A 115,343-nucleotide genomic window follows, 5' to 3' on the forward strand; every position below is an offset into this window, starting at 1 on the left:
TGCTCAAGGTCGCGCAGGTTCAGCACTTCGCCGTCGCCGGTCGGGAACGCGGTCTTCCAGGTGCCGTGCAATTTCTCGTCGGCGAAACGGACGTGCCGAATCACTCCCGGAATCAATGCGAGTTTCAGCGTGCCAGTCGTCAAGTCTTGTTCCGGCAGCAATACGCGCGTCGTGATGTAGCCGCGCGCCAAGATTTCCCGAGACAGCGCCTTGACGATCGTATCGACGCCTTGCTTACCGACACACTGGCCCGCGTAGTGGCCGAGCCATTCGCGCGCGAAGGCGAAGCGATCCATCGGCAGTGCGGAAGCGCCGGCCGACTTCGCGGCATCGGGCAGCGAATCCGGTACGTCGAGCGCAAAGCGGTCAATACGGAAACACGGCTGTTCGCTCGGCAACGGCGGATAGGTTTCGGCGCGCGGAACGTCCGAACGCATGGAAGGGGCGCGCACCTCCGCGTCGCGCTGTTGCGTGTCGCGTTGCTGCTGCGCTTGCCGATCTTGCTCCGCATTTGCACGCGCGGCGGCAGCGCGGTCGGCAGGCGTGGGGGCCTGCTGTGCGTGTACCCCGAACGATACCAAGGCTGTGAGCGGCAAAGCCGCCAGCCGTTTTGCCATTTTCATTATTATTCCAATTCCTGAATAATGCTATTTCGCGGAATCTATTTTCAATCGGAAGCTACGGGCAATCGATTTAGATCAAGAAGATCCGGGTTTGATTGCTCCAATATACCTTCAAACCGGCTGCCGCCTTTCTGTTTTACCACTGAGCTTTCATTTCCAACAAGAGGGACCAGCCAAACAATTATCGTTGGTTGCGACTCCCCTTTATATAAATCGATGCCATCTGGAAAAATAACCGGTGGACACGCAAACACGGCGTTTGCTGCAACACCCGGAATCAACGGCGCGCTTGGCCCAACTACATCCCCGCGAGCAAGTACCCATTCCCTTGAGCGAACATAATCACAGAAGGTAAGAAGGAAGCTTGAAATCAGCTCGGCAGAGTAAGTGTCATGAGCCGAAAATAGAAGCTCTTGCTTTACTTGCCGGTCGCCCGGCAAGTAAAGGAGGCTGTCGCTAAGTCCGATAGTCGCATAGGTCGACGTGTTTTCGAATGGAGTATTCGAAAACCGTGCAATCATCAAACTCGGCTTTCCTTCTTGTATGTTCTTGTCACGCCATCCTTGCTTGATGGGGCCGAGAAATTTCTCAAAATGATCGATTATCATCGCTTCGAGAACAGTGGATTTTCCTCCTCGAACATCGATTGATCTGGAAAATTCTTTAAGAAGAACCCTTCGAAGACCAATCTTATTCTCTCGCGAAACTCGTAAAGCTCACTCTTTGCTAGATTTTTAATTTCAAAAGAATCATCTTGATCAAGGTGTGAACTTATTGCATTCATTACGAAGCTAAAGATATAAAAAATTGGCCCACTCAAATTATCCTGTTCGTCGTGTATTGTGGATAGATCATAAAGGGCCCGTTCAAGAAGCCAGTACCGCTCCCTCTGCCAGACGCCTTGTTCGTGCAGTACGGCAACAAAGGATGTTTCATCATATTCGCGAGAATGCACCCAATTTCTTTCAATAACACTTCGCGAATCGCCATAATTGGTCGTCTGCATATTCTTCACTTAATGTTAAGTTTTCGCCCCGAGCCAGCATCTGTCTTGCTTTGATTTACCGACCCGTCCAAATTCACAACGCTCTTAAAGTTACCCTTGCCATCAAAAACTTCAAGGTGGTCCTTGTGCAATCCATCCAGATAGACGAGATCCCCCTTTTTGATGTTATCGCCGACATTGGAGGTAACCTTATAAACACTCTGACCTTGGAATTGATAGTTTGTCTTCTGTGTTGCATCCCCCAGATCCGAACCAAATCCCGGAGAGTTGAGGAACTGCTTCATGTTACCTACACCCCCTTGATTGGGGTTGTACGCACTTGTGATAACGCTGGTAACGAGGTCAGCTAAGGTTGCCCACTGGTCCGGAATGATTGCTGTAGTGAGGTCATGAAGCGTCTTCGCGACGCCCTCAGGACTAGACAATTTACCATCCGGCGTTGCGGACCCGAGGTCTGTCGTTGGGTCAACGATAGCAGCATCGTCTTTGGTTCGCTGCTCACCCGTATATCCGCCCATCCCTTTAGGAACATAGGAGGAGCCCCCAACAGTATTGCCGATCGCCGGGGCCAGTTGGTTGTTCTCAACTTCGATCTTTGAGGCACCGGCCGCCGTCGCTGCATTCTGTCCGGAGGCTGCTGCAACGGCAGTAACCAGACTCGTCACCAGATTTTCGCGCTGGTCACGTTCGCTCGCTGTCAATTGGCTTGCCGGTGCCATCAACGAACCGAGAACCGAACTCGCGGCTGCGCCCATCGCGCCCGAGCCGCAGCTCTGGCTACTCGCTGCTGCACCCGCACAGCCGACGATGGCGTGAAGCGCCGCTCGTGCCGTTTCACCAATGGCAGTACTGTCCTTGTCCAGATAGTCGGCGATCTGTTTGACGCCATTCGTGCCGAGTTCTTGCAGGTATGCCACCGTGGCACTTTGCGCAAACTGGCCGACACCACCCGTCACGTTTCCGCCCGCCGCAACGGACAGCGCGGTTAGCACCTGACGATACGTACCGTTCGGCCCCCAATCCGCATTCAGTTGGTCAGCGGTTTGCTGCGCCGCTGCGCGTTGCTCAGGCGTCAGTGATGAGTCTTTCGCCGCCTTCGTTGCGGCGTCCGCTTCGGCTGCGCGATTCGAAACGAACGTTCCGACTTCGTTAATGAACTGGCTCGTAATATCAAAGCCGGCCTGAATCTTGTCCTTGTCGAAAATCGGTGCGAGCGCGCCGCCCGTATTCGACGTATCGCGATTGACACTCGCGACCGTTTCGTCGGCCGTCTTACCTGTCAGTTCTTGTTGCTTGGCGCTATCCGTGATCGTCAGCGAACCGCCGCTAATGCCGCTACGTGTTGTGGAATTCGCATCGCCCGAAGCACCGAGTGCGACGGGGGGCTTTGCGCTCCAACCTCCCGTGCCATAGCCGGCAGAAAGCCCGACCTGCGACGCGTCATAAGATGCATGATTCTCGATATCGCTCGTCGTCAGTGTCGCCGTCGTCAGGCTATTCACGCCGTCCTGTACGGCCTTGTCGCTACTCGCGATCACGCCGCCCTTAAGGTCAGTATTGCCCTTGACGTTGACCTGATAGCCGCCGTCGCCCGCCTTGATACCTGATTGCTCGGACACTGCGGCGTAATCGCTGTGCATCTTCTGCTGACTGAAATTGGCCGATCCGCTTGACGTGCCGTAGCAGAACGGGGGCACACACACACTGATCGACACACCCGCACTCTGTTGCTTTGAATCGTACTTGCTCGTGTCTTGCAGGCTCTGGACGTTCAGATTTCCGCCTACGTCGGCCACGACTTGCTTGCCGGATGCGACGGCACCGACAAGATTCGTATCGCCACCGGAATCCAGTGTCAGCTTGTTGCCAGCCGCAACGTGTGTATTCGTATAAGTCGTGTCGCTTCCGTTGCCATTCCCTCTATTACCCGACACCCCGAGTTGGAACGACAACCCGTTTTGCTGGCCAACGCCAAGGGTCACGCCGATACCCGCACTCGACCCACTGTTTTTACTGTTCTGGCTGTCCGTGTTTTGCGCGGCTTCAAGGTTAATCTTGCCGTCTGCCTTCAGCAATGCGTCATTGCCGGCACTGATCGTGCTGCCGAGCACATCGATATTGCTGTTTGCGCCTGCGCCGGTCGCCGTAATAGATACGTTATGGCCCGCTGCAACCGTGCTGCCGACAGCCGTGTTGTGGGATGCCGTCGTACTGCTGTTGCTATGGCTTGTACCCAACGACACGCTAACGCCGATATTTCCAACGCCGCCGACGGTCGCAATCTCATCGATAGCATTCTTGGCAGCCAGTCCCGTCGTTGCAGCGGCAAGTGCGCCAAGACGAGCATCACCGTTGATGTGACGGACGTCGTTTTTCATCTGAATACCGGTTTGCACGGCGTTCACAATCGTGCCGCTCAGACCGGCGGTAATGCCAGTTTGGCTAAACGACTGCTGTTCGCTTTGCGTGCCAGTATCGTGTGCCGCGTCAATCTTCACAGCCTTGCCGTCAAGCTTCAGGTCGTTTCCAGCGTGCAACGTGCTACCGGTTACGTGCAAATCGTTGCCGGACGTAATCGAGAGGTTGCCGTTCAGTGAACCAACCATGCTGCCGACGTTCGTCACGCTCGTCGCCTGCTGCGCATCGGTAGTCTTACGAACACCGATCGAATAACCCTGCAAACCACCGTCGAGCTGGTTCAACGGATTCAGGCCCGAGAGGAAGCCGTAGTCGCGTTTCTCGTAGTAGCTCTGTGCGTTCTGCGTGTCCTGCGAAGTCTTGATGATCACGTTGCCCGTCGCGTCGAGCTTGACATCATTCGTGCCAACGACGTTACTGCCTTGAATGGTCAGGTCCTTACCCGCATGCACTTGGACCGTATCCCCGGACAGGGTACTGCCGACACCGATATTGGTTTGCGTGTTTTGCATTCCATCGGTTGTCGAACCGCTTACGAAACTGCCGCGCTTTGTCTGCACGTCGCGGAAACTGTCGTGTTCTTCCCGACCTTCGTCCATCGTGACGTTGCCGCTGGCATTGATCGTCACGCCACCCGGCGTAGCGCTGTTGGTGCCTGACGTTACCGTTGAACCGGTCAGCGTGACGTTGCCCTTCGTCGGATCGGTGGTATTGGCTGCCGCAAGCCCCGCATCGTGTCCGGCCGAGAACGTCGTACCCACCACAGTCTGGTCGTAGGTGTGATCGACTTCCTTGCGGGCACGACCGTCAACCGCGACGTTGTTCAGTTTGTGTTCGTCCGTGACGGTCGTTGCCGTCAGGTTGCCAAGCGCAACGACTGACAAATCCTTCCCGGCCGACACCGCTGCGCCCTTAAACGTCGCATCGTTGCCGCTCAATACGGTCAGGTTTCCGTCCGCGTTGATGCCGCTCGTAACGTTCGTCGTCGTGGATTCTTCCCAATGTCGCTGATCATTCAAGCGCATCGATTGATTAGTCGTGGACTGAACCGTATCGACGTTGATATCCCGGCCAGCTGTGACCAGCGCATCACCGCCAGCCGACAGATTCGCACCGTGAAGCGTGAGGTCGCGACCAGCCTGAACCGACAGGTCACCCGTTGCCGCGATCGTGCCTTGCTGGCCGATCAAGCTCGTACTGACTTTGCTTACGCCCAATGCATCGGTCGCGCCCAAGGCGTCAACCAGAGTCGTGTTGACGATATCCCGGCCGGCGCTGACGGCAACGCGATTGCCGGTGATCATCCCCGACGAATTCACAACGTCATTGCTGGCGGATACGACTGTCGTGCCGTTCGTGCTGCTGCTCGAGATCGTGCCGCCGCGATTCAGGATATCGGTCGCGGTGAGTACCGTCTTCGTACCACCCTTGATGACGCCCGTATTCGTGGTGCTGCCGATCGTATGAATTTCAACGTCATCGGCCGCGATCAACGCACCAGTCGGTTGCAGGTCGTTCGCATGGGTTTGCGACATGTAGACGACCGGGGCCAACACATGCGTCGTGCTGCCATCGGGCAGAGTCACGGTCTGGTCAACGAGCCACACGACATCGCTCGTCAGCGCATCCATTTGCGCGGCGGTCAGTGCCACGCCGGGAACCAAACCAAATATCTTCGCGTAGTTCGCGCCGTTCGTCATCAGTGCGCGATACTCGTCTTCGGCACTCGCGTAACCAGGCAGGAAAGTGCGGCCCGTCAACTGCGTAATCTGGTTGCGCACCATCTGCTGTTCATACATGCCGTCGCCCAAACGCTTCTCGATGCTCGCGGGGTTCAGGTTCAACTGGCCGAGCATGTAATCGCTCGAAATGAAATTCGTATAGCTCGTCAACCGCGGATCGGTGACGATCAAATACGGTTGCCCCGGTGCGGAATGAACCGAGTACATGCCGCTCGTCGGCAGCGTGATCGACAATGCGCCAGTTGCGCTCGCGACCGATTGCAGTACGGGGACCGTCGTCGAGCCGCTGGCCGCACCGACCTTGTTCAGAGTGCTACCCGACACGCGTTGATTGGCTGCATTGTTGCCGAGCGTGCCCCCCGTCGCGCCAGTCGACGAATTCTGCGCGGCGACGTTCTGGTTATTGACGCTCTGAGCGTCGATCGTCACCGACTGATTCGCGATAATCGTGCCGCCCGTGCCGGCGATCGCGATAGACGTATGGACAACGGTCGGTTCAACGATCGTGCCGCGATCCTGCGTGGTGTCTTCATTCCACGCGTACATCGATACGATATTGTCGGTCTGGTATTGATACAGCGTCCGACCGACGTTGTTGACGACCGTACCGCCGTAACTGCCGCTACCCACCGAGCCATTCTGCTGCGTGCTGCCAATCTGAATTGACTTGCCGGCCGTGATCGCGCTGTAGTCGTTGTTGATCGTGCCGACGTTCGCCATCGTGATGCTGCCGCCCGCGATGAGCTGTGCTTGCTGCGCCTGGCTTGTTACCTTGTCTTGCTGAGTCGTCGACGTGGTATCGCGCCAGATTTCGACACGCTGATAGCCGTTGTGACCGTCGCTGCGCGTCGTGTATTCCGTGTCCGGGACGTAGTTGACGTGCGGATCGTATGCGTCCCAATAGTTGACCGTAACCGACCCGTCTGCGTTGGTCGTCAGCGTGTTGTAGTAAATCGTCTGCTGCTTGCCGTTCACGTTCACGACCAGCACCTTGTCGGTCGCGTTCGGCCCCGACGATTCCGATACAACCTGCGCAGGGCTATAGCTTGAAGTGAGCGCCGTTTTATAGCCGTTCACCCACATCGCCTGCGAGCAGCCGCCGTTCGGGTCCGCATTCATCGTCGCGCACACGATGTATTTCTGGCGCTTGGTTTGATGCGAGGTGGTCGTCCCGGTTGTTTCGGTCGTGACCGTCGGCGCGGGGCGCGAATTGGTGAACGTGCCGGCGGCCAATTCAACATTGCCTTGTGCTTCGATCGTGGATTGATCGTTCAGCACGTTCTGCGTGCGGTTCGCGAGCAACCCGTTCGCGTCACGCTGACCATTCGCTGCGATGTTGATATCGCCGACGCTGAACAGGTTCGCGCCGCCCGTATTCGACAATTGATTCGTCGCATACAGGTTCAATTGGTTAGCGGCGGCGAAGACAGCGGCGGCACCGGTATTCGTGATCGCGTTGGCGTTCGCCGTGACGTTGGCACCGATCACGGTGCCCGTGTTGTTCAACGTCGCGCTGTTGGTCGTGACCGTATCGCCTTCGATGCGGCCTGCATTATCGATCGTGCCGCCGTTCGCGTTGACCGTCGTCGTGGCGGAATTCAAATCCGCGCCGCTCTGGTTGTCGACGTTCGCCGCATTCACTGTGAGCGCGCCGTTGGCGTCCAGCACGCCTTGGTTCGTCAGCTTGCCCGACGTCGTGAAATTCAGGTTGCCGTTCGCGTGCAGTCTGTTTGCTGCCGTCTGCGTGTAGTCGCTTCCGAGCGTGATCGAGCCGTTGCGACCTGCAACGATGGAACCGTCACCGGACAACGTACCGGTGTTAAGCGTCAAGTCTTGATCGCTACCGATCGCGCCGCCCTGATTCGACAGGGCACCGGTCTGAATCGACACGCTGCCGCCGCTGCCAGCGTCGTTACCGATCTTGCCGGACGTGTCGTCAATCGATGCGGCCGTCAACGACAGCACTCCGTTGGCTCGCACAGATCCGCTCGCATTTGAAAGGGCAGCGTTCGCACCGTTGAACGTCAGATTGTTCGCGGCCGACAGTACGCCGCCGGAATTGTTCGCGTTGCTGCCGACGTTCAACGTCAGGTCGTGGCCGGCCAGCGTCTGACCACCTTGCGCATTGGTGAGCGTTTGCGCCGTCAGCGTCACATCACCGTTACCGCCGATCGTGCCGGCACCGGCTTTGCCGGATGCGTCGGTGTTCGTGATCGATGCGCCGCCGTCGATCGTCGTCGCGCCCGTGCCGATATTTGCAATTCGCCCGTCACTATTGTCGATACTCGATCCGGACAGTTGGAGCGTTGCCGTTGCGCCGTTCGACTCGATTTGCCCGCCGTTATTGAGCACCGCGCCTTGCGCCGCAACCTTAAGGTTGCCGTTCGCTTGAATCAAGCCGGCCGAATTTGCGAGCTGGCCGTTCGACTGCACCGACAGCGACTGTGCGGCCAGCAAAGAACCGTTCGAATTGTCGACCGTGCCGCTCGAAACCGACACGTCGCCGTTGCCGCCGATCGTGCCGCCTGCCGTGTTCGTCAGTGCATTCGTTGTCGTGACGGACAGTGCATCCGTGCCAAGTGCCTTAACGGCACCGCCGTCGTTCGCCAAGCTATCGGCCGAGACCGTCAGGGCGTGATTCGACTCGATGGCACCGGTTTTGTTGTTGATCGCCCCTTGGGATTTGATCGTGACGCTATCGGCGCCGATGTAACCGGATGCGCTGTTATCGAGCGACTGAACGCCGAGCGTGGCCTGTCGCTGCGCGGACAGGGTGCCGGCTTGATTCGACACGGCGGCGGAGGTTAGTGCCAGCGCGCCATTGGTCGCAATGGACCCGCCGTTATTCGACAACGCGCCGGTCCCGATGGTCAGCGTACCGGTGCCGGCGTGCGCGATTTTCCCGTGGTCATTAATCAGCGTCGCAGGCGTCAGGCTCAGGTCGGCGCTGTTCGTCTGCACGGTGCCCGAACTATTGTCGAGCGTGCCGGATACGGCGATGTTGGTCGGGTTCGTGCCGGTCTGCGTAATCGCGCCTGAGCGGTTCACAAGGTCGGTCGCGGTCAACGACAACTGACTGCCCTGAATCGAACCTGAACTATTGTCCAGATTGGTCGCGCGAACGTTTGCCAACGCGCCGGCAGAAATGCTGCCGGCTGCGTTAGCCAGGTGCGTGCCGGCATCGACCGATGCGTTCTGACCGGCCGTCAGCGAACCGCTACCGTTGTCGATGGACTGCGCGCCGACGGTCAAATCGGTCGCGGCGCTGATCGATCCTTGGTTTGCGATGCTGCCAGCCTGAACCGTAACGGCACCATCACCACCGATCACGCCGCCTTGCGCGCCGTTGGCGGTCGTGCCCGCTGCGTTCGTCAGTTGGCCGCTCGTCGTGATGGTCAGGCCATCGCTGTTCAGGGACGTGACGCGCCCGGCGGAATTCTGAAGCGAAGCGGCGACCACCTTCATTTGGCCGGCGCTTTGGATGATGCCTTGCTGATTGTTGACCGCGCCACCTTCCACGTCGGCGGTGTTTTGCGACACCAGCGTGCCGGCCTGATTCGAAATCGCGCCGGACAATTTCACCGTCAACGGGCCTTGTGCCGACACCGTGCCGCCTTGGTTCGACATGCTGCCCGCAGTCAGCGTGGCACCGCTCTGACTGGACAGACTGCCGTGGTCGTTGACGATCACGCCCGCTGCGGTCGCGTTCAATGCGCCCTGTGCGCTCGTCGTTGCGTTCGACAGGTTGATATCGCCCGCCGTCGCGTTCACATCCAGCGTGCCGTTCGTCGCCGTCTTGCTGCCGACCAGATTGACGCCATAGCCGCGCAAGGTCGTGTTACCGCCCGCGATGTTCTGGCCAGTCGCGGTCAATTGACCCGTCGTCGTCACTTGCAGATCACCGGCTTGCGTGACTGTGCCGTTGCTGTCGACGCCCGCGCCGATTGCGCCGGTCGAATTCAGCGAACCAGCATTCACGCCAACGTTGTGCTGTGCGGCGAGCGTGCCGGTATTCGTCATGTCCGCGCCGGTATTCATCGACACGGACTGCTGGCTGTAGGTCGTGCCGTTGTTGTCGATGCCGCCGCCGGCCGACACCGCAACGTTGCCAAGCGCGCTAATCTTGCCGGACTGCACCAACCGTCCGTCGGTGGTGAGCGTCATGCCGGCCGCGTCTGCCGAAAGCGTGCCGGCATTCTGAACACCGACAGCGCTGCCCGAGCTGACCAGAAAAATGCGATTGGCGTACATACCGCCGAGCTGACCAACGTCGATCGCTACCGCCGGGGCCACGCCGTCGCCCTGAATCGGCGTCGCCGCGAGCGTGTCGTGATTAACTTGATTCGAACCCGCGATTACATTCAGATTTTTCGCATAGATGGCTGCATTTGCCTGAACGGCGCGCGCTATGATGTCAACCTGATCAATATTTGCCGCATTCAGGCCCGATCCAGATACCGTTACAAGCCCGCGATTGACATTGAAACCGGCCACGGAGCCATCTGCACCGTAATACGGAACGCCGGTTGTCAGTACGGCGCGTGAGGTATTAATAAATCCGCCGCCATCGATTTGCAATCCAGCCGGATTACTTATGATTAGTTCGGCTTTTTGTCCCGCAATCTCAACGAAACCTCGAATCGAGCTTGGGTTGTTGCTGTTGACTTGGTTGACGATGATCCGCGCGGCATCGTTCGACCCGAAATTCGGGTTGCCGTTGATCATGCCGGCTTGCTGCGTGTTAACAATCGTGGGCGAATTATTGAGTATCGCGCCGGGTTTTTGTACGTCGAATTGATTATAGGTATTTAATGAAACGCCTGCGCTCCCAGGCTTATTAATATTTACCTGGGGCAATCCATTTTGTGTCTGGATGACCGATGGCGCATGCGCACCACCACCGACAATCTGCGCATTAGCCCACATCGGCGTCGCACCGGCCACAACCAGTACCGCAAATGCCGCTTGGCGCAGCGCGAATCGTGCGAACACATGTGGGACCAGAGTTGCTGACACAGCTTCGCCTCGGCCGGCGTTGCCTGACGCACTGGCAGTTTCTTCGACGGCAATCAACATGCCCCGGACGCGACTGAATACCAGTCGGTAGTTATTTTTGTTCATGGTTCTGGTCTACTCGCAAATCGCGCCACGGCGCACTACGGATCAACGGACCATCACATTGTCACGCAGACGATGTCTCGCGCCCTCTCGATGCGAGTTAAAGAGTGTCAAATTGTGGTGTCAGCAAGACGTTTGTTAAACGAACCTGTCAACCTCAACAGGTCGAATCGCAATATCTCGAAAACATCTCGACCATCTCAATTCCCCTTTACCCTCATCGAAACGCGACAATCCGCACAATGATCGCCGGCTGGGCGTCAATCGTGGTCCTCATCCTCGTATCGTTCACGCTCGCGCGGCAATGTAGACTTTCTCGGTCACATATGACCTATCTGAGCACGGCCAACTAAGGCCGCTCCGCCACTGCACTCCCACATCGGCGCACTTCGCTCAGGAACTCCCCATGCACCCCACTCTTGCCTTCGCGATTGGTAATGTCGCTGTCGTGATTCTTGCCTGTACCGGCATCGTGCTGTTTCTCAAGTGACGCGCTGCTCCGACTCCCGCACCAACGTCACCTACACTTACCGCCGTTACCTCTCCAGTCCAGTATGAGCGTTTCGATCCCACGATCGACGAATGGAAGGTCCCGGCCCCCTACCCCGATCACGTGCTGCATGATGTCCGACACGCGCCGTCGACGTCCTCCCGGACATTGGACTACCCCACTCGCCGTTCGCTCGATCCATTTCCCGATGATGGCGAGCCGTTCGACCCCGAACCCTATCGACGCAGATTTGAATCGCCGGCATACGACGAACCGCTCGAATCTCCATCGTCGCTGTCGGCCGAGCCTCGACCATCAGCAGCAACCGTTGCCGAACCGAATCACTTCTCGTATGCGCCATCGTGGGCGACGGAAGCGCCGGGGTCGTCCAGCGATGCACATCATCACTGCGGTTCTACACGGGTTGATGTGCTCAACGTCGGCCGGAAAGCAGGCAGTACGCGTGGCAGCGTCGCTGGTGCAACCAGCGGTGTCGCAACGGCGCTATCCGGGTGCCGAGGCTGGCGCAGCCGTCGGCGCCATTGGAGGCCCGCTCGGTGTCGTATTCGGTGGATTGACTGGCGCCCTGATCGCCGGGCTGCTTGGCAGCACGGCCGGCTCAATCGCAGGTTCCACTGTCGGCGGCATACTCGACGACAGTCTGCTTGAAAACTACTGGGGCCTGTCGTGCGGTCATACCTTCGGCACGCAATACCGATGATCGCCGCAGTCGTGGCAGCCGTTCTGGCTGTCCGCTTCTTCGCTCCCCCTCCGGCACGGACCCTGTCTCAAGCATGGGCTTCACGTACGAGAGGCGGTACGATTTTTCGTGTGGAGCGTCCTTTCGGATAGTGACGTCAGGCGGCAGCATGGTGCACCTGATAGCCAAAGGGGGCATTTTTGCCAGGGGCACAAACCATCAGCCAAAATTCCCCCGGAAGTGCCCCCGCATTCACACCGCCTGGACTGGACAAAACAGGAACAAAAAACCCGCGAGCGCTCGATCTCTCGCGGGTTTTCGGACCTTCATGGAATCGCCTGAACGCGATCGTGGTGCCGGGGACCGGACTTGAACCGGCAAGCCAATCAAGGCGGCGGATTTTCGTCACACTGCTTCTTTCAAAGCCGGCGTCGCCTGAGCGAAACCGTTCGTGCGCTGGACTATGCCTTCACCGTCGCGCGCGGGCGTAACCGCTGCCCGTGCGCCTTAGGCGCCCCCCGTCTAGTCTCTACACCTTCCTCGCGGGTGCCGCGAGGCTTGGCTCGGCGTTGCCTCGATGCGCGCATCAGGGGTTTCGCCGAATTTGAAGGGTTCTGCACCGACCGTTTCCGGCCGGGCACTCAATCGTTTAAGTCCGCTATGTTTACCAATTTCATCACCCCGGCAAGAGGGCGGACGGGATTCTACCATTGCTTGTGCATGCGTTCCCTTATTCCGGCGAGATGCATCGGGACGCATCGAACCCGCGCGCCCCACCGCCCCTCGATGCACCACTGCATCGCACGCATTCATCCAGTGTAATCAGCACCGATACGACACTGCATGCGATTTCGTCCCGCGCCGCAACATCCGCCGATACAATCGAGTCCGCCTTGTCCGACGGGCCCAACCGTCTGACGTTTGTATCGTGCTTTTTTGCGAAACAAGCGTCGCGTGCGTCATCGCGAAGTCACAAACGTTCTCGATAATTTCCCAGCCGAAAACGTTTACATCGCGCTACTTAATGACCTCGACCATCAAGGATGTCGCTGCCCTCGCGGGCTTCTCGATCGCCACCGTTTCGCGCGCGATCAACGCACCGCATACCGTCAGCCCCGCCACACTGCAGACGATCCGCACCGCGATCGACACGCTGCAATTCCGCCCGAGCCCGCTCGGCCGGCAACTGCGCGGCGAACGCACGCGGCTCGTCGGCGTCGTCGTGCCGACGCTGTCGAACCCCGTGTTCGCCGACTGCCTGCAAGGCATCGACGAGCTCGCGACGGCGGCCGGATTCAAGCTGATCCTGATGACGACCGAATACGACGCGGCGCGCGAGCGTCACGCGATCGAGACGCTGCGCGAGCAGCGCGTCGAAGGGTTGATCCTCACCGTCGCCGACGCGGACACGCACCCGCTGCTCGACATGCTCGATCGCGACGGCCCGCATTACGTGCTGATGCACAACGACACGCAGCGCCGCCCGTCGGTGTCGGTCGACAACCGCCGCGCCGCCTATGACGGCGTGCGGCTGCTGACCGCGCGCGGTCACCGCCGCGTGCTGATGCTGGCCGGCTCGCTCGCCGCGTCGGATCGCGCCCGCCAGCGCCATCTCGGTTATGCGCAGGCACTCGAGGAAAGCGGCGTCGCCACGCTGCCGCCGGTCGAAGTCGACTTCAACGCGCCCGAACTGCCCGACGCGGTGCTCGCGCATCTGACCTCGCGCGCCACGCGCCCGACCGCGCTCTTCTGCAGCAACGACCTGCTCGCGATGGTCGTGATGCGCGGCCTGCGCCGCGCGGGCTTCTCGATCCCGGACGACCTGTCGGTGCTCGGCTTCGACGGGATCGCGCTCGGCGAATTGCTCGCGCCGCCGCTCGCGAGCGTCGCGACGCCGAACCGCGACATCGGCCGCCACGCATGGCGGCGTCTCGTCGAATGCATCGGCGGCGCGACGATCGAACGCACGTCGCTGATCCTGCCGCACGCGGTGCGCGACGGCGCGACGATCGCGCCGCCGGCCACCGACCTGCAATTGCGCAAGGCCTGAACGCACCGGCGTGCGACCACGCACGCCGACCACCACACCACCCTAGCGCCACACACTCGCCCGGAGACCCACCGTGTCCTTTCGCCTGACCTCGCTGCTGCGCGCACTCGCCGCGCCGCTCGCCTGCGCCGCGCTTTTCGCCGGCGCACCCGCCGCCCACGCCGACGAAACGGCGATCTGCTACAACTGCCCGCCCGAATGGGCCGACTGGGCCGCGCAGATCGCGGCGATCAAGCAGAAGACCGGCATCCGCGTGCCGTTCGACAACAAGAACTCGGGCCAGTCGATCGCGCAACTGATCGCCGAGCAGAAGAGCCCGGTCGCCGACGTCGTCTACCTCGGCGTGTCGTCGGCATTCCAGGCGAAGGACAAGGGCGTGATCGCGCCGTACAAGCCCGCGCACTGGAACGACATTCCCGCGAACCTGAAGGACCCGCAAGGCTACTGGTTCGCGATCCACTCGGGCACGCTCGGCTTCTTCGTGAACAAGGACGCGCTCGACGGCAAGCCGGTGCCGCGCTCGTGGGCCGATCTGCTGAAACCCGAATACAAGGGCATGGTCGGTTATCTCGATCCGTCCAGCGCATTCGTCGGCTACGCGGGCGCGGTGGCCGTCAACCAGGCGCTCGGCGGCAGCCTCGACAACTTCAAGCCGGGGCTCGACTGGTTCCGCAAGCTGAAGGCGAACGCGCCGATCGTGCCGAAGCAGACCGCGTATGCGCGCGTGCTGTCCGGCGAGATTCCGATCCTGCTCGACTACGACTTCGACGCGTATCGCGCAAAGTACAAGGACAACGCGAACGTCGAGTTCGTGATTCCGAAGGAAGGCACGATCGCGGTGCCGTACGTGATGAGCCTCGTGAAGGGCGCGCCGCACGATGCGAACGGCAGGAAGGTGCTCGACTTCGTGCTGTCGGACGAAGGCCAGAAGCTGTGGGCCAACGCGTACCTGCGCCCGGTGCGCGCGCAGGCGCTCGGCGCCGATGTCGCGTCGAAGTTCCTGCCGGCGAGCGAGTATGCACGTGCGAAGCCGGTCGACTTCGGCAAGATGGCGGCCGGCCAGCAGGCGTTCGGCCAGCAGTATCTGCAGGTGATGCAGTAAGCCGCCGGACACAACCGATGCTCGACCTGACTTTCCCGCTGCGCTGGCGCGTCGCGCTCGTCGCGCCGGCGCTCGCGATGTTCGCCGCGTTCTGGCTGCTGCCGATGGCGGCGCTCGTGCAGGTGTCCGCCGACGGCGCGTTCTTCTCGCAGTACGCGGCGCTGCTCGGCAATGCGCGCTACATGAAGAGCCTCGGCGAGACCGTCGCGCTGTCCGCGGGCGTCACGCTCGCGACGCTCGCGCTGTCGACGATCTCCGGCCTGCTGCTCGCGCGCCGCGAATTCGCCGGCAAGCGCGTGCTGCTCGCGCTGCTCACGTTCCCGCTCGCGTTTCCGGGCGTCGTCGTCGGCTTCATGGTGATCATGCTCGCCGGGCGCCAGGGGCTGATCGGCATGCTGTCCGCGAAGCTCACCGGCGACAAATGGGTGTTCGCGTATTCGGTCGCGGGCCTGTTCGTCGGCTACCTGTACTTCTCGATTCCGCGCGTGATCGTCACCGTGATCGCGGCCGCGTCGAAGCTCGACGCGTCGCTCGAGGAAGCCGCGCGCTCGCTCGGCGCGTCGCCGTGGCGCATCTTCGTCGACATCGTGCTGCCCGCGCTTGCGCCCGGGCTGATCGCGGCCGGCGCGATCTGCTTCGCGACCGCGATGGGTGCGTTCGGTACCGCGTTCACGTTGGCCACCGACCTGAACGTGCTGCCGATGACGATCTATACCGAGTTCACGCTGAACGCGAACATCGCGACGGCGGCCGGCCTGTCGATCGTGCTCGGCGTCGTCACCTGGGCCGTGCTCGCGCTCGCGCGCCGCTTCACCGGCCACACCGCCGCCGCCGCGGCCTGAGGATTCCTGCATGCAATCGCTTTCCGGCTCTTCCGCGCCGTCTCCGGCGCCCGCTCCCGTTCCCGCGCAGGCGAACGGCGTCGCGCGCCGCGCGCCGCGCGTCACGGGCGCGCGTGCGATCGCCGCGCTGCAATGGGGCGTCACGCTGCTGCTGTGCGCGTTCCTGATCGTGCCCGTCGTGATGTCGGTGCTCGCGGGCCTGACCGTCAACTATTTCCGCGGACTATCGAGCGGCCTCACGCTGCGCTGGCTCGAACAGGTGTGGCAGCAGTATCACGGCTCGGTCGCACTGTCGCTCTATGTCGCGTTCGCGACGCTCGCGATCGTGCTCGCGGTCGGCGTGCCGGCCGGCTATGCGCTCGCGCGCAGCAAGAGCCGCATCTCGCGCGCGATCGAGGAAGCGCTCGTGCTGCCGGTCGCGCTGCCGGGCCTCGCGTCGGCGCTCGCGCTCCTGGTCGTGTACGGCGGCTTCACCGCGTTCCGGATGAGCCTGTGGTTCATCGTCGTCGGCCACGTCGTGTTCACGCTGCCGTTCATGGTGCGCGCGGTCGCGGCCGTCGCGGCCGGCGCCGACCTGCGCACGCTCGAGGAAGGCGCGGCCAGCCTCGGCGCATCGTTCGTCACGCGCTTCGTCACGATCGTGCTGCCGAACCTGCGCCCCGGCATCGTCGCGGGCGCGCTCGCGGTGCTCACGCTGTCGATCGGCGAATTCAACCTCACGTGGATGCTGCACACCCCCGACACCAAGACGCTGCCCGTCGGGCTCGCCGACACCTATGCGTCGCTGCGCCTCGAAGTCGGCAGCGCATACACGATCCTGTTCCTGCTGATGACGCTGCCGCTCCTCGTCGCGATGCAATGGCTCGGCGTCGATCCGTCCGGCACGCGTGCACTCAAGCGCCGCTCGCGCTGACCCGCTGACCCTTTCGCTGACATGAAACTCGACTCCACTCCCATCACCCTGACCGGCTGCGCGAAGACGTTCCGCGGCACGCGCGTGCTCGAACCGCTCGACCTGTCGATCGGCGCGGGCGAAACGCTCGTGCTGCTCGGGCCGTCGGGCTGCGGCAAGACGACGACGCTGCGCCTGATCGCGGGCCTCGATACGCCGGACGCCGGCGGCACGATCGCGTTCGGCAACGACGACGTGACCGCACTGCCGATCGAGCGCCGGCAGGTCGGCATGGTGTTCCAGAACTACGCGCTGTTTCCGAACCTGACGGTGCGCGGCAACGTCGGCTACGGGCTGAAGATTCGCAAGACCGAGCCGCGCGCGCTGCGCGAGCGCGTCGACGAACTGCTCGCGATGATGCGGCTCGACGCGCACGCGGACAAGCCGATCGATCAGCTGTCGGGCGGCCAGCGTCAGCGCGTCGCGCTGGCGCGCGCGCTCGCGGTGCGGCCGCGCGTGCTGCTGCTCGACGAACCGCTGACGGCACTCGACGCGAAACTGCGCGACGTGCTGCGTCGCGAGATGAATGCGCTGCTGCGCGAACTCGGCGTGACGACGGTCTACGTGACCCACGACCAGGCCGAAGCGATGGAGCTCGGCGACCGGATCGTCGTGATGGGCGCGGGCCGCATCGAACAGATCGGCACGCCGCGCGACATCTACTACCGGCCGGCCAACCGTACGGTCGCGCAGTTCATCGGCACGCTGAACCGGCTTGGCGGACAATGGCGCGATGGCGCGCTCGTGACGACGGGCGGCGCGATCGTCACGCCGCATGCCGCCGACGAGTGGTTCTTCCGCCCCGAGGATGCACAGCTCGCCGATCCCGCGCATGCGCCGTTGCGCGGCACGGTCGGCGCGTGCGCATTCCTCGGCGAGCGCACGCGGCTCACGATCGAGCACGCGGCGCCCGACGCGCTCGTGATCGACGTGCCGGGCCGCATCGCGCTCGCGCACGGCACGGCGGTCGGCATTACGATTGCACCGGAAGGCCTGATCGCGCTTGGCGCTTGATGCACATCGAATGCACGACGCAAGCGCCACCCCGCTGCGGCGCATGACGCCGCACCCACAATAACCAGACGATTCCGAGAACCGACGATGCTGCTAGCTCAAATCAGCGATCTCCACATCAAGCGGCCGGGTCAGCTCGCGTACCGGCGCGTCGACACGGCTGCCGCGCTCGCGCGCTGCATCGCGAAGCTGAACGCGCTCGTGCCGCGCCCCGACGCCGTGCTCGTCACCGGTGACCTGACCGACTTCGGCCACGACGACGAATACGCCAACCTGCGCGACCTGCTCGCGCCGCTCGAGATTCCGTACTACCTGATGATCGGCAATCACGACGACCGCGCCGGGCTGCGCCGTGCGTTCGCCGATCGTCCGGAGCTGCACGACGGCGAATTCGTGCAGTACGCGTTCGACGTCGGCGCGGTGCGCGTGCTCGCGCTCGATTCGCAGGTGCCCGGCGCGAGCCACGGCGACCTGTGCGACGCGCGGCTCGCATGGCTCGCCGCGCAGCTCGACGCCGCGTGCGACCGCCCGGTGATCGTCGCGCTGCATCACCCGCCGTTCGTGTCGGGGATCGGCCACATGGACGCGCTGCGCCTCGCGCCCGCCGCCGCCGCGAAACTCGACGCGCTGCTGCGCGGTTATCCGAATGTCGAGCGCGTGCTGTGCGGCCACGTGCACCGTACGATGTTCACGCGTTTCGGCGGCACGCTCGCGTCGGCCGTGCCGGCGCCCGCGCATCAGGTCGCGTTCGACCTGCGGGCCGATGCGCCGTCCGCGTTCCGGCTCGAACCGCCGGCGTTCGCGGTGCATCGTCATGCGCCGGATACGGGGATGACGTCGCACCACGTGTATGTGGACGAAGGCGCCGGACCGTATCCGTTCTATGAGCCGACGGGGGAACTGGTCGACTGACCGAGTGAAGCACGTGCGATAACGGGCGGCCGGTTGTGCCGGATCTGCCGGATCTGCCGGTTGTGCCGGTTGTGCCGGTTGTGCCGGTTGTGCCGGTTGTGCCGGTTGTGCCGGTTGTGCCGGGTCTGCCGGGTCTGCCGGGTCTGCCGGGTCTGCCGGATCTGCCGGTTCGCCAGTTCGCCAGTTCGCCAGTTCGCCGGGCCTGCCGGTTCGCCGCGCCCGGCAGGATTCACGGTGCTCCGGTATGATCGGCAGCCTCGGCCGGCGCCCGGCCCGCCTGCGCACCCGACGCGTGCACCGCGCGCCGCGCCGCCCAACTTCGCCCGCGCAGCCATGTCCACCGCCTCCACCGACCGTCCGACCGACGCCGCCTCGCCCCACTACTCGCGCAGCCTGCTGTTGCTGCTCGCGACGATCGCGGGCGTGTCCGTCGCGAACATCTACTACAACCAGCCGCTGCTCGACAGCTTCCGTTCGGCCTTTCCCGACGGCGCATCGTGGATCGGCGCCGTGCCGACCGCGACCCAGCTCGGCTATGCGGCCGGCATGTTCCTGCTCGCGCCGCTCGGCGACCGTTTCGACCGCCGCGGGCTGATCCTGATGCAGATCGCCGGCCTGTCGGTCGCGCTGATCGTGGCGGCCACCGCGCCGTCGCTGGCCGTGCTCGCCGTCGCGAGCCTCGCGATCGGCGTGCTCGCGACCATCGCGCAACAGGCCGTGCCGTTCGCGGCCGAGATCGCGCCGCCCGCCGAACGCGGGCACGCGGTCGGCACCGTGATGAGCGGCCTGCTGCTCGGCATCCTGCTCGCGCGCACGGCCGCCGGCTTCGTCGCCGAGTATTTCGGCTGGCGCGCGGTGTTCGGCGCATCGGTCGCGGCGCTCGTCGCGCTGGCCGCCGTGATCGTGCTGCGGCTGCCGCGCAGCTCTCCGACGTCGACGCTGTCGTACGGCAAGCTGCTCGGCTCGATGTGGCATCTGGCGGTCGAACTGCGCGGGCTGCGCGAGGCATCGCTGACGGGCGCCGCGCTGTTCGCGGCGTTCAGCGCGTTCTGGCCCGTGCTCACACTGCTGCTCGCCGGCGCGCCGTTCCATCTCGGTCCGCAGGCGGCCGGCCTGTTCGGGATCGTCGGCGCGGCGGGCGCGCTCGCGGCGCCCTACGCGGGCCGCTTCGCGGACACGCGCGGCCCGCGCGCGATCATCTCGCTCGCGATCGCGCTGCTCGCGCTGTCGTTCGTGATCTTCGCGCTGTCGGGCTCGAGCCTCGTCGGGCTCGTGATCGGCGTGATCGTGCTGGACGTCGGCGTGCAGGCCGCGCAGATCTCGAACCAGTCGCGCATCTATGCGCTGAAGCCCGAGGCGCGCAGCCGCGTCAACACGGTGTTCATGGTGTGCTATTTCATCGGCGGCGCGATCGGCTCGTCGGCCGGCGTCGCCGCATGGCGCGCGTTCGGCTGGCTCGGCATGTGCGCGGCAGGGCTGCTGTTCACCGCGCTCGCGGGCTGGTCCCACCATCGCGGCGGCCGGCGCGGCTGAGCGCGCCCGGCGGCGCCGGCGTCACGCGTCGGCGCGCGGCGCGGCCGGTTCGCCGGCGGGCGGCGGCGCGAACGCCTGTGCCGGGTCCATTACCACCGCCGGATCCATCACGGCAGCCGGCGTCGGTACCGCAAGCGCGACGGCGGAAGGCGCCAGGATGGGCGCCGCGTCCGGCACCGCGATCTGCTCGGGTGCGGACGCAACATCCACCGCCGACGCGGCCGCCGCGACCGGCGAACCGACAGCCGCCGCGCGTGCCGCGGGCCGGCGCGCCGGATCGAACACGAACGACAGCCCGACGCTGCCGAGGATCGCGACGGTCGCGACCACGGTCGCCATCGTCACCGGTTCGCCAAGCAGCAGCGCACCGAGCGCGACCGCGACGATCGGGTTCACGTACATGCAGCTGCTCGCGATGATCGGGCTCGTGTGGCGGATCAGATAGCCGTACGCGACATACGCGGCCATCGTGCAGAACACCATCAGGTACACGAACGCGAACACGGGCCCGACGGCCAGTTGCTCGACGCGTTCGCCGAGCAGCCAGGCGACGAGCGTCGACATCAGCCCGCCGAGGCCGATCTGCAGCGACGTGGACAAAAACAGGTCGGACGGCAGCTTGAGCCGCGTCGCGAGATGCGCGCCGCCCGCCCAGAACAGCGCGCCGGCCAGCACGCAGATCGTGCCGAGCGCCGAGTTCGCGGCTGCCGCGCCGCCCGAATTCAGCACGACGATGCCGACCATCCCGAGCGCGACGGCCGCCCACTCGCCCTTCGTCACCGGCCGCCCGGCCACCGCCGCGATCACGGTCGCGAACAGCGGCACCGTGGCCACCATCACCGCGGCCGAGCCGCTGCTGACCGTGCGCATCCCGAGCGCGATCGTGCCCGACGACAGCGCGACGAGCATCGTGCCGACGATCGCCGAGTTGCCGATCTCCAGCAGCGTCGGCCATTCTGGCTTGCGCCGCAGCGCGAAGATGAACAGGCCGATCCCGCCGAGCAGGTTGCGCAGCCCCGACAGCAGCAGCGGCGGGAACGACTGCAGCGCGAAATGCAGGCCGCTGTAGGTCGAACCCCAGACGAAATAGATGAATACGAGCGCCAGCGCGACGCGGCCGCCGCGGCTTTGCGGCAGGCGGATCCGGAACGAAAGGCGGGAGAAGAAATCGAGGAGACGATCGAGCGGGGTCATCGTGCAACCCGCCCGCACGTCGCGTTGCGTGCTCCGCTGAAAGACGCCGGCAATGCCGGCAAACGATCCTGGCGGGACCGGGAAGGCAGAGCAAACATGCGGAACGACATGGCAGTGCGAACGGCGACGAAAGAGAACCGGCAAGCGGCGGCAAAGGGGCAAAAAAAACGCGCGCAACCGTTTCGGCTGCGCACGCTCGGGATTATGGCATCAAGGATTCGAAAGCATCGTCAGACCTGTCTGAAAGGATAAGGACTGACGTTTCGGCGCGACAATTTTCGGCCGGCGGATGGGCGGTTGAAATCCGGGGCCGGATGCGCGATGCGCACACCTTGCCGGCGGCCGGCGCCGGTTCCACACGCAATCCATGGCAATCCGTAACGGTCGAACCAGACATCGGCCGAACGGCCAATCATGCGCGGCGGCCCTCGATTCACGCTTATCGTGGCGGTCGGCATGCCCTCGTCGTGCCGTCGGCAGCCTTCTTTCGAAACCCGCACCGCCCATACAAAATTTTGTATAATTCAACCATTCTTCCGCCGAAGCCGGTCGTGTTCGTCGGCAGCGCGCTCGCCGATCTTCGCGACTTTCCGCTGCCTGCGCGACGTGACGCCGGCCACCAGATCGACCAGGTGCAGCGCGGCCTTGCGCCCGACGACTGGAAGCCGATGCGCACCGTCGGCGTCGGCGTGCGGGAAATTCGGCTGCGCGATGCGAGCGGCGCATTCCGGATCGTTTATGTCGCGACCTTCGCCGATGCCGTCTACGTGCTTCACTGCTTCCGGAAGCAATCGGCACGCACGAACAAAACCGATATCGACCTGGCCGCCCGGCGTTATCGCACGTTGATGATGGAGTTGAAACGATGACCAATGAACGTTACACGAACGTCTGGGACGCAATCGAGGGCCAGCCGGCCGAGGCCGAGAACATGAAGCTGCGCTCCGAACTGATGATCGCGCTCAAGCAGCGCATCGCACAGCTCGAACTCAGTCAGGCCCAGGCTGCGCAACGGCTGGGCGTCACGCAGCCGCGCGTCTCCGATCTGCTGCGCGGCAAGATCAACCTGTTCGGGCTCGACGCGCTCGTGAACATGGCCGCGGCAGTCGGCCTGCGCGTCGATCTCCAGGTGCGCGCATCCGCGTGACGCATGACGCGCGATGCGTCGCGGCACGCGCATGCGCTGCCGGGCCATGCACTTCCGGGCCATGCGCCGCTCACGATCCGCCGAACCAGTTGTATCCCTGATCGACCCAGTAGCCGCCCGGAAACGTGTCGGTCACGAAGATTTCCATGATGTGCTTCGGGTTCTTGTAGCCGAGCTTGGTCGGCATCCGCAGCTTCATCGGGAAGCCGAATTCCGGCGGCAGGCGGCGGCCGTCGTAGTCGAATGCCAGCAGCGTCTGCGGATGCAGCGCGGTCGGCATGTCGATGCTCTCGTAGTAGTCGTCCGCGCACTTGAAGCCGACGTATTTCGCGCGCGTGTCGGCGCCGGCGCGCGCAAGGAACGCGCCGAACGGCGTGCCGCCCCAGCGGCCGATCGCGCTCCACCCTTCCACGCAGATATGCCGCGTGATCTGCTCCGCATGCGGCAGCGCATACAGTTCGTCGAGCGTCCACACGCGCTTGCCCGTCACGCGGCCGGACAACACGAGCCGATATGTCGACGCATCGACGTGCGGCACGTCGTCGATCCCGTAGTATGCGTTGAACGGGAACGGCCGCGTGATGTCGGCTTCGGTGTAGGTCGGCGCGAGCCGGTCGGGGCTGAACAGCCAGGCCTGCACGCGATCGTTCATGCGCGACACTTTCTCGAGGAACGTGTTGACCGACGCATCGTCCTGCAGCGTGCAGCCGGTCAGCATCGTCAGGCCGCCGAGCGTCAGCACGCGCCGGTTGAAGAGCCGCCGCGACGGCATCTCGAGCTCGCGGCGCACGTCGAGTTCGAGCGACTTCCGGTCGAGGGTCCAGCGCGGGCGGTCGCGCTTGTGTTCGGATTCGGACATGATGATTTCCTTCGGCACCTTCGTGCCGTTCAACGGCCGCGCAGCATCGCGAGCAGCGAGCGCGGCACCAGCAGCGCCATCGCGACATGCACGACGAAGAACGCGACGAGCAGCGACATCGCCCAGAAATGCACGACGCGCGCGTTGTCGTAACCGCCGAACAGTTCGCGCAGCAGCGGGAACTGCACGGATTTCCAGATCGCGAGCCCCGACAGCACCAGCACGACGAGATCGACGATCGCGGTCAGGTACGCCGCGCGCTGCACCGCGTTGTAGACGCTCAGGTCGGCATGCGACAGCCGCCCGCCGAGCGCCGCGCGCACGTCGCGCCACACGGATGCCGGCGTGACCGGCAGCATCTTGCGCACGAGGCGCCCGGTCGCAAGCGACATCGTCAGGTAGAACAGCCCGTTGCCGACGAGCAGCCACATCGCCGCGAAATGCCATTGCAGCGCGCCGCCGAGCCAGCCGCCGATCGTGATGCAATGAGGAAACGTGAACGTCGGATAGATCGGCGACGCGTCATAGATGCGCCAGCCGGACAGCGCCATCAGCACGGCCGCGAGCGCGTTGAGCCAGTGGCTCGCGCGCACCCACAGCGGATGGATCGGGCGCGCGGGCGGCGTGGCGGCCGCGCGCCCTGTGGCGGGAACGGTTTGCATGATGAAAACTCCCGGAATGAGGCGATGGAGCGCGAGACGGAGGCCGGCGACCGGCCAGGCGACGCATGCGCTGACGTGCGGCGAGGTGCGAGCGCCGCGCGTCAGCCGGCACCGCGTGCCGTCCCGGCACGCAGCGGCGACACGCGCGTCGGCCGCGCTCCGTCCGCTTCCGTCAGTTCGACGGGGCCATCTTGTCGCCCGACTCCGGCTTGCCCATCGTGTCCTTCTTCATCGCGTCCTTCTTCGCGTGCTTCTTCATGGCGTCCTTCTTCATCGCGCCGTCCTTCGCCATCGCATCATGGCCCATCGCGTCCTTCGACATCGACGAACCCTCCTTCGACATCGCGTCGTTCTGCGCATACGCGCCCGTTGCGGCCATGGCGAAACCGGCGACACAGGCTGCGATCAGTACTTTTTTCATGACATCTCTCCGAAACATGGGTTTGAGGAGCCGAATAGACGGGGGACGTCGCGGGAAATGACAGCCGTTTCGAAAATTTTTTTAGGGGCTGCCGAAAATGCCGCAATGCCGCACCGCGCCGTCGTTGTCGGCCGGGCTGCAGGGCCGTGCGGCGATGTCATGCATCGCGGCTTGCACGGCAGGCGCGCCGCCCGCAATGCTGCAACTGCACCGCGGCGACCGGTCTGCCACCGGTTGAAACCGCCGCAAAGCCGGTGTATCGTGTGCGCTGCTAACGCGGGGGTCCTGCAATGCGCCCGGTCAACAAACCGGCATTGCGGGTGAGAAATACCCTTTGAACCTGATCTGGATAATGCCAGCGCAGGGAAGCGTACGGATTCCGCCGCCATCCTTCTGACGAAATCCGCCGCCTCACCAAGCCTCGTCTCCTGCTTAGCTCGAGCCCCACATTCGTCCAGGGCTCCGGGCAAGCGCCGAAGCGCCTGTCCGGCGCTCACACAGGAGATTGCATGAACGCCAATCCGAAGTTTCTGTCCGCCGACGCCCACGTCGATGCGGCTGCCGTCGCGCCGCTGCCGAATTCGCGGAAAGTCTATGTGACCGGCTCGCAGCCCGACATCCGCGTGCCGATGCGCGAAATCACGCAGGCCGACACGCCGACCGGCTTCGGCGGCGAAAAGAATCCGCCGATCTACGTGTACGACACGTCGGGCCCCTACACCGATCCGGAAGCGAAGATCGACATCCGCGCGGGCCTGCCCGCGCTGCGCCAGCGCTGGATCGAAGCGCGCGGCGACACCGAAGTGCTCCCCGGCCTGTCGAGCCGATACGGCCTCGAGCGCGCGGCCGATCCGGCTACCGCCGACCTGCGTTTCCCCGGCCTGCACCGCAACCCGCGCCGTGCGCAGGCCGGCAAGAACGTCACGCAGATGCACTACGCGCGTCAGGGCATCATCACGCCGGAAATGGAATACATCGCGATCCGCGAGAACCAGCGCCGCGCCGAATACATCGAGAGCCTGAAGTCGAGCGGCCCGAACGGCGCGAAGCTCGCCGCGATGATGGGCCGCCAGCACCCGGGCCAGGCGTTCGGCGCTGCCGCGTTCGGCGCGAACGCGCTGGCCGAGATCACGCCGGAGTTCGTGCGCGACGAAATCGCGCGCGGCCGCGCGATCATTCCCGCGAACATCAACCATCCGGAATCCGAGCCGATGATCATCGGCCGTAATTTCCTCGTGAAGATCAACGCGAACATCGGCAACTCGGCCGTCACGTCGTCGATCGGCGAGGAAGTCGACAAGATGACGTGGGCGATCCGCTGGGGCGGCGACACGGTGATGGACCTGTCGACCGGCAAGCACATCCATGAAACGCGCGAGTGGATCATCCGCAACAGCCCGGTGCCGATCGGCACCGTGCCGATCTACCAGGCGCTCGAGAAGGTCAACGGCAAGGCCGAGGACCTGACCTGGGAAATCTTCCGCGACACGCTGATCGAGCAGGCCGAGCAAGGCGTCGACTACTTCACGATCCACGCGGGCGTGCGCCTGCAGTACGTGCCGCTCACCGCGAACCGGATGACCGGCATCGTGTCGCGCGGCGGCTCGATCATGGCGAAGTGGTGCCTCGCGCATCACAAGGAAAGCTTCCTGTACGAACACTTCGAAGAGATCTGCGAGATCATGAAGGCGTACGACGTGAGCTTCTCGCTCGGCGACGGCCTGCGCCCCGGCTCGATCTACGACGCGAACGACGAAGCGCAGCTCGGCGAGCTGAAGACGCTCGGCGAACTCACGCAGATCGCGTGGAAGCACGACGTGCAGGTGATGATCGAAGGCCCCGGCCACGTGCCGATGCAGTTGATCAAGGAGAACATGGATCTGCAGCTCGACTGGTGCAAGGAAGCGCCGTTCTACACGCTCGGGCCGCTCACCACCGACATCGCACCGGGCTACGACCACATCACGTCGGGCATCGGCGCCGCGATGATCGGCTGGTTCGGCACCGCGATGCTGTGCTACGTGACGCCGAAGGAGCACCTCGGCCTGCCGAACAAGGACGACGTGAAGGAAGGCATCATCACGTACAAGCTCGCCGCGCACGCCGCCGACCTCGCGAAGGGTCACCCGGGCGCGCAGGTGCGCGACAACGCGCTGTCGAAGGCGCGCTTCGAATTCCGCTGGGAAGACCAGTTCAACATCGGTCTCGATCCGGACAAGGCGCGCGAATTCCACGACGAAACGCTGCCGAAGGATTCGGCGAAGGTCGCGCACTTCTGCTCGATGTGCGGCCCGCACTTCTGCTCGATGAAGATCACGCAGGACGTACGCGAGTTCGCGGCGCAGCAAGGCGTGTCGGAAACCGAAGCGCTGAAGAAAGGGATGGAAGTGAAGGCGGTCGAGTTCGTCAAGACCGGCGCCGAGATTTATCACCGTCAATAAGCGAACGAGCGGACGCGGCGATCCGCACCGGCAACGCATCGCGATGCACGAAGCCCGCTTTCGAGCGGGCTTTTTTGCGCATGTCGCGTGCCTGTCGATGCGCGGGAAACAATTGATTACGAAACCGCGCGGGCCTTAACAAGTCCTTACAGCAGCGGCGCGGGGCGGCGCGTAGATTGAGAGCATGCGTGGCCGCCAGCCGGTCGCGCGTCCTCCGTTCACTACCACAGGACAACGATCATGAATTCGATTCGGCGTATTGGGGTATGCGCGCTCCTCGTCGCGACGGTGGCCAGCCTGTCGGCCTGCGATTCGATGACGAGGCGCCAGCGCGACACGGCAATCGGTGCGGGTGTCGGCGGCGTCGCCGGCGCGGCGATCGGCGGCAACGCGCTGTCGACGCTGGGTGGCGCAGCGGCTGGCGGCATCATCGGCAACCAGGTCGGTAAATAAGCCGACCGGCTAACCGGCCGCCGCGCGAAGCGCGGCGAACTCCGGCCTGACGGCGTTTTCGCACTGCGGAAGCGCCGTTTTTCGTATGCGGCGCCGCAGCACGCCGCAGCGTGCCCGGAAATGATCCGTTACCGTTTCGCACATCGTGTCATCGGCGCGCGGCCTAAGCTTAAGCATCTGCCGATTGCCGGCTCCGCCGGAGAGACATCATGAACAGGATCCTCGTCGCCGCGGCGCTCGCCTGCACGACGCTCGCCGGCTGCTACTACCCGTACGGCTATTATCCTGGCGGCTATTACACGGCTGCACCGGTGCAGCCGGCGCCCGTGTACGTCGATCCGGGCCCCGCCTACTACTATCCGGCGCCTGCGTATGCGCCGGCGTGGGGCGGTTATTGGGGACCGGCGCTATCGCTCGATTTCGGCTTCGGCGGACGCGGCGGCCGGCACCATCACTGATCGGGCAACGCGGCCGGTGGGCGGCCGCCCCTTGCCTGCAAACGGCGAATCTCCCGTTTCTTGTCGTTTCATCGAATCGTGAAACGATGGCGTGGTAACGCAGTGTAAGATTCATCGCATCCCGTCCCGCGCCCTCCCGATCGATGTCACCCAAGAACGCCATTCTGCTGACCCTGCTCGCTGCCCTGTGGGGCGCGTCGTTCCTGTTCATCCGGATCGGCGTGGTCGATTTCGGCGTTGCGCCTCTGATGGCGCTGCGCGTGGGCATCGGTGCGCTGTTTCTCACCGGCTTTGCGCTGACGCGCTTCAAACCCGCCGATCTCGGCGCGCGGCTGCGCCGTCATGCATGGCCGTTGTTCGTCGTCGGCACGCTGAATTCGGGCATACCGTTCTGCCTGTTCGCGTTCGCCGAACTGACGCTGTCGGCCGGCCTGACGTCGGTGATCAACGCAACGACGCCGCTGTGGGGCGCGCTCGTCGCCTACCTGTGGCTGAAGGACAAGCTGTCGCTGCCGCGCGCGCTCGGCCTCGTGATCGGTTTTGCCGGCGTGATCACGCTGGTGTGGAACCAGATCGCGAACGCGCACGGCGACACGGGCGCCGGCGCGACCGCGCTCGCCGCCGCCGCGGCGCTCGGCGCGACGCTGCTGTACGGCATCGCGGCCAATTACACGAAGCGCAAGCTCGGCGGCGTCGATCCGCTCGTCAACGCGACCGGCAGCATGATCGGCTCGACCGTCCTGCTGCTGCCGTTCGCGATCGCCACCTGGCCGGCCGCACCGGTCGGCCCGCACGCATGGGGTTCCGTGCTCGGCCTCGGCATCGCATGCACGGGCATCGCGTATTTCATCTTCTTCTACCTGATCGCGCATGTCGGCCCCGCCCGCGCGATTACCGTGACGTTCGTGATCCCGGTGTTCGGCCTGCTGTGGGGCGCGCTGTTCCTCGGCGAACACGTGTCGGCCGTGATGATCGAAGGCTGCGCGATCGTGCTCGTCGGCACCGCCCTCGCGACCGGCGTGATCAAGCGGATTCCCGGTCTGCGGCCGCGTAGCGGCGAAGCAACCTGAGGTTCCGGGCGCACGCGCTGCCGGCCGCCGTGCGGTAACCGCCGACGCCGGGCGCCGCCTGTTTCCCGGCGCGCCGGCATTCATCCGACGGCGGCGCCCGCCCGCGGCTGTACTCGCCGCGGGTTTTCCCGCGCCGCTACGCGCACCATGCACGCCATGCGGCTGCACGCACGGTCATGCCGCCGCCATGCCACCGGATTCCGATGTGCTTCCGCGGCGGCCTTCGCTGCGTGGCGGTGATGCGCGGCGCGCACTCGGGCGGCGCCGGTCATTGCCGCGCGCCGGCCATGGCCGCAGCCGCGCGCCGAGTGCGTGTGGAGTTTCCCTGATACGCGCGGCGCCGCATTCCCGTTACACTCGGAACACTTATCCGCAGAAGGCGGTCACGATGCCCCACGTTCTTTCGCGTCCGCCTGCGCATGCGACTGCTTCAGTGTGGCGACGCGCTGCCGCCCCACTGCTCCGCCCTGGGCACCGTTGACATGAAGCCCGCCCGCGACCAATCGCTCGACTCCCTGCTCGAACACCTGACGCCAACGCCCAGCGGCTGGTTCGCCACCTATCGCACCACGACGCTGCGCAGCGTGTTCCAGCCCGTGCTGTCGATCACGCACAAGCGCGTGGTCGGTTACGAGGCGCTGCTGCGCGTCGTCGACGCGAACGGCGCGCTGGTCTCGCCCGCCGCCCTCTTCGACAAGACACGCGCCGATGCCGATGCGCTGCTGCTCGACCGGCTCGCGCGCTGCCTGCATACGGCCAACTTCGTCGCGCAAGGCATCGGCGACGGCTGGCTGTTCCTGAACGTGACGCCGCGCGTGCTCGATTCGGGTCTCGTGCAGCGCGAGTTCGTCGAGGCGCTGTGCCGGCATTTCGCATTGCCGCCGAACCGCATCGTGCTGGAAGTCGTCGAACAGCCGGCGCGCGACGAAGCCGCGCTCGCCCGCACGATCGACATGATCCAGCATCGCGACTTCCTGATCGCGATCGACGATTTCGGCACGGGGTTCTCGAATTTCGACCGCGTGTGGCGCGCACGGCCCGACATCGTCAAGCTCGATCGATCGCTCGTCGAGCGCTCGACCGGGTCGGCCGACGATCGCCGCATCATGCATCACCTCGTGTCGATGCTGCACCAGGCCGGCGCGATGGTGCTTGCCGAGGGCGTCGAAAGCGACGACGCGCTGCAGTCGCTGATGGAAGCCGACATCGATTTCGTGCAGGGCTTCCAGTTCGGCCAGCCCGACTCGTCGATCGCGCACGCAAGCGCGGCCGCGCCCGCGATGCTCGACGCCGCGTGGCGACGCTTCATCGCGCGCCGGCACACGCCGGCCATCGCCGAACAGCCGGGCTTCGACGCGATCGAGCGGCTCGTGCTCACCGGCGCGGCCGCGTTTTCCGCGAGCGGCAACCTGCAGGATGCCGCGCAACGCGTGTTCGCGGTGCCGGCCGCGCGCCGCGTGTTCGTCACGGACGAGATCGGCGAGCAGTTCCTGCCGTCGATCGGCGCGCGACCCGACGATGGCCAGGCGAGCGTCACCCGCCTGTCGCCGCTTTTCCCGGAAACCCACAGCAACTGGTCGCGACGCCCGTACTTTCAGCGCGCGATCGCCGCGCCCGGGCGCGTCGCGCTGATGGGCCCGCACTTCTCGCTGACGGAAGGCCGCGACTGCTACACGGCCGCCGTCGCGATCCGCGCGCAGAGCCGGCTCGTCGTGTTCTGCGTCGACTTCGTGCTCGACAGCGCGGGAACCGTGATGCGCTAGCCGGCCGGCGCGGCGGCGGGCGTTCACCCGCGGTGTCCTTCGAGCGTGCGGCCGTCCGGCCATCCATTCGTCAGTCGACCACCTTCCCTCTTCCCGACTTCACCACGCTGCGGCGCGACTTGTGCTCGAGCCGTCGCTCCTTCGACGCGCGCGTCGGCCGCGTCGCGACCCGCGCGCGCGGCGTGAACGCGACGCCGGCGATCAGCGTATCGAGTCGCGCCAGCGCGGCTTCGCGGTTCTTCTCCTGCGTGCGGTATTCCTGCGACTTGATCACGACGATGCCGTCGCGCGTGATGCGCTGGTCGGACAGTGCGAGGAGCCGCTCCTTGATGACGGGCGGCAGCGACGACGCACGGATGTCGAAGCGCAGGTGGATCGCGCTCGACACCTTGTTCACGTTCTGCCCGCCCGCGCCCTGCGCGCGCACGGCCGTCCATTCGACTTCGGCCGGATCGAGCGTATAGCGGATCATCATCGCGAAGCCTCCATGCGGCGCCGCGCGAGCGCCTCGTCGACGCGGGCCGCGAGCCCCGAATCGCGCTGCGTGCGCGTCGCGACCGCCTGCGCCAGCACGCGCCGCGGCCCGATCACCTGCACGCGCGTACGTGCCCGCGTCACTGCCGTGTAGACGAGCTCGCGCGTGAGCACGCGGCCGAACGATGCCGGCAGCACGAGCGCGGCTTCGTCGAATTCCGAGCCCTGCGATTTGTGGACCGTCAGCGCGAACGCCGTTTCGTGCGGCGGCAGCGCGGCCGGCGACACCGCGCGCGCGGTGCCGTCCGCGCGCCTGAACCACACGCGCAGCACGCCGTGCGCGTCGGGCAACGCGATGCCGATGTCGCCGTTGAACAACCCGAGCGCATAGTCGTTGCGCGTCACCATGATCGGCCGCCCGGTGAACCAGTGCGCGCCGACCGCGAGCGGCACGCGCGCCGCATGCCGCACGTGCGCGGCCACGAGCGCGTTGACGTGCTCCGCGCCGCGCGAGCCGCTGCGGGTCGCGCACAGGATCCGGAACCGGTTGAGCGCGTCGAACAGCGGCAGCGGATCGGGCGCCGGCGCGGCCAGCGCGTCGCGCAACGCATCGAGGTACGCGCCGAACCGCCGCGCGAGCCGCTCGACCGTCGACGACGCAAGCGACTCGCCCGCATCGTCGTGGAACGACGCGGCAGCCGCGTCGTCCGCGGGCAGCGCATCGAGCGCGGCCTGCACGTCGCCGCGGCGGATCGCGAGCGACAGCCGCCCGATCGGCGAATCGAGACCGAAGCGGTAATTGCGTTCGAGCCACACGACGCAGTCGGCGAGCGGCGCCGGCGCGGGCGTGGCGGGCGATGCAGCGGGTTCGCCGGGCAATGTCGACGTGACCGAAGCAAGCGCCACATCGCCGGCGTCGAACGGCGGCAGCTCGACGGCGTCGAGCCACGCAAGTTCGTCGGCCTCGATCCATGGGGAGGCGTTGCCCGCATCGCCGATATCGCCGGCATCGGTCAATGCCGGACCGGCGGACGGAGGTGGCGCGACGTCGGTAGCGGCAACCGCGTCGTCCTGCGGTTCGTCGTCGAACAGCGACGCCTGTCGCGCATCGGCGCGCGGACGCGACGCGCGTTTGCGTGAAGCAGCGGCGGATACCGAAGCGGAAGCCTGGGCCGGTGCCGCAGCGGAAACCGGATTCGCAGCAGGCACAGCCGCCGCCGCTTCGTCCGGCACCGGCAACGCCGCGACGAACGCCGCCTCGTCGATACCGAGCGCCTGCGCGATGCGCGTGCGCGCCGCCGCGGTAAACGCCGGCCGCGCGCTCAGCTCCGCGAACACGGCGCCCGCCTCGACCGCGGCCAGTTGGTCCTTGTCGCCGAGCAGCACGAGCCGAGCGCCCGGCGCGAGCGCGTCGAGCAGATGCGCGGCGAGCGCGACGTCGATCATCGATGCTTCGTCGACGACGATCAGGTCGTACGGCAGCGGATTGTCGCGATGATGCCGGAAGCCGGCTGCCCCGCCGCCGCCCAGCAGGCGATGCAGCGTGTACGACGTATCGGGCAGGCGCGCCGCGAGCTCGGGCGGCAGGTCGCCGGCCCGCGCATGCAGCGCTTCCTGCATCCGCTGCGCGGCCTTGCCGGTCGGCGCGGCCAGCGCGATGCGCAGCCCCGGGTGCGCGTCGAGCAGACAGGCCAGCACGCCGACGACGGTCGTCGTCTTGCCGGTGCCGGGGCCGCCGCTGACGATCGTCACGCGGCCGGTCAGCGCGACGATCGCCGCGACGCGCTGCCAGTCGACTTCGCCGGTCGCGGGCCCGAAGTAGCGCGCGAGGTTGTCGCGCAACCGGTCGGGCGACAACCCGTCGTCCGGTACCGCGACGCCGGCCTGCGCAACCAGCGCATCGGCCAGCCGCCGTTCGTAATCGAAATAACGCGACAGGTACAGGTGGTCGTGCCGGTCGACGATCAGCGGCCGCTCGTCACCGCGCGCGAGTGTGCCGAACGCGACCACGCCGCTCGCGGCGAGCGCCGCGCGGATGTCGTCGAGCGGCTCTTCGTAGCGCTGCGCGAGCGCGCCGAGTGCGACGCACACGTGGCCGCCCGCGGTCGCGCGGCTCGTCGCGAACGCGGCGCGCGCCGCCCAGCGCGCGGCCGCGGCCGGCGCGCCGGCGCGCCGCGCGAGGTCGCCGATGCGGCGCGCGAAGCCTTCCGCGAGCGCGATGCCGAAATCGGCGGGCTCGGGCAGCCGCGCGACGAGGCCGCCGGTAAATTCGAGCGTGTCGTCGGACGCATTCATGCGCGGCCCCCTTCCATCATCCGGTCGAGTGCGTCGACGAGCGCGCGTTCGGGCCGCCGCGCGTGCACGCCGGCCGGCTCGCCACCGCTGCGCCAGTCGGGCCGCACGCCGCGCACGAACAGGTACAGGTAGCCCGCGATATGCGTGTCGTAGTCGTAATCGGGCAGCCGCCCGCGCAGGTAGCGATGCAGCGCGACCGTATAGAGCAGCGCCTGCAGGTGATACGCGTGATCGGCCATCGCGACGTCGAGCGCGCGCGGGCCGTAGGCGTCCGGCGTCGTGCCGAGATGGTTCGACTTCCAGTCGACGATCCAGAAGCGGCCGTCGTGTTCGACGATCATGTCGATGAAACCCTTGATGAATCCGGCGAGCATGCCCGCCTCCAGTGCAACGTCCGGGTAGCCGTGCGCGACCAGCAGCCGGCGCAGCGCCGTCAGGTCGAGCGACGGCGCCGGGAACAGGAACCCCATTTCGTCGAGCCGCTTCGCGGGATCGAGATCGGCAAGCCGCATGCCCGGCACGAGTTCGGTGCGCACGACATCGTCGACGAGCCGCGCCATCATCGCCGGCAGGCGCGTCGCGAGTTCGGGCTCGGCCTCGACCGGCCGGTCGTGCAGCGCGCCGAGCGCGGCCTTGTGCCACGATTCGGGCTCCGTGAACCGGCTGAGTTCGAACAGACGATGCAGGCACTCGCCCGCCGCCGCGCCGCGCGGGAACACGAGAATGTCGTCGTCCGGCTGTTCGGGCGCAACCGTATCGGCCAATATGAACTCGCCGTCCGGCGCCACCGCGGCAAGCGCATCGTGATCGGGTCGCAGCTCGTCGTCGGGCACGGCAGCGACGCCGGCCTCCTCGCGCGCCATCGACGCAGTCAGCGAACTGAAGCTCGCCATCCGCCACGCATCGCGCAGCACGCGCGATGCGTGGCGCGCCGCGAGCGTCTGCGATGCGTCGTGCCCGGCCGCGAGACGCTCGCGGCGCGCGGGCGCCGGCAGCGGCGCGACGCTCACGGGGCCGCCCGCGAGCGCAAGCCACGCGGCATCGAGCGCGGCTTCGTCGGGCGGCTCGTCGAGCCACGCGTCGAACGACTGGCCGGCGCCCGCGACGAGCCAGTTGAGCACGCTGCGCCGCGCTTCGCGCGTCGAGCGCGACGACAGATACGGCCCGGCGACGACATAGCAGCGATAGACCGCGCGCGTGAGCGCCACGTAGACGAGCCGCGCGCGTTCCGCGGCCTGCTCGCGCATCGCCTGCCGCGCCGCGTGCGCGGCCGCTTCGTCGTCGCATCCGTAGTGCAGCACGGCGTCGCCCGCGTCGTCGTGATACTCGCGCGCATCGGGCAGCGCGGACGAAGGCGGCTCGCGCAACCCGCCGTCGTTCAGGAACGGACAGAACACGATCGCGTATTCAAGGCCCTTCGACTTGTGCACGGTCACGATCTGCACGAGGTTGCGATCGGATTCGAGACGCAACTGCGCCTCTTCGCCGCCGCCGTCGAGCCGTTGCGCGGCGAGCCAGCGCAGCGTCGGCGCGATGCCCGGCTGCGCGGATGCGCGCGCCTGCGTCAGCTCGGCCAGATGGTTGATGTCGGTCACGCGGCGTTCGCCATCCGCGCCGGCCATCAGCCGCTCGGCAATCCGCAGCTCGCGCGTGAACGTGCGCCACATCACCGCGAAACCGCGTTCGCGCCACAGCAGCCGATAGCGCGAGAAACGCTCGACCCAGCTCATCGCGTCGGCACTGTCGGCCGCGGACGCTTCGTGCGACGCATCGCCGTCGCCTTGCTCCATCCGCCACAGCGCGCCGGCATCGAGGCCGAACCAGTCGGCCGCGAGCGCCGCGCGCAGACGCCGCAGGTCGCCCGGCGCGTCGATCGCCGCCAGCACGCGTTCGAGCTGCTCGGCGTCGCCGGTCGAGAACACCGAGGCCTGCGCCAGTTCGACGCTGCCGATGCCCCACGTGGCGAGCACTCGTTTCACGAGACTGCCCTGCCGGTGCGTCTGCACGAGCACCGCGATGTTGCCCGGCGACAGCGGCGTGTCGCCCAGCCGCACGTGCCCTTCGCGCGCGCCGCGCATCAGCCGCGCGATCTCGGCCGCGCAGGCCTGGGCGGCCTGCGCCTGCGCGTCGCGCTTGAGCAGCGTGCCTTCGCCGCCCGGCAGCGCCCACACCCGGAAATCGCCGGCCGGGCCCGGATCGGTTTCGTCGACGAACGGCGCACGCACGCGCGTGCCGGCACGCACCGCGTAATAGTCGAGCCCGTCGAGCACGAAAGCGCGCGGATTCGACATGAAGAAGCGGTTGCACGCATCGACGATCGCGGGCGTCGAGCGCTGGTTGACCGCCAGCGTGTAGCACGCGCTCGCGCTCGCGCGCGCCGCAAGATAGGTATGCAGATCGGCGGCGCGGAAGCTGTAGATCGCCTGCTTCGGATCGCCGACGAGGAAAAGCGGCCCGCCCGGCGCGAAGATGCGGTTGAAGATCGCGAACTGCAGCGGGTCGGTATCCTGGAACTCGTCGATCAGCGCGGCCGGATAGCGCGCACGCAGCGTGTCGGCAAGCCACGGATGCGCATGCAGCGCGTGGTACAGGTTCGCGAGCAGGTCGTCGAACGACACGACCCGCCGCGTACGCTTGCGCTCGGCCAGCTCGCCCGGCGCCATGTCGAGCCATTCGGCGATCAGCGCGAGCCAGCGCGCGCGCTGCGCGGCTTCGGCTGCGGCCACGGCAGCTTCGAGCGCGTCAGCCACGTCGAAGAACGCGTGTTCGGGCGTCGCGCCGCCCTTTTTCGTCGCTTTCACAAGCGCGCTGCGCGTGAGCTTCAGCGCGGCCTTCGGCAGCGCGGCCGTCGCGTCGCCCTGCGCGAAATGCGCGGCCCAAGCGGCGAGCGCATCGGCAACCGCGTCGGGCTTGTGCGAGCGCTGGTTGAGCGCGGGCTGCGCGATGTGCAGCAACGCATCGATCGCGTCGCGCTCGGCTGCCCACATCCGCGCGGCCTCCGCGAAGCATTCGGCCGCGGCGGCCTCGGCCGATTCGTCCGGCTCGGTCACGCCGTCCCAGCGCAGCGCGGCGAGCGGCTTCTTCAGCCGGCGCGCGAGTTGCGCATCAAGCGCGGCCGGGCCGGCGCCCGATTCGACGAGCCAGGTCGCGAAGCCCGGCGAGCGCGCGGCCGCCGGTTCGACGCGCGTGCGCCAGAAGTCCGCCGCGAGCTCGAAGCGCAGCGATGCGTCGTCGGTCTCCATGTCGAACGCGAACGGCATCGCGGCCGCGAACGGCGCTTCCTGCAACGCGCGCTGGCAGAACGCGTGGATCGTATGGATCGCGGCCTGGTCGAATGCGCGCAGCGCGCGCCGGATCCGCTTCGCGGCCGTCTCGGGATCGAGCGTGCCGTCTTCGCCTAGCGTGGTCTCGAGCAGGCGCGCGATGAACGGATCGCCGCCGTCGTCGCCCGTGTCGAGCACGTGCGCGAGCTGCGCGAGCCGGCCGCGAATCCGCTCGTGCAGCTCGGCCGTCGCCGCCTTCGTGAAGGTCACGACGAGGATTTCGTCCGCGCCGAGATCCTTTTCGAGCAGCAGGCGCACATACAGCGCGCAGATGTTCCAGGTCTTGCCGGTGCCAGCCGACGCCTCGATCTGGTTGACGCCGTCGAGCGGGCACGCGAACACGTCGAGTTCGAGCGCCGGCTGCGGCTGCGACACGGCGCTCATGCGACCTCCTTCAGATGTTCGACGAGCGGCTCGAACACGAGCCGCGCGAGCGTGCCGAACGGTTCGTCGAGCGATGCATGCGCGCCGCGCCATGCGATCGCGATGGCCGGATCGTCGGCTTCGCTCACGACGCGCTCGTTGATCCAGACGCTCGCGGCCTTGGCTTCGCCGTCGGACACCCTCGCCCACGCACTGCGCGGGAAAAACCGCAGCGGCATGCGCCGCCCGGCGCGAAACAGCGCGGCAAGCGGCGCAAGCCGTTCGAGCGGCGCCGCGACGGGCGTCAGCTCGAACGCGCCGCCGCTGCCGAACCACAGCGTGCGGCGCGGGCCGCCCGGCTCGACCGCGCAGTAGACGAGATGCGCGAGCCACGCGGACAGGTAGTCGCGCGCGCTCGACCGTGCATAGCGATAGATGATCTGCCCGGCCGGCGTGAGCCGGTTCAGCGTGCCGTGCAGTTCGAGCGGTGCGCTGACCGCGTCGCCCGACAGCATCGCGTCGTCGGCGCCGAACAGCGCCTGCTCCGTATCGGGCCACGCGGGCGCGATGACGAGCGAAAACGGCCGCCGTTCGATGCCGTCGGCCAGCGCGAGGCGCACGTTCGACGCAAGCTGCGTCATCGAGCCGAGCGCCTGGTCGCGCCACACGGCGCCCGTCGCGCCGCCCGGCAATTCGGGGCTCGCGTCCGCAATGCGCAGCGCATGATCGTGCGCGGCCCCATCATCCGATTCGATCAGGAGCGGCAGCACGCGCTCGGCGAGCGCATCGCTGCCGGCGAAGTCGAGCGCGAACGGCTCCGTGTCGAGCAGTTCGGCCTGCGCGTCGGCGAGCACGATGCCGAGCCGTGCGCGCAGCAGCGCGCGCGCGGGATGCCGCCAGAAACGTTCGAATTCGCTGAACGCGACGGGCTCGACAGGTTCGGCCGGCAGCGGCTGCGCGAAGAACGGCGGTTCGCGCTGGTCGTCGCGCGACGCATCGGCGGCCAGCAGCGACGCGAGCGCCGCGCGCTCGGCGTCATAGGAAACGAGCCCGCTGCCGGGCTGGAAATACGCGGCCGCGAACGGTTGCAGCGGATGCTCGACGATGAACGCGCGACGTGCGGCATCGACCGCGTCCGGCGCGGCGTCGTGCCCCGCCGTGACGATCGCGAGATGGTCGAGCAGTTCGTCGACGAGTGCCGCCGGCGGCAACGGCGCGTTGTCGCGGATGCTGCGGCCCGTGTACGCGATCAACAACCGGTCGCGTGCGGCGAGCAGCAGGTCGAGAAACAGGTTGCGCTCGTCGTCGCGGCGCTGCCGGTCGCCGAGCTTCGGCAACACGGCCATCAGGTCGAATTCGTCCGCGCGTGCGAGGCTCGGCAGCACGCCGTCGTCCATCCCGAGCAGGCAGACGACGCGGTACGGCAGGCCGCGCAGGCTCGTCAGCGACGAGAACGTGACGCCGCCCCACGGCACCCCGCCGCGCGCCGGATCGTCGAGTGCCGCGGCAAGCCCCGCGCGGACGACGGCCGCCGGCAGCGCTTCGTCGGGCGCGCCCTCCGTCATCGCGGCCAGCATCGCGTCGAGCGCGTCGCGCACGCCCGCGAGCGAATCCGCATACGTGGCGCCCGAATCGAAGAAACGCGCGAGCGTGTCGGCGAACAGTTCGCTCCATCCATGCGGCGTGTGCGATTCGGCAAGCCGCCGCGCGAAGCCGTCGAGATCGTCGGTAAAGCGCGCGAGCCGGCCGAGCAGCTCGGCCTCGCTGCCCGTGGCCGCCTCGATCGGCAGCCACGCGCCGACCGGCGCCGCGCCTTCGGGCATCGCATAACCGAGGAAGAGCCGCGCGAGCGCATCGGAGAACGTATGGCGCGGCGCAGGCACGGCCGCGTCGTCGCTCGCGAGCGGCGACAGCCCGCGCCGCGCGCCGGCGGCCGCGAGCCAGGTCTGCACCGTCTCGAGCGCGGCCGCATCGATGCCGTAGCGCGCAGCCACCGCGTCGACGCGCAGCCACTCGACCAGCTCCGGCGCGCCGACCTGCCGCTCCGGCAACGCGAGCCAGTCGAGCAGCACGCGCGCGACCGGGTTCGCCTGCGACGGCGGCAGGCCGGTGATCCGGTAAGGCACGCGCGCGCCGCCGGCGCCGGCCGTGCCGAATACCGCATCGATCAGCGGCCCGGCCGCCGCGAGATCGGCCACCGCGACGAGCACGTCCGACGGCTGCAGGCTCGCGTCGGCGTCGAACCACGCGAGCAGCCGGTCGTGCAGCACCTCGAGCTGGCGCGCGAGGCTGTGGCACACATGCACCTCGATCCCGCGTTCGGCCGGCGCATCGCCGGCTTCGGCCTCCGGCTGCAGTTCGAGGATCGCGTTCTGCACGCGCGCGAGCCACGTCGGCGCGGGATTCTCGACGAAACGCGACGCATCGCCCGACGCGGCGCTTTCAGTCAGCTCATGCAGCATGTGCAGTTGCGCCTGCGTCTGCCGGCCCCATTCGGCGAGCAGCGGATGGCCGACTTCCTGGTAGTCGAGCCGGCCGGCCGCATCGAGCGCCTCGGCATGCGCGGCGGTCACGATGTCGAACCAGAATTCGCGGCACGGGTTCAGCGCGTAGACGCGCACGTCGATCCAGCGCGACAGCTCGCGCAGTAGCGCGACGTGCAGCGGCGGCATCGTCGGCAGTGCGAACACGCTGACCGATTCCGGCCAGTCGACGCGCGCGACCGCATCGGCATCGAGATGGCGCGCTTCGACCAGGAAGCGGTGCGCGGGCGGCGTGCCGCTGTCGCTCAGTTCCGCGAGCAGCGCGCGCCACAGCGCGGCCTGCCAGCGCTCGTCGTCGCGCGCGGCGTCGCTGATCCCGCGCGGCGCGGCGTCGCCCGCGAGCACCGACTCGCCGGCCTGCCACGCGGCCAGCCATTCGGGGCGATAGGTCAGGTAATGATCGAGCACGGCCGCGACGCGATGCGCGAGCTCGTAGCGCATCGCATCGTCGGAGGCGGACAGATACGCGGCAAGCCGCGGCGACGCGAGCCACGGCGCGCTGTCGGCCGCTTGCGCGAACAGCCGGTAGCAGCGCCACACGAGACGGTCGGGCGCGAACGGCGAACGCTTGGGCACCTCCATCACGCGGCCGATCTGCTCCCACAACCATTGCGCGAGATACGTGAACTCGACGTTCGCGCACACGCCGTTGCGCGCGGCGATGTCGAGCTCGAGACGGCGGCGCAGCGCCGCGCTCGGCACGATGACCTGCTGCGGCGCCCACGGGCCGTTGCGGGCCGGAAACGCGGACAGATCCTCGAGCAGCGCATCGGCCAGCGTTTCGTGACGATTCGAATAGAAGAGATGGAGCATGAGGCGGGCGTCGGAACCTCGCGCCGGCCGAGCCGGGCGAACAGGGTCCCCAAGGATAGCAAATGGGCCGCCGCCGCGAACCTCGGCCGGAAAGCCAGGTTTTACGGACCGCGAAATACGATAGACTCGTCGCCAGTCAAATACGCCGCCCCCGGGCCTCTTCGTCTGCCATTCAGCCCATCGATGCGCTATTCGGTCGAAATCAGAAAGTTTTTCTACAGCCAGTACTTTTTCGGCGGCCTGCGGATCGCGGTCGGCGTCTCGCTGCCGGCCGTGCTGTGCCTGATCGTGTTTCACAACCGGGAGCTCGGCTTCACTATCTCGACGGGCGCGCTCGGCGCATGCGTGGTCGACATGCCGGGCCCGCTCAAGTACAAGCACAACGAAATGCTCGCGTGCAGCGTGATCGGCTTCCTCGCCGCGCTCGCCACCGGCCTCGCGACACCGAACATCTTCGCGCTGTGGCTCACGATCGTGCCGCTCACGTTCGTGCTGTCGCTGATCGTCGTCTACGGCAACCGCTGGCCGCAGATCAGCTTCGCGACGCTGTTCATGATGGTGATGACGCTCGAGGAGAAATTCACGCCGCTGCAGGCGTTCATCAACGCCGGCTGGATTCTCGCGGGCGGCCTCTGGTATACGTACTGGGCCACGCTCGTGTCGCAATGGCAGGCGCGCCGGATCGAGCAGCAGGCGCTGGCCGAGAGCCTGTTCGCATGCGCCGACTACCTGCTCGCGCGCGCGCAGTTCTACGATCTCGATGCCGATCTCGACGAGTGCTACCGCAATCTCGTCGCCCGGCAGATCACCGCGGTCGAAACGCAGGAAACCGCGCGCGACATCGTGCTGCGCAACCTGCCGAAGCTGCGGCGCGGCAAGCTCGATCCCGGCCGCACGACGATGTACAACCTGTTCATCAACAGCGTCGACCTGCACGAGCTGTTCGTCGGCGCGCACACCGACTACCCGCTCGTGCGCAACACGTTCGGCGGCTCGGATCTCATCATTTTCTACCGCGACCTGATCGGCAAGGCGGCCGCCGATCTCGAGGAGATCGGCCTCGCGGTGCTCGAAAACCGCGCGCCGCATTCGCGGATCAGCGTGAAGGCCGAGCTGCGCGCGATCGAGTACGAGATCGAGCTGATGCGCAAGAAGAACTTCGCGGCCACCAACGCGGAAGCCTATGCGGCCGTGCTCGCGACGTTCCGGCGCATCTGGAGCGCGACGCGCCTGATCGAACGGATGCGCCGCAACCTGTCGGGCCACGCCGATCCGCAGCAAACCGAACTGAAGATCGACAAGGCGCTCGCGCGCTTCCTGCAGCGCCGCCGGATGTCGCCGCTGCTGATCTTCTCGAACCTGAACATGAGTTCGCCGAGCTTGCGCCACGCGCTGCGCGTGACGATTGCGGTGGCGGTCGGCTTCTGGCTCGGCCGGCTGCTGCCGCTCACGAACGCGTACTGGATCGTGATGACGACCATCATCATCCTGAAGCCCGGCTACTCGCTGACCAAGCAGCGCAACGCGCAGCGTATCGTCGGCACGCTGATCGGCTGCGCGGCGAGCATCGCGCTGATCTACACGGTGAAGGAGCCGCACCTGCTGATCGCGATCATGTTCGGGTCGATGGTGATGAGCTACAGCCTGCTGCTGTTCAACTACGCGGCGAGCGTCGTATTCACGTCGTCGTACGTGCTGCTGATGTTCCACCTGCTCGCGCCGGGCAGCATGCGGATCATCGGCGAGCGCGCGATCGACACCGTGGTCGGCTGCATGATCGCGATCGCCGCGAGCCGGCTGTTCCCGTACTGGGAATACCGGCTGATGGGCAAGCAGGTCGCCGACATGCTCACGGCGACCCGCAAGTATTTCGAGGCCGTGTGGCGCGTCGGGCGCGGTGCGTCGTCGCCGCCGGTGCCCACCGCCGACGGCGCGGCCGTAGTGCCGGTCATCGCCGCCGCGGTCGAGACGCCGGCCACGAGCCTCGACGACGACTACCGCTACCGCCTCGCACGCAAGGACGTGCACATCGCGTTCGCGAACCTCGGGCAGGCGTTCCAGCGGATGATGATCGAGCCGAAGGCGCACCAGCGCTTCGTGCCCGAGCTGAACGACCTGCTCGTGCAGACGCACGTGCTCGGCGCGCAGATCACGGCCGCCGCGCCGCTGATCCGCAACGCGTGCTCGGTCGACGGCAGCCTCGTCCACGACGACGCGCTGCAGCGCGGCCTCGCGGCCGTGCTCGACAATCTCGAGAAGGCCGAGGCCGGCGAGCCGCCGCCTGCCCATCAGCTCGAAGCGTCGAAACAGATCACGCGCGATCTCGACGCGATGGTCGTGTCGGCGGAAAAATCCGACGCGGTCGGCGCCGAGCTCACGCACGACCTGAAGGTGCTTGCGCACCAGTGCAAGCAGATGCTTGCGTCGTCGCTGCTGATCCGCAAGGACGCGAGCGTGATCCGCCTGCCTGCCTGACCCTGCCCGACCGTTCCCGCCGGTGGCCGGCCCGCGCACGCCGCGGCCCGGCCACCGGCGTTCCCCGATTCAACGAACTCCCGAAGCATGATCCGCCCGCTCCACGCGGCCCGCGCATCCGTCGCGCGACCGCCCCACGCCCTATTCCGCTCGTCGCACCAGTCAGGGAATACCCGATTCCGGTTACCGGGCCCGAATTGTTATCATTCGTTCACATTCAAGTTGTATATACAACTTGAGCCAATCGGACCGGACCCGCTCGCCCGGTCCGTCGCATAACGATATCGGAGACTCGATGAAAAACTTGCAGCGCCACCTGAGCGCGCGGCACATCCGCTTTCTCGCGCTGGGCTCGGCGATCGGCACGGGCCTGTTCTACGGTTCGGCGTCCGCGATCCAGCTCGCGGGCCCGGCCGTGATCCTGGCTTACATCCTCGGCGGTGCGGCCGTCTACATGGTGATGCGCGCGCTCGGCGAGATGGCCGTGCGCGAACCCGTCGCCGGCTCGTTCGGCCACTACGCGACCGAGAACCTCGGCCCGTTCGCGGGATTCGTCACGGGCTGGACCTACACGCTCGAAATGGTGATCGTCGCGATCGCCGACATCACCGCGTTCGGCATCTACATGGGCTTCTGGTTTCCGGATGTCCCGCAATGGATCTGGGTGCTCGGGGTCGTCGCGATCATTTGCGGGCTGAACCTGTGCCATGTGAAGGTGTTCGGCGAGCTCGAGTTCTGGCTGTCGATCATCAAGGTCGGCGCGATCGTCGCGATGATCGGCGGCGGCGTCGCGATCCTGCTGACCGGCATGCACTTCGGCCATTCGGCCGACGTGCCGACGTTCGCGAACCTGTGGAACCACGGCGGCTTCTTGCCGAACGGTATCGGCGGGCTGATCGCGTCGCTGTCGGTCGTGATCTTCGCGTACGGCGGGATCGAGGTGATCGGGATGAGCGCCGGCGAGGCGAAGGATCCGGAACGCGTGATTCCGCGCGCGATCAACGCGGTGCCCGCGCGCATCCTGCTGTTCTACGTGCTGACGATGGTCGTGCTGATGTCGATCAGCCCGTGGACGGGCGTCGGCAACGGCGGCAGCCCGTTCGTGCAGATCTTCTCGGCGCTCGGCGTGAAGTCGGCCGCGACGATCCTCAACCTGGTCGTGATCAGCGCGGCGATCTCGGCGATCAACAGCGATATCTTCGGCGCGGGCCGGATGATGTTCGGGATGGCGCGGCAGGGCCAGGCGCCGCGCGTGCTGATGACGACGTCGCGGCACGGCGTGCCGTGGGTCACGGTGCTCGTGATGGCCGGCGCGCTGCTGATCGGCGTGCTGCTCAACTTCCTGATGCCGAAGGACGTGTTCCTGATGGTCGCGGCGATCGCGACGTTCGCAACGGTGTGGGTGTGGCTGATGATCCTGCTGTCGCAGGTCGCGATGCGCCGCCGCCTGTCGAACGCCGAAATCGCGGCGCTGAAGTTCAAGGTGCCGCTGTGGCCGGTGGCGCCGGCGCTGACGATCGCGTTCATGGGTTTCGTGATCGTGATGCTCGGCTGGTTCGAGGATACGCGCGTCGCGCTGTATGTCGGCGCGGCGTGGCTCGCGCTGCTCGCGGCCCTGTTCTACGTACGAATCCGCCCGAAGTTCGCACCTGCGTCACGTTGACGCACGGCTGACCCATCTACGCGGCGCGCCGGTTTCGGCGCCCGCTTCTTTCCCGGCTCCGCGCGGCGCCTGTCGCGCCGGAAGCCACGGGCTTCCCTCGTTCGCACGCACTCCGTAAGCGGCCCGGCCGGGCCGCTTACCGGCACGTCAGTGCGATGCCGTGCTCGCGGCCTCGGCCGGATGGGCCTCGTCGTACGCGCGCTTCTGCGAAATCGCGTTGTACAGGATCGTCCCGATCACGAGCAGCACGGCCACGACGATCAGGATGCTCACGTTGCGGACAGGGTTCTTCTTGCGCTGATCGTTCATGGTCGGGGCGATTCCGTCAAATTCGTCGAAGCGCGCATTCTACGCGCTTGCGCCACCGCCGCGACGCCTCGTTTCCGATCCGCCTCCCCGCTCGCCGCAAGCTTTCATTTGATAATCATTCCCATTTCGATCTAGAATCCGGAGTCTTTCATTTCGTAATGTTCCGGATCGCTCGGGCGGCAGGCGCGCCCCGGAACCCTCCCTCGTCCACCTGCCCCACCGGAGTCTTCATGTCGAATCCGCGCACCCGCCTGCTGCCGCTTGCCGGCGCCCTCGCCCTTGCCGCGGCCGCATTCGCGCCGCTGGCCCATGCGGCCGAGGAAGTGAGCCTGTACACCACCCGCGAGCCGAAGCTGATCCAGCCGCTCATCGACGCGTTCACGAAACAGAGCGGCGTCAAGGTCAACACGGTGTTCGTGAAGGACGGACTGCTCGAGCGCGTCAAGGCCGAAGGCGCGCAGTCGCCGGCCGACGTGCTGATGACGGTCGACGTCGGCAACCTGCTCGATCTCGTCGACGGCGGGCTCACGCAGCCGGTGCGCTCGAAGGCGCTCGACGACGCGATTCCCGTGAACCTGCGCGGCGCGAACGGCGACTGGTACGCACTGTCGCTGCGCGACCGCGTGCTGTACGTCGAAAAGGACCTGAAGGTCGACGCGTTCCGCTATGAAGATCTCGCCGATCCGAAATGGAAGGGCAAGGTCTGCATCCGCTCGGGCCAGCATCCGTACAACACGGCGCTCGTCGCCGCGATGATCGCGCACGACGGCGAAGCCGCAACCGAGAAGTGGCTGCGCGGCGTGAAGGCGAACCTCGCGCGCAAGGCGACGGGCGGCGACCGCGATGTCGCCCGCGACATCCTCGGCGGCATCTGCGACGTCGGCCTCGCGAACGCGTACTACGTCGGTCACATGAAGAATGCCGAGCCGGGCACCGACGCGCGCAAGTGGGGCGACGCGATCAAGGTCGTGCGGCCGACGTTTGCGAACGCGAAGAGCGGCGGCACGCACGTGAACATCAGCGGCGCGACGGTCGCGAAGCACGCGCCGCACAAGGCCAACGCGGTGAAGCTGCTCGAATACCTCGTTTCACCCGAAGCGCAGGCGCTGTATGCGCAGGCGAACTACGAATACCCGGTGCGCGCGAACGTGAAGCTCGACCCGGTGATCGCGAGCTTCGGCACGCTGAAGGTCGATCCGCTGCCGCTGGCTGACATCGCGAAGCATCGCAAGCAGGCGAGCCAGCTCGTCGACAAGGTCGGCTTTGACAACTGACGCATCGTCCGCCGGCGCGCGCCGTCAGCCGTACCGGCCGCGCCTGCGGCCGCGCGCGGGCAGCCTGTGGCTGCTCGCGGCGCTGGCGATCGCCGCGGCGGTCGCGGCGCCGCTCGCGGTGCTCGTGGCCGCCGCGTTCGACGCCGACCTCGCGCATTGGCGCCATCTCGCCGAATTCGTGCTGCCGCAGGCGCTCGTCAACACGCTGCTGCTGCTCGCGGGCGTCGGCGCGATCGTGTCGATCGTCGGCACGGGCTGCGCATGGCTCGTCACCGCATACGACTTTCCCGGCCGCCGGATGCTGACGTGGGCGCTGCTGCTGCCGCTCGCGGTCCCCACCTACATCGTCGCGTTCGCGTATCTCGACCTGCTGCACCCGATCGGCCCCGTCCAGGGCGCGATCCGCGGGCTGCTCGGCTTCGACGGCCCGCGCCAGTTCCGCCTGCCCGACCTGCGTTCGCTGCCCGGCGCGATCTTCGTGCTCGGCTTCGTGCTGTATCCGTATGTGTACCTGAGCACGCGCGCGATGTTCGTCACGCAGTCCGCGAGCCTGCTCGAAGCCGCGCGCACGCTCGGCGCGGGACGCGTCGCGACGTTCTGGCGCGTCGTCGTGCCGCTCGCGCGGCCGGCGATCGCGGTCGGCGTGAGCCTCGCGCTGCTGGAAACGCTGAACGACATCGGCGCGTCGGAATTCCTCGGCGTGCAGACGCTGACCGTGTCCGTCTACACGACGTGGATCACGCGTTCGGATCTCGCCGGCGCCGCGCAGATCGCGCTCGCGATGCTCGCGATCGTCGTCGGCATGATCGTGCTCGAACGCTACGGACGCCGCCGCCAGCGCTACGCGCATGGCCGGCGCATGCGGCCGATCGCGCCGCGCCGCCTCACGGGCGCGGCCGCGTTGGGCGCCGCCGCGCTCGGCTGGCTGCCCGTGCTGCTGGGCTTCGGTGCACCGGCCGCATATCTCGCGGTCGAGACCGGCAAGCGGCTGCATCTCGTCGGCGGCGTGTCCGCGCAGTTGATGACGGGGCTCGCGAACACGCTGACGATCGCCACCGCCGCGACCGCCGCGACGCTCGCGTGCGGGCTCGTCGTCGCGTGGGCCGCGCGCGCGCAACGCGACAGCGCCCGCGCGGGCCCTGCCCGCGTGTGTGCGCGGATCGCGAGCCTCGGCTACGCGGTGCCGGGCACCGTGCTCGCGATCGGCCTGCTGATCCCGTTCGCGGCTGCCGACCGGCTGTTCGGCGCGGCGCTCGGCCGCGACGGACTGCTGCTGATGGGTTCCGCGGCCGCGCTCGTGATTGCGTACACCGTGCGCTTTCTCGCAATTCCGGCCGGCAGCATCGAGGCCGGCCTCGCGCGCATTCCGCCGTCGCTCGAACAGGCATCGCGCTCGCTCGGCGAGACGGCCGGCGGCACGCTGCGCCGCGTGCACCTGCCGCTGCTGCGGCCCGCGCTGACGACGAGCGCGCTGCTGGTGTTCGTCGACGCGATGAAGGAACTGCCGGCCACGCTGCTGCTGCGCCCATTGAACTTCGACACGCTCGCGACCTGGCTGTATGCGGAAGCCGCGCGCGGCACCTATGAAGAAGGCGCGGTCGCCGCGCTCGCGATCGTGCTGGCCGGGCTCGTGCCCGTGATCCTGCTCGCCCGCACCCGCCACAAGATCGGAGCCTGAACCCGTGAACCTGCTCGAACTCGACGACCTCCGCCTCGCCTACGACACGCCGCACGGCCGCCGCACGGTGGTCGACGGGCTGAGCCTCGCGCTGCCGCGCGGCGACATCGGCTGCCTGCTCGGCGCGTCGGGCTGCGGAAAAACCACCGTGCTGCGCGCGATCGCCGGCTTCGAACCCGTGCGCATGGGGCGCATCGTGCTGGACGGCACGCCCGTCGCGGCGCCGTCGCTCGACGTGCCGCCCGAGCGGCGGCGCATCGGCATGATGTTCCAGGACTATGCGCTGTTCCCGCACCTGAGCGCGGCCGACAACGTCGCGTTCGGCCTGCGGCGCATGCCGAAGGCCGAACGCCGTGCGCGCGTCGCGGAGATGCTCGAACTCGTCGGCCTCGCCGAATCCGGCGGCGCCTATCCGCACGAACTGTCGGGCGGCCAGCAGCAGCGCATCGCGCTCGCTCGCGCGCTCGCGCCGTCACCGGAGCTGCTGCTGCTCGACGAGCCGTTCTCGAATCTCGACGTCGATACGCGCGAGCGGCTCGCGTTCGAGCTGCGCGACATCCTGAAGCGTACGGGCCACACCGCGATCCTGGTCACGCACAACCAGGCCGAAGCGTTCGCGATCGCCGACCGGATCGGCGTGATGAAGGACGGCCGGCTCGCGCAATGGGACACGCCGTACGCGCTGCATCACCATCCGGCCAGTCCGTTCGTCGCGGATTTCGTGCGCCGCGACGCGCTGGCCGACGAACGTGCGCGCGCGCTGGCGCGCGGCCGCTGAACCCGCGCCGGCCGCGCGATCCGCAGCGGTACCGCGTCTGTCGCGCGTCTGTACCGCATCAAGCCGGCTCGGGATGATCGCGCACGGGCAGCGCGGTCGAATACTTGATCTGCTCCATCGCGAACGACGAGCTGACGTCGAACAGCGGCACCGCGCGAATCAGCTGCTTGTAGACGCGGTCGTAATCGTCGATGCCGGCGACGACGACGCGCAGCAGGTAATCGGTCTCGCCGCTCATCCGGTAGACCTCGACCACTTCCGGCATGTCGCGCACGGCCTGCGTGAAACGCTGCGCCCATTCCTCGGTGTGCTGGTTCGTGCGAATCGCGACGAACACGGTCGTGCCGACCCCGAGCTTGCGCGGATCGCACAGCGCGACCTGCGCGCGAATCGCGCCGGTTTCCTTCAGCCGCTGCACGCGCTTCCAGCATGGCGTCTGCGACAGGTTCACGCGCTGCGCCAGTTCCGCGATCGGCAGCGTGGCATCCGCCTGCAACAGCTCCAGCAGCTTGCGATCGATGGCGTCCATTTCTCCAGTCCCTCGTAGATAGAAATTTATTCTATGCATCCTGCACAACGGGGAACAATATGGAAACCACCTGTCCGCGTCGACCGGTATAAATACCAATCCGGTACGCGTGAATCCGCCGCGCGCACGATCGCGCCGGCACGCCTTCCTCCACGCGAAAAAGGCGATTCCACCCGTCAGGTTGGAATCGCCTCATGTACCGCCCGTTGCGGCTCGCGCGCCGCGCCCGGGCCAGGCCGGCGCTTACGCGACACCGGCCACTGCGCCGCTCAATACGCGACCGTCGCGATCTCGCGCACGAAGCCGCCTTGCTCCAGCGCGTCGACGAACGCGACCGCGTAGTCTTCCGCCGAGATCTTGCTGTTGCCCTGCGCGTCCGCGATCAGCTTGCCGACGCCGGAGCGGAACGTGCCCGTCCGCTCGCCCGGTGCGATCAGCGCGGCCGGCGCGAAGAACGTCCAGTCGAGATCGCCGACCGTCTTCAGGTAGTCGAACGCATCGCGGTGCGCGAGCGCGACCGCCTTGTACGCTTCCGGGAAACCTTCGCTGTCGACGAGCTGCTTGCCAGGCGCGACTTCGAGCGAACCGGCGCCGCCCACCACCACGAGCCGCTTCAGGCCCGCCTGACGCGTGCCGGCGACCAGCGCCTTCGCGACCGCGACGACCTTCGCCGCATCGTCCTGCTTCGGGCCGTACGCGCTCGCGACGACGTCATGACCCGGCAGCGCGGCCGCAATGCTGGCCGCGTCGAACAAGTCGGCCGCTTTCGCGGTGATGCCGTCGCCGGCCGAGCCGGGATTGCGCGACAGCGCGGTCACGCGATGGCCGCGCCGTGCGGCTTCCGCTGCGATGCGCGAGCCGATCATGCCGGTGGCGCCGAACAGCGCGATATTCAAGGTACGTTGCGTCATATCGATTCTCCACAAAGAAAAATATGTAACATCATTGATTACATATAAGACCGAAAAAAACGGGGCGAATCCCCCGTTGCGCCGATCGTCGCGCCTGCGCGCCGCCCGGCCTCCTGCCCTGCCTGCCGCCGCTCACCGGCCGGCGCGCCCTGCGTGTTGCTTGCGCCGCTCCGAATCCAGCACGTCGGCCGTTACGTCGGCCAGCGTGCGCATAGCGAGCGATGCCTCCATCGCGCGCTGTGCGTCGCCGATGTAGTCGATCAGCACGCCCTGAATGTGCCGTCCGACGAGACACGCGGGATTCGGCGCCTCGCGATGCAGCGCGAACAGTCGTGCATCGTCGACCGCGCGATACACGTCGAGCAGTGTGATCTCGCCGGGCTCGCGGGCGAGCAGCGCACCGCCGCCCGCGCCGAGCTGCGACGTGGTCAGCCCCGCGGCCGCCAGCATCGACAGCAACCGGCGGATCAGCGCCGGATTCGTGTTCACGCTGCCCGCGATGATGTCGGACGACAGCGGCGCGCCTTCCTGCATCGACAGCAAGGCGAGCACGTGGACGGCAAACGCGAACCGGCTGCTGGTATTCATTCCTCACTCACTCGGCGACGCCGGCCCGGACTGCAGCCGGCGACAATGTGTAACCATAATAATTACATTTAGAGAATCGCGCAAGCCCGCGTCATTCCCCGCTCGCGGGCTTGGCGCCCGACGCGCTCTGCTGGCTCCACTGCTGGAGTTTCTTGCCGGCTTCCGCGATCTTCGCTCCGGCTTCGGAAGCCGCATGCGCGACGACCGCGGACGCCGCCGCGTCGATCTGCGCCTGCGCGGCGGACGCGATGCCGCTCGCGGACAACGGCGGCACGGCCGACGCCGCGGACGCGATGCCGGCCTTCGCGGCGTTGATCTGCTGGTTGACGGTGCTCGCGACCTGGTCGAGCGCCTTGGCCGCGTTGTTCGCGGCATCGGCGGCCGCGCTCGCGGCCGTATCGGGTTGGACGACCGGCGTGCCGGATTTCTCGCAGCCCGCGAGCAACAGCAGCGCACCGGCGGCCACGGCCGCCAGCGCGAACCCGGGCACGCGACGCGCCCGCGATGTCTTCATGTTCATCAGCAATCTCCGGCCGTGCGTCGCACGGCCTCGTGGTTGGACCGACGTCGATGATACCGCCTGTGGAACCGGCCAAATGACGACCCGCGATTGAAAATGCCTTTCAATTTCGGATTTGTCTGATTCAATCGCCGGCGCTACGCCACTAAAGTAGGCACGCCTCAACCCGCTTCGTACGCGTCCCTTTTTTCTCATGGCTTTCCTCATCGACTGGTTCATCGCGCTGGCCGCACTGCTCGCCACCATCCTGTTTCTGTGTCTGCGCCCGCCGTCGGCACGCCGCCTGGCCGCAGCCGGACGCCCGCGCCGCGTCGCGTCCGCGCGCCTGCTCACGCAGGCCGCAATCGGCTTCTGGACGGCCGCGCTGATCGTCGCGCAAGGCATCCTCGGCCCCGACGGCGACGGCCAGTCGCTCGCGGGCTTCGCGGCGCTCGCGTTCGCCGCGCTCGGGCTGACGACCGTCGCCGCATACTGGTCGGCGTGCGCGCTGCGGCTGCGTCGGCCGCGCGAACTGTTCGCGCGCCACTGACGCGCCAGATCGGTGCGTAACGGCGCACGCCGACGCACCACGCCGTCCCTGCCAGCACGTCAAACGCACCAGTTCCGCACGCACCGCACCACATGTGTGCACACGGTGCGGCCGCAGCCCGCACCGCGCGTGCGCCGATACCGGGCACGATTCACCGGAATGCCGCACCGCATGGTGCCAGAGCACCAATTCCACGCGGCCGTTCACCAAGTTGGCTCGATACTTGCATTCCTTGCCCGTTTTTTGCGCAAGGAAGCCACGGCATGGATGGTCTGAAATCCGGCGTCGACACACTGTTCCTGTTGATCGGCGCCGTCATGGTGCTCGCGATGCACGCGGGCTTCGCATTTCTCGAACTCGGCACGGTCCGCAAGAAGAACCAGGTCAACGCGCTCGTGAAGATCCTGGTCGACTTCTCGGTGTCGACGCTCGCGTACTTCCTCATCGGCTACACGATCGCGTACGGCGTCGAGTTCTTCGACGACATCGGCACGCTGTCCCAGCACAACGGTTACGCGCTCGTGCGCTTCTTCTTCCTGCTGACCTTCGCTGCGGCCATTCCCGCGATCGTGTCCGGCGGCATCGCCGAGCGCGCGAAGTTCAACCCGCAGCTCGTCGCGACGCTGATCATCGTCGGTTTCATCTATCCGTTCTTCGAAGGCATCGCGTGGAACGAGCGCTACGGCGTGCAGGCCTGGCTCACGCACGCGTTCGGTGCGCCGTTCCACGACTTCGCCGGCTCGGTCGTCGTGCACGCGTTCGGCGGCTGGGTCGCACTGCCGGCCGTGCTGCTGCTCGGCGCGCGCCACGGTCGTTATGCGAAGGACGGCCGGATCGCCGCGCACCCGCCGTCGAACATCCCGTTCCTCGCGCTCGGTGCATGGGTGCTCGCGGTCGGCTGGTTCGGCTTCAACGTGATGAGCGCGCAGACGCTCGACAAGATCAGCGGCCTCGTCGCCGTGAACTCGCTGATGGCGATGGTCGGCGGCACGCTCGCCGCGTGGATGGCCGGCCGCAACGACCCGGGCTTCACGTACAACGGGCCGCTCGCCGGCCTCGTCGCGGTGTGCGCGGGCTCCGACGTGATGCATCCGATCGGCGCGCTCGTCACGGGCGCGGCCGCCGGCGCGCTGTTCGTCGCGATGTTCACCTGCGTGCAGAACAAGTGGCGTATCGACGACGTGCTCGGCGTGTGGCCGCTGCACGGCATGTGCGGCGCGCTCGGCGGCATCGCGGCCGGCGTGTTCGGCCTGCCCGCGCTCGGCGGTCTCGGCGGCGTGTCGTTCCTGTCGCAGCTCGCCGGCACGCTCGGCGGCATCGCGATCGCAACCGCCGGCGGCACGCTCGTCTACGGTGCGCTGAAGGCGACCGTCGGGCTGCGCCTCGACCGCGAAGCCGAATTCGACGGTGCCGACCTGTCGATCCATCGCATCTCGGCGACGCCCGAGCGCGATTGATTCGCGAGCCGCCGACAAACATCCGACGCATCATTACGTTTTCAATTCAAAAAACTTTCATCTAGCGTCCTTACACTTCCGTCCAGTTTTCAATTCACCTTCGCGGAGCTTGCCGATCGCCTGCTTGCGCTTCGCGACGGCCATTCCTCCAACAACTGAAACTGGACTCCACATGCCCGCGTTGCCCAATGCCGCCCGTCGTCAGGCCCTGAAGATCCTTGCCGGCGCGCCGATGCTTCCCCTTTCCGGCCTCGCGCTGCCGGCCCTGCTGACGGGTTGCGGCGGCGACGATCCGGCGTCGACGCCGGCCCCGGTCGCCGCCGCCTATACGTCGGCGACGTTCTCGGCGATGGCCGCACCCACGCTCGACAACGCGGCCGCGATGGCCACGACGACGGTCGGCTCGACGCTGTCGGTGTCGTTCTCGGACGGCTCGTCGCGCAACTTCAAGCTCGCATACCGGCCGTTCTTCGTGACGGGCGACATGGTGCCGGACGGCAAGGGCGGCACGACGCTCGCGGGCGGCTACTACGACATCGACAACCAGCCGATCATCGATCGCTCGGTAGCCGGCAAGGAGCGCCAGTTCTATTCCGACTGCCCGGACGGCAGTTCGCTGCTCACGCTGAAGAACGCGAACGTGCCCGGCGTGAAGGGCAACACGGTGTTCGCGGTCGTGCAGTTCGAATACACGACGCGCGACCAGGCCAGCGCATCGCAGTACGGCCAGTTGCCGTCGCCGATCGCGGTGCTCACGCTCGACCAGGATCCGGCCACCGGCGCGCTGAAGGTCGTCAAGTACCACAACGTCGACACGTCGAAGGCGCACGGCCTGTGGATCACCTGCGGCGCGAGCCTGTCGCCGTGGGGCACGCACCTGTCGAGCGAGGAGTACGAGCCGGACGCGACCAAGGCCGCGACCGACGCGCAGTTCAAGGCGTTCAGCAGGAACACGTTCGGCGACGAGACGAAGGCGAACCCCTACCACTACGGCCACCTGCCCGAGATCACCGTGAACGCGGACGGCACGGGCACCGTGAAGAAGCACTACTGCCTCGGCCGCATCTCGCACGAGCTGATCCAGGTGATGCCGGACCAGCGCACGGTGATGATGGGCGACGACGCGACCAACGGCGGCCTGTTCATGTTCGTCGCCGACAAGGCGGCCGACCTGTCGGCAGGCACGCTGTACGTCGCGAAGTGGACGCAGACGTCGTCCACCGGCGCGGGCACGGCGACGCTCACGTGGATCAAGGTCGGCCACGCGACGAGCAGCGAGATCGAAGCGCTCGCGAACACGCTGAAGGCGTCGGACATCATGGACCTGACGACCACCGACCCGAACGATGCGAGCTACACGAAGATCCACTTCGGCGGCAAGTTCAACTGGATGCGCGTGAAGCCGGGGATGGAAAAGGCGGCCGCATTCCTCGAGACGCACCGCTACGCGGCACTGCTCGGCGGCAGCATGGCCTTCACGAAGCTCGAAGGCACGACGGTGAACGCGAAGGACAAGATCGTCTACACGGCGATGTCGCGGATCGAAACGTCGATGGTCAAGGGCAACGCGGTGTCGCGCGACGTCGCGGTCGACAAGAAGATCGCCGCGGGCGCCGTCTACGCGCTGAACCTGAAGGGCAGCCAGCGCGACACGACGGGCGGCGCGATCGACAGCGAATGGGTGCCGGTCGACATGGGCGCGCCGGCCGCGCTCGTCGGCGAGGATCTCGCCGCGGCCGACGCGCTCGGCAACCTCGCGAACCCGGACAGGATCGCGAACCCGGACAACCTGAAGTTCTCCGAGAAGCTGCGCACGCTCTTCATCGGCGAAGACTCGGGCATGCACGTGAACAACTTCCTGTGGGCCTACAACGTCGACACGAAAGCGCTCGTGCGCGTGCTGTCGTGCCCGGCCGGCGCCGAATCGACGGGCCTGCACGCGGTCGACGAGATCAACGGCTGGACCTACATCATGAGCAACTTCCAGCACGCGGGCGACTGGGAATCGCCGCTGCACGACAAGGTCAAGCCGACGCTCGACCCGCTCGTGCGCGCGAACTTCAAGGACCGCTTCGGCGCCAGCGTCGGTTACCTGACGGCCGAGCAGACCAGCATCAAGCTCGCGAAGGCCTGACCGCTTCGTGCGAGGGGGGCCTTGCGCGCCTGGCCGGGCGCGCAAGGCCGGCCGTCCCTAACCGGGCGTCCCTAACCGGGCGTCCCTTTCTTCATCACCGTTCATTCGTCGGCGCTCCACGCCGGTTTGTGCGCGATGCCCAGTGCGGGCATCGCGCTTTTTTTTGCGCGCGCGAACCGAACCTGCCGCGAATGCATCGCGCGCAAGCATGCGCCGTCGGACGGGCGTTTTCTGCGATCGGGGGATAATACGGGCCTGACGCGTCCGGGCGGACGGGCAAAAAAAAGCGCCACGGAGACCGTGGCGCTAAAAAAGTTCTAGCCATTCCGAGGGCCGTGCTAGAACCTGAGAGACTGCGCGAAACACCGTTGCCGGTTAAACTCCTGAAACGATGTTTCGAAAACGTGAGACATTCTTTCCGTTTCCGCCCGACAAGTCAAGCGGTATTTGCACCGGCTCATGCACTTTGCAGCAATGCTCATTTGAGCGTTTTCCTAATAAACCAAGGGTGAACCCGCAAAATCTCATCCAATGACCGGTTCGCCCGCGGAACATGCATCTTTTGACAATCATCCTACAATACCAACAAAATTGAAATCGAGTTTCGGAAATAGAGAGAACCCCTCGTGTCGACAACTGTAACCCCTCCCGCGTCCCGGGACCGCGAATCGTCGCCCGACGAGATCACCGCGCTCGCGCGCGGCCTTGCCGTGCTGCGCCGCATCGCGGCTGCCGACGCGCCCGTCAGCAACCGCGAGCTGACCGAACTGACCGGCATCCCGAAGCCGACCGTGTCGCGCATCACCGCGACGCTCGTCAGCGCCGGTTTCCTGTTCCAGTTGCCCGACAGCGAGCGCTTCGTGCTCACCGCGTCGGTGCTCGAGCTGAGCCACGGCTTCCTGCGCAACTTCGACATCCGCGCGCGCTCGCGGCCGTTCATGATCGAGCTGGCCGAGCGCACGTCGCTGTCCGTGCACCTCGCGGTGCGCGACCGGCTCGACATGGTGGCGATCGACGTGATCCGGCCACGCTCGGCCGTGCTCGTCACGCGCCTCGAAATCGGCTCGCGGATGGACATCGCCCGCACGGCCGTCGGCCGCGCGTATCTCGCGGCGCTCGAGGACGACGAGCGGCGCCAACTGCTCGATTCGCTGCGCACGACGGCAGGCGACGACTGGCCGCATGTGTCCGCCAGGCTCAATCCCGCGCTCGACGATGCGATGCGCGAAGGCCACGCGATCGCGATCGGCGAATGGCGCGAGGGCCTGAATGCGGTCGCGGCCGGTTTCGTCGGCCCGTCGGGCCAGCGCTATTCGGTGAATTGCGGCGGCGCGTCGCACCAGTGTCCGCCCGAATGGCTGCAGGAACATGTCGTACCCGCACTGCACGAATGCATCGCGAAAATCACCCGCGAGATCGGCGGCGCGCCGGCCCGGCGCATCAGCGTGTAATCGTTCCGTCATCGTCCTGACGCGTTCTGTAACGACCGTAACCCGTTGAAAGATAGACTGCTGGACTGTAACGGGGACGGCACGTAGGATCATGCCCATCGTCGCGCCGCATTCGCGGTGCGCACAGCTCTTTTCCCGCGCGGGCCGGGAGGGCGCCGGACCGAGCCGGGTTGCCCCTCCCGGCACCGCTTGCTCACGCGCAGCCCGGAGCAGTCCGATTCCCGGTACGCCGCGCCGTCTTCCTGACAGAACACGATGGATAACGAACAAAATCCCACGCCCCCTTCGAATGATCCCGCCTCTCCCGCCGCACGGCGCCCGCGCCGCACGCTGATGATCGGGACGCTGGCGGTCGCCGTCATCGGCGGCCTGCTTTGGTGGCAACCGTGGAGCCGCACACCGGCGGCAGGCAGCGCTGCGACCGGCGCCGCCGCCGGCAGCGGTGCCAGCAGCGGCGCCGGCGGCCATCGCGGCCGCGGCGGCCCCGCCGCGATGGCGAACGTTCCGCAGCCCGTGCAAGTGGCGACCGCGACGCAGGGCGAGATGCCGATCGTGCTGTCCGCACTCGGCACCGTGACGCCGCTCGCGAACGTGACGGTGAAGACGCAGTTGTCCGGCTATCTGCAGTCGGTGTCGTTCCAGGAAGGCCAGATCGTCAAGAAAGGCGACGTGCTCGCGCAGATCGACCCGCGCCCGTACCAGGTGTCGCTCGAGAACGCCGAAGGCACGTTCGCGCGCGACTCGGCACTGCTCGCGACGGCGCGCCTCGACCTGAAGCGCTACCAGACGCTGCTGTCGCAGGACTCGATCGCGTCGCAAACCGTCGATACGCAGAAATCGCTCGTCAAGCAATACGAAGGCGCGGTGAAGACCGACCAGGCCGCGATCGATTCCGCGAAGCTGAACCTCACGTACGCACGCATCACGGCGCCCGTGTCGGGCCGCGTCGGCCTGCGCCAGGTCGACCCCGGCAACTACGTGACGCCGGGCGACAGCAACGGCATCGTCGTGATCACGCAGTTGCAGCCGATGAGCGTGATCTTCACGACGTCGGAAGACAACCTGCCGCAGATCCTCAAGCAGGTGAACGCGGGCCAGAAGCTGTCGGTCACCGCGTACAACCGCAACAACACGGTGCCGCTCGAGACGGGCTCGCTCGCGACGCTCGACAACCAGATCGACACGAGCACGGGCACGGTCAAGCTGCGCGCGAACTTCGATAACAAGGAAGGCATGCTGTTCCCGAATCAGTTCGTGAACACGCGGCTGCTCGTCGACGTGATGCGCAACGCGACGATCGTACCGACGTCCGCGGTACTGACGGGTTCGATCGGCCAGTTCGTCTACGTCGTGAAACCCGACAACACGGTGACGGTGCGCAAGGTCAAGCCCGGCCCGGTCGACGGCGAACGCACGAGCATCGTCAGCGGCATCGCGCTCGGCGAGCGCGTGGTGACCGACGGCTCCGACCGCCTGCGCGAAGGCGCGAAGATCTCGATCCCGGCCGACAAGCCGAAAGGCGCGTCGGGTGCATCGGGCGCCGGCGGCCAACGCGGCGAACACAAGCACGGTGCGTCGCAAGCAGCGGCCCAATAACGCGCGGGCCGCTCGATGAATCCTTCCCGCCTCTTCATTCTCCGGCCGGTCGGCACCGCCCTCCTGATGGCGGCGATCATGCTGGCCGGCCTCGTCGCGCTGCGCTTCCTGCCGCTCGCCGCGCTGCCCGAGGTCGACTATCCGACGATTCAGGTCCAGACCTTCTACCCGGGCGCGAGCCCGGAGGTGATGACCTCGTCGGTCACCGCGCCGCTCGAGCGCCAGTTCGGGCAGATGCCGTCGCTGAACCAGATGTCGTCGCAAAGCTCGGCCGGCGCGTCGGTGATCACGCTGCAGTTCTCGCTCGACCTGCCGCTCGACATCGCCGAACAGGAAGTGCAGGCCGCGATCAACGCGGCCGGCAACCTGCTGCCGTCCGACCTCCCCGCCCCGCCGATCTACGCGAAGGTCAACCCGGCCGATGCGCCGGTGATCACGCTGGCCGTCAAGTCGAAGACGCTGCCGCTCACGCAGGTGCAGGACCTCGCCGACACGCGCCTCGCGATGAAGATCTCGCAGATCGCGGGCGTCGGCCTCGTCAGCCTGTCGGGCGGCAACCGCCCGGCCGTGCGGATCCAGGCGAACCCGACCGCGCTCGCGCAGTACGGGATGAACCTCGACGACCTGCGCACGACGATCTCGAACCTGAACGTGAACACGCCGAAGGGCAACTTCGACGGCCCGACGCGCGCCTACACGATCAACGCGAACGACCAGCTCACGAGCGCCGACCAGTACAACAGCGCCGTCGTCGCGTACAAGAACGGCCGCCCGGTGATGCTCACCGACGTCGCGACGGTCGTCGCCGGCTCGGAGAACACCAAGCTCGGCGCGTGGGTGAATGCCGAGCCCGCGATCATCCTGAACGTGCAGCGCCAGCCCGGCGCGAACGTGATCCAGACGGTGGACGCGATCAAGGCGCAGTTGCCGAAGCTGCAGGAAACGCTGCCGGCCGCGCTCGACGTCGAGATCGTCACCGACCGCACGACGATGATCCGCGCGGCCGTGCGCGACGTGCAGTTCGAGCTGCTGCTCGCGGTCGGGCTGGTCGTGCTGGTGATGTACCTGTTCCTCGCGAACGTCTACGCGACGATCATCCCGAGCCTGTCGGTGCCGCTGTCGCTGATCGGCACGCTCGCGGTGATGTACCTGGCCGGCTTCTCGCTGAACAACCTGTCGCTGATGGCGCTCACCATCGCGACCGGCTTCGTCGTCGACGACGCGATCGTGATGATCGAGAACATCGCGCGCTACGTCGAGGAAGGCGAATCGGGGCTCGAGGCCGCGCTGAAGGGCTCGCGGCAGATCGGCTTCACGATCATCTCGCTGACGGTGTCGCTGATCGCGGTGCTGATCCCGCTGCTGTTCATGGGCGACGTGGTCGGGCGCCTGTTCCATGAATTCGCGATCACGCTCGCGGTGACGATCGTGATCTCGGCGATCGTGTCGCTCACGCTCGTGCCGATGATGTGCGCGAAGCTGCTGCGCCATTCGCCGCCGCCGGAGAGCCACCGCTTCGAGGCGCGCGTGCACCGCTCGATCGACTGGGTGATCGCGCGCTACGCGGTCGCGCTCGAATGGGTGCTGAACCGCCAGCGCTCGACGCTCGTCGTCGCGCTGCTGACGCTCGTGCTGACCGGCCTGCTTTACGTCTACATACCGAAGGGCTTCTTCCCCGCGCAGGACACCGGCGTGATCCAGGCGATCACGCAGGCGCCGCAATCGATCTCGTACGGCGCGATGGCCGAACGCCAGCAGGCGCTCGCGACCGAGATCCTGAAGGATCCGAACGTCGAGAGCCTCACGTCGTTCATCGGCGTCGACGGCAGCAACATCACGCTGAACAGCGGCCGGATGCTGATCAACCTGAAGGCGCGCGACGAACGCTCCGAGACGGCTGCGCAGATCATCCGCGACCTGCAGCACCGCGTCGCGAACATCACGGGCATTTCGCTGTTCATGCAGTCGGTGCAGGACCTGACGATCGACTCGACCGTCAGCCCGACGCAGTACCAGTTCATGCTGACGAGCCCGAATTCGGACGAATTCGCGACCTGGGTGCCGAAGCTCGTCGCGCGGCTGCAACAGGAGCCGTCGCTCGCCGACGTCGCGACCGACCTGCAGAGCAACGGCCAGTCCGTCTACATCGAGATCGACCGCGCGAGCGCCGCGCGCTTCGGCATCACGCCGGCGACCGTCGACAACGCGCTGTACGACGCGTTCGGCCAGCGCATCGTGTCGACCATCTTCACGCAGTCGAACCAGTACCGCGTGATTCTCGAGTCCGAGCCGAAGGAGCAGCACTACGCGCAATCGCTGAACGACATCCACCTGCCGTCGGCCGGCGGCGGCCAGGTGCCGCTGTCGTCGATCGCGTCGTTCCACGAGCGGCCGTCGCCGCTGCTGGTCGCGCACCTGTCGCAATTCCCGTCGACGACGATCTCGTTCAACCTCGCGCCCGGCGCGTCGCTCGGCGAGGCCGTCAAGGCGATCGAGGCCGCCGAGCAGGACATCGACCTGCCCGCGTCGTTCCAGACGCGCTTCCAGGGTGCGGCGCTCGCATTCCAGGCATCGCTGTCGAACCAGATTTTCCTGATCCTCGCGGCGATCATCACGATGTACATCGTGCTGGGCGTGCTGTACGAGAGCTACATCCACCCGATCACGATCCTGTCGACGCTGCCCTCGGCCGGCGTCGGCGCACTGCTGGCGCTGATGATCACCGGGCACGACCTCGACATCATCGGGATCATCGGCATCGTGCTGCTGATCGGCATCGTGAAGAAGAACGCGATCATGATGATCGACTTCGCACTAGAGGCCGAACGCGTGGAAGGCAAGCCGCCGCGCGAGGCGATCTACCAGGCGTGCCTGCTGCGCTTCCGGCCGATCCTGATGACGACGCTCGCCGCGCTGCTCGGCGCGGTGCCGCTGATCGTCGGCTCCGGCGCGGGCTCCGAGCTGCGCCAGCCGCTCGGGATCGCGATCGCCGGCGGCCTGATCGTGTCGCAGGTGCTGACGCTGTTCACCACGCCCGTGATCTACCTCGGCTTCGACTCGCTCGCGCACCGCGTGCGCGGCTGGTTCGAACGCCACGGCCCCGATGCCGGCAAGCGCACGGATGCGTAAATGAAACGACCCCCACGCTCACTTCGTTCGCGTGGGGGGGCGCAGCCCCCCCATCTCCCGAAAACGCATCCGTCGGAACACGCGGCGGCCCAGCGAGTGCCGACATGAACCTGTCGCGCCCCTTCATCACCCGCCCCGTCGCGACGACGCTGCTCGCGCTCGGCGTCGCGCTCGCAGGCGTGTTCGCGTTCATCAAGCTGCCGGTGTCGCCGCTGCCGCAGGTCGACTTCCCGACCATCTCGGTGCAGGCGTCGCTGCCGGGCGCGAGCCCCGAGACCGTCGCGACCAGCGTGACGAGCCCGCTCGAGCGGCACCTCGGCTCGATCGCCGACGTATCCGAGATGACGTCGACGAGCACCGTCGGCAACGCGCGGATCATCCTGCAGTTCGGCCTGAACCGCGACATCGACGGCGCCGCGCGCGACGTGCAGGCCGCGATCAACGCGGCGCGCGCCGACCTGCCCGCCGCGCTGAAGAGCAACCCGACCTACCGCAAGGTCAACCCGGCCGATTCGCCGATCATGGTCGTGTCGCTCTCGTCCGAGACCTCGTCGCCCGCGAAGCTGTACGACGCCGCGTCGACGGTGCTGCAGCAGTCGCTGTCGCAGATCGACGGGATCGGTCAGGTGTCGGTCAGCGGTTCCGCCAACCCGGCCGTGCGCGTCGAGCTCGAACCGCAGGCGCTGTTCCACTACGGGATCGGCCTCGAGGACGTGCGCGCGGCGCTCGCGTCCGCGAACGCGAACGCGCCGAAGGGCGCGATCGAATTCGGCCCGCAGCGCTACCAGCTCTATACGAACGACCAGGCCTCCAGCGCGTCGCAATACCGCGACCTCGTCGTCGCGTACCGCAACGGCTCGGCCGTGCGGCTGTCCGACCTGTCCGACGTCGTCGATTCGGTCGAGGACCTGCGCAACCTGGGCCTCGCGAACGGCAAGCGCGCGGTGCTCGTGATCCTCTACCGCTCGCCCGGCGCGAACATCATCGACACGATCGACCGCGTGCGCGCGGCGCTGCCGCAGCTCACCGCGTCGCTGCCGGCCGACATCACGGTCACGCCCGTGCTCGACCGGTCGACGACGATCCGCGCGTCGCTGAAGGACACCCAGCACACGCTGCTGATCGCGGTCAGCCTCGTCGTGATGGTCGTGTTCCTGTTCCTGCGCAACTGGCGCGCGACGCTGATCCCGAGCGTCGCGGTGCCGATCTCGATCATCGGCACGTTCGGCGCGATGTACCTGCTCGGCTTCTCGATCGACAACCTGTCGCTGATGGCGCTGATCGTCGCGACCGGCTTCGTCGTCGACGATGCGATCGTCGTGCTCGAGAACATCTCGCGGCACATCGAGAACGGCAAGTCGCGGATGCAGGCCGCGTTCGACGGCGCGCGCGAGGTCGGCTTCACGGTGCTGTCGATGAGCATCTCGCTCGTCGCCGTGTTCCTGCCGATCCTGCTGATGGGCGGCATCGTCGGGCGCCTGTTCCGCGAGTTCGCGCTGACGCTGTCGCTCGCGATCGCGGTGTCGCTCGCGGTGTCGCTCACCGTCACGCCGATGATGTGCGCGCGCCTGTTGCCCGAGTCGCACGACCCGCAAAACGAAGGCCGCTTCGGGCGCTTCCTCGAGCGCGGCTTCTCACGCATGCAGCGCGGCTACGAGCGCTCGCTGTCGTGGGCGCTGCGCCGGCCGCTGCTGATCCTGATGACCCTGTTCGCCACGATCGGGCTGAACGTCTACCTGTATATCGTCGTGCCGAAGGGCTTCTTCCCGCAGCAGGACACCGGGCTGATGATCGGCGGCATCCAGGCCGACCAGTCGACGTCGTTCCAGGCGATGAAACTGAAATTCTCCGAGATGATGCGGATCGTGCAGGCGAACCCGAATGTGAAGAGCGTCGCGGGCTTCACCGGCGGCACGCAGACCAACTCCGGCTTCATGTTCGTCACGCTGAAGGACCGCACCGAGCGCAAGCTGTCGGCCGACCAGGTGATCCAGCAACTGCGCCCGCCGCTGGCGGACGTCGCGGGCGCGCGCACGTTCCTGCAGGCCGCGCAGGACATCCGCGTCGGCGGCCGGCAGAGCAACGCGCAGTACCAGTTCACGCTGCTCGGCGATTCGAGCGCCGACCTGTACAAGTGGGGGCCGATCCTGACCGAGGCGCTGCAAAAGCGCCCCGAGCTGACCGACGTGAACTCCGACCAGCAGCAGGGCGGCCTCGAGGCGATGGTGACGATCGACCGCGCGACGGCCGCGCGGTTCGGCATCAAGCCCGCGCAGATCGACAACACGCTGTACGACGCGTTCGGCCAGCGCCAGGTCTCGACGATCTACAACCCGCTGAACCAGTACCACGTCGTGATGGAAGTCGCGCCGAAATACTGGCAGAGCCCCGAGATGCTGAACCAGGTGTGGATCAGCACGTCGGGCGGCAGCGCGAACGGCTCGCAGACCACCAACGCGGCCGCCGGCACCTACGTCGCGACGTCGGCCGGCACGTCGAGCGCCGGCACGGCCACTCAGAGCGCCGCGGCGATCGCGTCCGATTCCGCGCGCAACCAGGCGCTGAACTCGATCGCGGCCAGCGGCAAGTCGGGCGCGTCGTCGGGCGCTTCCGTGTCGACGTCGAAGTCGACGATGATCCCGCTGTCGTCGATCGCGACGTTCGGGCCGAGCACGACGCCGCTGTCGGTCAACCACCAGGGGCTGTTCGTCGCGACGACGATCTCGTTCAACCTGCCGCCGGGCGTGTCGCTGTCGCAGGCGACGCAGGTGATCTACCAGACGATGGCGCAGGTCGGCGTCCCGCCGACGATCGTCGGCAGCTTCCAGGGCACCGCGCAGGCGTTCCAGCAGTCGCTGAACGACCAGCCGATCCTGATCCTCGCCGCGCTGCTGGCCGTCTATATCGTGCTCGGGATCCTGTACGAGAGCTACATCCACCCGATCACGATCCTGTCGACGCTGCCGTCGGCCGGCGTCGGCGCGCTGCTTGCGCTGCTGCTGTTCAAGACCGAGTTCAGCATCATCGCGCTGATCGGCGTGATCCTGCTGATCGGCATCGTGAAGAAGAACGCGATCATGATGGTCGACTTCGCGATCGACCAGACGCGCAATAACCGGAAATCGTCGTTCGACGCGATCCACGAGGCGTGCCTGCTGCGCTTCCGCCCGATCATGATGACGACGATGGCGGCGCTGCTCGGCGCGCTGCCGCTCGCGTTCGGCAGCGGCGACGGCGCCGAGCTGCGCGCGCCGCTCGGGATCGCGATCGCCGGCGGCCTGGTCGTGTCGCAGGTGCTGACGCTCTATACGACGCCGGTCGTCTACCTGTACATGGACCGGCTGCGCGTGTGGGCCGAGAAGCGGCGCAACCGCCGCGGGAATCCGGGCGGGCCGGCGATCGCCGGGGAGTGATGGCAGCGGCCGCCTGTCAGGCGGCCGCTGCCCGCGCTTGAACACCGGCGGCGATCGGCTATCGTGTTTCCATGCCCACCGCGGTGCCCTTCACGGGAACACGCCATGAACGTCCAGCTCAACCACACGATCGTCTGGTGCCGCGACAAGCACGCGTCGAGCCGCTTCCTCACCGAGCTTCTGGAACTGCCGCCGCCGACGCCGTTCGGCGCGATGCTGGTCGTCGCGCTCGACAACGGCGTGTCGCTCGATTTTTACGAAAAGAAGGGGGAGATCACGGCCCAGCATTACGCGTTCCTGATCGACGAAGCCGGCTTCGATCGCGTGTTCGCCCGCATTCGCGAGCGCGGGCTGCCGCACTGGGCCGATCCGGCCAAGCGGCAACCCGGCGACATCTACCGCCACAACGGCGGCCGCGGCGTGTATTTCGACGATCCGGACGGCCACTTCCTCGAAGTGATGACGCAGCCGTATGTGCTGAACGGTTAGCTCGGCAGGCCGGCCGGCGTTGCGCCGGCCGGTATTGCGCGGGCCGGGTGCCGCCCTGTTTCGGACCACACCCGGCCGGCTGCCGTCACTCGGCAGCCGTCGCCGTCTTGCGCGGACGACGCGCACGCGGCGCCGCCTTGCGGGCCGGCTTCTTCGGCTTGGCGGCAGCCGGTGCTTCGGCAGCCGACTCAGCAGCCGATTCGACCGGCGCGGCGTCATGCGACGGCTGCGCCGCGGCAACCTCGCCGCCGAAATCGCCGGCCGCCGGCTCGGCGTGCGTCATCGCCGCGTGCCGGTCGTCGCCCTGCCCCGCATCGCGATGTGCGTCGTCGGCATGCTTGCCGTGCGCGTGCTTGTCGCCACCGTGCTGCGCCGCGCCATGCGCGGTGTCGTCCGGCTTCCCGGCCTCGTGACGGCCGGCGCTCTTCGCGGCGGCGCCCTTCTTCGCGCCGGTCTTCTTCGCCGCGCTCTTGCGTGCGCGCTTGCGGCCGTCCTTCGCATCGCCGTGCGCATCGGCCGCGTCGGCCGTGACGGCAGGTGCAACCGCCGCCGCTGCGTCGGCGACTTCGGCAACGACCGCCTCTTCCGCTTCGACCTGCACGCTTTCGTGCACGACCGCTTCCGCCCGATGCCCGCGACGTCGCGACTCGCGTCCGGCCCGCGCCGGCTCGGCCGCACGCTGGCCGTGGTGCGCAGCGGCGCCTTCACCGCCCGCCGCGACCTGCTCCGTGGCCGCCGGCTGACGTGCCCGCGACACGAACGCGCCCGACTTGTCGTCGCGTCCCACTTCGAGCAGGCCGCGCGCCTGCGCCTCGTCGAGCAGGTTGCCGAACGCGCGGAACCCGTAGTACGACTCGTTGAAATCCGGCTTGCGGCGCTTGATCGCGCTCTTGAGCACCGACGCCCAGATCTTGCCGACGTCGTCGCGCTCCGACGCGAGCGCGTCGAACGTCTCGACCGCCAGCGCGATCGCCTCGGCCTTGCGCGCGTCCATGTCGTGCTTGCGCGACGGCTCGTCGGGCCGCTTCGCGCCGCCGTTACCGGCGCGCTGCTGTTGTTCGCGCTTCGCAAGCGTGCGCTGCTGCTCGCGCACCAGATCGTCGTAGAAGATGAATTCGTCGCAGTTCGCGACCAGCAGGTCCGACGTCGATTTCTTCACGCCGACGCCGATCACCTTCTTCGCGTTCTCGCGCAGCTTCGACACGAGCGGCGAAAAGTCCGAGTCGCCGCTGATGATCACGAACGTATCGACGTGCGACTTCGTGTAGCAGAGATCGAGCGCGTCCACGACGAGCCGGATGTCGGCCGAATTCTTGCCCGACTGGCGCACGTGCGGAATCTCGATCAGCTCGAAGCTCGCCTCGTGCATCGACGCCTTGAAGCCCTTGTAGCGATCCCAGTCGCAATAGGCCTTCTTCACGACGATGCTGCCCTTCAGCAGCAAGCGCTCCAGCACGGGCTGGATGTCGAATTTCTCGTACTTCGCGTCGCGCACGCCGAGCGCGACGTTCTCGAAGTCGCAGAACACGGCCATGCTGACGTTGTCCAGGGGTAATGCCATGTGTACTCCAACCGGTTGGCCGACGCGTTATAGGACGTAGCGTCGAAAAATGCATCGCGCACATGATAGCCGGTCGGCGCGTCATTCCCGAATCCGTGTGAATGAATGACCGCCTGACCGTCCGCCATGTAGCCGTGGGCCGCGTATCCGCGCCGGGAAGCCTTTGCCGGTAGCCTGCGCCGGTATGCCCCTCATTACTGTCCGCCGCCGGGCCAAATCGACATTACACTTGAGTTATTGGTCGTCCGTCCCTATCTGGAAGGACGACTCACCGAGCAAGGAGCAGTTTCATGACGACGAAGGTACTGCTGATTGGCGCGACCGGCCGCACTGGCCAGGCGTGCGCGGATCTGCTGCTCAAGCAGCCGGAGTTCGAGGTCACGGCGCTCGTGCGCCGGCACGGCTATGCGCTGGCGGGCGCGAAGGTCGTCGAGGCCGATCTGACCAACGATTTCTCGCACGCGTTCCAGGGCATCACGCACGTGATCTACGCGGCCGGCTCGGCCGAAACGGAAGGCGCGGCCGAAGAGGAACAGATCGACCGCGACGCGGTCGCCCGCGCGGCCGAATACGCGCTTGCCTACAACGCGCAGAAGCTCGTGGTGATCAGCTCGCTGTCCGCATACCGGCCCGATCAGGGCCCCGATGCGCTGCGCCACTATTCGCAGATGAAGAGCGAAGGCGACGAGCGCGTGATCGCGTCGGGCGTCGACTACGTGATCCTGCGCCCCGGCCCGCTCGCGGACACGCCCGGCGTCGGCAAGATCGCGCTGACCGATGCGTGGCTCGACCCCGCACCGCCGGTATCGCGCCAGGATGTCGCGTGGGCCGCGATCGAGGCGATCAAGCTCGGCATCTCGCGCAAGATCGTCGGCTTCGTCGGCGGCGGCGTGCCGATCGAGCAGGCGCTGCGCGCGTAGCGCGGCTACCGGCGCGCCGCCTCGCGCGGCGGCGCGTTTTCCCGTGCCGGCGCGGCCCGCACGACGGGCCGCCTTGACGCCCGGGCCGGCCGCCTACTGCTTCGGATGCGCGTCGGCCCACGCCTTCACGGCGGCCAGCGTGTTCTCGACGTGCTTGTCGGGCGACAGGCTCGTGTATTCGTACAGAATCTTCCCTTCCGGCGAAATCACGTAGGACACGCGGTTCGCGCGGTCGAGCGCCGGCAGCTTCGCGTCGTATTCGCGGATGATCTTCGCGTCCGGATCGGCCGCGACCGGGAACTTGCTCCGGCACTCGCTCACCGAGAACTTCGTCAGCGTGTCGATATTGTCTGCCGATACGCCGATCACCGTCGCGCCGTAAGCCTTGTAACGATCGACCGCATCCGCGAACGCATGCGCCTCGATCGTGCAGCCCTTCGTGAACGCGGCCGGGTAGAAATACAACACGACCGGCCCCCGCTTCAGCGCGTCGGCGAGCGTGTACGTGTAAGTCTTGCCGCCCAGCGACGCCTGCGTCGTGAAGTCCGGCGCCGCGGCGCCCGGCTTCAGTTGCGCCTGTGCCATCAGCGCGTGGCCGGCCACCAGCGCCGCCACGCCGCCCAGCAACAGTTTTCGCTTCATCTGCGTCCTCATTTCTTATAAAGTCAGCCTCGATGTAGGCCACGCCAGCGTTCGCCTGTCGAACGCGCGTGCATGATCGGGTTCCGCGGCAGCGCCATCCGCGCCCGGCCCGTTAAAGATTTCCCACAGTCTGCCGTTATTCCTTCCGGACAACCGGTTCCAGCCCTTCACGTCAGCGAGAAACATGGAAGCCAACAGGAAACAGACGTCACGCAAGGGCTCCTGGCGCAGCGCCTTGCATACGCTGCGCCGCTTCGCCTGGTCGGGCGGCGCGCTGATGCCCGCGCGCGCCGGCGCGCCGCGCCGCGACGACTCCGTGCGCAACTGGCTGGAACAGACGGTCGGCACGGTGGATTTCCTCGCCCATGTCGACCGCGAGCTGCGCTTCCTGTACGTGTCCGACGCGAGCCTGCGCTTCATCGGCTATCACCGCGACTACCTGCACACGCTGACGCTGCGCGACCTGATCGCCGAACAGGATACCGCGGCGCTCGAAGGCCTGCTTGCGCGCGCCGCGCGTTCCGGCCAGGTCGAGAAGGCGACGATGTGCATCGTCAAGTCGCTCACCTACCCGCTGGACGTCGAGATCCGTGCGTTCAAGAGCCGCCACCACGGAGTCGACGGCTTCGCGATCGCGGCGTTCGACGTGTCGTCGTGGCGCGCGCTCGAGGCGCGCCTCACGTACGAAATGCACCACGACCCGATGACGGGGCTCGACAACCTGTCCGCGCTCGTGCCCGCGCTGATGCGCGCGCAGCAGACCGCCGACGAGGACGGCACCTGCGCGGCGCTGCTGCTGCTCGACCTCGACGACTACCAGCGGATCAACCGCGCGCTCGGCTACGACGCGGGCGACACGCTGCTGCGCGAAACCGCGCAGCGGCTGAAGGTGCTCGTCACGCCGAACGAACGGCTCGCGCGCGTCGCGAGCGACAAGTTCGCGGTCGTGCTCGGCGCACCGGACCGCACGAGCGCGAGCAATGCCGCCGACGCGCTCGCGCGCCGGCTGCAGGCCGCGGTGCGCGAGCCTTACGTGTACCAGGGACAGACCGTGCACCTGTCCGCGAGCATCGGCATCGCGCTCTATCCGGACGAGCGGGCCGCGCCGCATCGCGCGCAGCACCACAGCCCGCTGCTACGCCGCGCCGACCACGCGCTTGCGCAGGCGAAGGCATCGGGCGGCAACGCGCTCGCGTTTCATGCGCCCGTCGACGATCCGGCCGACGCCGAACGCCTGAAGCTCGAAGCCGACCTGTACGACGGCGTGCGCAACGGCGAGTTTTCGCTCCATTTCCAGCCGATCACGCACAGCCAGTCGTGCGCGGTGGTCGGCGTCGAGGCGCTGATCCGCTGGCGCCATCCGGTGCACGGCCTCGTGCCGCCGGCGACCTTCATTCCGCTCGCCGAATCGATCGGCCTGATCAACTATCTCGGCAACTGGGTGCTCAAGGCCGCGTGCATGCAGCTCGTCGCATGGGACCGCCAGGGGCTTGCGCTGCAATACGTGGCGGTCAACGTGTCGCCGCAGCAGTTCCGCGACCCGCGCTTCACGCAGAGCGTGCGCGAGGCGATCGCGCTGACGGGCATCGACCCGCGCCGCATCGTGCTCGAAATCACCGAAAGCCTGCTGATGCACGATCCCGCGCACGCGAAGGGGCTGCTCGAGGAGCTGACCGATCTCGGCATCCGTTTCGCGATCGACGATTTCGGCACCGGCTATTCGAGCCTCGCGTACCTGCAGCGCTTCCCGCTCGCGAAGCTGAAGATCGACCGCAGCTTCGTCGAGAACCTGCTGACGTCGCGCAACGACCGCGCGATCGTATCGGCGGTGGTCGGCCTCGCGCAGACGCTCGATCTCGAACTCGTCGCCGAAGGCGTCGAGACCGAGGCGCAGCGCGAATTGCTGACGGAAATGGGCTGCAATCACATCCAGGGCTGGCTCGTCTGTCAGGCGCTGCCGTCCGAGGAGCTCGCACGGCGCTTCGAGGCGCAGCAACTGCACCTGCACGCTGCCGCCTGACGCGCGCGGCGAACCGGACAGATCCGTATGTCAACCACCGAATACCTGCCCCGCACCGCGTTGCTCGACAAGCTGTGGGCCCGGATGAACGAACGGGGCGACTTCCCGCTGCTGTCGGAATCGCTGCGCGCGACGATGGCCGCGATGAAGAACGACGATCTCGACTTCACCGCGCTCGTGCGCGTCGTGCTGTCGGATTTCGCGCTCACGCAGAAAGTGCTGCGGCTCGCGAATTCCGCGATGTACATGGCGTTCGGCGGCAACATCACGACCGTCACCCGCGCACTGATGGTGCTCGGCCTCGACGCGGTCGGCCATCTGGTCGTCGGGCTGAAGCTCGTCGACCATTTTCACCACAGCACGCCGCGGCGCATCGACGCGAAGCTCGAACTGAACCGTGCGCTGCTGTCGGGCTGCGTCGCACGCAAGCTCACCGAGCACGCCGAGCTGCGCGGGGGCGAGGAAGCCGTCGTCTGCACGCTGATGCGCCAGGTCGGCAAGCTGCTGGTGGTCTGCTATCTCGACAGCGAATGGGACCGGATCCGCCGGCGCGCGGCCGAGCTGAACGGCGACGAAGCGGCCGCGTGCGTCGACGTGCTCGGCGTCGGCTTCGACGAGGTCGGGCTCGAAGCGGCCGCGCGCTGGCGGCTGCCCGACGTGATCCGCGCGGGCATGGCCAACGACGACAGCCATGCGGCCCGCGCCGACGCGTTCGACGACGAATACGACGACCGCAACGCGGGCCATGCGGCCGATGACGGCCCGGCCGACCGCGTACGCTGGCTGCGCGCGGTGAGCCGCTGCTCGACCGACGTCGCGAGCGCGCTGGCGATGCCCGCGAGCCCGCAGCGCGACGCGCGCATTGCAACGCTCGCGCAGCACTACGGCGCGGAGCTCGACATGGAGTCCGACGCGCTCGTCGAGATCGCCGACCGGCTCGCGCGCGAGGAAGCGAGCGACACCGTGATGCGCGAGATCGTCGAGCTGCGCGCGAATGCCGATGCGATCGCGCGCGCGCAGGCCGAGCCCGAGGCATGCATCGAAGCGGGCCTCGCGGACCTGCGCGCGCTGCCGTCCGAGCATGTGCTGACGCAGGTGCTCGCGCTCGCGTCGGAAAGCCTGCTGGCCGGCCTCGCGTTCACGCGCACCGTGATGTTCGTGCGTCACGACGACGGCACGTTCGCCGCGCGCCTCGGCTTCGGCCCCGGCGTCGATACGGCGCTCGACCGGCTGCGCTTCGACGAACGCTTCGAGCCGGACGTGTTTCATCTCGCGATCACGAATTCGGTCGGCATCTTCATCGAGCAGGCGCAGGACCCGAAGATGCTCAAGCGCCTGCCCGCGTGGTATCTGGACGCGCTCGACGACACGCGCGCGTTCGTGCTGCTGCCGGTGCGCGTCGGCACGACGACCGTCGCGCTGCTATACGGCGACTGGGCCGGTGCGCAGCCCGCGCGCAAGATCACGCAGCAGGAGATGAGCGTGCTCAACGAACTCGCGCGCGAACTGGGCCGGTTCTTCCCCGCATAACACGGGGCCGGCCGGCTCGCCCCGCCGTTTCCCGCCTCCAAAAGCAAACCGGCCGCATGAGCGGCCGGCTTGCTTGCATCGTGCGATCGAACGAAACGCTTACTTGAGCGTCACGGGCACGCTGAAGTACTTCTTCGCGAGATTGTCGATCGTGCCGTCGGCCTTCAGTTCCTTCAGCGCCTGGTCGAGCGCGGTCTTCAGCGCCGCGTCGTTCTTGCGCAGGCCGAAGCCGACGCCCGAGCCGAGGATCTCGGCGTCGCTGACCGTGCCGCCCGCGAACCCGAAGCCCTGGCCCTGCGGCTTCGTCAGGAAGCCCTTCGAACCGGCTTCCGAATCCTGGAACGTCGCGTCGAGGCGGCCCGACTTCAGGTCGGCATACGCCAGGTCCTGCGTCTGGTACGGCACGACCTCGACGCCGGCCGGCGCCCACTTCTTCTTCGCGTACGCTTCCTGGATCGTGCCCTGCAGCACGCCGACGCGCTTGCCCTTCAGCGATTGCGGGGTCGGCAGCAGGCCGCTGCCCTGCTTCGCGATCAGCTGGTTCGGGATCGTGTAGATCGGATCGGTGAACGCGATCGCGTGCTTGCGCTGGTCGGTGATCGTCATGTCCGAGTTGATCGCGTCGAACTTGCGCGCCTGCAGCGCGGGGATCAGGCCGTCGAAGTCGTTCTCGACCCACACGCACTTCGTCTTCAGCTTCGCGCACACCGCGTTGCCGATATCGATGTCGAAGCCGGTCAGCTTGCCGTCGGGCGTCTTGTATTCGAACGGTGCGTACGAGGCCTCGACGCCGAACCGGATCTCCTTCTGATCCGCGGCAAACGCGCTGCCTGCCGCCACGACCGATGCCGCCACCACCGCATGCGCGGCCACTTTACGCCAATCCAACTTCATCAGGTGCTCTCCTCGATACTCGAATGTTCCGGAACTACGGGCGCTTGCATCATTGCAGGGCCAGATGGCCGCGACAATATCGATGCCGCGCCGTGATGCGGCGCAACAGCCGCAAGGCCGCGATTGTACCAATCCGTGCGGCCCGGTATGGCAAAGCGGCGGTCGGCGCGCGATGCTGCGGTGCGTGCGCGGCGCCGGCCGGGCCGGCCGCCGAACTTGCAAGACGATGTCGCAAATATGCAAGGCCGGGGGCCGCCCGCCGACCGCTCCCGGCATGCAGGCGATGACGAGATACCGACAGCTTGCTTGTCAGGCGCGGGCCGCATGCCGGCGCGGCCGCGCAATCGGTCGGGGCACGCGCTCAGACGAGCGCCGCGATCGTCTCGCGCGTCGTGTCGACGACGAGCAGGCCCGCGCGCAGGCCCGGCTTCACGGTCGGGTTCGGAAACACGATCCGTTCCTCGTCGTGCGTCACCGTGTAGCGGTAATCGCCGTCCTGCGCGAGCACCGTGCCGCGCGCGAACGCGGTGAAGTTCGCGACGTCGGCCGCGACGAACAGCTCGAGCGCGTCGCTCTGCTTCGTGATCTGGTCGATCACGGTGAATACGCGCGGCAACGCGGCCCCTGCGCCGCCCCGCGGATAGCCGCCCCGCGCACCCGATACGAGTCGACGCACCGCCAGGTCGGCCGGCGCGAAGCGCGTCAGGTCGTTCTGGCCGAACGGCCGCACCTTGCCGAGCTCCAGCGTGCAGGCGAGCGCGCCGCAGTGCTCGGCCGTGAAATGCGAATACGTATTGCCCTTCGCCGTATGCAGCAGCACGGCCGCGATACGTGCGTCGCCCAGCCATTCGACCATCGCGCGCGTCGGCGGCGTGCCCGTATGCGGCAGCAGCGCGAACTGCTCGAACACCGACGCGCGGATCGCCGTATGCATGTCGATGTGCCAGCGCACCCCGCCCGCCGGCGCCGCCGCGAAGAACGCGGCAGCGGCCGCTTCGAGCTGCACGGCGCGCGGCGCCTCGCGGCTCGCGGGCACCTGCGCGTGACGACCGCTGAACAGGCGGTTCAGGTCGTCGTCGAGATAACGTTCGCCGGCACGCATCGCCGGCACGTTGCCGAGCACAACCAGCAGCCGGCACGCGAGCGGCAGCGCGCCCGATGCGAGATCGCGCACGAGCATCGACAGCAGTTCGATCGGCGCCGTCTCGTCGCCGTGCACACCGGCCGACACGAGCACGCTCGCGCTCGCCGCGCCGTCAGCCGCGGCCGGTTCGAGCGCGAGCAGCCCGTCGCCGAGCCATAACCAGCGCACTGCGCCGCCCGCACAGGCGCCGTTCGTCACGGCCGGCACGGTGCCGGCCAGCGTGAACGCGAGAAAGTCGTCGAGCGGCACGGCGGCGGACATCGGTACCTCAGCGCTGGAAGTCATACAGCGAACCGACGCGCAGGATCTGCGTGAGCTCGTCGAGCGCCGTGCGCGATTCGTCGAGCAGCGCCGGATCGGCGAGGTCTTCCGGTGCGAGGCGATCGCGATAGTGCTTGTCGATCCACGCGTCGAGCGACGCGAACAGCGTGTCGTTGATCCACACGTTCGACGTGACGGCCGCGCGCTCCGCTTCGTTCAGCACGACGCGCAGGCGCAGGCAGGCAGGGCCGCCGCCGTTCTTCATGCTTTCGCGCAGGTCGAACACGAGCACGTCGTGGATCGGGCCGTTGCCGGCCGCGAGACGGTCGAGATACGCCGCGACGTTCGCGTTCTCGCGGCATTCCTGCGGCACGACGAGCACTTGCGAGCCGTCCGCGCGCGACAGCAGCTGGCTGTTGAACAGGTACGACGTCACCGCGTCGTTCACGCTCACGGCCGCGTCGGGCACTTCGATCACGTTCAGGCGCGCACCGCGTGCGTCGAGCGCGGCGGTCAGCGTGTCGTAGATCGCCTGCTTGTTGACGAACGCGCGCTCGTGCGTGAACAGCGTGTCGCGGTTGCCGACCGAGATCACGTCGTTGTGGAACACGCCCGCGTCGATCACGTCCGGATCCTGCTGCGCATAGACCGTCGCCTCTTCGGCGAGCCCGTGGCGATGCGCGACCGCGCGGCTCGCCTCGAAGGTCTGGCGCGCCGGAAAGCGCTTCGGCTCGGGGCCGCGGCGGTATTCCGCACGGCCGTATACGAAGAACTCGATGCCCGGCTTGCCGTATTCGGCGCAAAAGCGCGTGTGGTTCGCCGCGCCTTCGTCACCAAGCGCCGGCGTGCCCGTCAGCGCTTCGTGCACCGCGAAGTGCGCGGGGTCCGCAAACAGCGTCGACAGCGTGCGGCGCGTCGCTTCGTGCTCGATCGCGCGATGCAGCTTGCTGCACAGGTTCGCCGGCGTGAAATGCACGCGGCCGTCGCTCGTGTCGGCCGACGGGCTGACGGTGGCCGCGTTCGCGGTCCACATCGCCGACGCCGAACTCGCCGCGGCGAGCAGCTCGGGCGCCTGCTTCGCCGCCTTCGCGATCACATCCGCGTCCTTGCCCGAAAAGCCGAGCTCGCGCAGCAGGCGCAGCGACGGCCGCTCCTGCGGCGGCAGCACGCCTTGCGCGAAGCCCAGATCCGCGAGCTGCTTCATCTTGCGCAGCCCCTGCTTCGCGGCGGCCTTCGGGTTCGCGGCCGACTTCTCGTTGTTGAGCGACGCCACGTTGCCGAACGACAGCCCGGCGTAGTTGTGGGTCGGGCCGACGAGCCCGTCGAAATTGGCTTCTTGTGCGTTCATCGTCGTTCCCTCGATCAGAAATGCAGGCCCGGCGACAGGCTCGCGGGCAAGGTCAGTTGCGTGCTTTCCACCGACGCCATCGGATACGCGCAATAGTCGGCCGCGTAGTACGCGCTCGGGCGATGGTTGCCCGAGCGGCCCGTACCGCCGAACGGCGCGGCGGACGATGCACCGTTGGTCGGCCGGTTCCAGTTGACGATCCCGGCGCGGATCGTGCGGCGGAAGTGTTCCCATGCCTTCTCGTCGTCGGCCAGCAGGCCGGCGGACAGGCCGAACGCCGTGTCGTTCGCGCGCTCGATCGCTTCGTCGAACGTCGCGTAGCGGACGATCTGCGCGAGCGGGCCGAAATGCTCTTCGTCAGGCAGGTTCGCGACGCCCGTCACGTCGACGATCGCGGCATTCACGAAGCCGAGGCGCGGATCGCGCTGCGTCATCGCGACGATCGGCTTCGCGCCCTGCTCGACCAGGCGCGACTGCGCGTCGACCAGCTTTGCCGCCGCGCGCGCCGAGATCACCGCACCCATGAACGGCTGCGGATCGGCGTCGAACACGTCGGCCGTGATCTTCGACGTGACGTCGGCGAAGCGCGCGAGGAAGCGGTCGCCGAACGCGCCCTGCGGCACGAAGATGCGGCGCGCGCACGTGCAGCGCTGGCCGGCCGACAGGAACGCCGACTGGATCGTGTGATGCACGGCCGCGTCGATGTCCTCGACTTCGCCGATCACGAGCGGGTTGTTGCCGCCCATCTCGAGCGCGAGCACGATCTCCGGACGGCCGCCGAACTGCCTGTGCAGCAGCGTGCCGGTGTCCGAGCTGCCCGTGAAGAACAGCCCGTCGATCTGCCGATGGTTCGCAAGCGCGATGCCCGTGTCCTTCTCGCCCTGCACGAGGTTCAGCACGCCGGCCGGCAGCCCGGCTTCCTTCCACACTTCGACAGTCGCGCGCGCGACGCCCGGTGCAAGCTCCGACGGCTTGAACACGACCGTGTTGCCGGCGATCAGCGCGGGCACGATATGGCCGTTCGGCAAGTGGCCGGGAAAGTTGTACGGGCCGAATACCGCGACGACGCCGTGCGGGCGGTGGCGCAGCACCGCGACGCCGTCGGCCATGTCCTGGCGCTTCTCGCCCGTGCGTTCCTGGTAGGCCTGGATCGAGATGCCGACCTTCGCTGCCATCGACGCGACTTCGGTGCGCGCTTCCCACAGCGGCTTGCCCGTCTCGCGGCCGATCGCGGTCGCGATCGCTTCCTTGCGTTCGTTGAGCAATGCCGCGAAGCGCTTCACGATCGCGCAGCGCGCTTCGAAGTCGAGCGCCGACCAGCCGGCGAACGCGCGGCGCGCGCTCGCGACCGCGCGGTCGACGTCGGCGGCCGACGCGCTTTCGCCCTGCCATGCGATCTCGTCGGTGCCCGGGTTGCGCGAAGCGAAGACGGGGCCCGAGCCTGCGACCCAGGCGCCGTCGATGAAGAGTTCCGTCATGATTCGTTTATCCCTGTTTGACTTTGAGCGGCAGCACGCGGACCGGATCGCCGGCCTTCACGTCGAGCGCGACGGCATCGTCGGCGGACAGCACGAACGCGCCGTTCGCGACCACGCCCGGCGCGACGCCGACGCGGAAATCGGTGAGCGACGTGTTCGACACGAGCGACGTCGGCGGACGGTCGCCCTGCGCATCATCGCGTGCATTGGGCACGCCGATCGCGACCGGTACGACGACGCTTTCACGCACCGTGCGCAGGTCGTTCACGTGGCATTCGAGCACGGGGCCCGCGTCGAAGATGTCGACGTGGTTCTGGTAACGAAGCCCTTCCGCCTCGAGCATCTTGCGGGCCGGCAGCGTGTCGCGGTGCGTGAGGCCGACCGCATCCTGCGCGTCCTGCGGCAGCAGGTCGACATACACCGGGTAGCGCGGCATCAGTTCCGCGAGGAACGACTTGCGCCCGTGCGAGCTCAGGTAGTCGGCCGCGTTGAAATCGATCTGGTAGAAGTGCGAACCGACTGCGCGCCAGAACGGCGACGTGCCGTCTTCGTCGAAGTGGCCGCGCAGTTCCGCGCAGATGCGTTCCGGGAAGCGCTCGCGGAACTGCGCGATGAACATGAAGCGCGAGCGCGACAGCAGGCCGCCGACGCCGCCCGTGCGATAGCGCGGGCTCAGGAACAGCGAACACACTTCCGCGTAGCCCGTCAGGTCGTGCGAGATGTTCAGCGCGGACATCCGCGTCCACACGCCGAGCTCCTGGCTCGCATGCACGACCGTGCTCACGCGATAGTTGTAGAACGGCTGCTCGAGGCCGACCTGCGATTCGATTCCGCACACGCCCGCGATGTCGCCCGTCTTCGAGTCTTCCATCACGAAGAAGTAGCCGGCCTCGCCGGGCGCGGCCTCGCCCGCCAGCGTGCGGCGCGTGCGCTCGATGCGCGCGGCGAGCGCGTCGCGGTCGGGCTTGAACGTGGTCAGGCCCGGCCCGGTTTCCTTCGCGAGCGACACGAGTGCGTCGACGTCGCCCGTTTGTACGACCCGAACGACGATCATGCTGCGTCTCCCTTCAAATCTTCATCGTCGCGGCGGTGCAGCGGCACGCAGCGCACGACATCGCCATCCTTCACACCGAGCGCCGCGCGTACGTCGCCAGCCAGCGGCGCGTCACCCTCATCGCCCGGCAGGTCGGCCAGCACGCAGCGGAACGATTCGCCGCTGCCCGTCGACACCATGTACGCGACATCGCCTTGCTGATGCGCGGCCTCGCGCACGATGCGCTCCGCGCCGTGCTTCACGCATGCGGTACGGTCGACCTGCGCGGTCAGCACCGGGCCCGCGTCGAAGATGTCGACGAAGCGGTCGGGTTCGAAGCCTTCCTCGAGATGGATGTCGTACGCGAGCAGCGCCGTCTCGTTCGGCTCGCCGAGCACGCGCTGCGCGGCTTCCGGCAGCAGCGGCACGTAGATCGGATAGGCCGGCATCACCTCCGCGATGAACGTGCGGCTGCGGCCGCCCGACGCGATGTCGACGTCGGTGAAGTCGCGGCCGAAGAACTTGCGGCCCACCGCTTCCCAGAACGGCGATGCGCCGTTGCCGTCGCTGACGCCGAGCAGCAGCGTGAACACTTCGGGCGTGAAGCGGCGGCGGTTCGCGGCGATGTACATCATCCGGGCGCGCGAGATCAGGTGCGCGGCCGCGTCGCCGCGCAGCGACGGATCGACGTAGAAGCCGGCGAGCCGGCTCTTGCCGGTCAGCTCGTGCGACATCGTGAGCGCGTGGATCTTGCGGTTCACGTGCAGCTCGCGCGACGCGTGGATCAGTGCGTCGTTGCGGAACGCGTAGAACGGCTCCGAGTAGCCGGCCGCGGCCACGATGCTCGCCGTGCCGAGCAGCTTGCCCGTCGACGAATCCTCGAGCACGAAGAGGTAGAACTCCTCGCCGGCGAAGTCGACGTCCGCGCGAAACGAATCCTCGGAGAGCGCCACGCGCGCTTCCAGCGCCGCGCGGTCGTGCGGCAGCGAGTGCAGGACCGGCTGCGCGGTGCGCGCCATGTGCGCGAGCGCATCGAGATCCGTGAGTTTGCCGGGGCGAACAAATAGCATCGTCGTTCCTGTCTGCGATGGGTGCGCCGATCAGCGCGCGGTGGCTTCCTGTGCGGCGAGCACTTGTTCGACCGCCTTCTCGAAGCGCTTGACGCCTTCGTCGAGCAGGTCGAACGGGATCACCAGCGACGGGACGAAGCGCAGCACGTTCGGGCCGGCGATCAGCATGATCAGGCCGTTCTCGGCTGCCGCGTTGACGAAGTCCTTCGCGCGGCCGTCGAACGCGGCGGTGAGTTCCGCGCCGACGAGCAGGCCCTTGCCGCGGATGTCCTTGAAGATGCCGAAGCGCGCGTTGATGCGTTCGAGCGCGCCCTTCAGGCGCACGCTGCGTTCGCGCACGCCTTCGAGCAGCGCCGGGTCGCCGATCAGTTCGACGACCTTGTCGGCGATCGCCGATGCGAGCGGGTTGCCGCCGTACGTCGTGCCGTGCACGCCGACCTTGAAGTGCGCAGCCAGTTCGTTCGTCGTCAGCATCGCGCCGATCGGGAAGCCGTTGCCGAGCGCCTTCGCGGTCGTCAGGATGTCCGGCGTGACGCCCGTGTCCATGTATGCATAGAACTGGCCCGTGCGGCCGACGCCCGTTTGCACTTCGTCGAAAATCAGCAGTGCGTTGTTGGCTTCGCACGCTTCACGCAGCGCCTTCAGGAACGCCGGATCGGCCGGGATCACGCCGCCTTCGCCCTGCACGGGCTCGACGATCACCGCGCAGGTTTGCGGGCCGATCGCCGCCTTCGCGGCTTCGATGTCGTTGTACGGCAGGTGCTTGATGCCGGCCGGCACGGGGCCGAAGCCTTCCGAGTACTTCGGCTGGCCGCCGACGCTGACCGTGAAGAACGTGCGGCCGTGGAACGACTGCACGAACGAGATGATTTCGAATTTGTCGGCGCCGTGGCGATCGAATGCGACGCGGCGTGCGAGCTTCAGTGCGGCTTCGTTCGCTTCCGCGCCCGAGTTCGCGAAGAATGCGCGGTCGGCGAAGGTCAGCGATTCGAGACGCTTCGCGAGGCGCAGCACCGGCTCGTTCGTGTAGCCGTTGCCGATGTGCCAGAGCTTGCGGCCTTGCTCGTCCAGCACCTTCAGCAGTTCCGGGTGGCCGTGGCCGAGCGACGTCACCGCGATGCCGCACGCGAAATCCACGTACTCGCGGCCGTCCGTGTCCCACACGCGGGAGCCCTCTGCGCGATCCGGCACGAACGGGGCGGGGGAAAATACCGGCACCATCACTTCGTCGAATGTCTGGCGGGTCACGGTCGAGGTCGTCATGGTCGTTCCTTTCGGTTTCGTAAGAGGGTTCAACAGGATCAAGTTTAGGTAAGGGTGACGCAAGCGTCTTGCGGAATTGCGACGGGTTCTATCGGAAGCCCCTTTTTCTCCTGCTATTTTGCCCTTCTAGGGCGGGGGCTGTGGGATTTGGTGTCAGGGTGTTTTTTGGGGGTCGCTTGGGGCGTCGTGAAGCACCTGCGATCGTGTCGGTCTATTAGCGTCGCCCCTGCGCGGGGCGGCGGTTACTTTTCTTTGTCTTGCCAAAGAAAAGTAACCAAAAGAAAGGCGCTCGGAAAACGCATGACTTCCCGGTGCCGTGGTCGCCGGAGTGGATCGCACCTAAGTGTCCGCGCCAGTCAGGAAACCAGAGTGGTTCGAGCAATGGTTACGACACCACTCACCACCCAACAGAGCGGTATACCGCCCGCTAGCTCCATCCTCGCTACGCTCGGCAGCAAGGTACGCATCCCTCAAGCAGGGCCGTCGGGCAATCAGTTCCGGAAATCAAGGCTCGCACGCGACACCACGAAATCGATGCACAAGCAGCCTGTCGCTCTCACCGCCAACACGAATGACGCGGCCAGCACATTGCTTGATGTGGCGGGGCAGACGAGCACCAGTCGGCAAATCATGCACACGACGCGATCACACCATCTCAAGCACCTCGGACAATATCGAGATGCGCACTTGCGCCGTGCCGATACGATTGTGACTTTCCGAGAGGGCCAAACGATGAATAGAAGAATTGCTGTTGTGGGCGACAGCCTTTCAAGCGGCGGAACAATTAACCCATACAGCGGACCACCGTTCCTGGTCCGTGGGCATCAAGCAGCCTTGATTGGCGGTCGTGCGTTCTGCATCGCATGTCAAAGCACCGGCATCATTGCAAAGGCAGGCGGGCCATATCGACTCAAGTTTCAAGGAGAAGTCGCGCTAGACCGCGATATTGTCCTGTGCGGCTGCTCGACTCCGCCGAGCATCATTGCTTTGCTTGCCGGTGAAGCATGGTGTGATGATGGGCTAAAGGGTCTTGGGGAGATCGTTTCGAGCCGAACGATAACGGGCCACGGCGTGTCGATCAAGAAAGGCGCATTTGATGAGCAGGTCGAAGCGAAGACTAGCGGCAGCGCTGCCCAGGGGCCGGAGGGTTACCCCTACTACATCGAGACGGCAGACGGCCGCGTCCATTCCGGCGTGCTCGATGCGAGCGGCGCGCTACCGCGCGTCCACACCGGTGACGGATCCGGAGACTACACCGTCTATTGGGGAGACGAAGCAATTGCAAAAAAGCTCACCGGGGTAAGCCATGCCTAATCCTCCCACGAAGGTCCGCACGAATGACACACCAAAATCAAAGAAATCTGTACAGCTTCAAGCGCTGTCCTTTCAAGAGCTTTGGAACGCGTACCCGAAGAAAGACCCCTACGACGACCCCACTGGCGAATATGAGAATCAATGCGCCATTCGCTTGAGCGTCACGTTTCACGGCATCGGAAGCGACATGAAGTCGTTTTCGCAAAATGTGTTGAAGCCGATGCCGGGGAAGAAAACGCTAGGCCGTCTGATACTTGGTGGCAAATCGACTGCGACGCGCGCGTACGAGCTGGCTGAATGGTTAAAGCTGCGTCCATTCCCGGGGCTTGGCAAACCTGAAAACATCACCGGCCCGGACTGGCAAGACAAGGTAAAAAACCGAACCGGTATCATCTACTTTTTCGGCTACTGGCGACAGGATGGCGACTCAGCCGACGTACTAAGCGGCGGTCATATCGACCTGTGGAACAAGGACGCGCTTACGCCATCCGTCGTGAGTTTCTTACGCTTCCGCATTGGCATGTCGCGATTCCGAAACCCACTGACAAACAACAACTGGTTCTCCGACCTTGCCAATTCGAAAGAAATCCTTTTCTGGGAAGTGAAATGAAACGTATGGCGCTCGCTGTACTGGGGTTCGTATGGGGCTTGCTCGTCACATGGGTGACCATCTATGCCCTCAATCACATCCATTGGCCCGAGGTGAAATCACATGCGACAGGTTGCAACGACATGGAACACTGCACATCGCATGCGAAGTTCCTGTGGGGCATGTTCGCCATGCTGTTATGGCCCGCTGTCTCATGCGCGATATTAAATGCGGTAGCGTATAAACGATGGTCGGGACGTCGCTGGGGCGAAGTGTTTTTCGTTGTAACGTTGCTCGCCACGCTGTTCTATTGCAAGCCATACGTCGCACCCTACTTAGGTCTTGCCGGCTAACCCCTATCGCTGCTCTTGGGGATCGGACGTGCGCCGTCGCGGTCCATTTGTCGCACGCCTCCTGGCAAGGTCACCGCAGACACCATCACCGCGACTTGAAGCACCTTAGCTAGCGGGCGGTATACCGCTCTGTTGGGTGGTGAGTGGTGTCGTAACCATTGCTCGAACCACTCTGGTTTCCTGACTGGCGCGGACACTTAGGTGCGATCCACTCCGGCGACCACGGCACCGGGAAGTCATGCGTTTTCCGAGCGCCTTTCTTTTGGTTACTTTTCTTTGGCAAGACAAAGAAAAGTAACCGCCGCCCCGCGCAGGGGCGACGCTAATAGACCGACACGATCGCAGGTGCTTCACGAAAACCGCATGCAACCCACGAATCAATCCTTCCCCCCACCCCGCTCGACCAACGCGCCCCCGCGGGGCTCACTCCCGGTCTGCTTTTCGAGCCACGCTCGCCGATCCTCCCGAGGCGTAACCCCGAACCTCTCCCGATAGGCATTAGAAAAATGCGCAGCAGAAGAAAACCCACAGGCGAGACTAACCTGCACGACCGATTTGCTCGTGCGCTGCAACTGTGTCCTTGCCTTGAGCAGCCGCAAATTGAGGTAATACTTCGAGGGCATCGCCCCAAGATACTGCCGAAACAACCGCTCTAACTGTCGGCGCGAAACGCCGACCAATTCGGCGATCTCATCGGTAGTCAAAGGATCCTCGACATTGGCTTCCATCAACTGCAACGCATCATTCAACCGAGGATGCCGCTCGCCGGGCGCGGTAACGAAAGGAATCCGCTGACGCTCCTCGCCACTCCGCAAAGTCCCCGCACCAAGCGCATCGGCAATCCGCTCGCCGAGATCGGGCCCATGTTCCCGGCCGATCATGGCCAGCATGAAATCCACGGTAGCCTGCCCGCCCGCGCACGTCGCGCGATCCCGATCGATCTCGAAGATCTGCTGCGTGACGATCGACCGCTCGAACTGCTCGGCGAACTGCTGGTACGTCTCCCAATTCACGCTCACGCGATAACCGGAAAGCTGCCCGGCCATCGCGAGCCACCACACGCCGTGATGAATGCCGGTAACGAGCGGCGTACGCTGCCCGACGCGCGCGAGACTCGCGAGAAACAGCCGATAGTCGGCAAACTGCTGAAACCGCTCGGTCACGACGATCAGCCAGTCGCACGCGATCGCATCGTTGAACGCCGCATCGGCATGCCACTGCGCACCGCCCGCGAGCGGCACGGGCCGCCCGTCCCACGAACATACCTGCCAGCGATACAGCAGCCGGCCGTCGATCTCGTTCGCAAGATTCAGCGCATCGACGATCGGACCCACGCCCGACATCGACACGGGCGGCAATGCAACGATCGCCACCTGCGTCGTGCGGGTGGCGCCTGCGGGACGAGACACCGGTACCACGTATGAAACCCGCCCTGTCGCGTTACTTGAGGCTGCCCGACAGGAACTGCTTCAGCCGCTCGCTCTGCGGGCGCACCAGCACCTCCTTCGGATCGCCCTCTTCCTCGGTCCGCCCCTGATGCAGGAACATCACGTGGTTCGACACGTTGCGCGCGAAACCCATCTCGTGCGTGACGACGATCATTGTGCGGCCTTCCTCGGCGAGCTTCTGCATCACCTTCAGCACTTCGCCCACCAGCTCCGGGTCGAGCGCCGACGTCGGCTCGTCGAACAGCATCACGTCCGGATGCATCGCTAGCGCACGCGCAATCGCAACGCGCTGCTGCTGGCCGCCCGACAGGTGCGACGGATATTGCTTCTCGACGCGCGGCGCGAGGCCGACCTTCTCCAGGTATTCGCGCGCACGCTCCTCGGCTTCCTTCTTCGAAATGCCGAGCACGTGCACGGGCGCTTCCATCACGTTCTCGAGCACGTTCATGTGCGCCCACAGATTGAAGTGCTGGAACACCATCGCGAGCTTCGTACGGATGCGCTGAAGCTGCTTGTGATCGGCGACTTCGAGCGCACCGGCGCGGTCGGTCTTCGTGCGGACGGTCTCGCCGTCGACGACGATCTGCCCCGCATTCGGCCGCTCGAGGAAATTGATGCAGCGCAGGAACGTGCTCTTGCCCGAGCCGCTCGCGCCGATGATGCTGATGACGTCACCGGCCTTCGCGTTCAGCGACACGCCCTTGAGCACCTCGTTGTCGCCATAGCGCTTGTGGATGTCGAGCGCCGCAAGCTTGGTGGCAGCGCTCGTTTGAGTGATCTCGGCCAACTGGCTCTCCTCGAAGTGAATTCAATGACGGGCGGCCGCGAGATACGCAAGCCAGTGGCGCTCGGCGCGGCGAAACGCCGCGACGAGTGCGAACGATACCGCAAGATAGATCAGCGCGGCGATTCCGAACGACTGGAACGCCATGTAGGTCGCGGAATTCGCATCGCGCGCGACCTTCAGGATGTCGGGCACGGTCGCCGTGAACGCGACGGTCGTCGCGTGCAGCATCAGGATCACCTCGTTGCTGTACAGCGGCAGCGCGCGACGCAGCGCCGACGGCAGGATCACGCGGCGGTACATCGTGAACGGCGTCATCCCGTACGCCCGCGCAGCCTCGACCTCGCCGTGCGGTATCGCGCGGATCGCCCCCGCGAAGATCTCGGTCGTGTACGCGCAGGTGTTCAGCGCGAACGCGAGAATCGCGCAGTTGAAGCCGCTGCGGAAAAACGCGTCGAGCAGCGAGTGCGAACGCACGAACTCGAGGCTGTACATGCCCGTGTACATCAGCAGCAACTGCACGTAGAGCGGCGTGCCGCGGAACACGTACGTGTAGAACCGCACGGGCATCGACACCCACTTCTTCTTCGACACGCGCGCGACCGCGAGCGGCACCGCGCACACGAAGCCGAGCGAAATCGATGCGACGAGCAGCCACAGCGTCACCGCAAGGCCGGAGAGGCGCTGGCCGTCCCAGAAAAGGAACGCCTTGCCGAATTCCTGGAGGATCTCGATCATAGTTCTGCGTGCCGCACGCCCATGGAATAACGCTTCTCGAGCTGGATCAGCACGAGGTTGGAAACGGTCGTGATCGCGAGGTAGATCAGCGCCGCGACGAGGATGAAGAAGAACATGTTGAACGTGCTCTTGCCGGCGTCCTGCGCGGCCTTCACGACGTCCGCGAGACCGATGATCGACACCAGCGCGGTCGCCTTCACGAGCACCTGCCAGTTGTTCCCGATGCCGGGCAGCGCGAAGCGCATCATCTGCGGAAACATGATCCGCGCGAACACGCGCGCGCCGCTCATCCCGTACGCGGCACCGGCTTCGAGCTGGCCGCGCGGCACCGACAGGAACGCACCGCGAAACGTCTCGGTGAAGTACGCGCCGTAGATGAAGCCGAGCGTCAGCACGCCGGCCACGAACGGATCGATGTCGATCTGGTTCCAGCCGACGAGGTCGGTGAACTGGTTCAGCCAGATCTGGATGCTGTAGAACAGCAGCAGCATCAGCACAAGATCGGGCACCGAGCGGATCAGCGTCGTATAACCGGTCGCGATCGCTCGCAGCACCCGGTTGTGCGACAGCTTCGCCACCGCGCCGATCAGCCCCAGCGCCACCGCAGTGGCGAGCGACAGCACCGACAGCTCGATGGTCTGCACGGTGCCGGCCCATAGGACAGGACCAAAGCCGTAAAGGAACACGCGCGTCTCCAGAGTTGGAATGGATGCCGACGCGAATGCCTGTCCCGCGCCGGGCTGACGCGGATAGTCGCAAGCGAAATTGATTGTCTCAAATCACCTGGCATGCGATTGCTGCATCGCAGCAACCCGCCCCACCGTTTGCGACCCGGCCTACGCCGCTGTTTCAAAAGGAAAAAAGCCGCTTCCTGACAGTCGGATGACACGCAGGGAAGCGGACTTTTTGCAATTTTCCGGTCGCTTTTTCGATATAGCGCCGAACGCGGGCCGACTCACCGCCCCTTCAGGATATCGGAGCGCGAAGTCGTATAGACAAGCCCGTCCGGGCCGAAATGGACATTGAAGAACGCATCGGTGTTGACGCCGTCCTCGAGCCAGCGCCAGCTCCAGACCGTCTCGGGCTTCAGCGGATACTGCGCGATGTCGCCGGGCTTGCCGAGCAGGCGCCGCACCTCGTCCTCGTTCATCCCGGGGCGCACCTTCGCGAAATTCTCGGCGGTCAGCACCTGCGTCGCGCCCGTGTAGCGGCCGTTCGCATCGAGATCGACGAACCACGTCTGGTTACCCATCGGGCCGCGCGGATACTCGAGACGCTTCGAGCCGTCGGTGAACTCGCGCTCGGTCTCGGGCTTGCCCATCGTGCCGCGCACGTCGGCCTCGGTCGATTCGCCGACCTTCAACCCCTTCAGCAGCAGCGGCGCGGGCTTGATCGCGTTGAAGAAGTCCCTGATACGTTGCACGTCGAGGTTACCTTGCTTGTCGTCGCAGCCGGTCAGCGCCAGCGCGGCGGCCAGCATCGTCAAGGGAAGCAGCCGGAAACGGAAAATCATCGGAAGAATTGCGCGTCGAGAAAACACGCGGCAAGCATACCCGCACGACGCCGAAAGCGCGAGACGGGCGCGCGGCCCGTCTCGTGTTCAATGCGTCGTTTCGGTTTCGATTTCGGTTTCGGATTCGGGCGCGCGGCTCGCCGGATGCGGCGCGCGCGGCACGCCCGGTGGCGCGCCGATGCGGCGGCGTGTGCGCACGAGCTCGGCGAGCTGCCACGAACCGAGCGCCAGGCAGCCGAACAGCACCTCGCGGCCGCGCTTGACAAGCGCGAGCGACAGCGCGGTCTCGCGGTCGACGCCGAACATCTGCGCGAGCAGCACGACGGTCGCCTCCTGCACGCCGAGGCCGCCCGGCACCATGAACGCCGCATGCCGCACGGCCTGCGTCATCGCCTCGATCGCGATTGCACCGCCGATCGACACCGGATGGCCGAGCAGCGCGAGCGCCCAGTAGATTTCGAGCGCGCCGAGCACGTAGCCGGCCAGTTGCCAGAAGAATGCGCTGAACAGCAGGCCCGTGCGCGACATCAGAGCGTCGATGTCGGCGTCGAGCCGGCGGCCGTCGACACCCTGCAGCAGCCGGTGCGAATCGCCGAGCAGGCGGCCCGCGAAACGCTCTATCGCATGGAAGATGCCGCCGCGCCGCATCAGCACGACGCCGAGCACGGGCAACGGCAGCGTCAGCAGCAGCGCGAGGCCGATCGTGCCGCCGCCCATGTTGTCCGTCGTCGACAGCAGCAGCACGAGGCCGAGCGCCGCGAACGCATACTGGACGACGATCGTCACGAGCACCTCGACGATCACCGACGCCGTCACGCGGCTCGCGTCGGGCACCTGCCAGCGCGCGAGCCGGATGCCGACCAGCTCGCCGCCGATCCCGACCACGGGCAGCAGCCGGTTCACGGCTTCACGCACGGTCGCGATCCACCACAGGAACGGCAGCGAGCTGCGCCGGTCGAGCAGCAGGTGCCACGCGTACGCATCGAGCAGCAGCGGCAGAGCATGGAACGGCACGAGCCACAGCAGCGCGTAACCGGCGCGCGCGAGCATCTGCGACACGTCGCCGACACCCTCGTGCAGCCCCAGCGCGAGCAGGATGCCGATGCCGATCGGCCAGCCGAGCCACTTGATCCACTTGGTCATGACGGCTGCGCTCCCGATGCGCGCGGCGTATGCGCACCGCGCCGGGCCGCGCGCTGGCCGAACACGTCGGCAAAGCCGCCGGTCGCGACGCCCGCCGCCTTCAGCGCGGCGGCGACACGCGGCGACAGCAGCGCATCGAGTTCGTCCACCGGACGATATCCGGCCATCGTCGGCGTGATCGGGCCGTCGCCGGCCTCGGCCGGATGGCAGTAGATCTCGCCGACACCCGGCGGCAGCGTGGCGAGCGCGTCGAGCAGCACGGCCTCGTCCATCGCACCCGTATGCTCGATTCCGACCACGTAGTCGTTGTGCGCGAGCCCCGCGCGGTCGAGCCGTGCGCGCACGAGCGCGATCCACGGCTTGAGCAGCGCGGGCGCGCTCGTCTCGTACGGCAGCCGCACCGCGCGCAGCCCGTAGTCGCGGCCGATCTCGATGATCATCGACAGCACGGTCGGATGCAGATGGAAATGCTTGTGCGCGTTCACGTGGTCGAGCGGCAGGCCGCTCGCCGCGAACGCGTCGAACTGCGCGCGAATCTCGCGGCGCAGTTGCGCGCGCACGTGCGGCAGGAAGAAGAAGCGACAGCCGTCCTTCGCCATCGCGTCGCAGAATCGCCCGTCGGGGCCGACGAGCGCGGGGATCTCATCCGCGGGCAGCGTGGCCGGCCCGTCCGCAAGGACGAGATGCAGGCCGACCGCGAGCGACGGCAGCCGCCGCGCGCGTTCGATCGCATCCTGCGCGGCGCTCGCACCGACCATCAGGCTCGCGGCGTTCAGCACGCCGTCGCGGTGCGCACGCTCGACCGCCGCGTTGACGCGCGGGTGCAGCCCGAAGTCGTCCGCGGTGAAGATCAGCGCCCGCGCCGCCGGCTGCGTCGCCACGAATCAGGCCTCGTGCGCGCGCAGGAAACGGAAGAATTCGACGCCCTCGCGCAGGCGGCGCTTCATCATGTCCCAGCTCGTCAGCATCTCGCGGACGATCTCCCAGATCTTCGACGGACGGAAGTAGAACTGGCGATAGAACTGCTCGAGGTGGTGATAGATCTCGTCGCGCGACAGGTGCGCATAGCCGATCGCCGCGAGCTGCACGCCTTCCTTGCTCACCAGGTTGATGGTCTTGTTCTCTTCCATCCAGCCGTTTTCCACGGCCTGCTTGTAGAGCGTCGTGCCCGGATACGGCGCGGCGAGCGAAACCTGGATCGTGTGCGGATTGATTTCCTTCGCGTACTCGATCGTCTTCTTGATGGTTTCCTGCGTCTCGCCCGGCAGGCCGAGAATGAACGTGCCGTGGATCTTGATGCCGAGCTTCTTGCAGTCCGCGCTGAAGCGGCGCGCGAAATCGGTGCGCACGCCCTTCTTGATGTTCACGAGGATCTGGTCGTCGCCGGATTCGAAGCCGACCAGCAGCAGGCGCAGGCCGTTTTCCTTCATGACCTTGAGCGACTTGTACGGCACGTTGGCCTTCGCGTTGCACGACCACGTCATGCCGAGCTTGCCCAGACCGATGGCGATGGCTTCCGCACGCGGCAGGTCGTCGGTGAAGGTGTCGTCGTCGAACATCAGTTCCTTCACTTCCGGCATGTTGTCGCGGATCCACTTCGCTTCCGCGAGCACGTTCTCGACCGAGCGCGTGCGGTAGCGATGGCCGCTGACCGTCTGCGGCCACAGGCAGAACGTGCAGCGCGACTTGCAGCCGCGGCCCGTGTAGATCGACACGTACGGGTAGTTCAGGTAGCCGATGAAGTAGTTGTCGATCTTCAGGTCGCGCTTGTAGACGGGCGCGACGAACGGCAGTTCGTCCATGTTCTCGAGGATCGGACGCGCTTCGTTGTGCTCGATCGAGCCGTCCTTCGCGCGCCAGCTCAAGCCCTTGATCTCGGGGAACGGCTTGCCTTCGGCGATTTCCTTGCAGGTGTAGTCGAATTCCTCGCGGCACACGAAGTCGATTGCCTCGCTTGCCGTAAGCGAATTGTGCGGATCGACCATCACCTTCGCGCCCACCATGCCGACCAGCATCGACGGCTTCACCTTCTTGAGATCCTGCGCGAACATCGCGTCGGTCGGGAACGACGGCGTGCTCGTGTGGATGATCACGAGGTCGTAGTCGTTCGCGATCTTCAGCGTCTCCTCGACCGACAGGCCGTCGGCCGGTGCATCGACGACGCGGCTGCCCGGCACGAGCGCGGCCGGCTGCGCGAGCCACGTCGGATACCAGAAGGAACGGATTTCGCGCTTCGCCTGATAGCGCGAGCCGGCTCCGCCGTCGAAGCCGTCATACGAAGGGGCCTGCAAGAACAGCGTTTTCATGAATGCTCCGGTAGCCTGCATAGTTCGTTTCGATTCAACGATTCAGTCAAAAAACCGCGGGCCGCCCTGCCGGCGCCCGCCTCTCTCTGTCATGTCGCGCCGCGCGGCATCGCCGCACGGCGCGTCTCGGCCCTCGGGCCGGGTTCGTCCGGGGCGACCCTAGCGGCCGTCCACCCCTTCCACGGCCGCCGTCGCGCGTTCGCCGCCGACGACCGTCATCCTTGCGCCGCGCCACACGACGTGCGTGCCGAACACCGCCGCGAGCCACTCGAGCGCGAGCAGCGTGTCGCGCACCGCGACGAGCGGCAGGTCGCGCCAGAACGCGCGCCAGCCGTCCTCGCCGCGCGCATGCAGCACGAGCCGCCCGAATGCGCCGACGGCGGCCGCCCCGCCCGCCAGCGTGCCGGCGAAGGTTCCGTCGAGACGCAGCGCGAGCGCCGCGCCAATCGCGAGCCACGGCGCGGTAAACGTGATGAACAGGAACGCGAAGCCGGCCGGGTTCAGCGACCGGATCGTACGCAGCCAGCGCGTCTCGCGGTGCCACAGCGGCCCGAACGACGGCTCGATCACGTCGGTCGCGACCTCGACCTCCGACAGCACCGTGCGCCGCCCGAGGCGGCGCGGCAGCTCGGCAAGCCAGAAATCGTCGGCCAGTTCGTCCTTCAGCGCGAGAAAGCCGCCGATCCGGTCGAGCGTGTCGCGCGTCAGCGCGAGCGTCGCGCCGAAGCCGAAGCGGCTCGAGCGGCCGAGGTGCGTGATCCGCACCGACGGCGCGAACCATGCGTCGACGAACTGCGCGCCGATCCGCGTCCAGAACCCGCCGACGCTGCGCGCATGATACAAGCACGTGACGACGCCGACCGACACGTCGGCGAGCGGCGCCGTCACGCGCTCCAGATAATCGGGCTTCACCGCGATGTCGCTGTCCGCGATCACGATGCGGCCGTACTTCGCGCGCTCGGCGAGATTGATCAGGTTGCTGACCTTCAGGTTCTTGCCGTGCACGCGCGAGTCGACCACCAGCGTGATGTCGCACTCGGGATAGTCGGCGCGCAGCCGCTCGACGACCGCAATGGCCGGATCGGCCGCCGACGCTACGCCGAACAGCACTTCATGGCGCGGATGGCGCTGCTCGCAGAAAGTCGCGAGGTTTTCGTACAGGTGCGGCTCCGCGCCGCACAGCGGCTTGAGCACGCTGACCGGCTCGTAGCCGTCGCGCGCGGCGGTGCGTGGCGTGCGCGGCTGCGGCGCGAACGCGGCGACGAGCGCATAGCCGGCCGCGGCCAGCGTGAACGCGATCAGGAGCCAGTCGAGCAGCGTTGCGGTTGGCGTCATGCGCGACGCCTCCCGGCGACCTGAACGCCACGGCGAACGCTTGCGCGTGATTGAGCGTGATGCGGTATTCCGACAGCGACGAATGCGGGCACGACCCGACTCCTTGTTCCAGCAGCGTCTGTGTATGGGGGAGGCTCGACCCATTCTCCGGGTACGGCCATGCCCGGCTTCGCGTGGCGCATCTCCGCGCGACGCCCGGACGGGCATGCGGGAAGACTCGAATGGCGACCATCGGCACAACATGGGCAGGCGCCGGATTTTATCAGCCCGCGGCACCCCGCGCTCGGCACTACGAGAAACGGACTGGTGCAATTTCAGCAAAGCTGTGCAGCCGGCGAACCATTCGGGCGCAACCGCGTTTACGTTAGCGTAAGCACTTTGCAGGCATATTGCAGCCTTGAAAATCAAACATTTCGTGCAAATTCGTAGGTCGATGCGGATTCACATCCAATCGCCGTAAAGATTGGTAATTAACCAATGATTGAATTGATTTTCGCAACAATCATCGAATTCGACCCTGCATCCCTGTAACGCTCATGGGTATCGGTGCGCCTCCAGCACGTTCCGGAACCCTTTGGCAAAATCCTTGGCATTTGTTGCGTAAGCGCATCACCACGCTCCCCTTTCGAAGGCCGCCCGATGACTCCGTTTTCCGTACTCGATCTCGCCCCCATTCCGGCCGGCGCCGACGCCTCGCAGGCTTTCCGCAACACCGTCGATCTGGCGCAGCATGCGGAACGCTGGGGCTACCGACGCTACTGGCTCGCCGAGCATCACAACATGCCCGGCATCGCGAGCGCGGCGACCGCCGTCGTGATCGGCCATGTCGCGGGCGCCACGAAAACGATCCGCGTCGGGTCGGGCGGCATCATGCTGCCGAACCACGCGCCGCTCGTGATCGCCGAGCAGTTCGGCACGCTTGCGTCGCTGTATCCGGGTCGCATCGACCTCGGCCTCGGCCGCGCACCCGGCACCGACCAGACCACGTCGCGCGCGCTGCGCCGCGACCTGATCGGCAGCGCCGACTCGTTTCCGGACGACGTCGCCGAACTGCTGCGCTACTTCGCGGAGCCGGTGCCCGGCCAGCGCGTGCGCGCCGTGCCCGGCGCGGGGCTCGACGTGCCCGTATGGCTGCTCGGTTCGAGCCTGTTCAGTGCGCAGCTCGCCGCGATGCTCGGGCTGCCGTTCGCGTTCGCGTCGCACTTCGCGCCGGACTACCTGATGCGCGCGCTCGAGATCTACCGCGCACAGTACCGGCCGTCGGCCGCATGGCCGAAACCGCACGCGATGGTCGGCGTCAACGTGTTCGCGGCCGATACCGACGACGAAGCGCGGCGCCTGTTCACGTCGCTGCAGCAGCAGTTCATCAACCTGCGGCGCGGCACGCCGGGCAAGCTGCCGCCGCCCGTCGACGTGCTCGAGGCGAACGAACTCGAACTCGCGAACGTCGCGCATTCGCTATCGTTCGCGGCGGTCGGCTCGCGCGACACCGTGCGCGACAAGCTGCGCGACCGCATCGCGCAGACGGGGGCGGACGAACTGATCGTCACCGCGCAGATCTACGATCACGCCGCGCGGCTGCGCTCGTTCGAGCTGACCGCACAGATCCGCGACGAGCTCGCGAGCGAGGCGCGCTGACGGCGCGGGCGCGGCCCGCCCCGCATCACTGCGGGTGCGCGGCCTGCAGAGCGTCGAGCAGCGCCTTGTGGAACGCGTCCGGATCCTGGATCTGCGGTGCATGCCCGAGCGCCGGGAATTCGACGAGCTGCGCGCCGGGAATCGCGGCCTGCGTGCGTTTCGCGAGCTCCGGGTAACGACCGAGCTTCGCCTGGATGTCGGGCGGCGCCGCCTCCTTGCCGATCGCGGTCGTGTCCTTGTCGCCGATCAGCAGCAGCGTCGGCACGCGGATCGCGCCGAATTCGTAGACCACGGGCTGCGTGAGGATCATGTCGTAGATCAGCGCGGAGTTCCACGCAACCGCGTCGCGGCCCGCGCCGCGATACATGCCGGCGAGCATCTGCACCCAGCGCTCGTATGACGGCGACCACTTGCCCGCGTAGTAGGTCGCCTGCTCGTAGCGGCGAATGCCGTCGGCGTTGGTCTTCAGTTCGCGCGCATACCAGTAGTCGACCGACAGCGGCGGCACGCCGAGCGCCTTCCAGTCCTCGAGGCCGATCGGGTTCACGAGCACGAGCTGGTCGGTCGCCTTCGGATACATCAGCGCGTAGCGGATCGCGAGCATCCCGCCCGTCGAGTGGCCGATGATCGTCGCCGACTTCACGCCGACCGATTCGAGCAGCGCGTGCGTGTTGCGCGCGAGTTGCTGGAAGCTGTACTGGTAGCGCTCGGGCTTCGACGACTTGCAGAAGCCGATCTGGTCCGGCGCAATCACGCGAAAGCCGGCTCGGCTCAGCACGCCGATCGTGTCCTCCCAGGTCCCCGCGCAGAAGTTCTTGCCGTGCAGCAGCACGACGGTGCGGCCGTTCGGGTGCGCCGACTGCACGTCCATGTAAATCATCTCGAGGGTTTCACGCTGCGACACGAACGCGTAGCGGTGCAGGGGTTCCGGGTAAGGGAAGCCTTCCAGGCGCGGACCATACGCCGGCCCGTCGTTGCCGGCGGGCACCGGGGCGGCTTCGGCGGCGGAGGTCGCACACGCGAAGGCAACGCCCGCACCGAACAGGACGGCGCGCGCGACGAACAACATCTTGCAAATCGAAAGCATGGCGGTCACGGTGATTGGAAACGCACGCGGACAGCCGGACGGCGCCGCGCCACGCGATTCTACGCGGTCGGCTGACGACGGCGCGCAACACTCGGTGGCCGCGCGACTTCCGCGCGCACGACGAACTCGGGTATCGTGTGACGTGACCCTGAAACGCCTGCAGGCGGGTTCCCATGAAAAACGTCCTCAGCATTCAGTCGCATGTCATCTATGGCCATGCCGGCAACAGTGCGGCCGTGTTCCCGATGCAGCGCCTCGGCGTCAACGTCTGGCCGCTCAATACCGTCCAGTTGTCGAATCACATGCAGTACGGCCACTGGGCCGGCAGCGCGATCGATGCCGCGAAGATGGAGCAGCTCGTCGACGGGATCGCCGCGATCGGCGCGCTCAAGCGCTGCGACGCCGTGCTGTCCGGCTTCCTCGGTTCGCCGCCGCAGGCGCGCGCGGCAGTCGAGATCGTCCGCACGGTGAAGGCGATGAATCCGGACGCGTGGTACTTCTGCGATCCGGCGATGGGGCAGACGGGCGGCATCCGGCCCGAGCCCGGCGTCGAGGAATTCATGGTCCAGGAAGTGCCCGCGCTCGCGGACGGCATGTCGCCGAACCACACCGAACTGCAGAAGCTCGTCGGGCGGCGCATCGAAACCGTCGCCGAAGCCGTCGACGCGTGCCGCGCGCTGATCCGCCGCGGCCCGCAGATCATCCTCGTCAAGCACCTGCACGACCGCAACAGCCCGGCCGACCGCTTCAACATGCTCGCGGTGACCGAAACCGAAGCATGGATCGGCCAGCGTCCGCTGTACGCATTTCCGCGCCATCCGGTCGGCGTCGGCGACCTCACCAGCGCGATCTTCGTTGCGCGCCGGCTTCGCGGCGACTCCGTGCGCGCCGCGTTCGAGCACACGCTCGCAGCCGTGCACGCGGTCGTGAAGGCCACCTACGATGCGCGCCGCTACGAGCTCGAACTCGTCGCCGCGCAGGACGAGATCGCACGCCCGAGCGAATGGTTCGGCGCGTGGGTGACGGACGCCTGACGCGCCCGCACCGACCTCCGCTTTGCCGGCGCGCATCGCGCGCCGCCCTGCTTTCCTGCTTTCCTGCTTTCCTGCTTTCCTGCTTTCCTGCTTTCCTGCTTTCCTGCTTTCCTGCTTTCCTGCTTTCCTGCTTTCCTGCTTTCCTGCTTTCCCTGCTTTCCCTGCTTTCCCTGCTTTCCTGCTGCGCCATAACCGCCGGCGATACGCGTCCCGATGCCGGTCCGATACACGTGCAAACGTTTCCGGACTTCACATGAATGACACCGATTTCCCGCTATGCTCGCGACGGCACGAACCGGCGCAGCCGCATCCTGCGACCCGGACGCGCCCTTCCCGTAGGTCCCGCCAATCGGCTTCCCCCTTTATCGCACGATAACGACCATGACCCGATCGAACCGTCGTGACTTCCTGCGCGTCGCCGCCGGCACCGCCGGCGCCGCCGCGCTGAACCTGTTTCCGCCCGTGATCCGCGATGCGCTCGCGATTCCCGCGAACCGCCGCACCGGCACGATCCGCGACATCGAACACATCGTGATTCTGATGCAGGAGAATCGCTCGTTCGACCACTACTTCGGCACGATGCGCGGCGTCCGCGGCTTCGGCGACCCGCGCGCGCTGCGTCTCGCGAACGGCAAGTCGGTGTTCCACCAGCCGGTCGGCCCGGCCGAACTGCTGCCGTTCCACCCGGGCGCGGACAAGCTCGGCCTGCAGTTCCTGCAGGACCTGCCGCACGGCTGGCAGGACATGCACGCCGCGTGGAACAAGGGCCGCTACGACCAGTGGGTGCCGAACAAGGGCACCACGACGATGGCGTACCTGAAGCGCGACGACATCCCGTTCCACTACCAGCTCGCCGACGCGTTCACGATCTGCGACGCGTATCACTGCGCGATCCCGAGCTCGACCGACCCGAACCGCTATTACATGTGGACCGGCTACGTCGGCAACGACGGCACGGGCGGCGGCCCGGTGCTCGGCAACGAGGAAAAGGGCTACGGCTGGACGACCTATCCGGAAGTGCTCGAGCAGGCCGGCGTGTCGTGGAAGATCTACCAGGACGTCGGCACGGGGCTCGACGCGAACGGCTCGTGGGGCTGGACGCAAAACCCGTACATCGGCAACTACGGCGACAACGCGCTGCTCTACTTCAACCAGTACCGCACCGCGCTGCCCGGCACGCCGCTGTATGAAAAAGCGCGCACCGGCACCAACATCAGCGCGGGCGGCACGCTGTTCGACGTGCTGCAGCAGGACGTGAAGAACGGCACGCTGCCGCAAGTTTCGTGGATCTGCGCGCCGGAAGCGTATTCCGAGCACCCGAACTGGCCCGCGAACTACGGCGCGTGGTACATCGAACAGGTGCTGAAGGCGCTCGTGTCGAACCCCGACGTGTGGAGCAAGACCGCGCTGTTCATCACGTACGACGAGAACGACGGCTTCTTCGACCACGTGCCGCCGCCGTTCGCGCCGCAATCGCGCGACAACGGGCTGTCGACCGTCGCGACGACCAACGAGGTGTTCGCCGGCGACGCATCGCACATGGCCGGCGCATACGGGCTCGGGCCGCGCGTGCCGATGCTCGTCGTGTCGCCGTGGACCAAGGGCGGCTGGGTCTGCTCGCAGACCTTCGATCACACGTCGCTGCTGCAATTCATCGAGGCGCGGTTCGGTGCGCAGTACGCGGTCACCGCGGCCAACGTGTCGCCGTGGCGCCGCACGGTGTGCGGCAACCTGACGTCCGCGTTCGACTTCTCGACGCCCGACGCAAGCTGGCCGCAGCTCCCGGACACGAGCGGCTACGCGCCGCCCGACCGCACCCGCCACCCCGACTACATCCCGGTGCCGCCGGTCGTCCAGCATCTGCCGAAGCAGGAGCACGGCCTGCGTCCGGCGCGCGCGCTGCCGTACGAACTGTTCGTGCACGGGCGGATCGACAACGCGAGCGGTCAGTTCCGGCTGACCTTCGCGAACACCGGCGCCGCTGGCGCGGCGTTCCAGGTCCAGGCGCGCAACCGCGTCGACGGCCCGTGGGCCTACACGGTCGACGCCGGCAAGCGGATCTCCGACACGTGGAGCCCCGCGCCGTCGCTCGGCCTGTACGACCTCGACGTGTACGGCCCGAACGGCTTCTACTGTCACTTCCGCAGCCCCGCCGCGTCGGCGGTCGGCCCCGCGAGCGTCAACCCCGAGGTGATCTACGGCTACGACGTCGCGAACGGCAACATCACGCTGCGCCTGATGAACCGCGGCCACCGGACGGTACGGCTCAAGGTCACGAACGCGTACGGCCACGGCCATGCGCGCGAGTTCGATCTCAAGCCGGGTACGCACGTCGACGACTACTGGGACCTGCGCGGCAGCCACGGCTGGTACGACCTGACCGTCAGCGACGGCAAGCCGCTCGGCTTCCAGCGCCGCTTCGCCGGCCACGTCGAGACGGGTCGCCCGAGCACCAGCGATCCGCTGATCCGCACGACCGCGTCGCACGACGACGCGGAAGCCGCATCGGACGCGCTGTCCGACTGACGGCATCCTACGCGCGGCGCGGCCCCGCACCGCCCTCCTCCCCGCCCGTTCCGCTCGCGACGGGAAACTCCCGATACCGGCCGCCACCGCCCGCGCGGAAGCTATGCGCAAATCCTCACCGAATGCGCGGCAAATTGCCAAGACCCATGCATATCGGCGACCTATATATCGAGGCGATCGGGGCTCTTCGTGGAGCCTGACGGGAGATTCTTCCGAGGATCATGATGCCGACCTCCCCGCCCGATTCCGAGAAGCGGTCAAACCGCCCGCCCGTCGCACGCGCCCGGCTCGCCCGAGCGCGTGCGGTACCCACTCGCAGGTATCGAACAAGAGGAACAACATGAAATTTCGTCATTCCCTGCTGTCGGTGTCGATTGCATCCGCGCTTGCCCTCCTCTCGCAACAGGCCGCCCGGGCCGCCGACGCAACCGACGTGAAGGTCGGCTTCGCCGCGCCGCTCACGGGCGTGAACGCCGGCTACGGCAAGGATCTGCAGAACGGCGTGCAGCTCGCGCTCGACGACGCCGCCGCACAGAAGATACAGATCGCCGGCAAGCCCGCGCACTTCGATCTCGTCGTGCAGGACGACCAGGCCGACCCGCGCATCGGCGTGCAGGCCGCGCAGGCACTCGTCGACCAGAACGTGTCGGTCGTGGTCGGCCACTTCAACTCGGGCACGACGATTCCGGCATCGGTCGTCTACGACAAGTCGGGCATTCCGGTGATCGATCCGGCCGCGACCAACCCGACGCTTACTTCGCGCGGGCTCGCGAACATGTTCATGGTGATCGCGACCGACGGCCAGAACGCCGGCAACGCGGGCAAGTACGCGGTCGACGTGACGAAGGCCAAGCGCATCGCGATCATCGACGACCGCACCGCGTTCGGCCAGGGTGAGGCCGACGAGTTCGAGAAGGCCGTGAAAGCCGCCGGCGGCACGATCATCGGCCGCGAGTTCACCAACAACCAGGCGGTCGATTTCCGCGCGCAGATCACGAGCCTGAAGGGCAAGAACCCCGACCTGATCTTCTTCGGCGGCCTCGATTCGCTTGCCGCGAACTTCATCAAGCAGATGCGCCAGCTCGGGCTGAATGCGCAGTTCGTCGGCGGCGGCGGCGTGAAGGACAACGAGTTCATCAAGATCGCGGGCCCGGCCGCCGAAGGCGCGATGGCGTGGGAATACGGCCGGCCGCTCGACGAGCTGCCGCAAGGCAAGGATTTCGAACAGCGCTTCAAGAAGCGCTTCGGCGTCGACGTGCTGTCGTACGCGCAGTTCGGCTACGACGCGGCCTGGGCGGCGATCAAGGCGATGCAGGCGGCCGGCTCGACCGACCCGAAGGTCTATCGCCCGGTGCTCAAGAAGGTCGACTTCGAAGGGGTTACGGGCCGCATCTCGTTCGCGAACGACGGCTCGCTGAAGAGCGGGATGTCGACGCTGTACCAGGTGAAGAGCGGCGCGTGGAAGACGATCGTGACGAAGGGAGGCTGATCGGCGATATCGGCGGCCGGTGGCGAAAACGCCGTCCGGCCCCGCAGATGACGAAGTTACGCCGATCTCATATGACGACTGATGTTGATGCGATTCGATCGGGCCCGCGGCAACGCGGGCCGCACTGCCCGGCGCATCAATTGGCCTGCGTGTCGCGCTCGGCCTCGGCCGCCTCGTGCGCGCGGCGCAGCCGTTCGCGGCTGTTGGTGAGGTGCGTGCGCATCGCGGCGCGGGCGGCCTCCGGGTCGTGGCGCGCGATCGCCTCGTAGATATCCTCGTGCTCGTGATTCAGCCGGCCGACGTAGCGCTCGAGGTCGTCGCCGGCGAAGCGCGCCGAATTCACGCGCGTGCGCGGGATGATTGACGTGCCGAGCTGCGTCATGATGTCGACGAAATAGCGGTTGCCGGTGGACTGCGCGATCTGCAGGTGGAACTGGTAGTCGAGCTGCGCCGTGTCGCGGCCGCCGCCCGCCCCAGTCGCGATCGCGTCAAGCGCACGCCGCAGCGCGGCGAGGTCGGTATCGTTCGCGCGCTGCGCGGCGAGGCTCGCGCACTCGCTCTCCAGGCTGATGCGCAGCTCGAGCACCGCGAGCACGTCGCGCAGCGTCGTGATCGTCGCGGGATCGATGCCGAGCGCCTGGCGCCGCGACGGCTCCAGCACGAAGCTGCCGATGCCGTGGCGCGTCTCGACGAGGCCGCTCGCCTGCATCCGGGAGATCGCCTCGCGCACGACCGTGCGGCTCACGCCCTGCGCCGCCATGACTTCGGTTTCGGTCGGCAGCTTGTCACCGGGACGCAGCGTGCCGTTTTCGATCTGCGCGGTCAGCGCGTCGACGACATCTTGTGCGAGGCTGCGTGCGCGACGGCGCGGCGCTGCGGGAAACGTAGGCACGGACATGAGGCCGGTTCCTTTTAGAATGATCGTAATGTGAGCCGAGGGTTTACGCGGGGTTTGAGCGAAAGCCGATGATTCATTATACTGCGTCACAAGTCATCCGACGACTGATGATATAAGCATGGATCTCCTGTCGACTCGAGCCGGCGTTCCGGCGCCTGCCCGGTCCCATGCGTTACGATCAGCCAGTGTTCGCGTTCTGCGCTCCGCTGGCCCGGTTGTCGCTCCCACCCCGTTCCGGGTTGCTGTCGACATGCAGGCCTTGCGCGCCGCGCACGTCGGTTGTCGAATGATCGCACCTCCCGCCGCGCGCGGCAAAGCTTTTGCCGCACGGCATTGCCCATCCTTTTGCCATCGCCGCCCATGAACGCCGTCACAGCCTCGCCTTCCCACGACACGCCGCGCATCGTCGACCTGCAAGCGATTCCGGTCGCCGGCCACGACAGCATGCTGCTCAACCTGAGCGGCGCGCACGGTCCGTTCTTCACCCGCAACCTCGTGATCCTGACGGACAGCGCGGGCCGGACCGGCGTCGGCGAGGTGCCGGGCGGCGAAAGCATCCGCCGCACGCTCGACGATGCGCGCGCGCTCGTGGTCGGCCAGCCGGTCGGCAATTACCACGCGGTGCTCAACGACGTGCGGCGCACCTTCGCCGACCGCGACGCGAGCGGCCGCGGGCTGCAGACCTTCGACCTGCGCACGACGATCCACGCGGTCACCGCGCTCGAAGCCGCGCTGCTCGACCTGCTCGGCCAGCATCTCGGCGTGCCGGTTGCCGCACTGCTCGGCGAAGGCCAGCAGCGCGAGCGCGTCGAGATGCTCGGCTACCTGTTCTACGTCGGCGACCGCACCAAGACCGCGCTGCCCTATCGCGACGGCAGCGGCGCGACCGACGACTGGACGCGCGTGCGCGACGAACCGGCGCTGACGCCCGAGGCGGTCGTGCGGCTCGCCGAGGCCGCGCATGCGCGCTACGGCTTCAACGACTTCAAGCTGAAAGGCGGCGTGTTCGAAGGCGCAAGCGAGATCGAGGCCGTGACGGCGCTCGCCGAGCGCTTCCCCGATGCGCGCGTGACGCTCGATCCGAACGGCGCCTGGTCGCTCGACGAGGCCGTGCGGCTGTGCCGCGACCAGCATCACGTGCTCGCCTATGCGGAAGATCCGTGCGGCGCGGAGAACGGCTACTCGGGCCGCGAGGTAATGGCCGAATTCCGTCGCGCGACGGGGCTGCCGACGGCGACCAACATGATTGCGACCGACTGGCGGCAAATGGGTCACGCGGTGCAGCTTCAGGCCGTCGACATCCCGCTCGCCGATCCGCACTTCTGGACGATGCAGGGTTCGGTGCGCGTCGCGCAGATGTGCCGCGACTGGGGTCTGACGTGGGGCTCGCATTCGAACAACCACTTCGACGTGTCGCTCGCGATGTTCACGCATGTCGCGGCCGCCGCGCCGGGCCAGGTCACCGCGATCGACACGCACTGGATCTGGCAGGACGGCGAACGGCTGACGCGCGAGCCGCTGAAGATCGAGAACGGGCTGGTGGAAGTGCCGAAGCGGCCGGGGCTCGGCATCGACATCGACATGGATGCGGTCGCGGTCGCGCACGAGCTGTACAAGCAGCACGGACTCGGCGCCCGCGACGACGCGGCGGCCATGCAATATCTGGTTCCGGGGTGGAGGTTCAACAACAAGCGCCCCTGCCTCGTGCGCTGAGCACGGACCGGCCGGGTGGCGGGCTCGCCCGGTCGGGACGAAATCGGAAGGAATGGTGCGGTTCGTGGCCGGCCCGGCTGATGTCGGGCTGGAGATGCGGCGCAGGTGGAGCGAGATCCGGACGGTTGCGGCCATGCCGGACCTGCCGGGCCAGACCTAGCCGGCTACATCTACCCGGCCAGACCTACCCGGCCGCCCCAATCCCCCGCGCCATCCCCGATGCGGCGAACACGATGACGACCAGCAGCACGGCCTGCCAATGGCCGATCCGCACATAGGTGCGCGCGCGGCCGATATCGGGCATCTGCTGCTGCCGCGCGGCGGCACGCCAGCGGATCAGCCCGAGCATCGGCACGACCTCGAGCAGCAGGATCAGCACGAGCGCGGTCATCTTCAGATGAAAGAGCGGTTCGTGCAGGTAGTACGCAGTGCCTTTCTCGAAACCGCCGAACGCGCGCATCAGCCCCGTCACGATCAGCACGAGCGCCGACAGCCCCCAGGCAGCATCGGCCTTGAATACGCCGGGCAGGTCGGCCGCCTGCGCCGACGCGATGAGCCGGCGCAATGCGCGGTTGCGTCCAGCGATCGCGGCAAACGCGACGGCGAACGCGCTCAGGTGAATGGCAGCCAGCAACCAACGGACGATCATTACGCCTCCTTGTCGCCCGCGCCCGGTGCGCGAGCGCTGTCAGACGATCTGCTTGAGCGCCGCGTCGAGAGCAAGCACCGCGACACGGTCGCCCTCGGTCGCGAGCGGCGCGCGCATCACGATCTGCCGGTTATGGCCGACGGCCGCCGGGGAATCCCACAGCAGCTCCACCTTCGGCCGCCGGAACAGGCCGCCGCGGCGCGGCGGCACGACGGCCGGCTGCACGTCCTGCCCGCCCGCGGCGGGCGCCGCCCGGCCGGGCCAGCGCACCGACAGTTCGCGCGCGTCGTACTGGCCGACCTTGCGGCTTTCCATCCAGACGATCGCGGTGCGCGTCAGCACGTCGAGCGAAATCGCGTAACGGCCGACCGCGAAGCGGCGTGCCGCCACGTTGGTCCGCCACAGCGGCCGCGGACGGCAGATCCAGACGATCGCCGCATAGAGTGCCGGCGCGGCGACGAGCCAGCCGTTGGTCGCCGTCACCGCATTCAGCGCGCGGCGCCAGCCGGCCGCCCATGCGAACGCGCCGATCGACCAGACGGCGAACAGGAAGCCGATCAGCGCGAAGACGCGCAGCGCCTGACGCAACCACTGCGGCAGCGGATGGAACGGCCGCTCGGCGCGCGCGACGGCGCCGGGCAACGCGAGCAGCAGGAAGATCAGCACCAGGTAGACGAACGCCCACGGCGACGACACCATCGCCGACAGCGACGCGCGATAGCCCATCTGGGACATCGAGAACAGCCAGCGCGCGAGCAGCACGAGACCGATCGCGCGCAACGCGAAGATCACGCCGGCGCCGGGGGCCGGCGCTGCGCGCGTGGTTTTCGTTCTCGCCAAAACTGCTCTCCTCTGGATGATCGTGCGGGGCCGGATTTCACGGCACGGCCATTATAGGGACATTACCGTCTGGACAGACGGCCGGATGGCGTGGCCGGCCGCTTCATGGGCCGTTCGCGGCGTCGGGCGCGGCGAGAATACAACAGATCCGCGCCGCAGATGTGACAACGCCCCGCCGGGAACCCGGACGGGGCGTCGATGACGGCCGCACGCCGCGGCGCGGCGGCAGCCGGCGAATCAGCCTGCGTTGACTTCGCGGAGCACCGTGCGGCGCTTCTGGCGCAGCAGTTCCTCGTAGCCCTTCACGTAGTTCTGCGCCATCACCTTCGACGAGAAACGTGCTTCGAACGCGGCGCGGACCTTCTCGCGCGGCAGCGTATCGAGGCGCTTGAGCGCCGCGACGGCCGACAGTTCGTCTTCGACGACGAAACCCGAAACGCCGTTGTCGATCACTTCCGGCACCGAGCCGCGCTTGAACGCGATCACCGGCGTGCCGCAGGCCATCGCCTCGATCATCACCAGGCCAAAGGGCTCCGGCCAGTCGATCGGGAACAGCAGCGCGTGCGCGTTGCCGAGGAATTCGGTCTTTTCGGACTCGCTGATTTCGCCGATGTACTCGACGTGCGGCAGCGCGAACAGCGGCTTGATCTTCTCTTCGTAGTACGCGCGGTCGGCCTTGTCGAGCTTCGCGGCGATCTTGATCGGCAGGCCGGCCTGCTCGGCGATGCGGATCGCCGTGTCGACGCGCTTCTCCGGCGAGATGCGGCCGAGGAATGCGAGATAGCTCGGCTTCACGTTCGGGATCGGCGTCAGCAGGTTTTCCGGCAGGCCGTGATAAACGGTCGACAGCCAGTTCGCCTGCGGCAGCGGGATGCGCTGGTTGTCGGAGATCGACACGACCGGCACGTCGCTGAATGCGTTGAAGATCGGCTGCAGTTCCGGCAGGTCGAGACGGCCGTGCATCGTCGTCAGATGCGGGACCGGCTGGCGCGAGAACAGCGAGAACGGGTAGTAGTCGATGTGGCAGTGCAGGACATCGAACTCTTCCGCGCGGCGGCGCACCTGCTCGAGGAGCAGCATGTGCGGCGCCATCACGTCGCGGATCGTCGGATCGAGACGCAGCGCCTGCGGCCAGCACGCTTCGAGCTTCGCGGAGGTTTGCGAATCGCCGCTCGCGAAGAGCGTGACGTCATGCCCCATCTCGACAAGTGCTTCGGTGAGGTAGGACACCACTCGCTCGGTACCACCGTACAGCTTCGGGGGAACCGCTTCGTGCAACGGAGCGATTTGGGCGATTCGCATGCGTAACTCCTAAAAAATCGGCTAAAAACCAGGTATGGGTCGGCAACCTGCCGGCGGTCCGGGCTGGATGCATTACGTCCGAACATCGGACGAATCAGCCTGCCGGGGGCGTCGAACCCGCGCTGCTCAAGGAGCGTCGGCGACGCGACAGGCATAGAACGTTTGAAACGAAGACCCGTTGACAGGGGTTCGTAAAAAACCTGGAATCGAACCCGGAGCCGATTATCTAGGGTTAATCCCGATACGGCGCACAACATTTCAAACACTTTACTTTGTTACAAAGGCGCAACACTTTGCAACCCGCGGACTTGGGCGTCCGTTCTAGAGTGGAAGGCCCTTTTGGCGATCCTTGTCACCCGTGACTGCCGGCAGCGTGATTCCGGCACATGAGGCAGCACAGGATGCCGGATTTTATCTCAAAATCGATCGCGAACCCCTGGCCAAGGCAAGATTCGCGCAGCGCAAGGCACGGCCTTGTTTACAATGCCGGATTATTCAGTCCGGGCGACCGCCGGCATGCGATCCAGCCGCCACGCTCAATCACCGAATCACCGCACGCATATTTTGGAATCTCTCACCCCTGCCCAGCGCAACGCCCACAACGCGAAGCTGTCGAGCTACGCGCACCGGCCGATCGCGTTCCTGTTTCGCTACATTCGCCTCCATCCCGTCGCACACCTCATCGTGCTATGCAGCGTGGTGGCCGCCGTCGGCTGCGCGCTCGGCTCGCAATACGCGATCAAGCACCTGATCGACGTGCTGGCGACCGGGCGCCATCACCCGGGCCCGCTGTGGAGCGCGTTCGCGCTGCTCGTCGGGCTGATCGCGGCCGACAACCTGCTGTGGCGGGTCGGCGGCTGGGTCGCCGCGCACACGTTCGTCGCGGTCACCGGCGACCTGCGGCGCGACCTGTTCCAGTACCTGATCGGCCATTCGCCGACCTACTACTCGGAAAAACAGCCCGGCACGCTCGCGAGCCGCATCACGGCCACGTCGAACGCGGTCTACACGTCGGAGAACACGATGGCGTGGAACGTGCTGCCGCCGTGCATCGCGGTGATGGGCGCGATCCTGATGATCATCGTCGTCAATCCGATGATGGCCGCCGGCCTGCTCGGCTGCTCGGCCGTGCTGTCCGTCATCCTGTTCAAGCTCGCCGGGCGCGGCTCGGCCCGCCACCATGCGTTCGCGGCAAAGGCCGCGGCGGTCGACGGCGAGCTCGTCGACGTGATCGGCAACATGGGCCTCGTGCGTGCGTTCGGGATGACGCTGCGCGAGCAGAAGCGTTTCGGCGCGACGGTCAAGGCCGAGATGGACGCGCGCCAGCAGAGCCTGCTCTACCTCGAGAAGCTGCGCCTGCTGCACGCGGTGATCACCGCGATGCTGTCCGCCGGCCTGCTCGGCTGGGCACTGTGGCTGTGGGACCAGGGCCGCGCGACGTCGGGCGACATCGTGCTCGTCAGCTCGCTCGGCTTCACGATCCTGCACGGCACGCGCGATCTTGCAGTTGCGCTCGTCGACGTCACGCAGCACGTCGCACGGCTGTCCGAAGCCGTGAAGACGCTGCTCGAGCCGCACGGGATGCAGGACCGCTCCGACGCTCAGCCGCTGTCGGCCAAGGGCGGCCGCGTCGCCTTCGAGCGCGTGACGTTCGCGTATCCGCACCGCCGCGCGATCCTCGACCACTTCGATCTCCATATCGAACCGGGCCAGCGCGTCGGCCTGATCGGCAAGTCGGGCGCCGGCAAGTCGACCGTGCTCGCACTGCTGCAGCGCTTCTACGACACGCAGGACGGCGTCGTGAAGGTCGACGGCCAGGACGTGAAGGCGATCACGCAGGACAGCCTGCGCCACGCGATCGCGCTCGTGCCGCAGGACATCTCGCTGCTGCACCGGACGATCTACGACAACATCGCGTACGGCCGCCCCGACGCGACCCGCGACGAAGTGCTCGCCGCCGCGCGCGACGCACGCTGCGCGGAGTTCATCGAGGCGATGCCGGAAGGTTATGACACGATCGTCGGCGATCGCGGCGTCAAGCTGTCGGGTGGCCAGCGCCAGCGCATCGCGATTGCGCGCGCGATCCTGAAGGATGCGCCGATCCTGCTGCTCGACGAAGCGACGTCGGCGCTCGACAGTGCGTCCGAGGAAGCGATCCAGAGCGCGCTCGACCGCCTGATGGTCGGCCGCACGGTGATCGCGATCGCGCACCGCCTGTCGACGCTGCGCAACTTCGACCGGATCATCGTGATGAACAACGGCAAGGTGATCGACGACGGCAGCCCCGAAGTACTGCGCAATCGCCCCGGCCTGTATCGCGACCTGCTCGCGAAGCAGCACGGCCGCCATCACGCGGCACCCGACGGCAACACGCCGACCGGCGAACGCGTGGCCTGACGCGTCCGCGCGCAACCGATAAAAAAGCCGCAGTGCTTCACGCACTGCGGCTTTTTTCATTGCGCCGGGAACGGCCGGCCGGCATGGCGCGGAATGCGTCGCGCGATGCGCCGGACCTACCGGCTAGCCATGCTGCAGATCGCGCAGGAAGTTGTCGCGCCACACCGATACGTTGTTCTCGCGAAGCTGCGCGATCATGTCCGTATAACGCGCGCGCCGCTCGGCGAGCGGCATCGTCAGCGCCTGCGACAGCGCATCGGCCATCCCGTCGATATCGATCGGATTGACGATCAGTGCCCCGGTCAGCTCGCGCGCGGCGCCCGCGAAGCGCGACAGCACGAGCACGCCCGGATCGTCCGGATTCTGCGCGGACACGTACTCCTTCGCGACGAGGTTCATCCCGTCGCGCAGCGGCGTCACGAAACCCACGCGTGCGAGCCGGTACAGCGCGGCCAGCACCTGGCGGTCGTACTGGCGGTGAATGTAGAGGATCGGCGCCCAGTCGAGTTCCGCGTAGCGCCCGTTGATGCGCCCCGACTCCGCTTCGAGCTGCAGGCGGATGTCCTGGTACGCGCGCAGGTCCGCGCGCGTGGACGGTGCGATCTGCAGGAACGACACGCGGTTGCGGATCGACGCCTGGTGCTCGAGCAGCTTCTCGAACGCGCGGAACCGCTCGACGAGCCCCTTCGAATAATCGAGCCGGTCGACGCTCATGATCAGTTGCCGCCCGCGCAGCGACGTCGCGAGCGTGCGTACGGCCTTGCCGTGCTCGCCCGCCTGCGCGAGCGTCGCGATCTCGTCCGGATACACGCCGATCGGATAGGCGGCCGCGCGCAGCGTCTGGCCGAACGCGCGCACGCGCACCGTGTGGCCGTCGCGCTCGACCTCGCCGCCCGCCTCGAATTCGACGTAGTCGCAGAACGCGCGCAGGTCGGGCTCGGTCTGGAAACCGAGCAGGTCGAACGCGCACAGCGACTCGACGAGCTCGCGGTGCGGCGGCACGTTGACGAGCACCTGCGCGGCCGGAAACGGGATGTGCAGGAAGAAGCCGATGCGGTTCTTCACGCCGGCCTCGCGCAGCGCGCGTGCGAACGGGATCAGGTGATAGTCGTGCACCCAGATCACGTCGTCGTCCTGCAGCAGCGGCACGAGCTGCTGCGCAAGCCACACGTTGACGCGGCGATAGCCGTCGAATTCGTGGCGGTCGTACTGGATCAGGTCCGCGCGGTAATGGAACGCGGGCCACAGCGTCGCATTCGAGAAGCCGCGGTAGTACTGGTCGTAATCGCGGCGCGACAGGCCGACGGTCGCGAACGTCACGGGCCCGCGCTCCTCGATGCGGATCTGCGGCGCGCCGGATGCGACGACCTCGCCGCTCCAGCCGAACCACATGCCGCCCGTCTCCTTCAGCGCATCGTAGACGCCGATCGCAAGGCCGCCCGCCGCCGGTTCGCCTTCCGAAATCGGGGCGACGCGGTTTGAAACGATGATGAGCCGGCTCATGCGTGCGACTGCCCCGCTCCGAGCCAGCACGCGATCTGCTCGTGCAGCGCGTCGACCGAATCGAGCCGCATGCGGGCGGACGTCTCGCCCGCGCCGACCTTGATCGACAGGCCGCCGCGCGCGTTGACCACCGCGAAGCCCTTCTCGTCGGTCAGGTCGTCGCCCGCGAACAGCGGCATGCGGCCCGCGAACGGCGGCTCGTCGAGGAACGCGGCCAGCGCGCGCCCCTTGTCGACACCCTTCGGCTTGATCTCGAACACCATCTTGCCGGGCTGCAGCACGTACGCGTCCGCATATTCGGCGACGAGGCGCTCGGCCGCTTCGCGCGCAACCGCCTCGCGCTCGGGCGCGTTGCGGTAGTGCAGCGCGACGGCCGCGCCCTTGATTTCGAGCAGCATGCCCGAATGGCGGTCGACGACGGCCGCGAGCTCGCGCTCGATGCGCAGCAGACGTTCGTCGTTGAAGCCGACGCGCTGCGTGTCGCCGTTCGCATCGCGGCGCTCCGCGCCGTGCAAGCCGGCGATCGGCAGGCCGGGCATCTTCAGGAACGTGTCGAGGTTGTCGATGCCGCGCCCGGACACGACCGCGACCGCGCCGTGCGAGCGGCGGCGCAGCTCGTCGAGCAGCGTCAGCAGCGACGGCGGAACGTGAATGCTGTCGGGCGTCGGCGCCAGTTCGACGAGCGTGCCGTCGAAGTCGAAGAAGAACGCGGTATCGGTCAGGGACAGGGAAGCCGGAACGGATTGCATCGATTCGATAGTCTGAGGGTCGGCCGGCAAACGCAGGGCCGCCGCTGCGCGAATGGAATTGTGCGCATCTTACCGCGCCTGCGCATCGAGTTGGGCGAAACCGGCGTATCGCAAGCATCGCGCCGCCAGCCGCGTCAACTGCGGCATATTGCCCCGCTCGCCCGCGCCGTACGGGTTTCGAAAGGACGCGGGCGCGCGAATTGCGCTACAGTCGCAACCGCCTGCCGCGCGACGCATGGCGCCGCGCCGGCCGGCCACCATTCCGTCCGATCGAGCCCCAGGATGTCGTCTCCCCACCCCGCGCCGCACCGGCGCTTCTCCCGCATCATCCGCACGGCCGCGGCCCTCGCCGCCGCCGTGGCGCTAGCCGCGTGCACGCACGACGAGCCGCGCTGGAACCTGACCAACGTCAGCGGCCACCTGCCCGACCTGTCGTTCACGCTGACGGGCGGCGACGGCCGTCCCGTCGACGCCGATGCATTCCGCGGCCGCGTCGCGCTCGTCTACTTCGGCTACACGCACTGCCCCGATGTCTGCCCCGAAACGATGGCGCGGCTGATGGAAGTGCTCGCCAAGCTCGGCCCGCAGGCGAACGACGCGCGCATCCTGTTCGTTTCGGTCGATCCCGCGCGCGACACGCCGCAGGCGATGCAGTCGTATGTCGCCGCGTTCGACGCCGCGCATGCGCGCGGCCTGACCGGCACCGACCGCCAGATCGAATCGCTCGCAAAGCGCTATCGCGTTGCGTACCAGATGGAAAAACGCGATCCGTCCGGCGGCTACGAAGTCACGCACAGCTCGGCCGTCTACATCTTCGATGCGAGCGGCCGCGCGCGCCTGCTCGCGACCGACCGCGACTCGCCCGACGCCATCGCCGCCGATGTGCGCCGGATCATCGACACCGCCTCCACTACCTGAATTCCGACATGAAGACGAAGACGACCCTCAAGACGTTCGCCCTCCTCGCCGCGCTGTGCGCCGGCGCCCACGCGTATGCCGCCGGCACGATCACCGCGCAGAACGCGTGGGTGCGCTGGCTGCCGAACAAGCTGCCGGCCGGCGGCTACGTGACGCTCGTAAACATGGGCGACAAGCCGGTCGATCTCGTCGACGTCGACAGCCCCGACTATGGGATGGCGATGCTGCACCAGACCGTCTCGAACGGCTCGACGCAGAAGATGGAAATGGTCGACAAGCTGACGATCCCCGCGCGCGGCAAGGTCGACATCGCGCCTGGCGGCTATCACTTCATGCTCGAGGAGCCGAAGCATGCGATCAAGCCAGGCGATACCGTGCACCTGCGCCTGAAATTCTCCGACGGCGAAACGGTCGATGCGCCGTTCGCGGTGAAGTCGCCGGCCCAGGCGAAGTGATGCGCGCGCGATGAACCTCCTGTACTGGCTCGATCCGTGGGAACCGTCGCCGACCGTCGTCATCGCGGTGCTGACGGCCGCCGTGCTGTTCGCGCGCGGCGCGAAGAAGGCGAAGGTGTCGCCGCTGCGGCAGTTCTCGTTCTGGTTCGGGCTGACGGCGCTCTACATCGCGCTGCATACGCGGCTCGACTATTTCTTCGAGCACGAATTCTTCCTGCACCGCGCGCAGCACCTCGTGCTGCACCACCTCGGGCCGTTCTTCATCGCGCTGTCCTATCCGGGCGCGGCGATTCGCGCGGGCATCCCGTTTCGCTGGCGGCAGCGCTTCGTGCGCCCCGCGCTCGCGTGGGCGCCCGTGCGCGCGACGCTCGACGTGGTGTTCCATCCCGTCGTCGCGGTCGTGCTGTTCGTCGGGCTGATCTATTTCTGGCTGCTGTCGCCGATCCACTTCATCGCGATGCTCGACTGGCGTCTCTATCGCGTGATGAACTGGAGCATGGTGATCGACGGGCTGCTGTTCTGGTGGCTCGTCGTCGATCCGCGCCCCGCGCCGCCCGCGCGGTTGTCGCCCGGCCGCCGGATCCTGATCGTCGTCGCGGCGATCCCGCCGCAGATCGCGCTCGGCGCGCTGATCTTCTTCACGCCGCACGAGCTGTACCCGATCTACTCGATCTGCGGCCGCGCGTTCACGTGGCTGAGCCCGCTGCGCGACCAGCAGATCGGCGGCCTGCTGCTGTGGATTCCCGGCTCGATGATGAGCGTGATCGGCGCGCTGATCGCGCTGCGGCACTGGCTGCGGCTGTCCGCGCGCGGGCGCCTGATCGGCGAACGGGCCGTGCAGCGCGCGGACCAGCCGCCGGTGGCGCACGCCGCGCGCTGACTGCCGCGTGGCGCATGGCGCGTCACGCGCGTGCGCTGCTCATCCACACGTGCGGGATGCCGTCCTCGTCGTGCACATCCGAACTCGGCGTGAAGCCGAATGCCCCGTAAAAACGCTGCAAGTGGGCCTGCGCATGCAGGCTCACGGGCGTATCCGGCCACTGCGCGCGGATATGCTCGAGCGCGCGCGACAGCAGCCCGTTGCCGAGCCCTGCGCCGCGAAACGCGGCGGTCGTCAGCACGCGGCCGATGCGCACGTCGGTGTTCTGCGCATCGGGCAGCAGTACGCGCAGATAGCCGGCCAGGCGGCCGGCCGGATCGTACGCGGCCAGGTGCCATGCGGCCTGGTCCGCGTCGTCGATGTCGCGATACACGCAGTTCTGCTCGACCACGAACACCGCGCTGCGCGCTTCGAGAATCGAATAGATTTCGCGCGCCGTCAGCGCGTCGAAGGATTTCCAGCGCCAGTCGAGATCGGCGGTGCTCGGGGGTGCGGCGGGTGCGGATGCGTTCATGAGCGGTCCTGATTCGGGCGCGCCGGCCGGCGCGCGGCAACCGTCGATTATGCCTCGAAGCACACGCGACGCGCGACCGTCCGCCCGCGCGCAAAAAAAGCCCCGCATTGCGCGGGGCCTGTCCGTCACGCCGGCATCTTGCCGAAGCGGCCGCTGTTGAAATCCTCGATCGCGGTACGGATCTCCGCTTGCGAGTTCATCACGAACGGCCCGTAACCCACGACGGGCTCGTCGATCGGCTCGCCGCTCAGGATCAGCAGCTTCGCGTCGCCGTTCGCTTCGATCTCGACGTCGCGGCCGTCGCGACCCAACTGCACGAACTGCGCTTCGCGGGCGACCGTCTCGCCGTTCACCTGTACCGTGCCGCTCAGCACGACCACCGCGAGCGTGCGCCCTTCGGCGACCGGGAACCGCGCATGGCCGCCTGCCACGAGCCGCACGTCCCACACGTCGATCGGCGTGTGCGTGCGGGCCGGGCCGCGCCGCCCGTCGAGTTCGCCCGCGATGATCCGCGCACGCCCCGCGCCGTCCGGCAATTCGACCACGGGGATGTCCGCGTTCAGCAGCGTCTGGTAGCCGGGTGCGCCCATCTTGTCCGCGGCGGGCAGGTTCACCCACAGCTGCACCATCTCGAGCGGGCCGCCACGCTTCGTGAACGCCTCCGAGTGGAATTCCTCGTGCAGAATCCCGCTCGCGGCCGTCATCCACTGCACATCGCCCGGGCCGATCACGCCGCCCGCGCCGGTCGAGTCGCGGTGCGCGACCTCGCCGTCATAGACGATCGTCACCGTTTCGAACCCGCGATGCGGATGCTCGCCGACACCGCGCGGCGCCGAAGCCGGCTCGAACGTCGCAGGACCCGCGTAATCGAGCAGCAGGAACGGGCTCAGGTGCGCGCCGTGAGACTGGTAGCTGAACATCGAACGCACCGGGAAACCGTCGCCGACCCAATGGCCGCGCGGCGCACTGTACACACCCTGGATCTTCTTCATTGCCCTCTCCAAATTGCGGCGAAACACGTGTTTCGCATCCCGAGCATGAATATAGAGGTGGAACGATCGATCCGGTAGACTGCCAAAATCGCACTCAGCGTTCCATTTCATGAACGATAAAGAGCGGGATCTGAACGATCTCTACTACTTCGTGCAGGTCGTCGAGCATGGCGGCTTCGCGCCTGCCGGGCGCGCGCTGGACATGCCTAAATCGAAGCTGAGCCGCCGCGTCGCGCTGCTCGAGGCGCGGCTCGGGATGCGGCTGATCCAGCGCTCGACGCGCCGCTTCACGGTCACCGACGTCGGTCAGACCTATTACGCGCATTGCCGCGCGATGCTCGTCGAGGCCGATGCCGCCGACGAGGCGATCGCGCTGCTGCACGAGGAGCCGCGCGGCATCGTGCGCGTCAGTTGCCCGATCGTGCTGCTCGATTCGCTGGTCGGCGCGATGATCGCCGCGTTCATGGCCGAGTGCCCGCGCGTCGAGATTCATCTGGAAGCGACCAACCGGCGCGTCGACGTGGTCGGCGAAGGGATCGACGTCGCGATCCGCGTGCGCCCGCCGCCGCTCGAGGACAGCGATCTCGCGCTGCGCGTGCTGGCCGAGCGCGGCCAGTGCCTCGTCGCGAGCCCCGCGCTGCTGCGCGAACATGGTGTGCCGGCTGTCCCCGCCGATCTCGCACGCCTGCCGAGCCTCGACCACGGCGTGCCGCAGTCCGCGCACGTGTGGCGGCTGCGTGGGCCCGACGGCGCTCAGGCCGAGATCCATCACCAGCCGCGCTTCGTAACAGGCGGCATGCTCGCGCTGCGCGCGGCGGCCGTCGCGGGCGTCGGTGTCGTGCAGTTGCCGACGATGATGGTGCGCGACGAGGTCGCGCGCGGCGAACTGGCGACCGTGCTGCCGGACTGGGCGCCGCGCCGCGAGATCGTGCATGCGGTATTCGCGTCGCGGCGCGGGCTGCTGCCGGCGGTGCGGACGCTGCTCGATTTTCTGGCGGAGCGGTTCGCCGAACTCGAACCGGACTGAGCGCACGCATCACACGCAACCACGCGCTGCAGACCGCGCACGCGTGCCGTAGACTGCGGTACGCGCATCGCGCACTTTCACAACCCCTATCGCTTTCCCGCCATGTTCACGCTGTCCAACGACCCCGCCGCCTCCAAGGCCGATCAATACGCGACGCTCGTCGAGCAGGCGCGCGCGCTCGTCGAGTCCGAACGCGACCTGACCGCGAACGCGGCGAATTTCTCCGCGCTCGTCTACCACTCGCTCGACCGCCTCAACTGGGCCGGCTTCTACTTCTTCGACGGGGCCGAACTCGTGGTCGGGCCGTTTCAGGGCAAGCCCGCGTGCGTGCGAATCGCGCT

89 protein-coding genes and 1 riboswitch (2 of these 90 running past the window's edge) are annotated in these 115,343 nt (G+C 66.8%); of the genes, 45 read left to right on the forward strand and 44 right to left on the reverse strand.

Translation table 11 applies throughout. From position 1 onward, the window contains the following. The 4 genes in view from GD429_RS00795 to GD429_RS00810 are tightly spaced (at most 44 nt apart) and all read right to left on the reverse strand, a layout consistent with a single transcriptional unit that may run on beyond the window. Positions 1-623, reverse strand: the beginning of a protein-coding gene (locus GD429_RS00795) for a ShlB/FhaC/HecB family hemolysin secretion/activation protein (RefSeq protein WP_152855261.1). The gene continues 1,138 nt to the left of window position 1, outside the view; only the first 623 of its 1,761 coding nucleotides appear in the window; the start codon lies at positions 621-623; the stop codon falls past the left edge of the window. Positions 624-667: 44 nt separating this feature from the next. Further along, complete coding sequence (locus GD429_RS00800; protein ID WP_152855262.1) at positions 668-1,231, reverse strand: suppressor of fused domain protein; 564 nt, start codon at positions 1,229-1,231, stop codon at positions 668-670. Then, positions 1,228-1,629, reverse strand: a complete 402-nt coding sequence (locus GD429_RS00805) for an Imm41 family immunity protein (protein WP_152855263.1) — start codon at positions 1,627-1,629, stop codon at positions 1,228-1,230. Before GD429_RS00805 ends, GD429_RS00800 begins: the two co-directional genes overlap by 4 nt. A 5-nt stretch (positions 1,630-1,634) precedes the next feature. After that, positions 1,635-10,910: a hemagglutinin repeat-containing protein gene (locus GD429_RS00810; protein ID WP_227791512.1), complete on the reverse strand. Its 9,276-nt coding sequence runs from the start codon at positions 10,908-10,910 to the stop codon at positions 1,635-1,637. Positions 10,911-11,791: 881 nt separating this feature from the next. Between GD429_RS00810 and GD429_RS00820 the strand changes: the two genes are divergently transcribed. The 8 genes from GD429_RS00820 (at position 11,792) to GD429_RS00870 (ending at position 20,502) form a co-directional block, all read left to right on the forward strand. Continuing rightward, entirely contained in the window at positions 11,792-12,118 is a 327-nt protein-coding gene (locus tag GD429_RS00820; protein ID WP_227791513.1) for a hypothetical protein, read from the forward strand. 1,003 nt (positions 12,119-13,121) lie between these two features. Next, positions 13,122-14,147, forward strand: coding sequence for a substrate-binding domain-containing protein (locus tag GD429_RS00835; protein WP_152855266.1), 1,026 nt, complete (start codon positions 13,122-13,124; stop codon positions 14,145-14,147). A gap of 73 nt (positions 14,148-14,220) precedes the next feature. After that, positions 14,221-15,249, forward strand: a complete 1,029-nt coding sequence (locus tag GD429_RS00840) for an ABC transporter substrate-binding protein (protein ID WP_174419054.1) — start codon at positions 14,221-14,223, stop codon at positions 15,247-15,249. A gap of 17 nt (positions 15,250-15,266) precedes the next feature. Further along, a complete protein-coding gene (locus tag GD429_RS00845; RefSeq protein WP_152855267.1) occupies positions 15,267-16,091 on the forward strand; it encodes an ABC transporter permease in 825 nt (274 codons plus the stop codon). A 10-nt stretch (positions 16,092-16,101) separates the two neighbouring features. After that, a complete protein-coding gene (locus GD429_RS00850) occupies positions 16,102-17,004 on the forward strand; it encodes an ABC transporter permease (RefSeq protein ID WP_152855268.1) in 903 nt (300 codons plus the stop codon). Positions 17,005-17,025: 21 nt separating this feature from the next. Next, entirely contained in the window at positions 17,026-18,057 is a 1,032-nt protein-coding gene (locus tag GD429_RS00855; RefSeq protein ID WP_152855269.1) for an ABC transporter ATP-binding protein, read from the forward strand. Positions 18,058-18,144: 87 nt separating this feature from the next. Then, the gene (locus tag GD429_RS00860; protein WP_152855270.1) at positions 18,145-18,969 is read left to right on the forward strand and encodes a phosphodiesterase; all 825 of its coding nucleotides are present in this window, start codon (positions 18,145-18,147) and stop codon (positions 18,967-18,969) included. Between the two features lie 333 nt (positions 18,970-19,302). Further along, positions 19,303-20,502, forward strand: a complete 1,200-nt coding sequence (locus tag GD429_RS00870) for an MFS transporter (RefSeq protein WP_152855271.1) — start codon at positions 19,303-19,305, stop codon at positions 20,500-20,502. A 21-nt stretch (positions 20,503-20,523) separates the two neighbouring features. On the opposite strand, the gene GD429_RS00875 is transcribed toward GD429_RS00870, so the two are convergent. After that, positions 20,524-21,696: an EamA family transporter gene (locus GD429_RS00875; protein WP_152855272.1), complete on the reverse strand. Its 1,173-nt coding sequence runs from the start codon at positions 21,694-21,696 to the stop codon at positions 20,524-20,526. 515 nt (positions 21,697-22,211) lie between these two features. On the opposite strand from GD429_RS00875, the gene GD429_RS00880 reads away from it, so the two are divergent. Continuing rightward, on the forward strand, positions 22,212-22,565 hold the full coding sequence (locus GD429_RS00880; protein WP_152855502.1) for a type II toxin-antitoxin system RelE/ParE family toxin: 354 nt from the start codon (positions 22,212-22,214) through the stop codon (positions 22,563-22,565). Next, the gene (locus GD429_RS00885) at positions 22,562-22,843 is read left to right on the forward strand and encodes a helix-turn-helix domain-containing protein (protein WP_152855273.1); all 282 of its coding nucleotides are present in this window, start codon (positions 22,562-22,564) and stop codon (positions 22,841-22,843) included. Before GD429_RS00880 ends, GD429_RS00885 begins: the two co-directional genes overlap by 4 nt. A gap of 70 nt (positions 22,844-22,913) precedes the next feature. Here the strand turns inward: GD429_RS00885 and GD429_RS00890 are convergent, their stop codons facing one another. The 3 genes from GD429_RS00890 to GD429_RS00900 form a co-directional block, all read right to left on the reverse strand. Next, a complete protein-coding gene (locus tag GD429_RS00890; RefSeq protein ID WP_152855274.1) occupies positions 22,914-23,702 on the reverse strand; it encodes a molybdopterin-dependent oxidoreductase in 789 nt (262 codons plus the stop codon). 29 nt (positions 23,703-23,731) lie between these two features. Further along, the gene (locus GD429_RS00895) at positions 23,732-24,364 is read right to left on the reverse strand and encodes a cytochrome b/b6 domain-containing protein (RefSeq protein ID WP_152855275.1); all 633 of its coding nucleotides are present in this window, start codon (positions 24,362-24,364) and stop codon (positions 23,732-23,734) included. Positions 24,365-24,536: 172 nt separating this feature from the next. Further along, positions 24,537-24,785: a pentapeptide MXKDX repeat protein gene (locus GD429_RS00900; RefSeq protein ID WP_152855276.1), complete on the reverse strand. Its 249-nt coding sequence runs from the start codon at positions 24,783-24,785 to the stop codon at positions 24,537-24,539. Between the two features lie 268 nt (positions 24,786-25,053). Next, a riboswitch (TPP riboswitch) is annotated at positions 25,054-25,170 on the forward strand. 124 nt (positions 25,171-25,294) lie between these two features. Here GD429_RS00900 and thiC point away from each other — a divergent pair. From thiC to GD429_RS00925, 5 genes are all read left to right on the forward strand, one after another. After that, positions 25,295-27,226 carry a phosphomethylpyrimidine synthase ThiC gene (thiC, locus tag GD429_RS00905; RefSeq protein ID WP_072435924.1) on the forward strand — a complete coding sequence of 644 codons (1,932 nt, stop codon included), beginning with the start codon at positions 25,295-25,297 and terminating at the stop codon, positions 27,224-27,226. A gap of 240 nt (positions 27,227-27,466) precedes the next feature. Next, positions 27,467-27,679, forward strand: a complete 213-nt coding sequence (locus tag GD429_RS00910; protein ID WP_152855277.1) for a glycine zipper 2TM domain-containing protein — start codon at positions 27,467-27,469, stop codon at positions 27,677-27,679. A gap of 209 nt (positions 27,680-27,888) precedes the next feature. Beyond that, on the forward strand, positions 27,889-28,137 hold the full coding sequence (locus tag GD429_RS00915; RefSeq protein WP_152855278.1) for a hypothetical protein: 249 nt from the start codon (positions 27,889-27,891) through the stop codon (positions 28,135-28,137). Positions 28,138-28,280: 143 nt separating this feature from the next. Then, positions 28,281-29,207, forward strand: coding sequence for a DMT family transporter (locus tag GD429_RS00920; RefSeq protein WP_152855279.1), 927 nt, complete (start codon positions 28,281-28,283; stop codon positions 29,205-29,207). Positions 29,208-29,689: 482 nt separating this feature from the next. Further along, positions 29,690-30,970 (forward strand): EAL domain-containing protein, encoded by a 1,281-nt coding sequence (locus GD429_RS00925; protein ID WP_152855280.1) that lies wholly within the window; start codon positions 29,690-29,692, stop codon positions 30,968-30,970. Positions 30,971-31,040: 70 nt separating this feature from the next. On the opposite strand, the gene arfB is transcribed toward GD429_RS00925, so the two are convergent. The 4 genes from arfB to recC are packed head-to-tail and all read right to left on the reverse strand — an operon-like array spanning position 31,041 to position 40,781. Continuing rightward, positions 31,041-31,445 carry an alternative ribosome rescue aminoacyl-tRNA hydrolase ArfB gene (gene arfB / locus GD429_RS00930; protein ID WP_152855281.1) on the reverse strand — a complete coding sequence of 135 codons (405 nt, stop codon included), beginning with the start codon at positions 31,443-31,445 and terminating at the stop codon, positions 31,041-31,043. Continuing rightward, positions 31,442-33,739, reverse strand: a complete 2,298-nt coding sequence (locus tag GD429_RS00935; protein ID WP_152855282.1) for an AAA family ATPase — start codon at positions 33,737-33,739, stop codon at positions 31,442-31,444. Before GD429_RS00935 ends, arfB begins: the two co-directional genes overlap by 4 nt. Continuing rightward, positions 33,736-37,446 carry an exodeoxyribonuclease V subunit beta gene (gene recB, locus GD429_RS00940; RefSeq protein ID WP_152855283.1) on the reverse strand — a complete coding sequence of 1,237 codons (3,711 nt, stop codon included), beginning with the start codon at positions 37,444-37,446 and terminating at the stop codon, positions 33,736-33,738. Before recB ends, GD429_RS00935 begins: the two co-directional genes overlap by 4 nt. Further along, positions 37,443-40,781, reverse strand: a complete 3,339-nt coding sequence (recC, locus tag GD429_RS00945; RefSeq protein WP_152855284.1) for an exodeoxyribonuclease V subunit gamma — start codon at positions 40,779-40,781, stop codon at positions 37,443-37,445. Before recC ends, recB begins: the two co-directional genes overlap by 4 nt. A gap of 183 nt (positions 40,782-40,964) precedes the next feature. Here recC and GD429_RS00950 point away from each other — a divergent pair, with 183 nt between their 5' ends. Beyond that, positions 40,965-43,256 carry an FUSC family protein gene (locus GD429_RS00950; protein ID WP_152855285.1) on the forward strand — a complete coding sequence of 764 codons (2,292 nt, stop codon included), beginning with the start codon at positions 40,965-40,967 and terminating at the stop codon, positions 43,254-43,256. A 295-nt stretch (positions 43,257-43,551) separates the two neighbouring features. Further along, entirely contained in the window at positions 43,552-44,919 is a 1,368-nt protein-coding gene (locus GD429_RS00955) for an amino acid permease (RefSeq protein WP_152855286.1), read from the forward strand. Positions 44,920-45,066: 147 nt separating this feature from the next. Here GD429_RS00955 and GD429_RS00960 read toward each other — a convergent pair whose 3' ends face one another. After that, positions 45,067-45,228 carry a hypothetical protein gene (locus GD429_RS00960; RefSeq protein WP_152855287.1) on the reverse strand — a complete coding sequence of 54 codons (162 nt, stop codon included), beginning with the start codon at positions 45,226-45,228 and terminating at the stop codon, positions 45,067-45,069. 230 nt (positions 45,229-45,458) lie between these two features. Here GD429_RS00960 and GD429_RS00965 point away from each other — a divergent pair, with 230 nt between their 5' ends. Genes GD429_RS00965 through GD429_RS00975 form a run of 3 tightly spaced genes read left to right on the forward strand, consistent with a single transcriptional unit; the run spans position 45,459 to position 48,958 of the window. Then, the gene (locus GD429_RS00965; protein WP_152855288.1) at positions 45,459-46,502 is read left to right on the forward strand and encodes a Fe(3+) ABC transporter substrate-binding protein; all 1,044 of its coding nucleotides are present in this window, start codon (positions 45,459-45,461) and stop codon (positions 46,500-46,502) included. Beyond that, a complete protein-coding gene (locus GD429_RS00970) occupies positions 46,492-48,180 on the forward strand; it encodes an ABC transporter permease (protein WP_152855289.1) in 1,689 nt (562 codons plus the stop codon). The genes GD429_RS00965 and GD429_RS00970 overlap by 11 nt, the downstream gene beginning before the upstream one ends. Positions 48,181-48,184: 4 nt before the next feature. Further along, a complete protein-coding gene (locus GD429_RS00975) occupies positions 48,185-48,958 on the forward strand; it encodes an ABC transporter ATP-binding protein (RefSeq protein WP_321574319.1) in 774 nt (257 codons plus the stop codon). Positions 48,959-49,016: 58 nt separating this feature from the next. On the opposite strand, the gene GD429_RS00980 is transcribed toward GD429_RS00975, so the two are convergent. The 4 genes from GD429_RS00980 to GD429_RS00995 form a co-directional block, all read right to left on the reverse strand. Further along, positions 49,017-49,487: an Lrp/AsnC family transcriptional regulator gene (locus tag GD429_RS00980; RefSeq protein WP_152855290.1), complete on the reverse strand. Its 471-nt coding sequence runs from the start codon at positions 49,485-49,487 to the stop codon at positions 49,017-49,019. A 269-nt stretch (positions 49,488-49,756) separates the two neighbouring features. Next, the gene (locus tag GD429_RS00985; RefSeq protein ID WP_152855291.1) at positions 49,757-50,398 is read right to left on the reverse strand and encodes an NAD(P)-dependent oxidoreductase; all 642 of its coding nucleotides are present in this window, start codon (positions 50,396-50,398) and stop codon (positions 49,757-49,759) included. Positions 50,399-50,530: 132 nt separating this feature from the next. After that, a complete protein-coding gene (locus GD429_RS00990) occupies positions 50,531-50,986 on the reverse strand; it encodes an Rrf2 family transcriptional regulator (RefSeq protein WP_152855292.1) in 456 nt (151 codons plus the stop codon). A 91-nt stretch (positions 50,987-51,077) separates the two neighbouring features. Beyond that, a complete protein-coding gene (locus GD429_RS00995) occupies positions 51,078-51,506 on the reverse strand; it encodes a hypothetical protein (RefSeq protein WP_152855293.1) in 429 nt (142 codons plus the stop codon). 193 nt (positions 51,507-51,699) lie between these two features. Between GD429_RS00995 and GD429_RS01000 the strand changes: the two genes are divergently transcribed. From GD429_RS01000 to GD429_RS01035, 8 genes are all read left to right on the forward strand, one after another. Then, positions 51,700-52,035 carry a hypothetical protein gene (locus GD429_RS01000; protein ID WP_152855294.1) on the forward strand — a complete coding sequence of 112 codons (336 nt, stop codon included), beginning with the start codon at positions 51,700-51,702 and terminating at the stop codon, positions 52,033-52,035. 263 nt (positions 52,036-52,298) lie between these two features. Next, positions 52,299-53,492 (forward strand): ammonium transporter, encoded by a 1,194-nt coding sequence (locus tag GD429_RS01005; protein ID WP_152855295.1) that lies wholly within the window; start codon positions 52,299-52,301, stop codon positions 53,490-53,492. Between the two features lie 172 nt (positions 53,493-53,664). Then, entirely contained in the window at positions 53,665-55,626 is a 1,962-nt protein-coding gene (locus tag GD429_RS01010) for a PhoX family protein (RefSeq protein ID WP_152855296.1), read from the forward strand. A 626-nt stretch (positions 55,627-56,252) separates the two neighbouring features. Continuing rightward, on the forward strand, positions 56,253-57,077 hold the full coding sequence (locus GD429_RS01015; RefSeq protein WP_174421309.1) for an IclR family transcriptional regulator: 825 nt from the start codon (positions 56,253-56,255) through the stop codon (positions 57,075-57,077). A gap of 255 nt (positions 57,078-57,332) precedes the next feature. Next, positions 57,333-58,673 carry an MdtA/MuxA family multidrug efflux RND transporter periplasmic adaptor subunit gene (locus GD429_RS01020; RefSeq protein ID WP_152855297.1) on the forward strand — a complete coding sequence of 447 codons (1,341 nt, stop codon included), beginning with the start codon at positions 57,333-57,335 and terminating at the stop codon, positions 58,671-58,673. 15 nt (positions 58,674-58,688) lie between these two features. After that, positions 58,689-61,802, forward strand: a complete 3,114-nt coding sequence (locus GD429_RS01025) for an MdtB/MuxB family multidrug efflux RND transporter permease subunit (RefSeq protein WP_152855298.1) — start codon at positions 58,689-58,691, stop codon at positions 61,800-61,802. Between the two features lie 104 nt (positions 61,803-61,906). Further along, positions 61,907-65,215 (forward strand): efflux RND transporter permease subunit, encoded by a 3,309-nt coding sequence (locus GD429_RS01030; RefSeq protein WP_152855299.1) that lies wholly within the window; start codon positions 61,907-61,909, stop codon positions 65,213-65,215. Between the two features lie 105 nt (positions 65,216-65,320). Beyond that, on the forward strand, positions 65,321-65,704 hold the full coding sequence (locus GD429_RS01035) for a VOC family protein (protein WP_152855300.1): 384 nt from the start codon (positions 65,321-65,323) through the stop codon (positions 65,702-65,704). 85 nt (positions 65,705-65,789) lie between these two features. On the opposite strand, the gene GD429_RS01040 is transcribed toward GD429_RS01035, so the two are convergent. Then, positions 65,790-67,265 (reverse strand): NYN domain-containing protein, encoded by a 1,476-nt coding sequence (locus GD429_RS01040; protein WP_152855301.1) that lies wholly within the window; start codon positions 67,263-67,265, stop codon positions 65,790-65,792. Between the two features lie 290 nt (positions 67,266-67,555). Between GD429_RS01040 and GD429_RS01045 the strand changes: the two genes are divergently transcribed. Further along, positions 67,556-68,185, forward strand: a complete 630-nt coding sequence (locus GD429_RS01045) for an SDR family oxidoreductase (RefSeq protein WP_152855302.1) — start codon at positions 67,556-67,558, stop codon at positions 68,183-68,185. A gap of 93 nt (positions 68,186-68,278) precedes the next feature. Here the strand turns inward: GD429_RS01045 and GD429_RS01050 are convergent, their stop codons facing one another. Beyond that, on the reverse strand, positions 68,279-68,827 hold the full coding sequence (locus tag GD429_RS01050; protein WP_152855303.1) for a peroxiredoxin: 549 nt from the start codon (positions 68,825-68,827) through the stop codon (positions 68,279-68,281). Positions 68,828-69,104: 277 nt separating this feature from the next. Between GD429_RS01050 and cdpA the strand changes: the two genes are divergently transcribed. Both cdpA and GD429_RS01060 read left to right on the forward strand, forming a co-directional pair. Continuing rightward, positions 69,105-70,847 carry a cyclic di-GMP phosphodiesterase CdpA gene (cdpA, locus tag GD429_RS01055; protein ID WP_193727037.1) on the forward strand — a complete coding sequence of 581 codons (1,743 nt, stop codon included), beginning with the start codon at positions 69,105-69,107 and terminating at the stop codon, positions 70,845-70,847. A gap of 27 nt (positions 70,848-70,874) precedes the next feature. Continuing rightward, positions 70,875-72,377 (forward strand): HDOD domain-containing protein, encoded by a 1,503-nt coding sequence (locus GD429_RS01060; RefSeq protein WP_152855305.1) that lies wholly within the window; start codon positions 70,875-70,877, stop codon positions 72,375-72,377. A 99-nt stretch (positions 72,378-72,476) separates the two neighbouring features. Here GD429_RS01060 and GD429_RS01065 read toward each other — a convergent pair whose 3' ends face one another. The 7 genes from GD429_RS01065 to GD429_RS01100 form a co-directional block, all read right to left on the reverse strand. Further along, positions 72,477-73,271 carry an ABC transporter substrate-binding protein gene (locus tag GD429_RS01065; protein WP_152855306.1) on the reverse strand — a complete coding sequence of 265 codons (795 nt, stop codon included), beginning with the start codon at positions 73,269-73,271 and terminating at the stop codon, positions 72,477-72,479. 361 nt (positions 73,272-73,632) lie between these two features. Further along, on the reverse strand, positions 73,633-74,676 hold the full coding sequence (astE, locus tag GD429_RS01075; RefSeq protein ID WP_193727038.1) for a succinylglutamate desuccinylase: 1,044 nt from the start codon (positions 74,674-74,676) through the stop codon (positions 73,633-73,635). Between the two features lie 7 nt (positions 74,677-74,683). Next, positions 74,684-76,024, reverse strand: a complete 1,341-nt coding sequence (gene astB / locus GD429_RS01080) for an N-succinylarginine dihydrolase (protein ID WP_152855308.1) — start codon at positions 76,022-76,024, stop codon at positions 74,684-74,686. Positions 76,025-76,038: 14 nt separating this feature from the next. Further along, entirely contained in the window at positions 76,039-77,502 is a 1,464-nt protein-coding gene (gene astD, locus GD429_RS01085; protein ID WP_152855309.1) for a succinylglutamate-semialdehyde dehydrogenase, read from the reverse strand. 7 nt (positions 77,503-77,509) lie between these two features. Then, entirely contained in the window at positions 77,510-78,556 is a 1,047-nt protein-coding gene (astA, locus tag GD429_RS01090) for an arginine N-succinyltransferase (protein ID WP_152855310.1), read from the reverse strand. After that, positions 78,553-79,605, reverse strand: coding sequence for an arginine/ornithine succinyltransferase subunit alpha (aruF, locus tag GD429_RS01095; protein WP_152855311.1), 1,053 nt, complete (start codon positions 79,603-79,605; stop codon positions 78,553-78,555). The genes astA and aruF overlap by 4 nt, the downstream gene beginning before the upstream one ends. Before the next feature lie 30 nt (positions 79,606-79,635). Beyond that, complete coding sequence (locus GD429_RS01100; RefSeq protein ID WP_152855312.1) at positions 79,636-80,868, reverse strand: aspartate aminotransferase family protein; 1,233 nt, start codon at positions 80,866-80,868, stop codon at positions 79,636-79,638. A gap of 732 nt (positions 80,869-81,600) precedes the next feature. Between GD429_RS01100 and GD429_RS01110 the strand changes: the two genes are divergently transcribed. From GD429_RS01110 to GD429_RS01120, 3 genes are read left to right on the forward strand one after another with little or no spacing between them, the layout of a single operon-like run. Next, positions 81,601-82,182, forward strand: coding sequence for a PAAR domain-containing protein (locus GD429_RS01110; RefSeq protein WP_152855504.1), 582 nt, complete (start codon positions 81,601-81,603; stop codon positions 82,180-82,182). Beyond that, positions 82,175-82,792: a type VI secretion system amidase effector protein Tae4 gene (locus tag GD429_RS01115; RefSeq protein ID WP_152855313.1), complete on the forward strand. Its 618-nt coding sequence runs from the start codon at positions 82,175-82,177 to the stop codon at positions 82,790-82,792. Before GD429_RS01110 ends, GD429_RS01115 begins: the two co-directional genes overlap by 8 nt. Further along, positions 82,789-83,124, forward strand: coding sequence for a hypothetical protein (locus tag GD429_RS01120; RefSeq protein WP_152855314.1), 336 nt, complete (start codon positions 82,789-82,791; stop codon positions 83,122-83,124). The genes GD429_RS01115 and GD429_RS01120 overlap by 4 nt, the downstream gene beginning before the upstream one ends. Before the next feature lie 377 nt (positions 83,125-83,501). On the opposite strand, the gene GD429_RS01130 is transcribed toward GD429_RS01120, so the two are convergent. The 9 genes from GD429_RS01130 to hpnI form a co-directional block, all read right to left on the reverse strand. Then, positions 83,502-84,542 (reverse strand): GlxA family transcriptional regulator, encoded by a 1,041-nt coding sequence (locus GD429_RS01130; RefSeq protein ID WP_321574322.1) that lies wholly within the window; start codon positions 84,540-84,542, stop codon positions 83,502-83,504. Between the two features lie 22 nt (positions 84,543-84,564). Then, on the reverse strand, positions 84,565-85,359 hold the full coding sequence (locus GD429_RS01135; RefSeq protein ID WP_096472842.1) for an ABC transporter ATP-binding protein: 795 nt from the start codon (positions 85,357-85,359) through the stop codon (positions 84,565-84,567). 21 nt (positions 85,360-85,380) lie between these two features. Continuing rightward, positions 85,381-86,094, reverse strand: coding sequence for an ABC transporter permease (locus tag GD429_RS01140; protein ID WP_065500422.1), 714 nt, complete (start codon positions 86,092-86,094; stop codon positions 85,381-85,383). Then, the gene (locus GD429_RS01145) at positions 86,091-86,780 is read right to left on the reverse strand and encodes an ABC transporter permease (protein ID WP_006488734.1); all 690 of its coding nucleotides are present in this window, start codon (positions 86,778-86,780) and stop codon (positions 86,091-86,093) included. Before GD429_RS01145 ends, GD429_RS01140 begins: the two co-directional genes overlap by 4 nt. Positions 86,781-87,049: 269 nt before the next feature. Further along, on the reverse strand, positions 87,050-87,607 hold the full coding sequence (locus tag GD429_RS01150; RefSeq protein WP_129514101.1) for a hypothetical protein: 558 nt from the start codon (positions 87,605-87,607) through the stop codon (positions 87,050-87,052). A gap of 87 nt (positions 87,608-87,694) precedes the next feature. Then, positions 87,695-88,750 (reverse strand): HpnL family protein, encoded by a 1,056-nt coding sequence (locus GD429_RS01155; RefSeq protein ID WP_152855315.1) that lies wholly within the window; start codon positions 88,748-88,750, stop codon positions 87,695-87,697. After that, positions 88,747-89,631 carry a hopanoid biosynthesis-associated protein HpnK gene (gene hpnK, locus GD429_RS01160; protein WP_321574327.1) on the reverse strand — a complete coding sequence of 295 codons (885 nt, stop codon included), beginning with the start codon at positions 89,629-89,631 and terminating at the stop codon, positions 88,747-88,749. Before hpnK ends, GD429_RS01155 begins: the two co-directional genes overlap by 4 nt. A gap of 3 nt (positions 89,632-89,634) precedes the next feature. Next, positions 89,635-91,077, reverse strand: a complete 1,443-nt coding sequence (gene hpnJ / locus GD429_RS01165; protein ID WP_415748919.1) for a hopanoid biosynthesis associated radical SAM protein HpnJ — start codon at positions 91,075-91,077, stop codon at positions 89,635-89,637. Positions 91,078-91,215: 138 nt separating this feature from the next. Next, positions 91,216-92,391 (reverse strand): bacteriohopanetetrol glucosamine biosynthesis glycosyltransferase HpnI, encoded by a 1,176-nt coding sequence (gene hpnI / locus GD429_RS01170; protein ID WP_131948552.1) that lies wholly within the window; start codon positions 92,389-92,391, stop codon positions 91,216-91,218. Between the two features lie 639 nt (positions 92,392-93,030). On the opposite strand from hpnI, the gene GD429_RS01175 reads away from it, so the two are divergent. Beyond that, positions 93,031-94,029 (forward strand): LLM class flavin-dependent oxidoreductase, encoded by a 999-nt coding sequence (locus GD429_RS01175; protein WP_152855317.1) that lies wholly within the window; start codon positions 93,031-93,033, stop codon positions 94,027-94,029. A 25-nt stretch (positions 94,030-94,054) separates the two neighbouring features. On the opposite strand, the gene GD429_RS01180 is transcribed toward GD429_RS01175, so the two are convergent. Continuing rightward, positions 94,055-95,116 carry an alpha/beta fold hydrolase gene (locus tag GD429_RS01180; RefSeq protein WP_152855318.1) on the reverse strand — a complete coding sequence of 354 codons (1,062 nt, stop codon included), beginning with the start codon at positions 95,114-95,116 and terminating at the stop codon, positions 94,055-94,057. A 173-nt stretch (positions 95,117-95,289) separates the two neighbouring features. On the opposite strand from GD429_RS01180, the gene pdxY reads away from it, so the two are divergent. The 3 genes from pdxY to GD429_RS01205 all read left to right on the forward strand — a co-directional run bounded on the left by pdxY (position 95,290) and on the right by GD429_RS01205 (position 100,165). Further along, positions 95,290-96,150 (forward strand): pyridoxal kinase PdxY, encoded by an 861-nt coding sequence (gene pdxY, locus GD429_RS01185; RefSeq protein WP_152855319.1) that lies wholly within the window; start codon positions 95,290-95,292, stop codon positions 96,148-96,150. A 381-nt stretch (positions 96,151-96,531) separates the two neighbouring features. Next, on the forward strand, positions 96,532-98,676 hold the full coding sequence (locus GD429_RS01195) for a phosphocholine-specific phospholipase C (protein ID WP_152855321.1): 2,145 nt from the start codon (positions 96,532-96,534) through the stop codon (positions 98,674-98,676). A 340-nt stretch (positions 98,677-99,016) separates the two neighbouring features. Then, positions 99,017-100,165 carry a branched-chain amino acid ABC transporter substrate-binding protein gene (locus GD429_RS01205; protein ID WP_152855322.1) on the forward strand — a complete coding sequence of 383 codons (1,149 nt, stop codon included), beginning with the start codon at positions 99,017-99,019 and terminating at the stop codon, positions 100,163-100,165. Between the two features lie 136 nt (positions 100,166-100,301). Here the strand turns inward: GD429_RS01205 and GD429_RS01210 are convergent, their stop codons facing one another. After that, positions 100,302-101,063, reverse strand: a complete 762-nt coding sequence (locus tag GD429_RS01210; RefSeq protein WP_034183131.1) for a FadR/GntR family transcriptional regulator — start codon at positions 101,061-101,063, stop codon at positions 100,302-100,304. Between the two features lie 360 nt (positions 101,064-101,423). Between GD429_RS01210 and gudD the strand changes: the two genes are divergently transcribed. Then, positions 101,424-102,776: a glucarate dehydratase gene (gene gudD, locus GD429_RS01220; protein ID WP_152855323.1), complete on the forward strand. Its 1,353-nt coding sequence runs from the start codon at positions 101,424-101,426 to the stop codon at positions 102,774-102,776. Between the two features lie 184 nt (positions 102,777-102,960). On the opposite strand, the gene GD429_RS01225 is transcribed toward gudD, so the two are convergent. From GD429_RS01225 to GD429_RS01235, 3 genes are all read right to left on the reverse strand, one after another. Further along, positions 102,961-103,425 (reverse strand): DUF2214 family protein, encoded by a 465-nt coding sequence (locus tag GD429_RS01225; protein ID WP_152855324.1) that lies wholly within the window; start codon positions 103,423-103,425, stop codon positions 102,961-102,963. 39 nt (positions 103,426-103,464) lie between these two features. Then, positions 103,465-104,265, reverse strand: coding sequence for a hypothetical protein (locus tag GD429_RS01230; protein WP_152855325.1), 801 nt, complete (start codon positions 104,263-104,265; stop codon positions 103,465-103,467). Between the two features lie 237 nt (positions 104,266-104,502). Next, complete coding sequence (locus tag GD429_RS01235; protein ID WP_026044940.1) at positions 104,503-105,567, reverse strand: glycosyltransferase family 4 protein; 1,065 nt, start codon at positions 105,565-105,567, stop codon at positions 104,503-104,505. Positions 105,568-106,131: 564 nt separating this feature from the next. Here GD429_RS01235 and GD429_RS01240 point away from each other — a divergent pair. After that, a complete protein-coding gene (locus GD429_RS01240; RefSeq protein ID WP_152855326.1) occupies positions 106,132-107,964 on the forward strand; it encodes an ABC transporter ATP-binding protein in 1,833 nt (610 codons plus the stop codon). Between the two features lie 123 nt (positions 107,965-108,087). Here the strand turns inward: GD429_RS01240 and otsA are convergent, their stop codons facing one another. Next, on the reverse strand, positions 108,088-109,467 hold the full coding sequence (otsA, locus tag GD429_RS01245) for an alpha,alpha-trehalose-phosphate synthase (UDP-forming) (protein ID WP_152855327.1): 1,380 nt from the start codon (positions 109,465-109,467) through the stop codon (positions 108,088-108,090). Continuing rightward, positions 109,464-110,216 carry a trehalose-phosphatase gene (gene otsB / locus GD429_RS01250; RefSeq protein WP_152855328.1) on the reverse strand — a complete coding sequence of 251 codons (753 nt, stop codon included), beginning with the start codon at positions 110,214-110,216 and terminating at the stop codon, positions 109,464-109,466. The genes otsA and otsB overlap by 4 nt, the downstream gene beginning before the upstream one ends. A gap of 282 nt (positions 110,217-110,498) precedes the next feature. On the opposite strand from otsB, the gene GD429_RS01260 reads away from it, so the two are divergent. Genes GD429_RS01260 through GD429_RS01270 form a run of 3 tightly spaced genes read left to right on the forward strand, consistent with a single transcriptional unit; the run spans position 110,499 to position 112,469 of the window. After that, positions 110,499-111,134: an SCO family protein gene (locus GD429_RS01260; RefSeq protein WP_152855330.1), complete on the forward strand. Its 636-nt coding sequence runs from the start codon at positions 110,499-110,501 to the stop codon at positions 111,132-111,134. Positions 111,135-111,142: 8 nt separating this feature from the next. Further along, positions 111,143-111,589 carry a copper chaperone PCu(A)C gene (locus GD429_RS01265; protein WP_152855331.1) on the forward strand — a complete coding sequence of 149 codons (447 nt, stop codon included), beginning with the start codon at positions 111,143-111,145 and terminating at the stop codon, positions 111,587-111,589. 10 nt (positions 111,590-111,599) lie between these two features. Beyond that, positions 111,600-112,469, forward strand: a complete 870-nt coding sequence (locus GD429_RS01270; RefSeq protein WP_152855332.1) for a cytochrome c oxidase assembly protein — start codon at positions 111,600-111,602, stop codon at positions 112,467-112,469. 22 nt (positions 112,470-112,491) lie between these two features. On the opposite strand, the gene GD429_RS01275 is transcribed toward GD429_RS01270, so the two are convergent. Further along, complete coding sequence (locus GD429_RS01275) at positions 112,492-112,983, reverse strand: GNAT family N-acetyltransferase (protein WP_152855333.1); 492 nt, start codon at positions 112,981-112,983, stop codon at positions 112,492-112,494. 125 nt (positions 112,984-113,108) lie between these two features. After that, positions 113,109-113,975 carry a pirin family protein gene (locus GD429_RS01280; RefSeq protein WP_152855334.1) on the reverse strand — a complete coding sequence of 289 codons (867 nt, stop codon included), beginning with the start codon at positions 113,973-113,975 and terminating at the stop codon, positions 113,109-113,111. A 109-nt stretch (positions 113,976-114,084) separates the two neighbouring features. Here GD429_RS01280 and GD429_RS01285 point away from each other — a divergent pair, with 109 nt between their 5' ends. Together GD429_RS01285 and GD429_RS01290 are read left to right on the forward strand one after the other, a co-directional pair. Further along, positions 114,085-115,002 carry a LysR family transcriptional regulator gene (locus tag GD429_RS01285; protein ID WP_152855335.1) on the forward strand — a complete coding sequence of 306 codons (918 nt, stop codon included), beginning with the start codon at positions 114,085-114,087 and terminating at the stop codon, positions 115,000-115,002. A 102-nt stretch (positions 115,003-115,104) separates the two neighbouring features. After that, positions 115,105-115,343 carry the 5' portion of a GAF domain-containing protein gene (locus GD429_RS01290; protein WP_152855336.1) on the forward strand. The gene runs 265 nt beyond the window's last position, so only the first 239 of its 504 coding nucleotides appear in the window; its start codon is at positions 115,105-115,107; its stop codon lies off the right edge, out of view.

The sequence above is a fragment of the Burkholderia sp. BE17 genome, assembly GCF_009362305.1.
In the GTDB taxonomy this organism is placed as follows: domain Bacteria; phylum Pseudomonadota; class Gammaproteobacteria; order Burkholderiales; family Burkholderiaceae; genus Burkholderia; species Burkholderia pyrrocinia_C.

Coding starts and splice junctions, on each gene's coding strand:
- GD429_RS00800 (WP_152855262.1), bottom strand. CDS start 1,231: ATGATAATCGATCATTTTGAGAAATTTCTCGGCCCCATCAAGCAAGGA.
- GD429_RS00805 (WP_152855263.1), bottom strand. CDS start 1,629: ATGCAGACGACCAATTATGGCGATTCGCGAAGTGTTATTGAAAGAAAT.
- GD429_RS00810 (WP_227791512.1), bottom strand. CDS start 10,910: ATGAACAAAAATAACTACCGACTGGTATTCAGTCGCGTCCGGGGCATG.
- GD429_RS00820 (WP_227791513.1), top strand. CDS start 11,792: ATGCACATCATCACTGCGGTTCTACACGGGTTGATGTGCTCAACGTCG.
- GD429_RS00835 (WP_152855266.1), top strand. CDS start 13,122: ATGACCTCGACCATCAAGGATGTCGCTGCCCTCGCGGGCTTCTCGATC.
- GD429_RS00845 (WP_152855267.1), top strand. CDS start 15,267: ATGCTCGACCTGACTTTCCCGCTGCGCTGGCGCGTCGCGCTCGTCGCG.
- GD429_RS00850 (WP_152855268.1), top strand. CDS start 16,102: ATGCAATCGCTTTCCGGCTCTTCCGCGCCGTCTCCGGCGCCCGCTCCC.
- GD429_RS00855 (WP_152855269.1), top strand. CDS start 17,026: ATGAAACTCGACTCCACTCCCATCACCCTGACCGGCTGCGCGAAGACG.
- GD429_RS00860 (WP_152855270.1), top strand. CDS start 18,145: ATGCTGCTAGCTCAAATCAGCGATCTCCACATCAAGCGGCCGGGTCAG.
- GD429_RS00870 (WP_152855271.1), top strand. CDS start 19,303: ATGTCCACCGCCTCCACCGACCGTCCGACCGACGCCGCCTCGCCCCAC.
- GD429_RS00875 (WP_152855272.1), bottom strand. CDS start 21,696: ATGACCCCGCTCGATCGTCTCCTCGATTTCTTCTCCCGCCTTTCGTTC.
- GD429_RS00885 (WP_152855273.1), top strand. CDS start 22,562: ATGACCAATGAACGTTACACGAACGTCTGGGACGCAATCGAGGGCCAG.
- GD429_RS00890 (WP_152855274.1), bottom strand. CDS start 23,702: ATGTCCGAATCCGAACACAAGCGCGACCGCCCGCGCTGGACCCTCGAC.
- GD429_RS00895 (WP_152855275.1), bottom strand. CDS start 24,364: ATGCAAACCGTTCCCGCCACAGGGCGCGCGGCCGCCACGCCGCCCGCG.
- GD429_RS00900 (WP_152855276.1), bottom strand. CDS start 24,785: ATGAAAAAAGTACTGATCGCAGCCTGTGTCGCCGGTTTCGCCATGGCC.
- thiC (WP_072435924.1), top strand. CDS start 25,295: ATGAACGCCAATCCGAAGTTTCTGTCCGCCGACGCCCACGTCGATGCG.
- GD429_RS00910 (WP_152855277.1), top strand. CDS start 27,467: ATGAATTCGATTCGGCGTATTGGGGTATGCGCGCTCCTCGTCGCGACG.
- GD429_RS00915 (WP_152855278.1), top strand. CDS start 27,889: ATGAACAGGATCCTCGTCGCCGCGGCGCTCGCCTGCACGACGCTCGCC.
- GD429_RS00920 (WP_152855279.1), top strand. CDS start 28,281: ATGTCACCCAAGAACGCCATTCTGCTGACCCTGCTCGCTGCCCTGTGG.
- GD429_RS00925 (WP_152855280.1), top strand. CDS start 29,690: ATGAAGCCCGCCCGCGACCAATCGCTCGACTCCCTGCTCGAACACCTG.
- arfB (WP_152855281.1), bottom strand. CDS start 31,445: ATGATGATCCGCTATACGCTCGATCCGGCCGAAGTCGAATGGACGGCC.
- GD429_RS00935 (WP_152855282.1), bottom strand. CDS start 33,739: ATGAATGCGTCCGACGACACGCTCGAATTTACCGGCGGCCTCGTCGCG.
- recB (WP_152855283.1), bottom strand. CDS start 37,446: ATGAGCGCCGTGTCGCAGCCGCAGCCGGCGCTCGAACTCGACGTGTTC.
- recC (WP_152855284.1), bottom strand. CDS start 40,781: ATGCTCCATCTCTTCTATTCGAATCGTCACGAAACGCTGGCCGATGCG.
- GD429_RS00950 (WP_152855285.1), top strand. CDS start 40,965: ATGCGCTATTCGGTCGAAATCAGAAAGTTTTTCTACAGCCAGTACTTT.
- GD429_RS00955 (WP_152855286.1), top strand. CDS start 43,552: ATGAAAAACTTGCAGCGCCACCTGAGCGCGCGGCACATCCGCTTTCTC.
- GD429_RS00960 (WP_152855287.1), bottom strand. CDS start 45,228: ATGAACGATCAGCGCAAGAAGAACCCTGTCCGCAACGTGAGCATCCTG.
- GD429_RS00965 (WP_152855288.1), top strand. CDS start 45,459: ATGTCGAATCCGCGCACCCGCCTGCTGCCGCTTGCCGGCGCCCTCGCC.
- GD429_RS00980 (WP_152855290.1), bottom strand. CDS start 49,487: ATGGACGCCATCGATCGCAAGCTGCTGGAGCTGTTGCAGGCGGATGCC.
- GD429_RS00985 (WP_152855291.1), bottom strand. CDS start 50,398: ATGACGCAACGTACCTTGAATATCGCGCTGTTCGGCGCCACCGGCATG.
- GD429_RS00990 (WP_152855292.1), bottom strand. CDS start 50,986: ATGAATACCAGCAGCCGGTTCGCGTTTGCCGTCCACGTGCTCGCCTTG.
- GD429_RS00995 (WP_152855293.1), bottom strand. CDS start 51,506: ATGAACATGAAGACATCGCGGGCGCGTCGCGTGCCCGGGTTCGCGCTG.
- GD429_RS01000 (WP_152855294.1), top strand. CDS start 51,700: ATGGCTTTCCTCATCGACTGGTTCATCGCGCTGGCCGCACTGCTCGCC.
- GD429_RS01005 (WP_152855295.1), top strand. CDS start 52,299: ATGGATGGTCTGAAATCCGGCGTCGACACACTGTTCCTGTTGATCGGC.
- GD429_RS01010 (WP_152855296.1), top strand. CDS start 53,665: ATGCCCGCGTTGCCCAATGCCGCCCGTCGTCAGGCCCTGAAGATCCTT.
- GD429_RS01020 (WP_152855297.1), top strand. CDS start 57,333: ATGGATAACGAACAAAATCCCACGCCCCCTTCGAATGATCCCGCCTCT.
- GD429_RS01025 (WP_152855298.1), top strand. CDS start 58,689: ATGAATCCTTCCCGCCTCTTCATTCTCCGGCCGGTCGGCACCGCCCTC.
- GD429_RS01030 (WP_152855299.1), top strand. CDS start 61,907: ATGAACCTGTCGCGCCCCTTCATCACCCGCCCCGTCGCGACGACGCTG.
- GD429_RS01035 (WP_152855300.1), top strand. CDS start 65,321: ATGAACGTCCAGCTCAACCACACGATCGTCTGGTGCCGCGACAAGCAC.
- GD429_RS01040 (WP_152855301.1), bottom strand. CDS start 67,265: ATGGCATTACCCCTGGACAACGTCAGCATGGCCGTGTTCTGCGACTTC.
- GD429_RS01045 (WP_152855302.1), top strand. CDS start 67,556: ATGACGACGAAGGTACTGCTGATTGGCGCGACCGGCCGCACTGGCCAG.
- GD429_RS01050 (WP_152855303.1), bottom strand. CDS start 68,827: ATGAAGCGAAAACTGTTGCTGGGCGGCGTGGCGGCGCTGGTGGCCGGC.
- cdpA (WP_193727037.1), top strand. CDS start 69,105: ATGCCCGCGCGCGCCGGCGCGCCGCGCCGCGACGACTCCGTGCGCAAC.
- GD429_RS01060 (WP_152855305.1), top strand. CDS start 70,875: ATGTCAACCACCGAATACCTGCCCCGCACCGCGTTGCTCGACAAGCTG.
- GD429_RS01065 (WP_152855306.1), bottom strand. CDS start 73,271: ATGAAGTTGGATTGGCGTAAAGTGGCCGCGCATGCGGTGGTGGCGGCA.
- astE (WP_193727038.1), bottom strand. CDS start 74,676: ATGTCCGCCGCCGTGCCGCTCGACGACTTTCTCGCGTTCACGCTGGCC.
- astB (WP_152855308.1), bottom strand. CDS start 76,024: ATGAACGCACAAGAAGCCAATTTCGACGGGCTCGTCGGCCCGACCCAC.
- astD (WP_152855309.1), bottom strand. CDS start 77,502: ATGACGGAACTCTTCATCGACGGCGCCTGGGTCGCAGGCTCGGGCCCC.
- astA (WP_152855310.1), bottom strand. CDS start 78,556: ATGATCGTCGTTCGGGTCGTACAAACGGGCGACGTCGACGCACTCGTG.
- aruF (WP_152855311.1), bottom strand. CDS start 79,605: ATGCTATTTGTTCGCCCCGGCAAACTCACGGATCTCGATGCGCTCGCG.
- GD429_RS01100 (WP_152855312.1), bottom strand. CDS start 80,868: ATGACGACCTCGACCGTGACCCGCCAGACATTCGACGAAGTGATGGTG.
- GD429_RS01110 (WP_152855504.1), top strand. CDS start 81,601: ATGAATAGAAGAATTGCTGTTGTGGGCGACAGCCTTTCAAGCGGCGGA.
- GD429_RS01115 (WP_152855313.1), top strand. CDS start 82,175: ATGCCTAATCCTCCCACGAAGGTCCGCACGAATGACACACCAAAATCA.
- GD429_RS01120 (WP_152855314.1), top strand. CDS start 82,789: ATGAAACGTATGGCGCTCGCTGTACTGGGGTTCGTATGGGGCTTGCTC.
- GD429_RS01140 (WP_065500422.1), bottom strand. CDS start 86,094: ATGATCGAGATCCTCCAGGAATTCGGCAAGGCGTTCCTTTTCTGGGAC.
- GD429_RS01150 (WP_129514101.1), bottom strand. CDS start 87,607: ATGATTTTCCGTTTCCGGCTGCTTCCCTTGACGATGCTGGCCGCCGCG.
- GD429_RS01155 (WP_152855315.1), bottom strand. CDS start 88,750: ATGACCAAGTGGATCAAGTGGCTCGGCTGGCCGATCGGCATCGGCATC.
- hpnJ (WP_415748919.1), bottom strand. CDS start 91,077: ATGCAGGCTACCGGAGCATTCATGAAAACGCTGTTCTTGCAGGCCCCT.
- hpnI (WP_131948552.1), bottom strand. CDS start 92,391: ATGACGCCAACCGCAACGCTGCTCGACTGGCTCCTGATCGCGTTCACG.
- GD429_RS01175 (WP_152855317.1), top strand. CDS start 93,031: ATGACTCCGTTTTCCGTACTCGATCTCGCCCCCATTCCGGCCGGCGCC.
- GD429_RS01180 (WP_152855318.1), bottom strand. CDS start 95,116: ATGCTTTCGATTTGCAAGATGTTGTTCGTCGCGCGCGCCGTCCTGTTC.
- pdxY (WP_152855319.1), top strand. CDS start 95,290: ATGAAAAACGTCCTCAGCATTCAGTCGCATGTCATCTATGGCCATGCC.
- GD429_RS01195 (WP_152855321.1), top strand. CDS start 96,532: ATGACCCGATCGAACCGTCGTGACTTCCTGCGCGTCGCCGCCGGCACC.
- GD429_RS01205 (WP_152855322.1), top strand. CDS start 99,017: ATGAAATTTCGTCATTCCCTGCTGTCGGTGTCGATTGCATCCGCGCTT.
- GD429_RS01210 (WP_034183131.1), bottom strand. CDS start 101,063: ATGTCCGTGCCTACGTTTCCCGCAGCGCCGCGCCGTCGCGCACGCAGC.
- gudD (WP_152855323.1), top strand. CDS start 101,424: ATGAACGCCGTCACAGCCTCGCCTTCCCACGACACGCCGCGCATCGTC.
- GD429_RS01225 (WP_152855324.1), bottom strand. CDS start 103,425: ATGATCGTCCGTTGGTTGCTGGCTGCCATTCACCTGAGCGCGTTCGCC.
- GD429_RS01235 (WP_026044940.1), bottom strand. CDS start 105,567: ATGCGAATCGCCCAAATCGCTCCGTTGCACGAAGCGGTTCCCCCGAAG.
- otsA (WP_152855327.1), bottom strand. CDS start 109,467: ATGAGCCGGCTCATCATCGTTTCAAACCGCGTCGCCCCGATTTCGGAA.
- otsB (WP_152855328.1), bottom strand. CDS start 110,216: ATGCAATCCGTTCCGGCTTCCCTGTCCCTGACCGATACCGCGTTCTTC.
- GD429_RS01260 (WP_152855330.1), top strand. CDS start 110,499: ATGTCGTCTCCCCACCCCGCGCCGCACCGGCGCTTCTCCCGCATCATC.
- GD429_RS01265 (WP_152855331.1), top strand. CDS start 111,143: ATGAAGACGAAGACGACCCTCAAGACGTTCGCCCTCCTCGCCGCGCTG.
- GD429_RS01270 (WP_152855332.1), top strand. CDS start 111,600: ATGAACCTCCTGTACTGGCTCGATCCGTGGGAACCGTCGCCGACCGTC.
- GD429_RS01275 (WP_152855333.1), bottom strand. CDS start 112,983: ATGAACGCATCCGCACCCGCCGCACCCCCGAGCACCGCCGATCTCGAC.
- GD429_RS01280 (WP_152855334.1), bottom strand. CDS start 113,975: ATGAAGAAGATCCAGGGTGTGTACAGTGCGCCGCGCGGCCATTGGGTC.
- GD429_RS01285 (WP_152855335.1), top strand. CDS start 114,085: ATGAACGATAAAGAGCGGGATCTGAACGATCTCTACTACTTCGTGCAG.